Below are 115343 nucleotides of genomic sequence, written 5' to 3'. Positions count from 1 at the left end.
GGCTGAGAACTGCTTGCCCAGAACGTATCCGGCTCCCGCCAGAAGACTGTTCCACACAGCAGATCCCAGTGTCGTCAGGACGATGAAGCGGGTGAAGCGGGTTCCGAACATGCCTGCCGGAATCGAGATCAGCGTGCGCAATCCGGGAACCACATGAGCAAAAGGAATTGCCCAGGATCCATGGCGGTCAAACCAGTCGTCGATGCGGTCTATGTCGCCCGCTGACAACGTGAGCCAGCGGCCATGGCGGTCCGCCAAGGCCTTCAGTCTCCGCTCGCCGTACCGGCTTGCCAACCACCACCAGAAAGCGGCTCCGCCGACCGTGCCGAGAGTGCCGGCGAGGATGACAAGCGCGAGATTTAGACCGCCCTCGGCCGCCGTGTAGCCAGCCAGCGGCATGATGACCTCGGAGGGTATGGGGGGAAAGACATTCTCGAGCAGCATGAGCAGCGCGATGGCCCAGTATCCCAGTTCTTCGACAATGCCGGTGAGCCATTCGGTCATAAGCGCTGCTCTCCCCGTCCAGGACGATTACACGCGGATCGCCGCCTGACCGTCAGAGCCGCGTGCGTTTCACCTCTAACAGGCTTTGCGCCACACCGTTCCCATCCCCGCCCCGCACTCTTCTCGTCCCCGCCGCTGCAGGTTGCCGTCGGAGCAGACCGTTTTTTCGAGCGCGCGACATTGGCCACGCGCTCAATCCCTGGCCATTGCAGCGACAGCCGGCACCAATGACGATCGAGCAATCCCCCGAGTATCGGCCCAGTCTGCACGCATTGTGCACTGCTTATATTCCGACTTATCCACACCCGTCGGATCGATGTGGCCTGGCGCTCGCGGGATCCGATTGGTGGTAGCGGGCAACGGCGTTGTCGAGCGTCGACCGTCGCTGTGGCATTATCAGGATCCTATGGGCGGCAATCGTCGGGCCATCCATCCGGCTGGACACATGTCGGATCAATCGTTCATAGGCAGGGAATGGCGACCGTGACCACTTCCACCATTCTCGCTGTGATCGAGCGTGCCCCGCAGTGGGTTCGCCGCGATCTGGAGGCCAGGGATGACGCCATTCGTGCGCGCGCCGAGGAAACTCTCGCGGCGATGATCGCCGCAGCCCTCCAGCATGCGGACAAGGATCCTTCGGGCGACGCGGCAGGCTGATACGGCAGTCGGCCGGAACGCTTGTCGCCCGAGATTGCCGGAACAATTCCCGGGGGTCTGCCTTTGATAGAGCTGAAGGAGAGACCCCAATGCTTGGCAGAGTATTCAGCGCGATCGCGGGTAACAAGGCGGCCGAACACGTCCGCGGCGTCAACGGAACCACCGGCGCCCTGCTCGGGTTGGCCGCCCCGACCTTGCTGCGGAGAATGGGACCGCTCGGCCTGATCGCCGCGGTTGCCGGAGGCTATGCCTACAAGAGGTACACGGAAGGCCGTGATGCATCGAAGGCACCCGCCGCGCAGCCGGCCGGCTTCGCAGAGCCGACGCGCACTCAGGCCTGATCGAGTTGGGCGGTATTTTCAAGGCCTTGCCCGTCGACGCCGACAGTGCAGCGGAGCCCATCCCATGCGTTCATGGCTGAGACAGGCCGGAACACGTTTCGATCGTTTTTCTGGCCGGTTTGTCGCGTTGGATCGGGATGCACACCGAGCCCGTGTCGTAAACCAGCCTCCCACGCTGGCCGATCTTGAGTAATGCAGCGGGAACGGGAACCGGCCGGACCAGTCACCGCCTCAGCGCTACGCCGAGCGCGGGCTGCTAATGCGAAAGTTATAGTCGAGCAGTTTCTCGCCGCAGCTGATGACGCTCTGCGCGACGGGGTGTAAGTCCGCGTCTCCGCCGAGCAGGCGCGGCGCGTCGATGAGACTGCAAGGATAGGTCCAGTTCGACCTGACGATGCGGCCCGGGCGTCGCGGCGCCACTGTCAATCCATACAATATTGCGCGCCGGGCCGAAGCACACACCGGTGACGATGCCGGCGCTTCTGCGCATGTCGTGACCGGACCGTCGCGGCCAAACCTCCTGTGGTCAGCGGCCGGATAGCCTTTGGCGAAGCCCGGCTCGAATTCGCACTGCCTGCGCTGATCGCCAAGATCGGCCACGCCACTGGCCTGTTTGCGTTACTGGGAAAGGGATGCGCAGCGATCCTGGCACAGCCGATTATTACCTGAACCGAACTTCCCACGCTGCCCACACCGATCAACAGAAGAGAGGACCTGTCCCATGAAGCTCTACTATGCCCCGGGCGCCTGCAGCCTGGCCGACCATATCGCTATCGTCGAAGCCGGCTTGCCGTTCACTCCGGAAAAGGTCGACCTGAAGGAAAAGCGGACCGAGACCGACAGCGACTACACAACGATAAATCCCAAGGGCTACGTTCCCGCCCTTGCCCTCGACGACGGCAGCATCCTCACCGAAAACATTGCCATTCTCAGCTATCTTGCGGATCGATCCGAGAAGATCGCAGCATCGCCGGGAGACCGCTGGAAAATGCTGGAGACGATCGCCTTCATCTCGACCGAAGTGCACAAGGGCTTCAAGCCGTTCTTCATGCCGGACAGCAGCGATGAAGCGAAGAAGGCAGCAGGAGACAATCTGGCCAGGCGCTTCGCCTACCTCGAGGCACAGCTGGCTGAACGCGACTACATCGTCGGCGACACCTTCACTACGGCAGACTGCTACCTCTTCGTGATGCTGATGTGGGCGCAGAAGAAGGCCAGGCTGCCTCTGCCGAATGCCCTCACCCGCTATTTCGACCAGCTGACCCAGCGGCCGTCGATACGGCAGGCTCTGTCAGAGGAAGGCCTGGACTAGCTCGTCCTCAGGCCCCTGCGAGAAACCCGTCGTCGCGCTCCATGGCGACGGGACCGCCGGTCCGCGAACAAATCTCGCGCAGCGCGGGCTTGAGGCCTTCCTCGAAGGTGGGATGATAGAACGGAAGGGCCAGTATCTCGCTCGCCGTCAGCCCCCGGTCGATAGCCATGACGAGGAAATGGGCGATGTGCTCGGCCGCCGGCGTCGCAAGGATCGCACCGATCAGTTTCCCGCTCACCGGGTCGGCGTGGAGACGTGCCAGTCCCCGGTTCACGCCTTCGACCTTTGCGCGCCCCTGGTCCGCGTAGGACGCACTTGCGATCACGCTATCCTTGCCATCAAGATCGCCGATGCTTGCCAGGGGCGGATCGGTGAACATGATCGAAAAAGGCACCATGCGCCGGCCGGGCACGCTATCGGGAAAGCAGGCGGCATTGCGACCCGCTATCGTCCCGTCCGCCTGCGCCTCGTGCAATACCGGGCGCGCGTGGTTGACATCACCAGCCATGAAGATCGGCGCATCGCCGCATCGCATAGTGGCCGGATCGAAGTTGGGCGCACCATGCTCATCAAGGGCAAGCCCCGAGGCTTCAAGATGAAGACCGTTCAGCACCGGAGGTCGTCCTGTAGCGGCGAGGACATGACTGAACACGCCCTCCCCACGGCTTTGCCCCGTCCATGAAAGCGACACACCCGACGGATCGGGCTTGGCTGTCAACTGCACACCGAGATGAATCGGGAATTCATCATCGAGAATGTCGAGAAGGACTTGCGCGATTGCCGGATCCGTCACTCCGGCGGGTCGGTCGCCCTCGTCGAACACCGCGATGTCCACGCCAAGCCGGGCCAGCGCCTGGGCCAATTCCAGACCCAGCGGCCCGGCACCGATAACAGCCAAGGAGGGCGGCAGTGCTTTCAGGTCGAACAGTGTCTCATTCGTCAGAACCCGCCGTTCCAGCCCGTGCAGGAAATCGGCAACACTTGGCATGGCGCCAGAGGCGATTACCACCGCCCCGGCATCGACGATCGTCCCGTCATCGACCCCGATCGTTGTCGGGCCAAGGAAGCGGGCACGCCCTTTGTGCATGACGTCCGCGGGCAAGCTCTCCAAGGACCTGCGCACGCCGGCGATGAAGCCTTCGCGTTCATGCTGCAGCCGCGCGAAGACCTCTGCCCCGTCGACCCTCACGACGCAGTCGATGCCGAAGAGCGCAGCATGCGTAGCAGCATGGGCGGCATTGCCGGCGGCGATGAGCAGCTTGGAAGGCATGCATCCGTCATTGGTGCACGTTGTCCCGTCGAACGCCGGATCAATCAGCAGCGTCCTTGCGCCTTGCCTGCGCGCGGCGCGTTCCGCCGCGAGACCGGCGGTCCCTGCACCGATGATTGCAACGTCGCAGGAGATATTTGCCATGTGGGGGATGCATCCTTCATTGCCGGTCTCCTGTCCAACCGGCATTACGAGAGCCTGTTCCCTCTCCCGCCCGTATTCACCGGCGAGGCCTCGCAAATGGCCAGTCGATGACATCTCCCGCCCACAGGAGAGCCCATATCAGCACGGGCTGGAAGGCCAGCCTGGGTCCATGGTACCACCAGGAAAGGTGAACGCCCGCGATCGGAATGTCATGGAGCGCGTGGTTGAAATTTGCCGGCCATACGCACAGGGCATAGACTGCCAAAGCGATGGAGGCGGTCCGATACGCCGCCGTTGACCAGCGCAGGGGAACAACCAGACCTGCGGCGCCGGCAATTTCGCACCATCCCGTTGCCCATACTGCGAACGCCGGACGAGGCACCCAGCCCGGTGTGATCGCCACGAAACCGTCAGGGGCCGCAACGTGTTTGTATCCCGCGAAGGCAAAGGCGAGCGCGAACAGCAATCGCAACACGCCACGGACGGTCGGAAACGGTCCGGGCGATGCTGCTTCGGAAGTACGGGCGTCCATGGCTCATCTCCCCTTGACGGAGCAGTGGCAAAGCTCTTCCCCGCCTTCCATGAAATCTGTGCAAAAATGACCACATCTCTATGATTTAATTAAGAAAACACCTCTTAAATCTGACCGATATCGTCCTTATATATTGGCTATGGCCCAGCATGATATCATAATGAATCGCAGGGCGATGATGCTTGCCGGTGCCGCAGTAGCGGTCGCTTCATGCTCGCGCTCCTCTTCGCCTTTGCGTTCGACTTCGCCGCTTGCCGCTCTGGTTATCCCGCAGCATGCAGGTTCTGCCAGCGTTCCGGCGATGGTGCGCGAAGATGGAGCGCGCGCAGCATTTTCGACCGTCAATCCTGCGCTGCTGCGCAAGGCCCTCGCTTCGCTTGACCGGTATGGCGACCGGATCAGGCAGCGCGACCGTATCGCGATCGTGGACTTTTCCGCGCCGTCGTCTGATGCACGGATGCATTTTCTCGACGTGGAAGATGGCCGGGCCATGCGCCTCCTCGTCGCGCATGGGTCGGGTTCCGATCCGCATCACACCGGATACCTCGAACGCTTCTCCAACGCGTTCGGATCGAACGCATCAAGCGAAGGGGCCTATCTGACCGATGACTACTACGTCGGCAAGCATGGCCGTTCGCAAAGGCTTATCGGGCTCGACGCCACCAACAGCAATGCCCTTGATCGTGCGGTCGTCGTGCATAGCGCGTGGTACGCGAACGACGAGATGATCAAGGCGCATGGCAAGCTCGGTCGCAGCCAGGGGTGTTTTGCGGTGGGAGAGAACAAGCTCGACGAGGTCTTCTCGTTCCTGGGCAAAGGCCGGATGATCTTCGCGGCAAGAAGCTGAACTTCGATCTAAAAATCAGGCGGGCGAGCAACGTCCGACATGTCTGGCGGTTGTCCCTGGCGTCATCCAAGGAGATCCATGTGCGCAATCGGTTGATCGTTTCCTCGCTGCTTGCCGTGACTGTCGCGCTGACCGCATGCGGGTCCGGCTCCGAGAAGCCCGACGCCCCGGCACCGGCCGTGAGCATCGAAGACGTTCATTGGAACGATGCGGCCTTGGGCGATCTGCGCGCCGCGATCGACAGACGGGCCGCGCATGGCCTCGACAATTTGAATTTCGCGATCGATGGCCGACCCGGCAATGCGGACGGTGATCGCGCGCTGACCGAAAGTGCCTTGCGCTACGCATCGGCGCTGGCGCGCGGCGCCAGCGATCCGAAGAAGCTCTACGACGTCTATTCTGTTCCGAGGCCTGACCCGAACCTCCTCCCCGGCCTTGCCAGGGCTTTGAAGGATGGCGACCTCAAGAGTTGGCTGGACGGTCTCGCACCGCGGGCTGAGGGCTACCAGCGCCTTTCGAAAACCTACATGTCGCTTCGCGGCAAAAGGGACGCGGCCACCCCCGCCATTGCGCAGAACAGCGAACCGCTGAAACCCGGCGAAACCGATAAGCGGGTGGCACAGATCGCCCGCCAGCTTGTCGCGTCGGACTACCTCGACGCCGGTCAAGCGCAAGGCAAGCGCTATTCTCCTGCGATGGTCAAGGCCGTGCAGCGCATGCAGGCCGACTACGGCATCAAGCCTGACGGCGTCATCGGCAAGGATGCGCTGGAAATCCTCAACCTCTCCGATGCCGACAAGGCCCGCGAGATCGCGGTCGCCATGGAACGGATGCGCTGGCTGGAGCGCGATCCGCCCGAGACGCGCATCGACGTCAATGTCGCTGCGGGCCGCCTGACCTACTGGCGCGATGGCAAAATGGTCGATACCCGCAAGGTCGTCGTCGGCGAACCGGAGAACCAGACGCCGCAACTCGGTTCGCCGATCTATCGCCTGGTCGCCAACCCGACATGGACAGTCCCTCGCTCGATCCAGAGCAAGGAGATCGCCGGCAAGGGCAGCGCCTACCTGCGCCGCAACAACATGGCGTGGAAGGACGGCTGGATCGTGCAGCAGCCGGGTCCGAAGAACTCGCTGGGCCTCGTCAAGTTCGACATGAAGAATGAGCACCAGATCTACCTGCACGACACCCCGGCCAAGCAGCTCTTCCAGGAAGTGCAGCGGCAGCGGAGCCATGGCTGCGTGCGCGTGGAGGATGCCCTTGGCTTTGCCGAGATGCTGGCGAAGGACCAAGGCGTCCTTGACGAATGGCATCGCGCCCGCGCCACCGGCAAGGAAACCTTTGTACCGCTGCCGCGCGAAATTCCAGTCCGTCTCCTTTATGATACCGTCCTGTTCGGCGATGATGGTGAGCCGGTCATCCGCTCCGATCCCTATGGCCGGAACGAGAGCGTCGCGACTGCGCTGGGCTTCGACGCCGGGACCAGCCACCCGTTGCGCGCCAGCGGCGGCGACGTCGGGCCGTAAGGCAGTGATGGAGCCGACAGGCAACTCTTCGCCGATCGGCGCATTTTCTGCTCGTAGCTTCCCAATGAAGCGTTGAAGGAATTCAACCTGCCCTCAGCCCATTCCAGCGCAGTGCGGATCGCGCTGCACCCGCTTCATGCGATCCTGCTCGCTTTCCCGGTGGCACTGTTTCCCGGCGCGCTGCTTGCGGACATCACCTATCTCAACAGCTCGGAAATGCAGTGGTCGAACTTTGCATCCTGGCTGATCGCCGGAGCACTGGTATTCACCGGCCTGGCCCTGGCCTGGGCGCTGATCGGCATGCTTGCGCGCCGCGTGGAACGAGAAAGCGTGGGACGAGGCTGGTTCTCGGCGATCCTGGCGCTGCTTTTCGTCGTCGGCCTCGTCAATGCGTTTCAGCACAGCCATGACGGATGGAGCTCGGTCGGCATGACCGGCCTTACCCTTTCCGTCATCTCCGCCGTGCTGGCGCTGGCAGCGGGCTGGATTGGCTATGCCGTTTCCCGTGAGGTGCGAGCATGAACCGCGTCGTCCTCTCCGCGCTCAGCCTTGCCGCGCCGCTCGCCCTTGCCGCCTGCGACAAGGCGCCCGATCTCGATCAGACCGGTCCGCGCCCGGCGCTGCCCGATCAGAACCAGACGCTGATCCCGCCGATGAAGATCGCCAGCCCCGCAGGCTGGAACGGCGCCACTCCCCATGTGCCCAGGGGATTCGCCATTGCGCCCATCGCCACCGGCCTCAAGGTTCCACGCCAGACGCTCGTTCTTCCCAACGGCGACATTCTGGTTTCCGAGGGGCTTGGTGGCAGTGCGCCCAAACTGCGCCCCAAGGACGTCATCGCGGGCTATATCAAGAGCCTTGGCAAGAGCGGCACGAAGGGCGGCGACCGTATCACCCTGCTGCACGACAGCGATGGCGATGGAAAGTATGAACTCCGGACCGTTCTCATCGGCAAGCTGAACGCGCCGTACGGCATGGCGCTTGTCGGGTCTGACCTCTATATCGCCGATCAGGACGCCCTGCTGCGCTTTCCCTATCGCGACGGAGAAACACGCATCGATGCGCCCGGCGAAGTGGTGACGAAGTTGCCCGCCAATCCCAACCATCACTGGACCAAGTCCCTGACCGCCAGCGCCGACGGCTCTCGGCTCTACGTCGGCATCGGCTCGAACAGCAATGTTGGCGAGCGCGGGATGGCGGTGGAGGAAGATCGCGCGGTCGTGTGGGAAATCGACCGCGAAAGCGGCTCACATCGCACGTATGCCTCAGGCATCCGCAATCCGACGGCACTGGCAATCAATCCGGCAACACAGGCGCTCTGGACGGTTGTCAACGAACGCGACGAACTGGGCGCCGACCTTGTGCCGGACTATCTGACCTCGGTGAAACCAGGAGCGTTCTACGGCTGGCCCTACAGCTATTATGGCGGCCATGTCGATCCGCGGGTGCACCCCCAGAAGCCTGACATGGTCCGCAAGGCTATCGCGCCGGACTATGCGCTGGGTTCACACGTCGCGGCGCTTGGCCTGACGTTTCTTACGGGCGGCGGGTTTGGCGCAAACTACGCCGATGGCGCTTTCGTGGGTGAGCATGGCAGCTGGAACCGCCGCCAGCTGGCAGGCTACAAGGTGGTATGGATCCCCTTCACCAATGGTCGGCCCTCGGGCAAGCCCCGCAACTTCGTGACGGGGTTCATCGGGCCTGAGGGCAAGGCGCGCGGACGCCCGGTCGGCGTCACCTACGATCCCCAGCGTCGGGCGCTGCTGATCGCCGACGACCTTTCGAACACCGTATGGCGAGTTACTCGCGCAGACTGAGCCCCCTGCCCTATTCCGACTGCATGCGACTGAGCGGCGCCTCGAACACGGCTTCGAGGCCGCCTGGCGCACAGCGCAGATCGACGTGGCCACTGCCAAGCAGCCCCATGGAAATGAGACGCGAAACGAAGCCCTTGCGGCCGGGCTCGGTGACCGACGGCCCGCCTGCCTCCAGCCACGTCAGCCTGAAACCCGGGTTGTCGGCAGCGTCTTCGCAACTCCGACGCAGGGTGACCAGCCCACCTCCGCTGGATAGCTTGCCATACTCGACGGCACTGGTGGCAAGTTCATGCAGCAACAGCAAAAGCCCAAGCACTGCGCGTGGGCCGATCGTAATGGTGGGCCGTCGACCAGCACGAAATGGTCAACGCCCGACTTGCCGAGAACCTTGGCAACCACCCCGTCGATCCGCGCTTCCATCCAGCTTTGCTGCAAGAGCACCTCATGGGCGGCGCTGAAGGCCATGAGCCGTCGGCTGAAAACGTCGACGCCAGCGCAAGGGAGGCCCGGTACGAAGGCATAGCCATCCTCACCTGCCGTGCGCACTGCCTGCAGCACCGATATCGCATAAACGAAAGTGCCGATGAACGTCGCCAGACTGAATGGTTGCCCTTGTCCTCCATGAAGTTGTTGAGCAGCCGTCGACCGAACGTTCCGCTGGCATAGGCAACTGCGGCGATGGTGATCGAGAACACGGTCGAGGCGACACCGATGACCGAGCCCGCCAGCACGGCAAGCGTATTGCTTGCACCATTCTGCCTCGCCGGGACGATCCAATGCGCGTCAGCGAGCCATTCGGTTGCGCCGGCCCAGTCGAGATGGACAAGGCCAAGCACCAGAACCAGCAGCTGGTGCGAATGGCGAACCAGCTTGAACGTAGCTTGGCGAACATGAATTCGTCCCCGTGTGGGCGTGCAGTACGACCTATGCTTCCGTCAGTCCGGGATCGGCGGGATGAAGCTCACCTGCGCCAGACGCCAGGCGCGGTCCTGGGGCCCCGGCCAGTAGTGGCGCGGATGACGTGCTTCGGATGGCGGATGTATGCCGTGGACCTCGGCCCGGATCAGCCGTCCCGTTTCGCGAAGGCGAATGGTTGCAGAAGGAAACTCGCTGCAAAGCCGCTTTTCGAGCTCCAGCGCTTCACCGGACAATCGCGGGCTGGACAGAGCACGGGGCGATCCGTCGATCAGTTCCGCGGTCGAGGAGCGGAGCGCCTTGACGCCGTCACTGATGACATCGACGGAGATAAGCGCTGCTGCAACCGAGTCCGCCCACCACCAGCCAAGCCCAAGTCCGAGAATGCCGGCGAGCCCGGCAGCGCCGGTCAACCAGTTCGCTTTGTTCATGAGCGCGTCGGTATGTAGCAGCTTGTCATTGAGCTTTTCCGCAAGCGGCAGTTCCCTGCGGCCGATCAGCATCGGCGGGACAAGCGAATACAACTGCGCCGCGATCATCAGCCAGCCGATCCAGAGATCATGGTCCAGTACGACCATCGAGCCGACAGTCGCGTGTTCGGCGGCGATCAGTGCTGTCGCTGCATTGTACAGCAGCAGCACTCCGACCGCGGTAAGCGCTACGGCGGCTGCGAAGAACCCAAGGCCGTTTACCCGCTCGAACCCGAAGGGAAATTTCCTGGATCGTTGCCCGCCGAGCTCCATCTTCGCGGCGATCAGGAACATGATGGGCGGCACGACGCCCAGAGTATCCTCAACCTAGGCTGTCTTCATCGTCTCGCTCTGGCCCAGCACCAGACCCATGGTCACGATGATGGTCGCGGTCCAGAACAGGTTCCAATACTCCAGCCTGATCGCGGCACGCATCGTATCGCGCAGCTCATCCGGCAGACTGTTGCTCATCGGATCCTCGCCCGGCCAGTACTGTCGCGCGAAGCGCGTTCGACAAGCATGATCCAGCGGTTCTCGCCGTTGCGCATGGCCGCTTTCATTTCGATCGCGTGCCCCCCCTCGCCCGCTACTTTCAGAGATGGTCCGAAGCTGACCTCGGTCTTCCAAGGGCTATCCTTTGCAAAGGCCCCGACCACCAGATCGATCTGACCATCGGCAAGGGCGCTCAACAGGACGTCCGCTTCACCTAGCGAGCGCTCGGCGCGCGCGTTGGAGGCATGTTCAATTCTTTGGATGAGCTGATCAGTTTCCGGTCCGCGCTCGCTGCCGGCGATCATGCCAACGGTGAATTTCCGCGTATGCTCGATCCGCGCGAGCGTGCCGCGCGCATCCTGAGGTAGAGCCTGACACGCAGGCAGCAAGAGAAGCAGGCCAGTGAACAATCTCTTCATCGCACCTCCAACCTCCACTGCGGAATTTTCCTGGCGAACGAGCGGCATGCGATGTTGTTTCGCCCTAGGGGTTCCCCTTCGCCCATGCTGCGAAATCGAGGTTCGCGAGCGAAGCGTGCCCAAACTGTTTGCGCCCCATTCCCCGGATGGAGGGGATTGGGGCGCAAGCTCTCACGGGATTTGGGACTCGTTCAGGGGGCCCTGGTACCGCGTCCGAACAAGAAACCGAGAACCAGAACGACGACCGCCACGATCAGGAAGATCTTGGCAAGGCCTGCGGAAAGGCCGGCCACCCCCCCGAAACCCAGCAGCGCAGCCAGGACTGCGACAACGGCGAAAATGATGGCCCAGCGAAACATCAGCGATCTCCCATTTCTGAAGCACTACGTCGATCCTTCCGACGAGCTCAGACCTCAGAACATGCGGGCATTCTGAACGTTCCACGTGCATTTCATCGCAAGGCCATCTCGAGGTTTCCATCCATCCCCCCAACCCGCTGAATCCGCAGTGACGGCGTTATTGAAGCAGCGGACGGACTCTCCGCCATTGCCCTCTTGCGTTGTCAGGATAGCAGGATTGAACTGCTTCTCACTGATGTCATCATGCCAAAGATGTCCGGAAGCGAACTCGCAATTGAGGCACAAAGAATTCAGGTTGGCATCTCCGTTCTCCACACTTCAGGCTATGCGCCTGACGTTATCACTCGTAACGGAAAACTTGATCCAGGTGTCGAGCTTCTCGACAAGCCTTTCACGATACTAGATCTGGCCGGTCGGGGACCGCGAATACTGGACAAACGGCAAGACGCCTCGATCGTCTGGTCCCTTCACGCCATCTCAAAGCCGGCACCTTCGAAAATACGATAAGCCTTGGCGACCACCTTTCTCGTCAAAACATCCTGAGGGACCAAGTTGCGCAGGTGTGCGTTGCTTGTAACTGAAGGAGATCGATCATGCCCGCACGATCCAAAGCCCAGCAAAAGGCCGCCGGAGCGGCGCTGTCCGCCAAGCGCGGCGAAACGCCCAAGTCGAAATTGCAAGGCGCGTCCAGGGACATGGTGAAAACCATGAGCGAAGAGCAGCTTGAGTATCTTGCCTCGACCAGGCGCAAGGGGCTGCCTGAGCACAAGGACTGAGGTGTTCTGATCGGCGCAACGGATGGCCCGATCAATGCAAGGAACCTCATGGCTGGTGGGAAGGTTGGAAATTCGACCGCGCGATGTCTCCCCGACATTGCCCAATTCTCCCGGGGCGGCCCCTATTGGAGCCGGCCCTCCTCCCATGTCGGCGCCTGCGCTGAAATGCCGGTGCGCCCAGCAGCAAGGACAGCTCTTTCATGAACCGTTTCAGCGGCAGGACCGTCATCGTCACTGGCTCCAGTTCGGGTATCGGCGCCGCCTGCGCCCGCCGGTTCGCGCAGGAAGGCGCGAACGTCACGCTCGTTGCCCGAACCCGCGAGAAGCTTGAGGCGGTCGCTGCCGATCTCGATCCGGCCCGCACGCTGGTATGCGTGGCAGACGTGTCCTCGCGGGACGACGTGGCGCGGATGGTCGAGGAAACCGTCGCGAAGTTCGGCAGCATCGATGTACTGCACTCCAACGCGGGCATCGCGGTGATGAAGTCCTTCGAGGACACCACTCCCGACGACTGGCGCCAGACGATGGCGATTGACGTCGATGGTCCATTTCACTGCGCGCAGCTGGCACTGCCGCACCTGAAGGCGAGCAAGGGCTGCATCGTTCACACCGCTTCGGTATCGGGCACCGGCGGCGACTGGGACATGACCGCCTACAACGCCGCCAAGGGCGCGGTGGTAAACTTCACGCGCGCGCTGGCGCTCGACCTCGGCAAATTCGGCATTCGCGTCAACGCCGTCGCCCCCGCCCTCACCGAAAGCGACCTGACCAGGGACATGCTCGACGACGACGCGCTGATCGCGAAGTTCCACGAGCGCTCGGCGCTTGGCAGGCATGCGAAGGCCGAGGATATCGCCGGCCCGGTCGCCTTCCTCGCATCCGACGACGCCGCGCTGGTTACCGGTGCGATCCTTCCCGTCGATGCGGGCATCTCCGCTTCCAACGGTCAGCCCGCCTGATCCGCGCAGAGCCTTCCCGGAGCCTTCAGGAGTACGCCCATGTCCCTCACTCCCATGTCCCTTACCCCCAAGTCCCCTACTGTCGCCGAACTGCTTGTCGCCACGCTCGATGAGATCGGAGCGCATCATGTCTTCGGTATCGTCGGCGATGCGCTCAATCCGTTCACTGACGCGATTCGCCGCCAGGACAAGGTCCGCTGGATCGGCGTGCGCCATGAAGAAGGCGCCGCGCTGGCTGCCGCGGGCCAGGCCAAGGTCACGGGACGCCTCGGCGTATGCTGCGGTACCACCGGCCCCGGCGCAAACCACCTCGTCGCCGGACTTTACGAGGCCCGCAAGGATCATGCCCCGGTCCTTGCGATCTCGGGCGGCGTCGCCACGGCCAAGCGGGGCAGCGATTACCTGCAGGAGGACGATCCGGTCGCGCTGTTCCGCGACGTCGGGGTGTACAGCGAGATCATCGCCTCTCCCGACCAGGCGGCAGCGGTGATCCAGCAGGCGATCGCGCATGCCTATGGCGAGCGCGGCGTCGCGCATATCTCCATTCCACCCGAGGTCTTCGCCGCGAAAGTATCGGCGCCAGTGCCGAGCATCGCCACCTTGCGTCCCCGACCCGAAGTTGCTCCGGCAGGGGCCGACATCGCCGCGCTGGCGCAGATGATCGGCGAGACCAGGACCGTGGCCGTCCTGTGCGGCTTTGGCTGCCATGGCGCGGCCGATGAACTGAAGGTCCTTTCCGACCGCCTCAACGCACCCCTGATGCACACCTATCGCGGCAAGGACATCCTGCCCTACGACGATCCGCGCTGGATCGGCGGCGTCGGCCTGATCGGCGGCCGCCCCGGCGTCGATGCTCTGCACAAGGCAGACCTCATGCTGATGCTGGGCACCGACTATCCCTATTCCGAATTCCTGCCCACCAAGACACGCGTGGTGCAAATCGACGAGCGGGCCTTCGCGCTGGGTCGCCGCACTCCCGTTACCCTCGGTATCGTCGGATCGGTGCGCCCCGCCCTGCGCATGCTTCTCGACGCGCTGCCACAGCGGCGCGACACCGCCTTTCTTGATGCCGTCAATGCCGACAGGGCCAAGTGGGACGCGATGCTGGATGAAAAGGCCGCGCTCGATCGCTCGCCCGACCTCCTCCATCCGCAGGCGGTCGCCCGCGCGGTCAGCGATCGTGCCGCCGACGATGCGGTGTGGGTCACGGACACCGGCGAGGTCACGCTCTGGGCTGCAAACTGGCTGCGCCAGAGCGGACGACAGCAGGTCACGGGCTCGTTCAACAATGCCGCCGTGGGCACCGGAATGGGGATCGCCAACGGGGTGCAGGCGCTGGACACCTCCCGGCAGGTCATCCTTCATGCAGGAGACGGCGGTTTCACCATGCTGCTCGGTGAATTCATGACGGCGGTCGAGCACAAGCTGCCGGTCAAGGTCGTGGTTTACGACAACAGTGCCTGGGGGCTTGTTCATCTCGAAATGGAGGGTGCGGGGGTGCCGCCGAGCGAAGGCGCATCCTTCCCGAATCTGGACTTCGCCGCCTTCGCAATTGCCTGCGGCGCGCGTGGATTTACGGCACGAAAGCCGCACGAGCTCACTGCCGCGGTGGATGCGTGGCTGGCCGAACCCGGCCCGGCGATCCTCCATGCCGTCGTCAATCCTGACGAGATCCCCGCCATGCCGCATATCGATCCCGCTCAGGCGCTCCGGTTCGGCATTTCCAAGGTCAAGCAGGCGTTCGGTGCTTTGACGCGGCGGGGCTGAGGGCAGCAACCTTGTCGCCTGCCGTCCGTTGGCATTTCGAGGATATCCGGCGGAGAGCCATGCAACGATGATCGTCGTCCACCATCTGGAAAACTCGCGTTCACAGCGCGTCCTGTGGCTGCTGGAAGAGCTGGCCCTGCCATACGAGGTGAAGCGCTACGAACGCGATCCCAGGACGATGCTGGCACCGCCGGAATTGCGGCGCATTCATCCGCTCGGCAAATCGCCGGTCATCGTCGATCGCGACCCTTCCGGCGCCGAGCGGATCATCGCCGAGACCGGTGCAATCGTCGAATACATCACGACCAAAGCGGACGGACGGCTGGGCAAGCCGTACGGCGAGGATGCAGCGCTGCTCTATCGCCAGTTCCTGCATTATGCAGAAGGCTCACTGATGCCACCGTTGCTGGTCAATCTGGTGCTGGGGCGTATCCCGCTCCTCGGCAAGACCGCACAGAAGAAGCTGCAGCCGATGATCGACGTCCACCTCGATTTCGTCGAACATGAACTCTCGTATCGGCCATGGTTCGCAGGCGATACGTTCACCGCCGCCGACATCATGATGAGCTTCCCGCTCGAAGCGGCACGCGATCGCGGCGGGCTCGACATCGGGCGCCCGGCGACCGTCGCTTGGCTCGACAAGATCCACGCGCGGCCGGCCTATCAGGCTGCGCTCGAACGCGGCGGCCCGTATCGCTTCGCCTGACAACTGCACCGGTCTGCGGGTTGGTTGACGGCTCTGTCGCCAGAAGGATCGTCCCCAGCAGCTGCGGCAACCACCATAGGCGGTCCAATCAATCCGGTTACGTGATTCCGGCCTTGCTACCCACGATCAGCGAGGATGCCCGCTACATGATCGAGGCACATGATCGAGCCCCATGATCAAGCCACACGATCCAGCAGGAACCCAAAGACGGAGCCATTGGGGAGGGCTGAGACGATCCTGCTGCTGACGAGCACGACCATGGGCGGCCGGATCATGCGCGCCTCTCATGCGTTTCTCCCGGCGGAGAAGGAGCCTGAAGATGTCGTTTTTCACTACCGCCCGCCGCGAAGTCCTGACGCGCCCGGTGCTGTCGCTTGTGCAATCCGCCCTCCCCGCGCTGTCCGCCACGGAAAACGAAGCGATCGATGCCGGGAACACCTGGTGGGATGCCGCCCTGTTCACCGGCAACCCTGACTGGAATGCGCTGCTGGCCGTGCCTCCGGCCACGCTGACGGCGGAGGAACAGGCCTTCATGACCGGCCCGGTCGAGACGCTGTGCGGAATGATCGACGACTGGCGCATGACTTGGGAAACCCGCGACCTGCCACCGGAGGCATGGGATTACCTCAAGGCGGAGAAGTTCTTCGGCATCATCATTCCCAAGGAACACGGTGGCCTCGGCTTCTCGAACTTCGCGCACAGCGAGATCGTACGCAAGATCGCTACCCGCTCGGTATCGGGCGCGGTGACGGCGATGGTCCCCAACTCGCTGGGGCCGGGTGAGCTCATCCTGCGCTTCGGCACCGAGGCACAGCAGCGGCACTGGCTGCCGCGCCTGGCCGATGGGCGCGAGATCCCCGCCTTCGGCCTTACCAGCCCCGAGGCCGGGTCAGATGCTGCTGCGATGGTCGATGACGGCGTGGTCTGCCGCGGCGAGTGGCAAGGCGAAGACGTGCTCGGCATCCGTCTCAACTGGCACAAGCGCTACATCACGCTGGGCCCCGTCGCGACGATCCTCGGCCTCGCCTTCAAGCTGCGCGATCCCGAGCATCTCCTTGGCGGGCAGGACGAGATCGGCATCACCGTGGCGCTGGTGCCCACCGATCTGCCCGGCGTTACCATCGGACGGCGGCACATCCCCTCGATGCAGACCTTCCAGAACGGCCCGAACGAAGGCAAGGACGTCTTCATCCCGCTCGACAGCGTGATCGGCGGGCCCGAGCGGGTTGGCCAGGGCTGGAAGATGCTGATGAGCGCGCTGGCGGCCGGGCGCGGCATCTCGCTTCCCTCGCTGGCGGCAGCGGCGGGTGCCTTCGCAGCACAGACAACTGGCGCCTATGCGCGCGTGCGCTCGCAGTTCAACCTGCCGATCGGCAGGTTCGAGGGCATCCAGGAACGCCTCGCCCGGATCGCAGGCAATGCCTACCTGCTCGACGGCGCGCGGCGGCTGACCTGCGCGGGGCTGGATCAGGGCAACCACCCCGCCGTGATCTCGTCGATTCTGAAACTTCACGCGACCGAGCGGATGCGCGTCGTCATCAACGATGCGATGGACGTCCACGGCGGCAAGGCGGTGATCGAGGGCCCGCGTAACTACATGGGCGGCCAGTACCGCGCGATCCCGGTGGGCATCACCGTCGAGGGCGCGAACATCCTGACACGCAGCCTGATGGTCTTCGGACAGGGCGCGATCCGTTCGCACCCCTTTCTTCTCGACGAGATCCGCGCGGTGGGCGACGCCAATCGCGGGCGGGCGCTGGCCGATTTCGACAAGGTGCTGTGGAAGCATGTCGGCCATGCGCTCAAGACCGCGATCCGCGCCTTCGTGCGCAGCTGGAGCGGCGGCGTCTTCGCCCCGGCACCCAAGGCCGGAAAGGCCACGCGGTATTATCGCCAGATGAGCCGCTACGCCGCTGCCTTCGCGTTCTGCTCGGATATCGCGTTCCTGACGCTGGGCGGCGAACTCAAGCGGCGCGAACTACTCTCGGCGCGGCTGGGCGACGTGCTGTCCGAACTCTACATGCTCTCGGGCGCGCTCAAGCGCTGGGAGGACGAAGGACGGCAGGACGACGACCTGCCCCTGCTCGACTGGTGCATGCAGAGCGGCTTTGCCAGCATCGAGCAGAGCTTCGCCCAGATCATCGAGAATTTCCCGGCGCGGCCGGTCGGCTGGATGCTGCGGCTGTTCATCATGCCTTACGGTCGCCGCCGCAACGGCCCGACCGACCGCACCATTCGCCGCGCCGCCACGATCCTGCTGGAACCCTGTCCCGCGCGTGATCGGCTGGTCGAGAATGTCTACATCGGCGGCGAGGACGAGGCTGTCGCCAGGTTGATCGAGGCATTCCGCAAGACGGTCGCCACCCAGCCGATCCACGACCGCATGAAGCAGGCCCGGATCCGCGATGCCGACCAGGCGCTCGCGGCAGGACTGATCTCGCAGGCGGAACGCGAGCAGTTGCGCGAGGCGGACGCGGCGGTGGCCGAGGTCATCGCCGTCGATGATTTCGCGCCCGAGGAACTGACCCGCAACGAACAAGCCCCGCTGCGCGAGGCCGCCGAATGAGCCGCACGGTCTACATCGTCGATGGCGCCCGCACGCCATTTCTCAAGGTGCGCGGCGGGCCCGGGCCGTTCACCCCGGTCGATCTGGCGGTGCAGTGCGGGCGCCCGCTCCTGCTGCGCCAGCCGTTCGCGCCCGAGGACATCGATCAGGTTATCCTCGGCTGCGTCAACGTCATTGCCGACGAGGCCAATCCGGCCCGCGTCGCGGCCCTGCGCCTTGGCTGCGGCGCGCAGACGAGCGCCTTCACTGTCCAGATCAACTGCGGCTCAGAGATGCAGGCGATGGACACCGCCTATCGCTATATCGCCGATGGCGGCAGCGATTTTATCCTGGCGGGGGGCACCGAAGCGCTCAGTCATGCGCCGCTCGTGTTGCGACGCGATGCGGTGGAATGGCTCGCGGCGATGCAGGGCAACAAGGACGGCCCACTAGGCAAGCTGAAGGCGGCGGCAGGGTTCCGGCCCGATTTTCTCAAGCCCGTCGTTGGCCTGGAGCGGGGGCTGACCGACCCCATCACCGACCTCGGCATGGGCCAGACCGCCGAAGTGCTCGCGCACCTGTTCGGCATCAGCCGCGAACAGGCCGATGCCTATGCGGTGGAGAGCCACCAGCGCCTCGCCCGCGCGCAGGCAAAGGGCTGGCTGGAGGGCGAACTCGTCCCCGCCTTCGCGCGGGACGGGACTGTCCACGACCACGATGACGGCGTCCGACCCGACAGCGCGCCCGACAAGCTGGCGAAGCTCCGCCCGGTCTTCGAGCCGCCTTATGGCAAGGTCACGGCGGGCAACAGCTCGCAGATCACCGACGGCGCCTGCTGGACGATCCTCGCCTCCGAGGACGCACTGGCCAGATACGGGCTGACGCCACGCGCGAAGATTCTCGACAGCCAGTGGTCGGCGCTCGATCCCGCGATCATGGGTCTCGGCCCGGCGCTGGCCGCGACCGAGCTGTTGAAGCGGGGCGGGCTGGTCCTCGACGACATCGACCTGTGGGAACTCAACGAGGCTTTCGCGGCGCAAGTCCTCGCCTGCCTTGCCGCGTGGGAGGACGACGGTTTCTGCCGCGCGGTGCTCGGCCTCGACGGCGCGGCGGGGCGCATCGCGCGCGAGCGCATCAACGTCGATGGCGGGGCGATCTCGCTCGGCCATCCGGTCGGCGCCAGCGGGGCGCGCATCGCGCTTCATCTGGTCCAGGCGATGGAGCGCCATGGCAGCGAACTCGGCATCGCTACCGAATGCATCGGCGGGGGCCAGGGCGGCGCCATGCTGATCGAACGCATTGCAAACGTGGGAGCGGCCGCATGACCATGCAGGATCCCGTCTGGACCTACCTCGAAGACCGCAACCTGACGCTCGGCCCGCGTCCGGTTCCCTCGGAAGGGTTACGTCACTGGACGCTGACCCGCGACGCGCAGGGGGTTGCCTGGGCCGTTCTCGACAAGCAGGGTTCGGGCGCCAACACCTTGTCTCAGGAGGTGCTGGAGGAATTCGCGCAGATCCTCGACCGCATCGAACAGCGCGCGCCCAGGGCGCTGGTGATCCGTTCAGCCAAGCGCGAGGGCTTTCTTGCGGGCGCGGACATCGGCGAGTTTCGCGGCGTCACTGATGAGGCCGCGATACGCGAGCATATTGCCAAGGCCCATGCCGTAGTGGACCGGCTGGCGGCGCTGACGATCCCCACGATCGCGGTCATGCACGGCTATGCGATGGGCGGCGGGCTGGAGATCGCACTCGCCTGCACGCAGCGCATCGCCGTCGAGGGTACGCGCTTCGGCTTTCCCGAGGTGCAGATCGGTCTTCACCCCGGCCTTGGGGGAACCGCGCGCTTCACCCATACCTGCGATCCAATCGCCGCGATGAGCCTGATGCTCACCGGCAAGGCGATCCATGACCGGCAGGCGAAGGCGATGGGCCTCATCGACGCGCTGGTGCCCGAGCGGCACGTGCGGGCCGCCGTCGATGCGGCCGTTGCGGGCAAGCTGCCTCAGGCCCGGCAGGGTCTGCTCGACAGGGCGAAGGACAGCGCGCCCGCCCGCCGCATCGCCGCCCGCCAGATGCGCGTCGAAGCCGAGCAGCAGGCCCCTTCCGCGCACTACCCGGCACCTTATGCCCTGATCGACTTGTGGGAGGAGCATGGCGGCGACCTTGATGCGATGAAGCGCGCGGAAATCGCCTCCTTCGCGCGGCTGATGCTGACCGATACCGCGCAGAACCTCATCCGCGTGTTCTTCCTGCGCCAGACGCTCAAGGGCCTTGCCGACAAGGCTGGCGCCATCCGCCATGTCCACGTCATCGGCGCGGGCGCAATGGGGGGCGACATCGCCGCATGGTGCGCGTGGAAGGGCCTGCGCACCAGTCTGTCCGACGTGAAGCAGCAGCCCATCGGCGGCGCGCTGGCACGCGCGGCGAAACTCTACGAGAAGATCGCGCACGGTGACCGTTTGCAGGTGCGCGACGCGCTCGACCGGCTGATCCCCGATCCGGATGGCCTCGGCATCGCGCAGGCCGACCTCGTGATCGAGGCCGCGCCCGAGAAGGCCGACCTCAAGCGCACGCTCTACGCCGAGACGGAGCCGCGCATGAAGCAAGGGGCGATCCTCGCCACCAACACCTCCTCGATCCCCCTGCCCGAACTTCGCGAGGGGCTGGTATGGCCCGAACGGCTGGTCGGCATTCACTTCTTCAATCCTGTTTCGCGCCTTGATCTGGTCGAGGTGATCGCGCACGATCGCCTTGCGCCGGAGGTCGAGGCCGCCGCGCGTGCTTTCGTCGGTCATATCGGCAAGCTGCCTGCTCCTGCCCGCAGCGCGCCGGGCTTCATAGTCAACCGCATCCTCACGCCTTATCTGGCCGAAGCGCTGATCCTGATGGACGAGGGCCATTCGCCCGAAACCATCGACCGCGCAGCGACCGATTTCGGGATGCCGACGGGCCCGCTCGAACTGGCCGATCAAGTCGGCCTCGACGTGGCGCTGGACGTTGCGGCGATGCTCAAGCGCGAACTCGGCTGGGCACTGCCCGACGCGCCGCAGTGGCTGACCGACAGGGTTGCCGCTGGTGACAAGGGGCGCAAGACCGGCAAGGGCATCTACGTCTGGCGCGACGGCAAGCCGGTGAGGGACAACAGCCCCGATCCCGATCCGGCACTGGCCGATCGGCTCGTCCTGCCGATGGTGAATACGGCCGTCGCGGTGCTGCGCGAGAAGGTCAGCGACGATCCGGACGTGATCGATGCGGCGATGATCTTCGGGACCGGCTTCGCGCCGTTTCGCGGCGGTCCGATCCATTATGCGAGACAGCGCGGCATCGACGACGTCCTCGCCGCGCTGTCTGCGCTGGAACACGAGCACGGCGCCCGCTTTGCACCCGACGCGGGGTGGGATGCCCTGCGGTGAGCCTCTGTCTTTCCGACCCCGCAGAAGTCGCCCGCCGCATCGTCGAGCATACCGGTGGCAGGATCGTACTCGGCCTGCCGCTGGGTCTGGGCAAGGCCCCGCACGTCGCCAATGCACTGTTCGAGATGGCGCGCGCCGATCCCGCCCTTCACCTGACCATCTTCACCGCCCTGACGCTGGAACCCCCGCGCCTCGGCAGCGAACTGGAACGCCGGTTTCTGGAACCGGTGTTCGAGCGGACGATGGGCGGCTATCCCGAATTCGCTTATGCCGCCGCCCAGCGCTCTGGGGACATGCCGCCCAACATCGAAGTCAACGAGTTCTTCTTCCAGGCCGGCAGCCGTCTCGGCAATGACGAGGCGCAGCGCGGCTACATCTCGGTCAACTACACCCACGCCATGCGCTGCCTCATCGATCAGGGCGTCAACGTCATCGCGCAAATCGTCGCCCGTCGCGGCGAACGTTTCAGCCTGAGCTGCAACACCGACATGACGCTGGACCTGCTCGCTGCGCGTGATGCGGGGAAGGCGGACTTCCTGCTGGTCGGGCAGGTCAATGACGAACTGCCGTTCATGACCGGCCCCGCCGACCTGCCCGCCGCGCGTTTCGCGATGATCCTCGACAGCGCCGAAACGCGCTTTCCCCTTTTCGGGCCCCCCAAGCAGCCGATCAGTCCAGCGCAGCACGCGATCGGCCTGCATGTCGCCTCTCTGGTGCCTGACGGCGGCTCACTCCAGATCGGCATTGGCGAGATAGGCGATGCCGTGGCGTATGCCCTGATCTGCAGGGACCGCGAGCCCGACACGTTCGCCCGCACGCTGGCCGAGATCACTGTGGGCGCCCGCCCTCCGATCGAAGCCTCGCCGTTCGAGCACGGTCTTTACGCACCGACCGAGATGCTGGTCGATGGCTTCCTCCAACTGCTGCGCGCCGGCATCCTCAGGCGCGAGGTCGAAGGGGCGGTGCTGCACGGCGGCTTCTTCATCGGTCCGCGCAACTTCTATGCAGCGTTGCGCGAGATGGACGAGAACACCCGCGCCCGCATCCAGATGCGCGAAATCTCCTGGATCAATGCGCTCTACGGCGACGAAGAGGGCAAGCGCGCAGGCCGCGTCGGCGCCCGTTTCGTCAACAGCGCGATGATGGTGACATTGCTGGGCGCGACGGTGTCGGACGCTTTGGAAGACGGCCGCGTGGTAAGCGGCGTCGGCGGCCAGTACAACTTTGTCGCGCAGGCCCTCGAACTCGAAGGCGCGCGCTCCATCATCACCCTTCCCGCGACGCGGGTGCATGACGGCGAGCTGCGCTCCAATATCGTGTGGTCCTACGCTCATGAAACGATCCCGCGGCATCTGCGCGACATCGTCGTCACCGAGTACGGTATCGCCGACTTGCGCGGCGTGAGCGACGAACAGGTAGTACGGCGCCTCGTCGCCGTGGCCGACAGCCGATTTCAGGAAGAACTGATGGACGTCGCACGTGACGCAGGCAAGCTGGCACCGGACTGGATGCCGGGCGATGTCCATCGGCGCAATCTCCCGGAGGAGCTTGCGGTTGCCCTGCCCGCTTCGGACTTCCCGCCCTACCCCTTTGGCACAGATTTCACGCGCGTCGAACAGCTGCTGCTTCCCGCACTGCAACATCTTGGAGAAATCGCGCATCACCCATCCGGCCTGGCGGGACTGATGGCAAAAGGCCTGACCGGTGCTGCGGCGACGAAAGCCGAGACCGAAGCGCTCGACCGCATGGGCCTGGCCGAGCCGCATGGCCTGCGCGAACGCAGCTATCGCGCGCTCGTCCTTGCCGCCCTGCGCCGTGAAGAGATGTCAGGGGCTACCTGACAACTCAGTGCCGAAGTCCTTTCACTTCATGGCAATTCTTCAAGCGAGACGGCTTTCGTCTCGGGAAACTGAAGCACTCAACAGAAGTGCGAAAGCCATAATGACGGCGAAGAAGAGAGACCGCAGCGCGTGGGGAACCACGGCGATCATCGCGCAGGCGACCTCGACCTTCATCCAGGACGGCGTTGGTTTTTTGTGGCAGCCCAATTATTCGATCAGATCATGCCCTCAGGATATCAGCGGACATCCGGCTCTGGTTCAAGATCGGCGCGGCCGAGCACTTCATTGGTTTATCAGGGTATGACCATGCTGGAACAAGCCCCATGCAGAACCCTCACCGCACCAGCGCAACCCCCAGACGCAGGCGGCTGATGCGCTTGTTGTAGTCGAGCAGGTTCTCGCCGTAGCCGGTGAAGCTCTGCGCGAAGAGGTAGAAGTCCGGACCGCCGCCCAGCAGGCGCCGCAGCGGGTAGGACAGGTCCGCCGAGATCGCGCCCTTGCCGCTGCCGAGGTTGAACCGGCTGGAGATCGAGAGGCGCAACCCGTTCTCCTCGCCGATCTCGGCGAACAGGCCGGTGTTGCCGCGATAGCGGCGGATGTCCGGGTTGTCCGACAGGTCGCCCGCGTAGAACCACGCGCGCGGGGCCACCGTCAGGCGCACGTCGCCGCCGAGCGAGAACGCGGCCATCGGCGCGATGTAGACGGTGTTGAGGCTGCGCGAGAAATCGCCGTCGCGCCCGTTGGATTCGTGGCGCAGGCCGATCTGGGCGCTGACCGTGGCGGCTTCCGACAGTGCCTTGGGCGGGGTGACGTAGAACACCTCGGGCTGGAAATCGATGTTGCGGAACGGCGAGGACTTGGCGCCCAGATCCCAGAACATGCGCTGGGTATAGGCGAAATAGAGGCCGTCGCCGAGCGACTTGCGCCCTTCCCTCGCGCGGCTGCCGAACAGCTGGTAGCGGAAGCTGAGCTGGATGCGCGCCTCGTCATTGGTGCCCGGGCCGTAGACGGCGTAGATCGGCTCGTTGGCGCTGAGGTTGGCGAGGAAGGCGTTGCCCACGGTGCGGTCGCTGGGCGGCGGTGTGGCCGGGACCGGCGGCGGCGGCGTAGCCGTCGTGGCGGCGACCTGCGGAGCGCCCTCCGGCGTTACCGCCGCCGCCAGCGTCACCGACTGCCCGCCCCACGCGGGCACCGAGAGCAGCGCGCCGTTCTCGAAGCCGTCGGCGGCAAGGCGGTAGCGCACGGTCGCGAAGCTGCCCGGGGCGATCGTCGGCGCGGCGGAGCCGTCCGGGTCGCGGCGCAGGATGACGGTGCGCCCGGTTCCGAAGGCGCCCGCATGGGCCAGACGGGCCTCGACGGTTTCCGGCAGGGTGGCGACTGTGGGGGCGGTGCCGGTGTTGAGCAGGCGCACGTCCACTTGCGCCCCGCCCTGCGCATCGGGGGCGACCTGCCCGATCAGCGTCTCGATCCCCTCCTGCGCGAAGGCGGGGGTGGAAAGAGCGGTCGCCAGCGCGAGCGCGGCAGCGAATATCGGAGCTGTCTTCATGGGCGCAGCTTGTGGCCCGGCAGGCCTGGGTTTTCCATCGCAATTCGGCAGACGACAGCGAAACGCGAGAACAGGACTGCCGCCGTTCGGGGGAACGATCATGGCGTTCTGCCGTTGAAACGGCTCGCAAACCTCGGCTCGTCCCGGCGGGCGCACGGCTCGTCCATCCGTTTCCCCCTCGGCGCGATTCCCTCTCTAGGGACCGCCGGACTCGCTTGATGCCGTTCCCGGCGTCGCTTCAGATCCATGGCCGCTGGTCGGCCTCATCCGTCATGTGCATCGCGCGCCTTGTTCGCGCTCGCTTTCGGCGGAAACCGGAGAAAGACATGTCCGCTAGCCAGGCGCTCAGCGCCCAGTACGGCTGGTTCAAACGCAGCAGCGAACTGACCGTGGACGACGTGACCGTCGTCGACCGATCCACCCTCAACCGCGCCGTCGGCGCCGCCGCGCTCGGCAATGCGATGGAGTGGTTCGACTTCGGCGTCTACGGCTACATCGCCATCACGCTGGGCCACGTCTTCTTCCCTTCGGGCAGCGCCAGCGTGCAGCTGATCGCGACGTTCGCGACGTTCACGGCGGCGTTTCTGGTACGGCCGCTGGGCGGTCTGGTGTTCGGTCCGCTGGGCGACCGCTACGGCCGCCACAAGATCCTGGCGCTGACGATGATCCTGATGGCGGCGGGCACCTTCGCGATCGGGCTGATCCCGTCCTATGCGCAGATCGGCATCGCGGCGCCGCTGCTGCTCCTGGCGGCGCGACTGCTGCAAGGCTTCTCCACCGGCGGCGAATATGGCGGCGCGGCGACCTTCATCGCCGAATATTCCACCGACCGGCGGCGCGGACAGATGGGCAGCTGGCTCGAATTCGGGACGCTGGGCGGGTACATCGCGGGCGCGGGCACCGTCACTGCATTGCAGATGACGCTGAGCCCCGCCGACATGCTGGCATGGGGCTGGCGCATCCCGTTCCTCGTCGCCGGGCCGCTCGGCCTGCTGGGCCTCTACATGCGCCTGAAACTGGAGGAGACACCTGCCTTCCAGGCCTATGCCGAGGAAGTCGACAAGCGCGAGGTCGACCGCCCGAAGCTGGGCGACCTGTTCCGCGTCCACCGCGCGCAGCTGCTGAAATGCGTGGGGCTGGTGCTTGTGTTCAACGTCACCGACTACATGCTGCTGACCTACATGCCCAACTATCTCAGCGTGACGATGGGCTATGCGACAAGCAAGGGACTGCTGCTCATCATCCTCGTCATGGTGGTGATGACGCCGCTCAACGTCATCGGCGGCCTGTTCAGCGACCGTCTGGGCCGCCGCCCGATGATCATCGGCGCCTGCGCCGCGCTGATCGTGCTGTCGATCCCGTGCATGCTGCTGATCGGCACGGGCAACGACGCGCTGATCTTCCTTGGCCTCATGCTGCTGGGCGTGACGCTGGTGTGCTTCACCAGTTCGATGCCCTCGACGCTGCCCGCGCTGTTCTACACGCCGGTGCGCTACAGCGCGCTGTCGATCGCGTTCAACGTCTCTGTCTCGCTGTTCGGCGGCACCACGCCGCTGCTGACCGCCTGGCTGGTCGAGAAGACCGGCGATCCGCTGGTGCCCGCCTATTACCTGATGGGTGCTGCCGCGATCGGGCTGCTGACGATGCTGACGGTGAAGGAGACGGCGGGCATGCCCCTGCGCGGATCGCCCCCCGCCGTGGGATCGCAGGCGGAAGCCGTCGCACTGGCGAAGAGCGACGAGCCGGTCACGGTCGATACCGCCCTGCCGGGGCAGACGCCGGACGGGGACGAACGGCGGAACGGCCGGCCGGGTATGGGCGCAATGGTACCCGCGCGCGGGCTGGCCTAGGTATCAACCGGTTCCGGCGCTCGTCCCCCATATCCCTTCTCCTTCGAAGACGATTACCTTGTGGAAGGTCGAAGTTTCCCGAGATCGACCAACACAGGTTCTCCACACGGCAGAAGGGGTGCGCGGCAGATGCCCTGACGACCTATGCTTCGCCGTTCCAAGCTGGATTCTTATCCGAAGCAGTGGAATGACTGGCTCGATCGCGGGTGGCATGGCGTGCGCTTACGCATCTAAGCCGGATCGAAAGATCCCCTGGGCTGAGAACGCAATTCTGTCGTCCACCCCTCCAGCCAAGAGCCCCGTAGGATCGGTGCCTTTAATGCCGCACGCTTCAAACGTCCGCCGGTATGGGCCGATCAAGATAGCTGGTCTCACCTCGCTTGCGCGCTTCCCAGGCGTTCGTGCGCTCGCGAGCATAGGCCTTCTGCACCCGGACCTTGCTGATGCCATACCGTTCGGCAAGCTGACCAAAGGTCGCCCCATCGATCACAGCGACATAGATCGCGGAGTTCCGATCATGCTCAGGGCTTAAATTTTCGACAGTCATCAACATGCTCCAGCCCTTGCCGCGTCTCAGCGTCCAGCGCAATGCAGCTACCTAAATACAACCGCCACCGTCACCCCGTCCATCGGAGCTTGCCGCTGCGCGGGCCAAACGGCGCAAAGCTGAGTGCCAGCCAGTCCAGTTCGGACACCGAACAGGCTCAGGCCTTGCTGGCGAACGCAGCCAGCCTGCGATGGACCGTCGGTCGATCGAACCGCGCGTTGTGGGTGACGGTCAGATCGGCGGAGATCGGGATTTCGAGCGCAAGGGTATCGTCTATCGCTTGGCCCGCCAGAACCTACGCGGTCAGGGCGGTCATTTTCGTTATCCTAGAATGGAGGGGGCCGCCCGGAGCTTCACGCCAGACTTGGGCCTGACCGACCTGCACGATGCGCCCGGCATCATCGTGCCGAAATGGGCGAATTTGCTAAAAATCCTGAAACAGATTGGCCTGGAACCCCTCGATCTATGGCAGCGTGGTTAACTGGTCGCACAGCGCAAGGTGATCAAGGTCAGTTCGGAAGGCCTGCCCAGCCTTAGCGCAAAGCCGGGCCAGATGCCAGTGCCATTGTTGACGTAGAGGGCCATGTCGCCAACGGTGTAGCGCCCCGAGACGAAGCCGCCATTGCCCCGCGCGACCAGACGGTCGAGCCCGACGCTCATGCCGCCATGGGTGTGCCCCGACAGTTGCAGCGCAACACCGCGCTTTGCAGCCTCGCGCGCCTGCCCGGGCTCGTGATCGAGCAGGATGATCGGTGCGCCAGACGGCGCCCCATCCAGAGCCTTCCCGAGGTCCGGGAGCGGTTTGCCGACGCCGCGCGCCGATGGATCGGTAACACCGGCGACCACCAGAGCGCCCTCGCCGCGCTCGATCACCACATGAGCATTCGCCAGCACCCGCATGCCCAGCGAGGCAAGGTGCGCCATCCACGCATCGTAACCGGAGAGATATTCGTGGTTGCCGGGGCTGAGCCAGACCCCATCGCGCGCGCTCAGTCCGCGCAGGGGTTCAACGCCCGCACGCCGGTTCTCGACGCTGCCGTCGATCACGTCCCCCGTTATCAGGATCAGGTCAGGCTCCAGACGATTGGTCGCCGCGACCACGGCGTGGGTCCAGTTCGCAGGAAAGAGCCTGCTGATATGCAGGTCGGTGAGGTGGACAAGGGCATAGCCCTCGAAGGCAGCAGGAAGGTTCGGGATCGCTATCGAGACCTTACGCAGGCGCGGCACGCCGATGGCCTGCCACACGCCGATCGCCGCCAACAGGAAAGCCATCCCGGCAATGGCATACCGCGCTTCGACCCAAGGCGCCGCGCCGCCTACCCCTGCGATCGTTGCGACCAGCCTCACCGCGTCGAGTGCGATCTGGAAGACGGCCAGCAGGGCAATGCCCCCGAACAGCCAGTTGAGCACGATGATGAACGGGCGCGGGAACTCCGGGCTGAAGACCGATCCCGATGAGAGACGGCTCCAGAGATGGGACTGCGAGCCGACGAGCAGGACCAGGGCAACCGTCAGTTTGATGCCGTCCGCCAAGGGAAGCGGCAGCAGCGTGCGCGCAACGACGTAAGCCCACGGCAGTGCGAAGATCAGATGGAACATCTTCTGTGGTTCAGCCGAAGGTCACGCCGGTCAGTGCTTCGGACCGGGACCAGAGCTGTGCGGCAACGTCGGCATCCAGCGCCTGTGGTTCGATCTTGCCGGGCCCCGGCGGCCCCTTCAGTTCACGCAGACCCTGAGGCCCGAAATACTGGCCTCCGCGGATGCTCGGCATGGTCGCTGCCATCACTTGCGGCAATGCGCCGTCAGCGGCGGAATGGCCGATCAGCTTGAGCGCGATCGAGCCGCCCCAGGCCATCAGCCGACTGCCCGGTCCCGGGCCGTTGGCGATCAGGTCGGTGGCAGCAGCGCCAGGGTGCGCCGCGACGCTGGTGAGCCGCCAGCCCTTGGCGTTACTGCGCCGATCAAGCTCGAGCGCGAACATCAGCATCGCAAGCTTGGACTGCGCATAGACCGGCCAGGGCTTGTAACCTTGCACATACTCGAGGTCTTCGATCCGGATGCTGCCGCTGCGATGGGCAATGCTGGAGACCTCGACCACGCGCGCCCTGCCCGCGATCAGAAGCGGCAAGAGCCGCCCGGTCAGTGCGAAATGCGAGAGATAATTGGTTGCGAACTGCATCTCATGGCCATCGATCGTGGCTTCGCGCCGGGGCAACGCCATGATGCCGGCGTTATTGACGATGATATCGATCGGGCGCCCTGCCGCCAGTTGCCTTTCGGCAAAATCGCGTACCGAGCCCAGACTGGCGAGATCGACGAGATCAAAGCGTACCCGAGCACCGGGGTGACGGCTGCGGATCAGCGTTTCGGCGGTACTCCCCTTGTCCGGGTTGCGGCCTGCGAGGATCACCTCGGCCCCGGCTCCCGCCAGGGCAAGCGCCGTCTCCAGACCCAGGCCTCCCGTCGCGCCGGTGACGATCGCCAGCCTGCCGGACTGGTCGGGAATATCCTTGGTGGTCCAGCTCGCCATATTTGCTATCCTTCGCATCGATCAGCCACAGGAGGGCACTGGGCGCGATATTGTGCACTCAGTGCAAATATACAAGAAGTGCAAGAAACAATCTCACCCGTTCCGGTCGGCCTGCGCGAGCGCAAACGGTCGCAGACCCTTGCGCGCATCCAGGAAGAAGCCATGCGCCTGTTCCTCGAGCACGGGTTCGAGGCGACGACGCTCGACGACATCGCTGCAGCTGCAGACGTCTCGCGCCGCAGTCTGTTCCATTATTTCGGATCGAAGGAGGAGATCGTCTTCTCCACCAAGGCCGATTTTCCGGCGCTCGTTGCTGAGGCGATCGGGCGGCGACCAGTCGAAGAGCCGTTGCTGGACATGGTCGAGAATGCGTTTGTGGAACTGGCGGCACGTCACATCTCGGAACCCGCTCGCAACCTTGCCAGGCTCATCCAGGACACCCCGGCCCTGAGCGCCGGAGACCAAGCCAAGTACGAGAAGGTCGAGCGCGTCCTCGCTAAGGCACTTGCCGAGCAGAAGGGACGCTCGGAGAATGACCTCGAATGCCGCGTCACCGCTACGACCGCGATCGGTATTCTGAAACTGTCGACCCAAGCCTGGCTGGCAGAGCCCAACACCGGTCCCGACACTTTCGGCAAGGCTGCGTTCGCCGCCTTGCGCCAAGTCGTCAGCCAAACCTCGGGCGGCCGCGAATAGCCCGCAATGGCTGATGGACGACCGGCCGGTTGGCGGCAGGCATATGAGTTTTCTGCCAGCCCCGACGCAGCCGAGATGCCCGCTATGTGAAGCTCTCGACCAAGTGACGCGATGAGTTGTCGTTCACCACACGGTTTATGAAGACCTACTGCCCGGCTGACCAGGCATTGGCGAAGATGCTCATGAACTGGCGGTCGTGGCCAACATGGCCCATCCCGCTCCCGAAGCGCGCCGTGTCTACACCGAAGCCCGACCGCTCGGCGCCGCGAGGCGCTGGAAGACATCGGCGAGCAGGTGGATGCGCTGGAACGACGGCGACAAGGCCCAGCAAGAGGCAGCGCGCCAGCGTCCAGATCATCCTTGTTCGATCTTCACGTCCTTGCCGAGTATCGTCTTCATACAGATGCACTTGACCAAACCGACGCCGTGCGCGTGGCCGCATCAACTGCCACTTCGCCGTCGAAGATGCCGCTGCTGGAACCGTGCTCGCCCACGAACAGGGGAAACGACGAGACGGCGCTGCAGACCGACGTTGCGTAGCCTGCGGTCGCGGGCGTGTTCGGCGCCAGGGCCGAGCGCATCTCCATATCGAGCGTGTGCAAGTTCGACACGACCTACGAATGAGGTTTCGTCGCCTGAACCGGACCGGGACCGGGGCCACGCCATGCGCCCGGTCCCCCTGTGTCGTCAGAAGTTGGCGAACACGCCCGTGCCCGCGACGAGCACATCCCTGGCGCCCTGACGGCCGCCCGGATTGATGTACCACTGCAGGTTCGGACGCAGGCTGAGGCCGGGCATCAGCGCGATCGAGTAGTTCGCCTCGATCGCGTATTCGTTGGTCTGCGGCTCGATGTTCTCGCCCAGTGCCGCATTACGCGCGTCCTGCAGCTCTCGCAAGTTGCGGTTCACGCGCGAGCGGCCGACTGCGAGACCGATCTGGTCCTTGGGGCGTCCGGGGATCAGGCCCGAATAGGTGACTCCCGCCGTGATGACATTGACCAGCTTGTTGGTCCGGTGGTCGGCACTCACGAAGTTGAAGAAGCCTTCCAGAGCGCCCGCGCCGTCGGCATCGGCCGCAGTGAATTGCTGGCGCGCGACGGCATATATGCTCGCCCGGCCGCGCTCGCGGGCAAGCGGGTCGCCGGTCATCTGCGCGAAGCCGCCGTTGTCGTCATAGACGAGGTTATTGCTCTTCGACGTGTCAAAGAACGCGCCGAGCTTATAGGTGCCTGCCAGTTTCGGATTGCCGCCCAGCTTCACGTCGAACCCGCGCTCCACCGCGACGAATGCGCCCTGGCCCTTGAAGCCCATGTAGAAGCCCTTGTTCTGCGGGAACACGTTGTCGTTGCGCTGGTATACGCCGACCATCGTGTAGCCCAGCTTGTCCTTCACCTTCACCCGGCCGCCCCAGGTGGTGACGGGAAAGTTGTACCAGTAGTTGAAGCTGGTGTGCCCCGGCACGACGCCGCAGAAGTACAGACTCTGAAAGTGGCAGGTGGTGGAGCCGAAGTCCTCGCCCATCGACACCTTGCCCAGCTTGATCTCGGCGGGCCCCACATTCTGCTGATACCACAGGCCCGCCAGACGCCAGATCTGCCCGGCGCCGAACACGCCCTGCGGGTATTGCAGCAGATCGAGGTGATTGGTGTCGTTGATGTTGTTGCCATGGCGGTTGGTGACGGCGGCGCGGAAGGTGCCGCCCTCGATCCCGGCGATCTTGCCCATGTCGAAATCGAGACTGACGCCCAGCTGCCCGGCGTACTGCGCCTGCTTGGTGGTACCCGAATTGAGGTTGCCCGCGACGAAGCCGATGTAGCTGACGGTCGGCTTGATGCCGATGTCCTCCAGCGAAGTGCGGATGCCCGCCCAGTCACCCAGCAGGTGCGGCTGTTCGGCCGGGGCGGAGGCGGCGGCGGTCTTCGGACCGGAACGCTCCAACGGTTCCGACTGCCTGGGTGTCGTCTCAGTGGACCAGGTCTGGTCCTTGGTATCGCGTGCGGCAACCTGCACGACCTCGATCGAGGGAGGCGGCGGGGGAAGCGTGGCTGCAGGCATTTCAGTGTCCTCTCGGATGGACGCAGCGGGCCGCTCGCCGGGCGCATATGCGCGCCCGGCGGCGTGCCGGTGGTTCCGGCAGCCCGTCTCAGCTTGGTTTAGGGGTTAGGGCTTAGGCCCCGTTGAGCAGGTCGTAGGCTCGGATCACCTGGCTGTCGTCGACGGTGCCGTCGCCGCGTCCCGAGGTGCTCAGGAAGAACTGGTGCGCCAGTGCCGCCAGCGGGGTCGCCGCCTTGGCGCCGCGCCCGGCCTCCAGCACGAGGCCGAGGTCTTTCACAAAGATGTCGATGGCGCTCGTCACTTCGGGCTCGGCCTCCAGCATGCGGGGCCCGCGATCATTGAGCATCCAACTGGCCGCCGCCGATCCGCCGAGGATCTCCAGCGCCATCGCGGGTTCGACGCCCACCTGCTTGGCCAGCGCCAGGGCCTCGGCAGCGGCAGCGATGTGGACGCCGCACAGCAACTGATTGACAACTTTCACCGCCGAGCCCTGCCCGGCACTCTGCCCGACATGGAACAGCTTGCCCCCGACGCCCGACAGCACCGGGTTCAACTCCGCGAACAGCGCGTCCGAACAGGCGACCATCATCGACAGCGAGCCTGCCTTCGCCCCCGCCGTGCCGCCAGAAACCGGCGCATCGACAAAGCGGCGGCCTGCGGCCTCGACTTCCAATGCGATCGCGGCGACTTCCATCGGCGGGCAAGTCGCTGTCAGCAGGACCACACTGCCCTCGGGCAGAGCGGTCAACGCGCCGCCGTCGAACAGGACCGAGCGGGCCTGCGCGGCGTTTACCACCATCAACATCAGCACGTCGGCTTCCTTGGCCGCGCCCGCCGCGCTGGTGGCGGAGGAACCGCCTGCCTGGACCAGAGCCTCCATCGGTTCGGTGCGCAGATCGAAGCCGGTGACCGTGTGGCCCGCTTTCAGGAGGTTGAGGGCCATCGGCATGCCCATGGCGCCCAGGCCGACGAATGCTACCTTGCTCATTGTACGAAATTCCTCAGCGATTGACCTGACGGGCGGGGATCAGCAGCACGAGGGCCACGCCGATCAGCTCGACCGCGGTGATGGTGTAGAGCCCGGCCGACAGCGACTTGGTGGCGTCCACCACCCAGCCGATGACGAAGGGCGAGACGAAGCCCGCGACATTGCCGATCGCGTTGATCGCGCCGATGCCTGCCGCCGCCCAGACGCCGCCGAGGAAGGCGGGCGGGATCGACCAGAACTGCGCGGTCTGGGTCAGCAGCCCGGCGGTGGCGAACGAGAGGATCAGCACCGAAAGCGGCAGGTTGCCGATCGCCAGCGGCGAGAGCGCAAGGGCGATCGCGCCCATCGCCATCGGCAGCATCAGGTGGAAGCGACGCTCGCGGCGAAGGTCGGCGCTGCGGGCAAGGACGAGGATGACGACGACCGCGAACAGGAAGGGGATCGCGCTGATGAGCCCGTTTTCCAGCGGATCGGTGACGCCCGCCGCCTTCACCATCGTCGGCAGCCAGAACGAGATCGCGTACTGTCCCATGACGATGCAGAAGTAGAGCAGGCTGAGCAGCCACAGGCGCTTGTCGGCCAGGAACTGGCGGACCGACATGTGCGTGGTTTTCTCGCGGTTGTCTTCGGCGAGATCGGCCTCGATCATCCGCTTGTCGTCGGCGGTCAGCCAGTCGACGTCCGCCGGGCGGTTCGGCAGCATCCAGAAGGTGGCGATACCGGCGACGAGCGCGGGGATCGCTTCGAGCAGGAACAGCCAGCGCCAGCCGCCCCAGCCCGACGAACCGTGGAAGGTGTCCATGATCCAGCCCGACAGCGGCGAGCCGAGCACGCCCGAGATCGGAATGGCGATGAAGAAGATCGACATCGCGCGAGACCGGCGGGCCGAGGGAAACCAGTAGGTGATGTAGAGCAGCACGCCCGGCGCGAACCCGGCCTCGGCAAGGCCCAGCAGGAAGCGCAGGATGTAGAAGTGCATCGGCGTCTGCGCGAAGGCGAACAGGCCCGAGATGATGCCCCAGGTGATCATGATCCGCGCGATCCACAGCCGCGCGCCGACCTTGTGCATGATGAGGTTGCTGGGCACCTCGAACAGCGAATAGCCGATGAAGAAGATGCCGGCGCCAAGGCCATAGACGTATTCGCTCAGGCCCAGTTCGCTCGCCATCTGCAACTTCGCGAAGCCGACGTTCACGCGGTCGAGGTACGCGGCGAAGAAGCAGAAGAACAGGAACGGCATCAGCCGCCAGGTCACCTTGGCGTAGGTGCGTTCGCGATGTTCGTCTTTCACCACGGGCACGTCCCGGGGCATCTCGGTTGCGAGACTCACGGCCTCTCTCCTTTTATGTTCTTTGGATACTGGGTTTGGGAGCGCCCCGCGACCGGTTGGGAGAAAACGGTCTCGAAGCGCTCCCGTTGCGACCCGGAGGTGTTAACCCAGCCAGGAAAGGGTACGGGCAACGACCTGATCGGTCGAAATACCGTAGCGGTCGTGCAGCGTGGGCAGCGCGCCCGCGTCGAGGAACTTGTCGGGCAGGCCGATCTGGCGGTAGCCCGAGGGCACCGTGCCGCTGCCGAGCAGGCAGGCGGCGACCGCTTCGCCCAGGCCGCCGATGACGGAATGGTTCTCCGCGACCACGACCAGACGACCTGGCCTGGCTGCAACGGCCTCGATGATGGTCTTCTCGTCGAGCGGCTTGATCGTCGGGCAGTGGAGCACGGCGGCCTCGACCTTGTCGGCGCGCAGGCGGTCGGCGGCTTCGAGGGTGCGCATGGTCATCAGGCCCGAGGAGATGAACAGCACATCGGCGCCGTCACGCAGCATCTTCGCCTTACCGAGTTCGAATTTGTAATCGTACTCGTCGAGGACGGCGGGCACCTTGCCGCGCAGCAGGCGCATGTAGACTGCGCCCTTGTGGTCGGAGATCTGCGGCACCGCCTGCTCGATGTCGATCGCGTCGCACGGATCGACGATGGTGAGGTCGGGCATGCCGCGGAAGATCGCGAGATCCTCGGTCGCCTGGTGCGAGGGGCCATAGCCGGTGGTGAGGCCGGGCAGCGCACAGCACACCTTCACGTCCAGCCCTTCCTCGGCGATGGCGAGGCACAGAAAGTCGTAGGCGCGGCGGGCGGCGAACACGGCATAAGTCGTCAGCCAGGGCTGGAACCCCTCGCGCGCCATCCCTGCGCCCGACATCATGAGCAATTGTTCGGCCATGCCCATCTGGTAGAACCGGTCGGGGTGGTTAGCCGCGAAAATATGCAGGTCAGTGTACTTGGCGAGGTCGGCGGACATGCCGACGATGTTCTGCTTCGTCTCGGCCAGCTTCGAGAGCGCGTGGCCGAACGGGGCAGCGACGGTGCGCTGGCCCTCGGCGGCGATCGACGCGATCATCGCGGACGTCTTCAGGCGCGGTTTAGCGGGTGCTTCAACGGACATGGAAATCTCTTTCGAAAATCGGGAGGATCAGGCGGCTGCGGCGGCGTAGCCGGCGTCGAGCACCTCGATAGCCTTGTCCCACTCGTCCTCGTCGACGCGGATGAAGTGCGTCTTCTCGCGCTCCTCCAGGAACGGCACGCCGCGACCCATCAGGGTGTCGGCGACGATGACGCGGGGGCGCGGATCTTCGAGTTCACGCGCCTTGTCGAAGGCTTCGACGAGCGCTTCCATGTCGTTGCCGTCCACGAACTGCGCGTGCCAGCCGAACGCCGCGAACTTGGCGGCGATGTCGCCCATGCCCAGCACTTGCGTGGAGGGGCCGTCGGCCTGCTGGTTGTTGAAGTCGACGATGGTGATGAGATTGTCTAGCTTCCAGTGTGCGGCCGATGCGGCGGCTTCCCAGGTCGAGCCTTCGCCCAGTTCGCCGTCCGACATCAGGTTGTAGACGAACTGGCCGCTGCCCTTGCGCTTGAGGCCGAGGCCCATCCCCACCGCGATCCCAAGTCCTTGACCCAGCGACCCGCCCGAAATCTCCATGCCCGGCGTGTACGAAGCCATGCCCGACATCGGCAGGCGGCTATCGTCCGAACCGTAAGTCTCCAGTTCCTCGAGCGGGATCACCCCCGCCTCGATCAGCGCGGCGTAGAGCGCGATGGCATAGTGGCCGATGGAAAGCAGGAAGCGGTCGCGGCCTTCCCACTCCGGCTCGCCGGGGCGGTAGGTCAGCGCGCGAAAGTACGAGACGGCCAGCACATCGGCAACGCCAAGCGCCTGACCGACATAGCCCTGACCCTGAACCTGGCCCATCTTCAGCGCATGGCGACGAATGTTGTAGGCCCGGCGCGAAAGCTCGGCGACCGGCATGTTGGTTGCGGAAATCGACATTGATACTCCTCACGACGCGAGGAGATTGCCCGCGGCCCGGACTGCGGACTTCTGGTGCGATCCTCTCGGCGTCAGTTTTTCTGATCTGTTGCCGCTTTATCAATCGCGATTGCGCTTGTGACAAATGACGCTTTCACACTATTAGATGAATCAGGTTCACCTATGCCGATAGCGTTACAACCCCTCAGCGTCTTCGAGACCGCCGCCCGCCACGGTTCCTTCCGGCTTGCCGCCGACGAACTCGGGCTGACGCCCAGTGCCGTCAGCCACGCCATCACCAAGCTGGAGAACAACCTTGGCACGCGCCTGTTCGACCGTTCGCTGCGGCAGGTGAAGCTCAGCGCGGACGGTGAAGTGCTCTACCGCCACGTCGCTGCCGGGTTCGTCGAGATTCGGCGCGGGCTTGAGGAAGTGTCGTCTCGCCGCGCGCGCTTTCTGCGCCTCCACGCTGCCCCCAGTTTCGCGGCGCTGTGGCTGACCCCAAGACTTCCGGCGTTCCTGAGCAGTCACCCGGGGATGGATATCCGGATTACCGCAAGCACCGACTATTCACGCTTCGCCGCCGATGAAGTCGATGCCGACATCGTCAACGGCACGCCCCTGCCCGGCCCGGTAAAGGCGGTGCCGCTGGGTGAGGAAGAAGTGACCGTGCTCTGCACGCCGACGCTCGCGGCGTCGATCGCAAGCGCGGCGGACGTCATGGCGCTGCCGCTCATCAACGGCGACCGCAACCGGGTGACATGGGCGCGTTGGTGCGAGAGCAACGGCCTGCCGCCGCCGTCCAGCTACGCGATGCGCTTCGACCGCAGTTTCATGGTGATCGCCACCGCCGCCAACGGGCTTGGCGTTGCGCTCGAATCGACTCGGCTGGCCCAGCGCGAGATCGCGGAAGGCCGTCTCGTCGCGCCGCTGCCCGGCAGCGCGATCCGCGAGACCCTGCACTCGCTCGTCTATCCGCTGATCCATGCCGAACGGCCGATCATCAAGGCGTTCGAAGCCTGGCTGCTCGACGAATTGCAGATACCGGCCGCGTGAGAAGCCGGTATCTGCATATGCGGCATGCCTCGGCGAAGCGACATTCGCTCAATTCGACCGACAGGCCCTCGGTAGTGCCCCGCCGTCGTGCGCTGCGCGATCGTAGGCAGTGAGATGCCACTCGCCCTTCACCGCCTCCGGCGTGATCTGCATCTAGACGTAACCACGGCGGCTGGTGTCGACGAGTTAGAGGTCCGGCTTGGCGGATTGGAACGTCTTGCGCAGATCGGTCGGCGGTACAGCGGAGAGGTATCCTCGTAAGACGCCGAGATCACCGAGTTGCCGCGCTTGCAAATACGGGAATTACCAGCGCTGCGCCGACAGTGCTTGGCGATAATGTAAGCGTGCACGTCGAACTGCCGCACAGGCGGCCGAAACCTGGCTGTCGCTCTCCGCAGAGGAACGCAGCCACCGCGGTATTCGCATCCGGCCGCGAAACTCGCTCCGAAATCAACTCCGTGATCCAGGAAGGGCTTCTCCGCGAGGGGACGCTGAAGGGGGACGGACTCTATGCCACTGTCCACGAACGGGTCAGCAAGAAGCGCGATCAGCTGCGCTATGCCCACCACTATACTCATGCTGAGCCATCTCGACCTCGCCTATGCACTCATCACCGCGACGAAAAGCGCCTCCTTTACAGCGACGCAGCGGCAGATCGAGCGCTTCAAGCGAAGTAGGCGCAAAAGCAGTTCGTCGAGCGAAGTACTCGCGCGCTTCGTTCACAGAGCAAGGCGCGCGACGTATCGAGCATCTTTCGTATTGAACATTCTAATCATCCTGCTTCGGCAAACATTAATCCGACAGCAGGCCAAATCTCCCAGCGCCGGATCATCATTTCACATTGATCGCTTTTACTTCGAATACAGCGGAGCGGCCAGCTTCGCGAGTTCCTCGGGCGGCACCTTCGACTTCGTGCGATCATAGGTCAGCAGGCCGTTGATCTCGTCCTCCACGTCGGTGGTCTGGGTGTAGACCGCTGCGGACAGGCCACGCTCCTTCGCCTGCCGCACGATCTCGTCGAACTTGAGGCGGTAGCGGGCGAGGTAGTCCTTCGCGTCGGTGGCGGACTGATAGCCCCAGTTGCGTTCGCCCGGGCGCCAGAGGTGTTCGCGCATGGGCAGGCCGATGCCGCCGTATTCGCCGATCACCACCGCGCGGTCCGCATCGCGCGCGGGGGTATTGGGCACTTCCTCGTACGTGTGGATGTCCAGCATGTCGGACGCGCCCGCCGCGACGTCCAGCCAGCCGCTGTCGGCATCGACGAGGCGGCTGGGGTCCATGCCCTTGACGAAGCGCGCCAGCGTCTGGCTGTCGTACTGCCCCCAACCCTCGTTATCGACCACCCAGGTGACGATCGAGGGGAACGCGCGCAAGTGCCCGACCATGCGCGAGAGTTCGAACTGCTGCTGCGCCATGTCCTCGCTGGTGAAGACCGCCTGCGACTGGCTGGCGCCCACCACGAACTGCCCTTCCAGCCCGGCGGAGGGCATGTCCTGCCAGACCAGGATGCCAAGCCGGTCGGCATCGGCGTAATACTGTGCAGGCTCCACCTTGATGTGCTTGCGCAGCATGTTGAAGCCGGCCTTCTTCAGCCAGACGATGTCGCTGCGCATCGCTTCTTCCGAAGGCGGCGTCAGCAGGCCGTCGGGCCACCAGCCTTGGTCGAGCACGCCGTTCTGGAACAATGGCTTGTTGTTGAGCAGCATGACCGGCTGGCCCGCGACGCCGCCCTTGCCGATCGCAACCTTGCGCATGGCAAAGTAGCCCTTCACCGTGTCGCGCGCGGCGCCGCGCGGTGACAGTGCGGCATAGAGCTGTTCTTCCTTCGCGGTGAAGCGGATCTTGCGGCGCTCCGACTTCGGGGCCTTGCCCTCTCCGCCCAGCGGTGGCTCCACCGTCACCAGTTCGGCGACGAGATCGTAGAGATAGGGATCGTCGGGCGACCACAGGTGCGCCTGCGGAATGTCGAGTACGGCATGGCGGCCCGCGCGGACCACCTTGGTCGCGATCACCTTGCCGCCCGCCATCGCGGTCAGGCGGATGGCGTCGCTGTCCTGCATCTCGCCGCTCATCGCCACTTCCACGTCGAGGCGGCCCTGATCGATATCGGGGACGGCGCGCACTTCGGCGATGTGCAGCGCGGGCACCGGCTCCATCCATACCGTCTGCCAGATGCCGCTGACGGGCGTGTACCAGATGCCGTGCGGGTTCAGCGCCTGCTTGCCGCGCGGCTGGCTGCCGGTGGACGTCGGATCGGCCACGCGCACTTCCAGCATGTTGCCGCCCGCCTTGAGATAGCGCGTGACGTCGAACTGGAACGGGGTGAAGCCGCCCTTGTGCGATCCCACCAGCGCGCCGTTCACCCAGACGTCGGCGGCATAGTCCACTGCGCCGAAGTGCAGCAGCACGTTCTGGCCCGACCATTCGGCAGGCACGGAAAAGTCGCGGCGATACCACAGCCGGTCATCGGGCAGCAGCGGCTTGCGCACGCCCGACAGCTTCGATTCGATAGCAAAGGGGACGACGATCTTGCCCTGCATCGACGCCGGCCTGCCCGCCGTGTCCTTCTCGATCGCATAATCCCATTTGCCGTTCAGGTTCTGCCACTGGGAGCGAACCATTTGCGGGCGGGGATAGCTGCGCCAGGCGTTCTGCGGCGTCACCGCACGGCCCCAGCTGGTCATGAGGTCGGTTTCGTAGACCACCGGCCCCTGTTCAAGATCGCCCTGGATCTGGGCCATGGCGGGCGCCACGACGGCGGCCGAGAGGCACAGCACGGAGGAGAGGAGCTTGAGAGTGCGCACGCGCGTCATATCCTTTTCGAAGCGGGGTAAATCAGGGCTTTCGGGCCACGGTTTCGGGCGGCGGCATGTAGGATTTCTGCAGCCCGCCAAGATCGACGACGATCGAATCGAGCACGAGGCAGGGGTCCATCGCATAGACGCGCAAGGTGTGGGCGCCGGGCTTGCCGAGGGTCCAGTCGGTGCTCGTCACGCTCGTCGCGCGCTGGACGGCATCGTCCCAGTTCTTGTTCGCCTCCACGTCGACCACCTGCGGCGGTGCGCCGTCGATGGACACGGCATAGCGCAGGCCGTGCTCCGCGTTCAGCGGGAACGTCGGGACCAGCCCCATGCGCAGTTTGGCCGCGCCGCTGCCGCGGGTGACGAAGCGATATTCGGCGTAAGGCGCGCTGGAAGCATCGGTCGCGCTCGGTGTCTGCGCCCCGCTTTCCAGCGCATGACCGCTGCGACCGAGGCCCGGGACGTGGCGCCAGCCGCCGGTCCTGCTGCGCAGCATGGCATAGTGATGCGGCTCTATCGAGACGACGCCGTTGTCCTCGACCAGCGTTCCCGCCGGTGCTGTCATGGGATCGGCGACGACGGCGATGGCGCGCTCGATCCCGCCGCCGGTGATCACGACCTGCCCCTTGCGCTGGGTATTGCCGGTGAAGCGCGCCCAGTCGATGGAGATCCATACGCGCACGTCTCCACCCAGCCGCACGTCCGAGCGGTCGACGCGGATCCACGGGTCGGATGCGGTAACGGTGAACTCCGGCGCGGCGGTGCCGGTCGCGAACACGTCGATGAAGTGGCGCTGCCCGGTGGCGCGCACGAAGGCGGGCAGGCTGTCCGCCCTTGCACCCTTGTTGCGCCATGCTTCCATCCGCAGGCCGTAGTCGGCCTCGGCCTTTGCAGGCGCGGCAACCAGGGCGTCGACCGATCCTTCGACCGCGATGCCGAGCCCTGCGCTGGCCGACGGCGCAACCTTGCCCACCGGCGGCGCGGAGAACACCGACTGATAGCGCGGCGCATCGTCCATGAAGCGCGTCCACTTACCGTCGCCGATGACGTTGTAGGTGGCCGTCGCCGCCTTGACGCTGCGGAAGGCGGCCACCGCGCGCTCGGCATAAAGGTTCGTGCTGGCGCGGCCCTGCCATGCATAGAGGAAGCTGCGGTCGGCGCTGAGGATCTTCTCGTTCATCCCGGCGCTGCCCCGGATCGGGTACTGCACCAGCTGGAAGAACCCGTCGCGCGCACTTTGCGGCAGTGCCGCCGCGATCTGCGTCGCCTTCGCATCCAGCGCGAGATAGGCGGCGACGCGGCGGTCGGCCTCGTCCCCGTAGGCTACCGGCGACATGTCGGTCCCCTGGATGCCCAGTTCCTCGTCGTTGTAGCCCATGTGCTCGGGCTTGCGGGCGAAGTTGAGGCGGTAGTATTCGCCCAGTACATCGGCGATGGCCCCGGCCTGCTCGGCGCCGAAAGTCCGGCTCGCCCACTGCTTCAGCCAGTCGTGCTGGCCAAGGCGGCTGGTGCCGTCGAAGTCGTAGGCGAGATCGAGGAAGTACTCGGCGCCCTTCTCACCCGGCTTGATGTCACCGACGTTGAGCATCCACATCGCGCGCGCATTGGTGGCATAGGCCTTGCCCATCTCCTCCCCGATCAGCGCCGGTGGCGTGCTGTCCAGCCAGAGATAGTCGTTCGGCTTGCCCCAGTAGGAGATGTGGTAATAGACGCCGCCCCCGCCCGGGCGCTTCTGCTCGGCGCTGGTCGAAAGCTGGCGGATGTAGCCGTGGTTGTCGTCCACCCAGCCCAGGATCGCGTCCTCCGGAACCTTCATTCCCTTGCGGTAGACGTCGAGCACTTCCTTGTAAGGCACGAAGACCTGCGGGACGGTGGCGGGATCGCGGCCCAGTTCGCTGCGGAACAGTTCGCGCTGGTCGGCGACGACCTTCTCCAGCAGCTTCACCCCGTCTGCCTCGTGCCCCGCGACGATGGCGCTGTCGTGAATGCCGCGCATGCCGATGGTGTAGAGGTTCTCGTAGGCGCCGTTGGTCTTCACCCGCTCGCGCCAGTATTCGAGGACCGCGGGGCCGTTGGTGTCGTAGTTATATTCGCCGCGCTCCGCATGGCTCCATTCCCCCACGTTGTTGCGCAGCATGGGCTCGGCATGGCTGGCACCCATGACGATGGCATAGTCATCCGCGACCTTTGCGTTCTGCGCATCGAGGTTGAACGCCGTCGTCACCTTGTGCATCGCCGGCCACAGCAGGTTGGCACGCAGGCGCAGCAGCAGCTCGCAGACCTGCGCATAGGTCTTCGGGCCGATGGTGCCGGTCGGATCCTTCTCTTCCGCCCATGGGCGGATCGACCAGTCCTCGTCATTGATGAAGAAGCCGCGGTACTTCACCGAGGGGGACTTCTGCGTGATCGTGTCCACGGCGAGATCGATGGTGGCGCGTTGCTGCGGCTTCACATCCGCCCACCATGTCCACGGCGAGACGCCGATCATGCGCGAAAGGTGGAAGATGCCGTAAGCCGTCCCGCGCCGGTCGGCGCCCGCGATGACGAGCGCGCGCCCGACGCCCGGCACGCCCCCATCGACGACCGCGACGACATAGCCCTCCGCCTGCCCCTTGATCGCGGCGACGGACAGCTTGCCCTCAGCCACCAGCCGGTCGATCGCGGCGGACTTGCCGATCGTGCCCGCAACGATCGCCAGATCGCCGGAAGGCGCGGCGGTGGAGACTTGCGGCAGGGTACCGCTCACCGCCTGAACGTCACCCGCGAACGCCTTTGCCGCGATGGAGACGACGGTCGCATCGCCCGCATCGACATGGATCGTCGGAGCCCTGCGCTCCGCGACTAGCGGGAACGTGGCTGCCGTCTTTGCATGAGCGGCGGGCACCAACAGGGAGGGCAGGCACGCCGGAACGCCCAGCAGGGCAGCGCCCAGCAAATATCGACCCATCCGTGCGCCCGCCTTCATCCGCTCTTTCCTTTCATTATTTTCGCCCCCATGTCAGGGGCACTTTCTCGCGACCGATCAGAAGCCGACGCGGACGCCCGCCATCAGGATGCGGCCGGTGGTCTGGTAGCGCTCCGGCAGGCCGGTCGTCGCATCGACATAGGCGTCGTCGGCCTCGTCGGTCAGGTTGATGCCTTCCAGCGTCAGCGCCACTGCCGGAGTCAGCTGGTAGCGCATCGAGGCGTCGAAATTCAGGGTGCTGTTACGCCCCGACAGGATGTTGCCGTAAACGCCGGTGCCCTCGTTGTAACCACCGCGATAGGCGAGCGAGCCGCGCAGCGCGAACTTCTCGTCCTCGTAGTAGAGCGTCACGTTGGACGACCACTTCGACGATCCTAGGAATGCGGTATCCACTTCGGTGGGCGTCAGCGCGGGGAAGCTCGCCGCGTTGGCATTGGTGGCCGGACCGAAGGCGCTGTAGGTGAAGTTCGAGTCCAGATAAGTCACGTTGCCGACGAAGCCGGTATTGCTGAGGAAGCCCGGCAGGAACGTGAAGGGCAGCTGCAGGCCCGCTTCCACGCCCTTGAGCGTGCCGCCCGGACCGTTGATCGGCTGGCTGATCGACCACGGACGGCCTTCCAGATCCGCGCCCGCCGGAGAGTTCGGACGGATGAGCGAGGTCGGCAGGCCGGTGGAGGCATACGTGCCGATGCGGGTCTGGCCGATCGGGAAGCTGTCCACCTTCTTCGCGAACAGGCCGACCGAGACGAGCGCGCCCGGTGCGAAGTACCATTCGGCCGAGATATCGAAAGTGGTCGCGCGGGTGGGGTCGAGGTTCGGGTTGCCGAAGTTCACGCGATAGTCGAAATCGTCAAGGCTGCCGCCCGGGGTCAGGTCGCCCAGCGAGGGGCGCTTCATGACCTTGGATATGGCGCCGCGCAGGATCAGGCTTTCGGTCGGGAACAGGGCGACGTTGAACGCGGGCAGCCAGTCGTCATAGGACCGCGAGACGAAGACCTCCTGCCCCGCGGTGATCCCGCGCGAGTTCTGCTGCGTGCGGACATAGCGCATGCCGGCATTGGCGGCATAGCGCAGGCCGAACAGCTCGCTCTCGACGTTGAACTGGAAGTACGCGGTGGACGTCTTCTCGATAACGCCGCGGTCCGCGTTGGCGTTCGGCACGATCGGACGGGCATAGAAGTTCAGCTTGTCCACGATATCGCCCACCTGGGGCATCACGAACGAAGACGTGTTGCCCGATTGGCCCGACTTCGGCAGATCCCAGACATAGGCCAGATCGTCGGTCAGCTGATAGCCGGTCTGCCCCGGCGCACAGCCATAGGCGGCGCAGTAGGTGGACGACCGCCCGCCCTGCGTGCCCGAGAACCCGAAGCGACGCAGCGCGCCGCCGACCAGCAGCTTCAGCTCGTCGTTGAGCGTCCACTCGGTATCCAGCTTGACGGTGCGGAAGGTGTTCTTCGTATACTGCTCGTCATCGCGGATTTCGGTGACGACATAGTCGTTCGGGTCGGTCGAATGGTTGTCGATGACCAGCGACGGCGCCTTCATGTCGGTGAAGTCGTAGCTGTAGTTGCCGCGCGTCTTGCGATCGATGATGACGGTCGTCTGGTGCGGCGCCTTGCCAACCGAGCGGGACATGCCGCCGAACAGGGTCGCCTTGAAGCTGTCGCCGAACTCCTGCTCCAGCTTACCGCCGATCTGGTAGAACTCGGTCGAGGACTTGTCCTGACGGTGCTCCACGCGCTGCTGCACGTTGCCAAGCGTCGCGGATGTCATCGTGTTGGTCGCGGGGTCGATGGTATAGTCGAGCAGGTCGATCCGGCGCTCTTCGCTGCGCAGTAGGACCTGGCCCCACTGCTCGCTGTAGTCCTGATTGTACTTGGCATAGAGGCCGTCGATGCTGATCTTGGTGCGGTCGGTCGGCGCGAACTGCAGCGAACTGGTCACGCCCAGACGCTCGACACCCAACTTGATCGCACCATAGCGCGGGATGCGCGGGTGATAGGACAGCGCCGCCGCATCGCACGATGCACTGGGCACATACGTGCCACCGCTACCCTGCGTCGTGAAGCAGGGCGTGCCCTCCACCGAATTGAAGCGCCCCTGCTGCCAGCCCACCGTATGCAGGCCGGCGCGGGTCGTCGTGTACTTGGCATAGGCGGCGGATACCGACGCGGCCCAGCGCCCATCGGGATCGCGCCAGCGGATCAGGCCGGACAGGCGCGGGCCGACGTTGTCGTTGAGATCGTTGTACTGGACCTTGGCGGACCCGGCGACGGTGAGCCCCGCCTTGCCAGCCAGGGGATTGCCGGTGTTGAGATCGACGACTGCGCCCAGCGAGCCTTCGTCGAACTGCGCCTCGGCGGTCTTATGGACGACGATCGAGTTGAACAGGTCAGATGCGAAGACGTTGAAGTTGAAACCTCGCCCGGTGTTGTCGGGCGTAGTCGCCACCGTCTCCATGCCGTTCAGGCGGACGCGGGTGAAGTCCGGGCCAAGGCCGCGCACGGTGATCGTGTTGCCCTCGCCGTTGCTGCGGGCGATGGCGACACCGGGGATGCGCTGCAGCGACTCGGCAAGGTTCTGGTCGGGGAAGTTCGCGATGTCCTGCGCGACAATGGCGTCGACCGCCGACACGCTCTGCCGCTTGACCGATAGGGCGCTGCGGATGGATTCGCGAAAGCCGGTGACGACGATGTCGCCACCCTCGGCGGGGACGGCGGGCGCTTCCTGAGCCTGCGCTTCGGCCACGGCCTCGTCGCTTTCCTGCGCCTGCGCCGACGCGATGGCAAGGCAACTGACCGACACCGAAACCAGTGTCTTTGCGACGATACGATATGCAGGTGTCCTACGCGCCATGACTTTCTCCCTCTCCGCCCCACTGCGCCACCGGATTGACCGGACAATTTTTCGCAAAGTGGAATGACCAGTTCGTCACTACACGCCGGAAAACTTTCTTCAAGTGATTTATGTGATATATCCCTTCTGCGAAAATGTCGCGAGAATGAATGCGATGACGCGCCTGATCCGTTGAATTGCGCCAAGCCAGGCCTAGGCACAACCTAGTATTATCGGCACTCGCCCAGGATGCTTGCCTGATTTTGATTCGATGTTATCTGATAACTTATCAGGACGGTCAGCCCGGTCGAACAAAGCAACCGGCGCGGCGCTCAATGGAGAACACAGTGAAGATCACTTCGGCCAAGGTCATCGTGACCTGCCCCGGTCGCAACTTCGTGACCCTCAAGATCATGACCGATCAGGGGGTTCACGGCATCGGCGACGCGACGCTCAACGGGCGCGAGAAGTCGGTGGTTGCGTATTTGGAAGAGCATGTGATCCCATGCCTGATCGGCATGGACCCGCGCCGGATCGAGGATATCTGGCAGTACCTCTATCGCGGCGCCTACTGGCGGCGCGGCCCGGTGACGATGCGCGCGATCGCCGCCGTCGATGTGGCGCTGTGGGACATCAAGGCGAAGATGGCGGGGATGCCGCTCTATCAGTTGCTCGGCGGGCGCAGCCGTGACGGCGTGATGGTCTACGGCCATGCCAACGGCAGCGACATCGCCGAGACAGTGGATGCCGTCGGCCACTACATCGACATGGGCTACAAGGCGATCCGCGCCCAGACCGGCGTGCCGGGCATCAAGGATGCCTACGGCGTCGGGCGCGGCAAGCTCTACTACGAGCCCGCCGACGCCGCCCTCCCTTCGGTCACCGGCTGGGATACGCGCAAGGCGCTGAACTATGTGCCGAAGCTGTTCGAGACGCTGCGCGAAACCTATGGCTTCGACCATCACCTGCTGCACGACGGCCACCACCGCTACACCCCGCAGGAAGCCGCGAATCTGGGCAGGATGCTGGAGCCTTACCAGCTGTTCTGGCTGGAGGACTGCACCCCGGCCGAGAACCAGGAAGCCTTCAGGCTGGTCCGCCAGCATACCGTAACCCCGCTGGCCGTGGGCGAGATCTTCAACACGATCTGGGACGCCAAGGATCTTATCCAGAACCAGCTGATAGACTACATCCGCTGCACCATCGTCGGCGCAGGCGGCGTCACGCACCTGCGCCGCATCGCCGACCTTGCCGCGCTCTACCAGATCCGCACCGGCTGCCACGGCGCAACGGACCTCTCGCCGGTCACGATGGGCACCGCTCTGCACTTCGATACCTGGGTGCCCAACTTCGGCATCCAGGAATACATGCGCCATTCGGAGGAGACCGACGCCGTCTTCCCGCACGACTACCACTTCGAGAAGGGCGAGCTGTTCTGCGGCGAAACTCCCGGCCACGGCGTCGATATCGACGAGAATCTGGCCGCAAAATACCCGTACAAGCCCGCTTACCTCCCTGTGGCGCGCCTCTCCGATGGAACGATGTGGAACTGGTGATGCGGCAAGAATTCTTGCGGGTCGTCCATGCTTGTGACAACCCGCACAGAATGTCGGCAAGGCTCAAACTCTATCAACGCGTCGCCCAGGAAATCGAACAGCGCATATCCGGCGGCGAATACCCGCCGGGTACGCGCCTGCCCCCCGAACGCGATCTGGCCGAGGCGTTCGAGGTGAGCCGCCCGACCATCCGCGAGGCGATGCTCGCGCTGGAAATCCGCGCGCTGGTGGAAGTGCGCCACGGCTCGGGCGTCTATGTCGTCGAACAGTTGCCCGCCGCCAGTCCTCCGCGCGAACTCAACGTCGGCGCCTTCGAACTGGTGGAGGCACGGCTGATGTTCGAAGGCGAGGGCGCAGCCCTCGCCGCCCGCGTCATGACCGACGCGCAACTGCACGAACTGGACGCAATCCTCGAACAGATGGAGGCGCTCGACCCGGCCTCTCCCGAGGAGCTGGCGCTCGACCGACTGTTTCACATGACCATCGCCGAAGGGACGCAGAGCTCGCTGGTCGCACAGGCTATCGAGCACTTGTGGGACTTGCGCGAACAGTCGCCGCTGTGCCGCCACATGTTCCAGCAGGCCCGCCGCTCAGGCATCAACCCGCGTCCCGGCGAGCACCGGCGCATCTATGAGGCCCTGAAGGCCGGCGACAGCGACGGCGCCCGCACAGCCATGCGCGCGCACCTGACCCGCGTATCCGAAGACCTGCTCGCCGTCACGGAACTCGAACTGATCGAGAAGGCCCGGAACGAAATCAGCGAAAAGCGGCGGCGCATTACTCAGTCCTGAAGCGCGCCGAGTATCGATTCGATTTGAAGGTTCTCATTCAAGGTCAAGGAGGGCTTGGTCCTGGCCCTGCCCAGGCTGGACGAGAAAGCAGCGGTTCACCCATATCCGACGGAACCATGTCGCAGGATGAGGTCACTTAACTCGCGCCCTGGGCCGCTTGAACCAGAACGACCAGACCGCCAATGTTCCCAGCATTGCCAGCCCGAGGCCCGAAAGCGTCATCACGAGGCGAAACATCAGTCCGCCGACCTTGCCTGCGTGGAGCGGATACAGCGCGTTGTACGCCATTACCCTTGCAGGAAGCTCGACGGCATCACGAACTGCCACCATCCGCCCGGTATCCGCAGCGAACCATACCGTTGTACGGCCATTGGGCAGCCACTCTTCCGGCCCACGCATGCGCAGGGTGATGAGGCCGCTGCCCGCGCGAGGCAGTGAAAGGCTGCGCACTTCCGCATCGGGGAATCGCAGGCGCGCCGTGCGGATCATTGCCTCCCAGTCCAGATCGTCCGAAAGCTGCACCACCGCTGCTGCCGGGGGTTTCAGCGCTCCATCGATCTCGGCGGGTGCCCCCGGTCCGAGGATGACGGATGCCAGCGGCCGGAACACGAGCACGGTGCCCGTCACTAGCGACAATGCCAGCACCGGCGCGACGACTATCCCAAGGTCGCGATGGTGCCGAACGATCGACGGGCGGGTCATCCGCGCAGGCCTGAGACGAAACTCGAAGGTCCGGCGCGTGCGCCACCACAATATGGTTCCGCTGACCACGAAGAATACCCCGCAAAGACCGGTGACGCCGATCACTGTCTCTCCCGCCTCGCCTGCGAACAGGTGCTGGTGGAAATCGGACAGCCACAATTCTGGCCGGGCCCATTGGCTGCTCCATTCGAGCACCGGCTCACCTGCCTGCGTGACGTAAGCCCCGGCCCCGCCTTTATAGGTCAACCGGTCGAGTCCGAACCCTGCATTGGCGAACGTGATCGATTGCGGCTGCCGGGTCGGATCGGCCATGAGTGCGACTGTCGTTGCCGCCAGCGCCTGCGTCTCCTGCACCTGGGTATCCCCGGCATGAGGCAGCATGACCCAGGCGTCGCGGTGGACAAGGATCGCGCCGGTCAGGCCTACCAGCGCCAGCAGCAGGCCGACAAGCCCTCCGCTCCAGCGGTGCAAGGCGTCCAGCAGCTTCATCAGAAGCGATAATCCCAGCCCAGCGTGAAATTGCGACCGCGTCCAGCGAAGAAGTGGGCGTTATCGGTCGGCCGCACCGTCTGGGTGTAGTAGTCGATGTAGAACTTGTCGAAGATGTTCTGCGCCGAAAGCGTCAGCCCGCCAAATGCCGTATCATAGCGCACGCTGAGGTCGGTGACATTGTAGCCGCCGAAGCTATAGATGTCGTCGTAGTTGCCCGGCGTCCGTTCGAACTTGCGCGAGAGGAAGAACTGGGTCTGGACGCGCGCGGACAGTGGCCCCTGGCGGTAGCTGGCCGCGAGATTAAGGCGATCGGGCGAGATGTTCGCACCGTCGAGATCGCGGTCGACCTCGTAAATGTCGTCGTCCGAACCGTCGGTGCGGCCGATCAGGTGCGCGTATCCGGTCGAGAGCGTCAGGCCCGGTATCGGTGTCTGGGCCGAAAGGTTGATCTCCAGCCCCTGGATCTCGACGCGCTGGCGCTGCACTTCAAACACGCCGCCGCTCTGCACCAGTAGCGAGCCGTTCTTGCTGGTGGACCAGAAGTAGGCCGCACTTGCGTCGAGCGGACCGCGCTTCACTTCGACGCCCAGTTCGCGATTGTTGGACACGATCGGGCTGATGTTGACGTAATTGTCGATATCGACGCCCGCCCGGTTCACCGCGCGCGCGATGCGGCCGACGTCAGGCACGGTGTAGCCTTCCGCATAGCTGGCATAGGCCCGGATGCCTTTCCACGGCTCGATGATGACGCCGCCGTTGAGTAGCGTATCGCTGAACTTGGGCGTCCCGCCGGATACCGCGAAGCCGCCGCCGTAGCTGGCAAGCGTGCGGTAGTCGTCGATGGTGATCCGCACGTCCTCGTGCCGTACACCGCCCGCGAGGTGCAATTTTTCGTCGAACAGCGCAAGGTTCGCCTGCGCAAAAGGTGCGAGACTGCGATACTCGGCCGGCGGCACCCACGCACGACCGGTGGCGATGAGGCGCTGCTCGGTCTTGTCATAGAGCACGTCGAGGCCGATCGTGGCGGTGAGCGCCTCGAAGCCCGGCACCTTGCGTTCGTAGGAGAACTTGCCGCCGTACTTGCGACTGCGGTTCTGCGACTGATCGAACAGCGTGCCGATCGGCGCGATCACGGCATCCTGGAAAGTGGCGATCGGAGCAACCTCGCCGCCGTAAGTATCGCGCGACCGGTTGAAGAACCCCTGGAGCATGAGATTGCCGCCCCAAAGATCGGAATCGGTATAAGTCAGCGCCGCGCTTTCCGTCCGGTTAGTGGCAGGCACGCCCGGAGGCGTACCGCGAACCGAGGTGGTTGGCAGGTTGCGCCTGTAGTCCCCGTTGGCGGCGATGAAATCGCCCTCGCCCTTGAGTTGGAAGCGATTGACCATGAGGTCTAGCCGCGCCGTGTCCGACACCGCATAACCGAAACGACCGAAGACCGACCAAGAGCGGCTATCCTGCGTCTCGCCTTGCGTCAGATCGGTGCCAACCCTATCGCCGTGACCATCGTAGAACACCCCGCGCTTCTCGAAGGCGGCACCCACCGTCGCGTCGAAGCGCTCCTGACGCCAGCCGATGAGGCCTGCGACCTTGCCGCCCTTGCCGTCGCCGCTGAAGCCGGAGTCCGAATTGCCCTGCACAAGCACCCGGCCGGAGATCCCGTCCTGTTTCGGCGGGCCGACTGTCACCTGGTTGACGATGCCGCCGGTGCCGCCGATGCCTTGCAGCGCATTGGAGCCATAGATGACCTCAACTCGATCGACGAAGAACGGATCGATCGAGAATCCGTCCCGTGCGCCGTCGCGCAGCGGGGCGGTTTGCGGAATACCGTTGATCGCGTAGAGCGGCGAGCGGCCGCGCAGTGTCTCGCCAGCGCCCGACAGCTTTTGCCTCGTGGGCGAGAACGAAGGCGTCAGTGCGGACACAGCATCGACGATCGAGCCCCCGATGGCCACCTGCTGGTTGAGCGCCGCGTTGTCGATGACATCGACTGTCAGCGGCAGGGCGTTGACCGGGAGCACAGTGCGGGCCGCAGTCACGACGATGCCTTCGTCCGGTTCGACGTCCTGGGCAAAGACCGGGGTCGCCACTAGCGCAAGCGGCAGTACGAGCATCGAATGACGGATCATCTTTGGGGCCTCCCTAATTGGTCGGCCTCATAACGTTACCGCCTGCATTTGCAAGTCACTCGCAGTAGCATGCATTGGATCGCCTGCGGCTCTCGATATTCCTACGGCCGATTCTGCCGCTCCTTGTCATCCCTCCCCCCGCATGGCGGCCCGGTCGGACGGTCAAGCATCGAGTTGAACGTACCCAACAGCATCCACGCCATGATTTCACATCTGCACTCTCACAAAGAAATCCCACCTGATCGAAAAAGCAGCGTCAATTGTTGCAGGGATGTCCTCGCTCAATCGGAGCCTGTTCGCTGCACCATCGAGCAGGTCGATCAGAATTTCGCACAACTCACCGGAATCAGCCGCAGGGACGGCAACCGCAACCGCATCTCGTAACGGCTTGAGCGCCTGCTCGGCCCATTGCATCGCGAGGATACGCAGCCGAGGCGAAGTGGTCGCTTCCAGATTCATTGCTGCATACAATGCGGCATGGTTCCGCGAAGCGCCGAAGCCGAAGTAGGTCCGCGCCATTGCACGCAAGGTCTCTTCGGGCGATGAGGCGGGCGCTTCCGAGGCACTGAGCTCTGAGATGAAGTCGGCAACATCGCGATCGACCACCGCCACGAAAAGCGCCTCCTTGTCGGCGAAGCGGCGGTATATCGAATGTTTGGAGCAGCGCAGGCGCATGGCCAGTTCGTCAAGCGAAGCGCCCGCATAGCCCCGCTCGCAGAACAGCCTGCGCGCCGCATCAAGCAGTGCCTGCGTCCATGCCTGCGCTTGCACCTTCGTCGGTCGGCCCATGCCCTTCTGACTTCCCTTCACACCCAGCCGTTGACCGGGCTTCTATAAAACGACACGATATAGTGCCGTTAATATCGAAGCGAGTCGTATTTGTCTGCCATTTCCCTGTCTCGCGTAAATTGGGTTACCCCCACCGGGCATCCGGTCCTGCATGAGATCGATCTGAATTTCGGTCCGCGACGCACAGGGCTGCTCGGGCGCAACGGCGTGGGAAAAAGCACGCTGCTGCGGATCATGGCCGGCCACCTGACGCCTTCGTCCGGTTCATGCTCGACGGTCGGGACGGTTCACCTGATGCATCAGGTCGTGCAGCCGGCGGCATCGGACAGCATCCCCGATCTCTTCGGCGTGCGCGCCGCTCTAGAGGTCCTGGCCCGCGCGGCCGATGGAGAAGCGACAATAGACGATCTCGAAAGGGCCGACTGGACAATCGAGGAACGCATCGACGCAGCCCTCGCCCGCGTCGGGCTGGAAGCTTTGACAACGACACCGCTGGCAGGGCTCTCGGGCGGGCAACGGACGCGCGCGGCGCTGGCCGCGGCGATCTTTGCGGAGCCGGACTTCCTGCTGCTCGATGAGCCTACCAACAATCTCGACCGGGCGGGGCGAGAGGCAGTGCTGCGGCTCGTCGATGGCTGGTCTGCCGGGCTGGTCGTGATCAGCCACGACCGCGAACTGCTGGAGCGTATGGACGCCATCGTCGAACTGACGACGCTAGGGGCGACGCAGTATGGCGGAAACTGGAGCGCTTATCGCCAGAGCAAGACGCTGGAACTGCAGGCCGCCGAACAGGACCTGCTCGACGCCCGCAAGCGGCAGGCGGAAATCGCGCGCCGCAGTCGGATCGCCGACGAGCGCAAGCAGCGCCGCTGGAGCACGCAAGGCTGCGCGTGGCGACATGCCGAAGATCCTCGCAGGGGCGCGGCGCAACGCCGCCGAGGCCAGCGGCGGCGGCGACCAGCGCCTGAAGGCCCGGCTGAGCAATGACGCCGCGCGGGACGTGGCGGCGGCGCAGGCGAAGATCGAAGTGTTGCAATCGCTGTCGATCGTACTTCCGACGACGAAAGTTCCCTCGGGCCGCACCCTGCTGGAGATGCGCGGGGCGACGATCGGCCATAATCCCGGCCATCCGATCCGGCAGAATATCGACCTCACGATCGTCGGCCCGGCACGGATCGCGGTGATTGGACCGAACGGCTGCGGCAAGAGCACCCTGCTACGTACGATCGCGGGCGATCTGGCCCTGCTCGGCGGCACCATGGCGCTCGGCGGTACGGTCGCCTTTCTGGACCAGAACGCCGCGTTGCTGGATCGCAAGGTGACTATTCTCGAGAACTTCCGGCGGCTCAATCCCGGCAAGGACGAGAACGCCTGCCGGGCGATGCTCGCCGGTTTCCTGTTCCGGGCCGACAGCGCGCTGCAGGTGGTCGACACCCTGAGCGGAGGCCAGGTCCTGCGTGCCGCTCTTGCCTGTCGTCTCAGCGGCGATGCACCGCCAGAGTTGCTCATCCTCGACGAGCCGACCAATCACCTCGATCTCGATTCCATTCGGGCGATCGAGACGGCGCTGGCCGCATTCGACGGCGCCTTGCTGGTGGTAAGCTATGACGAGGCGTTCCTCGGCGAGATCGGCGTGGAAGGTCGGATCGAACTGGCATTGTGATGACATGGCGACGCTAACTCGCTTGGCCTCGTCAATCCTTGGCGAACAGCGCATCAAGACACGCTTTGTAGCGCAATGCCCTCGAACCCCCGCCCTCCCCGTGCGTTGCCTTGCGCAACACCGGGGAAGGCTTGCGTAAATCGACCGTCGTCTGCGCGCTTCTGCTAGCGGGCTGCAACAGCCATCAGTCCGCGCTGGCACCGTTCGGGCTGGAGGCGCGCTCGACGCTGACGATGACGACCGTGCTGGTGACCGGCGCAGTCGCGATCGCGCTCGGCGTCGCGGCGGTGTTCGTGCTGGCGGTGCGCGCGCCGGAGGGGCGGATGGACCATGCGGGCGGGATGCGCATGGTGCTCTGGCTCGGCGCGATCGTGCCGACGGTGGTGCTGACCGCGCTGCTGGTCTGGGCCCTGCCCGCGATGCGCCCGCTGCCCGCCGCGGCGCGAAACCTGCGCGTACATGTCGAGGGCGAGCAGTTCTGGTGGCGCGTGCGCTACAAGCCTCAGGGCCGGCCGCCCCTGATCTCCGCCAACGAAGTGCGCATCCCGGAGGGCTGCACCGTCGTGTTCGAGCTGACTGCGACGGACGTGATCCACAGCTTCTGGATACCCGGCCTCGCAGGCAAGATGGACATGGTCCCCGGACGCACCAACCGCCTCGTCGTGAAGGCCGACAAGGCGGGCACCTATCGCGGCGTCTGCGCGGAGTTCTGCGGCCTCAGCCATGCGCTGATGGCGTTCGACGTGATCGCCATGGAGCCTGCCGCCTTCGACGCATGGCTGGCCGCCAGTCGCGAGCCGCCCATACGCACCCAGGGTCGCGGCGCGGCGCTGTTCGCGGCCAGCGGCTGCAATACGTGCCATTCCCTGAACGGCGGCCAGAGCCGGGGATCGGGCATCGGCTCCGACCTCACCCGCTTCGGCGCGCGCCGCACGCGCCAGGCCGGCTCGATCATCGATCCGTGCGAGGCGGCGGATTGAGCGCTCGTTTCCGCAGCCTCGCGACAAGCGGCGCCACGGCCATTCGCCTCAGAGCAGCTTGTCGAGCGTGATCGGCAGGTCGCGGATGCGCTTCCCGGTCGCGTTATAGATGGCGTTGGCGACCGCCGCGCCGGTGCCGGTGATGCCGATCTCGCCGATGCCGCGTGCGCCCATCGGGGCGTGGGGGTCGGGGATGTCGGTCCAGATCACGTCGATCTCGGGCACGTCCATGTGTACCGGCACATGGTACTCCGACAGGCTGGGGTTCATGATCCTGCCCCTGCGCTCGTCGAACTGCGCCTCCTCCATCAGCGCGAGGCCTAGGCCCATGATGATGCCGCCGCGGAACTGGCTCGTCGCCGTCTTGGGGTTGAGGATGCGCCCGCAGTCGAACGAGCCGAGGAACCGGCTGACGCGCGGCTCGCCGGTCACGGCGTTCACGCGCACCTCGCAGAACATCGCGGCATGGCTGTGCATCGACCAGTGCATCGTTTCCAGTGGCGGCGGTCCCTCGGCCTCGACGCTGACCGTATCCTGCCCCGCGCGGGCAAGAATGGAGGCGTAGGTTTCGTGCCTTGCCGGCTCGTCGGCCTTGCAAAGGCCTTCCTCGCGGCTGACCACATCGTCCGGCGCGAGCCCGGCCAGCGGGGAATCGTTGCCCGCAAGCTTGAGCAGCGCCTTCACGAGATCGCGATGTGCTGCGCCGACCGCCGCGCCGATCGCCGCAGTCTGCTGCGATCCGCCTGCGAGGACGACGCCGGGCAGCGTGGAATCGCCGTAGTTGAAGCTCACCCGCTCGAGCGGCAACCCGAGCCGCTCCGCCGTGACCTGTGTCTGCGCGGTCGCGGTGCCCATGCCCATCTCGTGCGCCGCGATGTCGACGATGGCGCGCCCGTCCCGCGTGAGCGTGATCCGTGCGGCGCCGCCGGGCATGCGGTAGTACGGATACGTCCCGGTCGCGCAACCCATGCCGACAAGCCATTCACCTTCCCGGCGCATCCCGGGGCGAGGGTCGCGCCGGGCCCAGCCGAAGCGCTGCGCGCCGTCGCGCCATGCCTCGACGATGTGACGGGAGGAGAACGGCAGGCCGGTGCTCGGGTCTTTCTCCGGCTCGTTGCGGAGGCGCAGTTCGACCGGATCGATGCCGAGCACCTCGGCCAGTTCGTCCATCGCGCTCTCCAGCGCGAAGGTACCGACGGATTCCCCCGGGGCGCGCATGAAGGTGTTGGCCAGCATGTCCAGTTCCACCATCTGCACGTCGAGCTTCACCGTGTCCGATGCGTAGGCGCTGCGGGTCGCCAGGATGAACGGCTCGGGCATGGCGTTGGTGGCGGTCTTGATGGTGACGCCGGTATGGATCAGCGCCTTGAGCTTCCCTTCCCGATCAGCCCCGAGCGCGACGCGCTGCTCGGTCGGCGAGCGACCGCCGACCACGCGATAAACCCCTTCGCGCGAGAGGACGAGGCGCACCGGACGGCCCGTCACCTTCGCCGCCATGGCCGCGAGAACCTGATGCTGCCACAGGCACTTGCCCCCGAAGCCGCCACCCACGAACGGCGAGGTGATGACGACCTTGTCCTCGGCCATGCCGAACATCTGCCCGATCGACCAGGCCGTATGGGCGACCAGTTGCGAGGCGTCGTGGATGCGCAGCACCTCGCCCTGCCATGCAGCGGTGACGCCGTGAAGCTCGATCGCATTGTGGTTGTGGCGCGGCGTCAGGTAGGTGCCGTCGACGCGCACCTCGGCCTCGGCCAGCGCCGCCTCGGCGTCGCCGCGCTCGTTGTGCAAGGGCTGGCCCATGAACATCGCGGGCCGCGTGCCCTGCCCGCGCGCCTCGGCGAAAGAGGTCAGCGCAGGCGCCTCCTCGTATGTCACGCGGATGAGCGAGGCCGCGTGGCTGGCCTGTTCCTGCGTTTCGGCGAGCACGACCGCCACGGGCTCGCCGTTCCAGCGGATGTCGTCACCCTGCATGATCGGCAGGTCGTCCCCGCCCGCCGCCTTGGGCGCCGACATGAACACCGGCGGCGGCGCGAGGCGCGGGGCGTTGCGATGGTCCATCACCGCGACGACGCCGGGAGCGGCCTCTGCCGACGCTGTGTCGATGGAGGCGATGCGCCCCTTCGCGATGGTGCTGAAGACGAGCGCCGCATAGACCATGCCCTCCATCGGGAATTCGGCCGCAAACTGCGCCTGCCCGGTGACCTTGAGCGGGCCGTCGATGCGCGACAGTGGCTTGCCGACATGGCCGTAGCGCTCACGGATCAGGGGGTCGGGCTCACCTCCCGGAATCCAGCGGTCCGGCGCAAGCGCCACCGCTTTCGCCATCGCGCCTTGCACCGCGCCCTGTATCGCCTGCTTGGCGTCGCCGACGATGCTCATGCGATTTCTCCCGCGAGTTCCTCGAGCACGGCGACCATCGTGCGGCGCGCAAGTTCGATCTTGAAGGCATTGCCCGACAGCGGCCGGGCCTCGGCAAGTTCCGCATCGGCGGCGGTGGCGAAGGCCAGCGACGCCGCCGGACCGCCGCGCAGCACCGCCTCCGCCCGCACGGCGCGCCATGGCTTGTGCGCCACTCCGCCAATCGCGATGCGCACGTCGCGCACATGCCCGTCCGCGACATCCAGCACCGCCGCGACCGAGACCAACGCGAAGGCGTAGCTCGAACGGCCGCGCACCTTGCGGTAGGTCAAGCGCGCCTCACCGGACAGCGGCGGCAGTTCGATGGCGGTGATGAGTTCGCCGGCCTCCAGCATGGTCTCGATATCCGGCCGCTCGCCGGGCAGGCGGTGCAACTCCGTCAGCGCGATGCGGCGCTCGCCGCCGTCGCCGCGCAGATGGACCACGGCATCCAGCGCCGCCAGCGCCACGCACATGTCGGAAGGATGCACCGCGACGCACGACCTGGATGCGCCGAGGATCGCGTGATTGCGGTTGAACCCGTCGATCGCGTCGCAGCCGGAGCCGGGACTGCGCTTGTTGCAGCGCGATCCCGCGTCGTCGTAGAAATAGGCGCAGCGCGTGCGCTGGAGGACGTTGCCGCCGACCGTCGCCATGTTGCGGATCTGCGCGCTGGCGCCCGAAACCACGGCCCGCGTGAGTAACGGGTAGCGTCGGCGCACCAGCCGGTGCTCGGCGAGCGCAGTGTTGCGTACACCCGCGCCGATCAGCAGGCCGCCGCCGGGCAGTTCCTCGATCTCGCGCGAAAGGCCAGTTACATCGACGAGGCTCGCCGGTCGCTCGATCGTCTCGCGCATCAGGTCGACGAGGTTGGTGCCGCCGCCAAGGTACTTCACCCCGGCAGCACTGCCCTGCCGGACGGCATCGGAGGTGTCGGCGGCACGCGCATACGTGAACGGGTTCATTCGGCTGCCTCCGCGAGCGGTTCTTCAGCGAAGGTTTCGGCGATGGCCGCGACGATGCCGTTGTAGGCCCCGCAGCGGCACAGGTTGCCGCTCATCCTCTCGCGCAGTTCGTCATGGCTGAGGTCGATGCCGTCGTCGCCGAGATCGACAGTCACATGGCTCGGCACTCCGCGCGCGATTTCCGCCGCCATGCCGACCGCCGAGCAGATCTGACCCGGCGTGCAGTAGCCGCACTGGAAGCCGTCATGCTCGACGAACGCCTGTTGCAACGGGTGCAGACTACCTGGTTGCCCCAGCCCTTCGATGGTCGTCACCGAGCGCCCTTCGAACTGGACGGCCAGCGACAGGCAGGACAGCACACGCTCCCCATCGACAAGCACGGTGCAGGCGCCGCAGGCACCCTGATCGCAGCCTTTCTTGGTGCCGGACAGGTGCAGATGCTCGCGCAGGAAATCGAGCAGCGAGACGCGCGGGTCGCGCGGGATTTCGGCGGCCTCGCCGTTGACGGTCATGGTCATGCGTGAACCTCTCGCATCAGGCATGCCCGACGTGGCCCTGCCTCGCATCTGCACAACCTTCCCGGTCGCGATTGGTGCCCGGCTGGCGCTCATAGGACCGGTGTATGCGGCGGTACGATGGCGAGCCGATCATCACGTCGCGACGGCGCGAAGGGATTTCCCGATCTCGCCACCGCAATAGGCATCACCGTATTTCGCGCGGCTGTCGTCGGCCAACCGGGCGAGTTGCGGCGTCGCCTGCATCCGCCGCGTCAGGGCAGCCACCCGAGGCGCGGTGCCGGCCAGAAGCGCGGCGATGACGTCGAAACGATCGACCATCGTCGACCAGAGCACGGCAGTGACGATATCCGCGACACCCGGCTCGTCGGCTCCGAGCAGCGTGCCGCTTTCCTCGCCGAGCCCGTTAGCGGACGCGGTGGCCTCCCAGATTTCCATCCATCGGCTCAGGCGCGGCACGAATTCACGCCATTTGTCGGCAGTCCACATCTCGCGCCCGCCGTCGAGCGTCAGTTCGTCCAGCACGTCGTTCGCATCGTTGACGACCTTGATTGAGCGTGCCCGGTCTTCGGGAGACGTCGGCAACAGGTCCAGCTTCTCGCCGAGATAGAGCGCGATGGCGGGCATCTCGGCGATGGCGAACGCGCTCGCGTTGTCGATGAGCACCGGCGGCCCCATGAAGGGCACCGGCTGGTCGGCGGGCGCGCGGGCCATGAGGTCGCCGATGTCGTCGCTGTCGTGCTCCCTCCAGCTCTTCCCGGCGTAGGCGAGGATCGCCCGGATGAACTGTCCGCGAAACGGAACGGGCCAGTAGTAGAGGTCGAAGTCGGCCATGGCGAGGAAGCTCCCGTGTGAAACACCGCGGGAAGCAATGCGCCGCGCGGCGTCTCGTTTCGCACGCCGCCCCGGTCTTCGCGCGTCCTGTCGGAAAGCAGGGTGAGAACTCCTCGCCCGCTCAAGGGTTATCGACCGGCGAAGGAGTTGTGCGATGGCCAGTCTCGAAGCCCGCCTGATCGGCATCACGATCGAATGCCTCATGACAGAGGCCTACGCCTTCGCCGGCCGACCCGAGAACTTTCCGAAATGGGCAGCGGGCATGTCGTCGTCGCTCCATCGGGACGGCGAGCGATGGCTGGCGGAGACGCCGCTGGGAGAGGCCACGATCCGGTTCAGCACTGCGACCGACTTCGGCGTGCTTGACCATCGGGTCATGCGGTCTAGATCGACCGGCCGGGTCAGCAACAACGTCCTTGAAGATGCAGTGCGTTGCAACTCGTACCAAGCGAGCGGGCCGCCATAGGCGAAGGCTTTCACGCAGATTATTCCGGGCAGTGACAGGTTCCGACCGTTTTGCGGCTTCTCATCGGTCTCATTCGAGAACTAAATCCTTCAAGCAGAACAAGGCGATAGATAGAACCATATGTCCAATTGCGCGGCCCTCTGATTTGGCGAGATGGTACAGGCATCGCTCGGGACGATATCCCTTCTTGCCGATGGCAGCTTTTGGCACGTTTTGGTTTCGATAGCATGGCAGAAAAGGGCGCATTGCGGCCTACGGCAGCAGGCCTCTCTACCAGCCTTTAGGGCCCTGTTCATGAGCCTGTCTATCTGAAGCGGACAGTTGGTAAGTCCAACCTTGAACCAACTTAAACCGTCGCAAGCGATTATATCGCCAACGGCAACTCCGCAGTCATTGGCTCCTACTAGAATTGGTTTCGGACTTTTATCTTCGTTGCTGACGGTTTGGTCTGGATCCTTTCCGATCCCGACAGTGGTAGGGGACCGTTCGACGCCGGCCCCCGCTCTACAATCACCTATCGTTACCACCGCCCGTCGTCAGTTTTGCAGTTTTCGGTGTGCGGGCCATGCGTTTTGAACGCGGCGGCTTACCCTCGGTCTTGCCGGCTGCTTTGTCAGAGGTGGCTGGAGGCGAAGTGTCTTCCATGTCGCCCTTAGGCTCCGTGTCCTGCCGGTTGAACAGTCCGAGCTTGCCACGTCCCTTGCGCGCTGACTTCGGGCTTTCGGCCGGAGCATTGGACGGTTTGACCTCTCTAGCCTTCCGCGCCGTTTTGGGTTTGCCTACGGCAGACTCCTTGGCTGCAGAAGCCTTTGCTGGCGGCGTTCCGCCCTTGGACTTTACTGAAGCCCTTTTCTTCGGCGCAACGGCTTCAGGATCCTCTGCGGGCGCGTTCGAGGCTGCTGCAACAGAGGCGCCGGAATCCGCCATCGCTTCCTGTGGTAGGATCTTGCGTGGCTTGCGAGTTATGGTCTGCTTGCCCTTCACAGGCGCAGTAGCCGGCGCCGGTCCGTTCGCCGCTTCTGCTCCCGGCGCTTGTGCATCGACCGCAGATGCAGGAAGAGCTTCTGATGTCGATGTGCTTGCCGTGGTCGCCGCGACAGTGGCCTTGCGATTGCTCAAGCCGATCTTCTTGGCGATCTCGCGACGCTGGGCAGCGAAACCAGGAGCAACCATCGGGTAGGTCGCAGGCAAGCTGTATCGTTCCCGGTACTGCTCGGGGGTGAGCCCATGACTTGTCAGATGGCGCTTGAGAGCCTTGTAAGGCTTGCCATCGATCAGGCTGATGATCTGATCATCGGATGCAAGGCTTTTACGGACCGACACTGCAGGCTCATAGGTTGGTGCTTCAGGCTCTGCCGCCGTTGACGCTGTATCTTCGGTAAGAGCAGCGCGTGTCGAGCGAATGAGGCCGGCGAGATCGTCAGCGCCGACGGTGTTGTTGACCAGATATGCACTCAGAAGCTGCACGGTCAGAGCGGCTATATCGGACGTCGGTTTGGTATCAGGCATCGATATTGCCCCTCTCGATGTTACTGGCGATTAAGGACGCTTATTGCTCGTATGGCAATGCGTGATGCATCGCCGCGATTACAGCGCATTTCAAGTGGACTCATCGGCTGCCGGACTATCGATAGAAATACGAATTGCCCCATTACAGGTCAGAATTGGTGCTACGGCCCGTGGCTTCTAAGGATATGTACGCGATCCTCGTGCATCGACCACGATGCGGTTTCGGCGCGCCATTTCGTGATGGACACCACGCAGTGGTCGATATCGTTGCATCTGCGGTGGGCTGTTGCAGAACCCGAGACGACCCATGCTGCAGTTGCACTGGCCCTCGAAACGATCGTCGCCCATATTGTCCCTGCCTTTCAGGCATCCTCTCCCAAGACCTTTAAGCCGGCCCTTGCGCCGGCCTTTTTTCGCCAGTCTTGCCATCAATGAGCGAAACACTGGCTGGCCGATTTCTGCACCGCGCGCCTCGCTGGAGAGGCTATGACCGTCTGGTCACAGGCCCGGCATCGCACAGGATGTTACGCCGATCATCCGTCAGGATTTCGAATCCTGCCCCGCAATTGGGTGCGGCGCAATTTCGCGGTCGAAGATCCGCCACCCGCGCTCGGGCGGAAGGGATCCTGGCCTCGATGATCAATAGTGGCTTGCAGAATAACGGAACGGCAGCGGACAAGGCCTTGTTTTGATCATGCGCCAGCGTTCCGGCGGACGATCAGGTATGGGCCAATCGCGGCGTTACGGCAATTGGCGCGCTCATTCCTCGCCGTTCCCTCAATATACGCTGCTGCCTCAACGTTGGGATCCAGAAATCCTCCCACATCGATCCGTGAGTTTCACCGGACGAAGGGCCAGACCCGCGCGCGCAGTGAATTTCCCGGCGCATCTGCTACGCACGACCCGTTGATATTCCTATGAATATTTTGCAGAAGTTCGACTGCCGACGAGGAATTCCGCGGTCACGACTTCAGCTCAGGCGTGGCGCTGGATCGAGAACCTTGCGAAAGAACACCACACGCTCGGTTTCCTCGAAATCCAACGCAATGTGCATGGCATGGGAGACCGTGTTCTCTAGCAGGGCATCGGAGGCCAGTTCCGTGCAACCCTTGAGCCGTGCCCATGCCTCCACCGCCTCGACGAGCCCCCGTCCTATGCCCTGCCGGCGACGCTCCTCCACGACATAAAGCCCTTCAAGGAACGCGACGGGGGATGTCTCGCACCCGTTCACGTAGTCGATCCGCAGGGCAGCTTCGGCAAAGCCCGCCAGGGTGCCTCGAAGATCGCGGGCCAGGAAGCCGACGACCGCCTGCGGCTCGCCCATCAGATCGACTAGGTCCTTGCGGTGCTCTGACCTCGAGCCGTCCGGCCAGAGCCTGGCGCGCAGACCCGCCCATTCATCGAGGTCGGCGGTGCCCGCCAATTCGATGCGTACGATCATGTCCGCTCACCCTCCCACAGGCCTCTGCCGGAAATCATGCGCGGCATGCGGCGCCGGCTGTCCGCCGCAGCGCCGCATGCCCTTTCAAGTCAAGCGTTGAGCTTGTCCTTCACGCCCTTGGCGGCCGTGAAACCGAGCTTCTTCGACGCCTTGATGGTCATGGCTTCCCCCGTCGCAGGGTTGCGGCCTTCACGCTCCGGGCTGTCCTTGACCTTGAACTTGCCGAAGCCGTTGAGCGAGATTTCCTCGCCCTTGGCCGCCGCGTTGCCGATGGCGTCGAAGACGGCATCGACGATCTTGCGGGCATCGGTCTTGGCGATACCGTGATCGGCGGCGATAACGTCTGCGAGATCGCTGTTGTTCATGAGAAGTTCGTCCTGTCGAAATCTGCGTTGGCGCCGCCGGATCGCTATTTTCAACCCTGCGACGTGGTTTCACCATGGCGCAACCCGATGAACGATCAAGGCGTTCCCTGGTGCTCAGCCTATCCAGAGAGCACTTTGTCCACAGCCTGTGGATAGTGCCTCTCACGCACCCTCTCCTGACCGGGAATAGGCGCTCGTCTTCGAAGACTGGCAGGTTACCCCCTCCCGGAAGTGAACGTGATCGTGGAACCTTCGCCCTTATGCACCCTTGATAGAGGTCAAAGGAGACAGAACATGTTCGGCAAGATCATCGGAGCCATTGCTGGCAACAAGGCGGCAAAGCACGTCCGCGGCATCAGCGGGACCGGGGGAACGCTCCTCGGTATAGCCGCGCCCACCATCCTACGCCGGATGGGCCCACTCGGACTGGTAGCTACCGTTGCGGGTGGATATGCCTGGAAAAAATACAGCGACCGACGGCAAACCCAGCGCGCGAAGTCCACTGAACCGAGCGTTCTAGCAAAGCCCGCCGTTACCTCCCTCTGATCGACGCCCGACCAGCTCTTGACCGCGGGCGTATGATACCATGCGCCCGCGAATGTTCCTTCCCGACTGATAATCGCGCCCGATGCGAGCGACACCGCCCGCGCCGATCAGTCGAGGGCCTATCAGTCGAGGAATGAACGCATCACCCGCGAACGGCTTGGATGCTTCAGCTTGCGCAGCGCCTTCGCCTCGATCTGGCGTATACGCTCGCGGGTGACCGAGAACTGCTGCCCGACTTCCTCGAGGGTGTGGTCGGTGTTCATGCCGATGCCGAAGCGCATGCGCAGCACGCGTTCCTCGCGCGGGGTGAGCGAGGCGAGCGTGCGGGTGATCATTTCCTTGAGGTTGGACTCAATTGCCGCATCGACCGGTATCACCGCGTTCGCGTCCTGGATGAAATCGCCCAGGTGGCTGTCCTCCTCGTCACCCACCGGGGTGTCGAGCGAGACCGGCTCCTTGGCGATCTTGAGGACCCGCTTCACCTTCTCAAGCGGCATCGACAGGCGTTCCGCCATCTCCTCCGGCGTGGGCTCGCGGCCATGATCGTGGAGGAAACGCCGGTTGGTGCGCACCAGCTTGTTGATCGTCTCGATCATGTGGACGGGGATACGGATCGTACGCGCCTGGTCCGCGATCGAGCGCGTGATCGCCTGCCTGATCCACCAGGTCGCATACGTCGAAAACTTGTAGCCGCGGCGGTACTCGAACTTGTCGACCGCCTTCATCAGGCCGATGTTGCCCTCCTGAATGAGATCCAGGAACTGCAGGCCGCGGTTGAGGTATTTCTTGGCAAGCGAGATCACCAGCCGCAGGTTCGCCTCGACCATTTCCTTCTTGGCGATGCGCGCCTCGCGCTCGCCTTTCTGGACCATGTTGACGATGCGGCGGAACTCGGGAAGCGTCATGCCGGTTGCGGCGGCGATATCCGCGACTTCAAGGCGGATGCGCTCCGCCGGCACCGCTTCCGACGCCGCGAAGGCGGCCCACTTCCTGTCCTTCTTCGCGACGTCCTCGAGCCAGGTATCGTCCAGTTCGCGGCCGATGTAGCTTTCGAGAAAGTCGGCGCGCTTCACCTTGTGACGTTCGACCAGGCGCAGCATCTGCCCGCTCAGCGCCGTCAGACGCCGATTTGACGTGTAGAGGTTGTCGATCAGCTGTTCGATCTTCGAGGCATGGAACTTCACGGCCTCGACCTGGGCCGTCAGTTCCAGGCGCAGTTCCTGGTACGCCGTTTCCTGCGCTCCCGGGAATGCCAGACCTAGCCCCATCGCGTCCAGACGAGCGGCCTGCAAAGGCTCGAACGCATGGAAAAGCTCGGCGATCAGGGCGAACTTCGCCAGTGCGTCCGGCATGAGCGCCGCTTCCATCTCGGCGAGGCTGATGGTGTTGCCCTCGTCCTCCTCCTGCTCGGCGTCCTTTCCCGCGACCGGGTTGCCGTCCTCGTCGACCTCCTCATCGGCGTCGTCTTCACCGGCAGGATCATCCTTGAAGGATGGACCCGTTGTCTGCGCGCTGATCTCGCCGTCACCGGCGTTATTGCCATCGTCCGCAAGGTTCTCGGGCTGGGGCTCCTTGGCGACCATCGCATCGAGATCCAGGATCTCGCGCAGTTGCATCGTCCCGGCATCGAGCGCCTCGGACCACGCGATGATCGCATGGAAGGTCAACGGGCTCTCGCACAGGCCCTGGATCATCATGTCCCGCCCGGCCTCTATGCGTTTCGAGATCGCCGCCTCGCCTTCGCGGCTGAGCATCTCGACGGCGCCGATTTCGCGCAGGTACATCCGTACCGGATCGTCGGTGCTGCCCAGAGCATCGGCCTTCCTCGCAGCCGGTTCGCGGCGCTGGAAGGCCGCACCTGTATCATCGGCCTCATCGCCCGGTTCGTCATCGTAATTGGCGGCAGCGCCGGCGCCGGGCTCGGCATCGACAGCCTCATCACCATCGTCACTGTCATCATCGTCGTTGTCGACGACCTTCACCCCCATCTCGGAGATGGCAGCCATGACATCCTCGATCTGGTCAGTCGTCATCTGATCCTGCGGCAGCGCCGCATTCAGTTCGCTGACGGTGATTGTCCCGCGGCGCTTGGCATACGCGATGAACTTTGCCACCGAACCACGGCTCGCTTCGATCAGCGGTGTGTCGAGATCGTCGCGCTGATCGTTTTTGGTCATGGTCTTGCTGTCATCTCATTCGAAAGGTCCACGGCCCTCTGCGCGCCTGGACAGTATGAAGGGTTGCGAGCGCCCTTGCCTCACAACCGCGCGAAGTTCCAGCAGCCTATTCCCGACCGCAGTCTATCCCCGACCGAAACCGGCGTGTTCGATGCCGCCTTCTATTGCGAAGCTCAGATCGGATGCACGCCAAATCCCGGGCGACGTTTTAGTGAGCCGAGTGTCGCCGGACCCGTTTGGGGTTGCCGCAAGGCTTCAGCATCATGGTTCGATATCCTCGTGGAACCCGGAGCAGTGCGCTGCCGTTGAACACTCAATCGGAACTGATCGTCATGTGGATTATGGAACGGACGCCATCGCTTCGCACAGCGGCACATTATCGGGACGCGTTACAGGAACGGGCCGGAGACATATCCCGTGCGTGGCAGGCGCACAGGGTTCAGATCGCCCAGACTTGCCGTCGATCTCTCCCGCGCCTGCCTGCCGACTGAAGGCATTCGCCCCATGTTGCGGTCCCGGTGACCGGCACATTTTCGATGTGTGTGGTGGACCTGTTGTGTGCGCAAGGATCATGCACACCACCGATTTGCGGAACGTTGCGCAAACCACCGGACGTCAATCAAAGAACCCAAGCTGCCACGAACCAATGGACGAAGGATTGCCGACGATGCCCAGCATTCGGCACATATGGGTGGCAGCTGCACGTTATTCGGCCATCAGGCTTGCAGCACACGCTTCTACTCGCGAGGCGCGGTTAGGACTTCGGCGTGACCCAGACTTCGACCGGGGCAGCGAACTTGCCGGGCGCAGGCTTTCCGACATGCACACGATCCGCGGTGACCTGTTCGCCGGTCGCAAGATGCAGGGTCACCCAGGGTTTGGGCATGCGCTGGAACGTCAGCTTCTGGATTGGCTGTCCCGTCGTCGAATTCATGATTGTGGCGATGATGCTCATCGCCGCCGCCTAGACGCGCCGCGCATCCCGCGTCGATGCCTCGCAGCTGCATCACTGGTGGATAACGCCGCGGTAGCAGGTATGCGACGTTTCGGTTCGCGGTTTGCGCGTGCTTCGGATGGCGGCACGCCCGCCCCTGCGCCCGAAGCGCAACCTTCGAGCAGGCGTTGCCATCATTTGCGCGGGGCCAGTGCCGGAATGGCTGCGACCGCCATGGAATGATCCTGACATTGCGCCGCACGGATGGCATGCTTCCCACTGTTCGAGCGGAGGTAGCATGTGCAACGACTTCAAGCTGGAAACCGATATCGCGGCGATCCTTGCCGAACTGGAGGAGATGCGCTTCAGGATCGACCTGCCTGAAGGCAAACCCAACGTGCCGTCTCGCGAGGACATCAGGATGACCGATATCGCGCCGATCATCCGCTCAGGCGTGCCGGGGGATCGCAACTCCGCCGATCTGGTCAATCGCCGTTGGAGTTGGGCCGGTTCCCAAGGCAAGCCGGTCTACAACTTCCGCTCTGAGGGCAGGCAGTTCAGGTCGCATCGGTGTCTCGTTCTCACCGACGGTTTCTACGAGTTCACCGATCCCGAAGTTCACGGCCAGAAGCGCCTCGACAAGTGGCTCTTCACTCTGAGGGATCACACCTGGTTCTGCATGGCCGGCATCTGGCGCGACAATCTGGAGGGCGAAGCGTTCACGCTTCTGACCATGGCCGCAGGCAAGGACGTCGCGCCCTATCACCATCGCCAGATCATACCGCTTCCGCGCGAACGCTGGGCTGACTGGCTGGATCCGACAATCCCTTCCAGTGAGGTTCTTATCCACCTTCCCGCCGGTTCGCTGCCAGCCGTGCGGGTCTATCCGACACCGGGAGAAAAGGCTCAGGGAGCGTTCGATCTCTAGGAGAGCCGAACATCATCCCCACATGCATAGAGCCCGATCCCCTGCCGGCTTTCACACCGCCAGGACGTCGAGGTAAATCCTGTTCGTCGGCGTTTCCGGGACACTCCGGCCAGCCTTCCTGCATGCCGGATGTTGCAGCCACCGCCACGAAAACGCGCGCAAATCTCTTTCAGAGGTCACTAGTGTGCACATCGCCCTCGCTGGAATTCTTTCCCGTTTTCAACCCGTTGCTTAGCGACCATGACGCGCCCTTGCGGGCGTCTGCGCCTTGACGCCAACCCTGATAAAATAGAACATAAAGCGAACATATGAGTCGCGATTGATCCATGCTCCTGCAAACCGCCCTTCCTTCCCGGCTGCCTGCCGAACAGCTTGCCGCGCTACGCGCGCAAGTCGCCCAAGCGCAATCGGATCGCGGTCCGGCACTGCCCTTCGGCATCCCGGAGATCGACACGCGGCTCGCCGGAGGCGGCATTGCCGGCGCCTCCCTTCACGAGATCGCCGCTGCCAGTGCCGGCTGGGCGGACGATGCCGCAGCCACTCTTTTTGCCGCCGGCATAGCTGCACGCTTTGCCGCAGAGAATGGAATGACGGTCCTGTGGGCGTTGAGCCGCTTCGACCTTTATGCGCCGGGTCTCGAGCAGGCCGGCCTCGGGCCGCACAAGATCCTTTACGCACAGGCAAAAAAGGATGCCGAAATCCTTGCTCTGGCAGAGGACGCCTTGCGTGACGGCTCGCTTGCCTGCGTCATCGCCGAAGTCAGGTCAGCCGACCAGACGGCAACCAGGCGCCTGCAACTCGCAGCCGCCGATGGCCGGACGCCGATGCTGCTCTACCGGCGGCACCGAACCCGCGAGCGCAATCCGCTGTCCCAGCCATCGTCCGCCATGACGCGCTGGAGCATAGGGGCCGCCCCTTCCGAGCGCCTGCCTCACACCGGTGTCGGCCGTGCACGGTGGCACGTCGATCTCTTACGTCAGCGCGGCGGCGCTCCCTTCTCTCTTGTTCTCGAGGCTTGCGATGATCAGGGTCGCCTCGCTCTACCTGCCGCAGTTGCCGATCGAACGGCTGCGCCGGCAGGAGCGACCATCCGCGCCGCGTGATCGCGCCGCCCCTCGGCCGGACCTCGGGCCGCGTTTCACCGAGCCTGTCGATGACGACCCCGGCCCCTGCTCCGTGCCTCGCGGTGGCGGATGGCGTCCCGGTGCGCGTTGGGCGCAGGACCCGGAGCTTCGCGCGAAGCCGAGGGTGGGCGACATCGATGCCCTGCCCGCCCATCAGCGCCCGACCATGCGTGAAATGGGCCGGCGCAGCGAAGCGGCGGATCATCCTTTTCGCGCCATGGGCCCCGATGATGCAGGTGCGCCATGGCCGGCAGCGCCTGCACTGGCAAACTTGGCGCATCTGGCAAGGCCGGTTGTGCTGATCGAACGGGCGGGGCAGCGCGACATCATAACGTCCGCCTGCCCCATCGCGCGCGCGCTCGGGCTGCATCCCGGAATGGCTGCGGCACATGCACGCGCTCTTGTGACGGACCTTGATGTCAGCGATGCGACGCCGGGGGACGACCGTGCATGGCTCGACCGGCTCGCGCTTCACGCGGCTCGCCACTGGACACCCGTGGCGAGCGTCAGTCCACCGGACGGGCTCTGGCTCGAGCTTACCGGCACGACACATCTTTTCGGTGGCGAGGAAAGCTTCTGCCGCCGGGTCGTGCGTTTCCTCGCGCACCTCGGCTTCACCGCGCACATTGCCATTGCCGGTACGCCGGGCGCTGCCCATGCCCTCGCCCGTTTTGCTGGCAAGCCGATCATCGTACTGCCTGGCGGCACCGAAACCCATGCGATTGCCCAATTGCCGCTTGCGGCGCTGCGGCTTTCCGACGAGGCATTGGGAAGCGCTGCCCGGTTCGGTCTGGAGCGCATCGGCGATCTCTATCCGATCGCCCGAGGACCGCTTGCAAGGCGCCTCGGTCTTCGCACCGTCGAACGCCTCGATCAGGCACGCGGACTGGCAGCGGAACCCATCGTGGCGATCGTGCCGTTCGCAGCACCGTATTCGGAGCGCAGGCTGCTCGAGCCGATCAGCACGGCAGATGCGATCAACCAGGTCATCGGCGATCTCGCCGATGACCTGGTCCGCGAACTGGAACGGCGCCGGCTGGGGCTGCGTACCGCGGCCCTCACCTGCACGCGCGTCGATGCCGTCGAGCAGCGACTCGTGATCGGCACTGCAGGCGCAACGCGCGATGCGCGACATCTCGCGCGCATGTTCGCCATGCGTGTCGAACGTATCGACCCCGGGCTCGGCATCGAAGTGATGCGTCTCGTTGCGCCACGCGTCGAGGATCTGCAGCCGGTCATGATCGGGACCTTTCCCGGTCCTGACGGCAGGGAGCCCGACCTCGCGCCGCTCGTCGATCAGCTTGCTGGGCGTGCCGGGGAGAAGGCCCTGTTCCGCATCGGTCCGGTCGAAAGCGATGTGCCCGAGCGCGCGGTGCGACGCGCTCCCCCTCTCGCATTGCCTCAAGGATGGCCGCAATGGCGCCGGCCGGTCCGGCTGCTTCCCCATCCCGAACCGCTGTCCGGCGTCGTCGCGCTGATGCCCGATCACCCGCCCCGGCGGTTTGCCTGGCGCGGCACGCTGTACAAGGTCGCGATCGGCGAAGGGCCCGAACGCGTTCATGGCGAATGGTGGCGCTCGGCACGCGAGATGTGGGCCGTGCGCGACTACTTCATGGTCGAGACCGATGGCGGCGAACGCTTCTGGCTGTTCCGGCGCGGCGACGGGCTCGATGCACCGACCGGTGATCTGAGCTGGTACATCCACGGCGTGTTCGGGTGATGGCGCGCTACGTCGAACTCCAGGTCACCAGCCACTTCTCGTTCCTGCGCGGTGCGTCGGCACCGGAAGAACTCTTCGCGACAGGCGCAGCATTGGGGCACCGCGCGCTCGGGCTTGCCGATCACAACACGCTTGCCGGAATCGTGCGGGGCTGGGACGCCCAGAAGACAAGCGGCGTCCGGATGATCGCGGGATCGCGCATCGATCTCACCGATGACCGCGCGCTGCTGCTCTATCCCCGCGACCGCGCCGCCTGGTCGCGCCTCACCCGACTGCTGTCGCTCGGCAAGGGACGTGGCGGCAAGGGCCGGTGCATCCTGTCCTGGAGCGACGTTGTCGAACACGCGGCGGGTTTAGTGGCGATCCTGCTTCCCGATCAGCCTGACAAGCGCACCGCCGCCGACCTGCAGGATCTTCGCTCGGTTTTCGGGCGCGACGGGTTCAGCGCGTTGTCGCTGCGGCGCCGGCCGGGCGACATGGTCCGTCTCCACGGCCTGGACAGGCTCGCGCGCGAGGCGGGGGTGCGCAGCGTCGCGATCGGCGACGTCCTCTATCACGATCCCACGATGCGTCCGCTGCAGGATGTGATGACCGCGATCCGGGAAAAGACGACGATCGATGCGCTGGGCTTCCGGCGCGAACGGTTCATGGATCGCAATCTCAAGTCGCCTGAAGAAATGGAGCGGCGGTTCGCGGCGTTTCCCGATGCGATCCAGGCGGGCGCCGACATCGCCGAGCGCTGCCGTTTCGACCTTGGCGAAATCCGGTACCAGTATCCCTACGAGCAGGTCATGGCCGGACGCAGCGCGCAGCAGGCTCTCGCGAGCCTTACCGCGGATGCGGCGGCGCGCATGTTTCCCGGCGGCCTGCCGCAGGCCTATGCGAAGCAGATCGACCACGAACTGACGCTCATCGACCGGCTCGGCTATGCGCCCTACTTCCTGACGGTGAATGCAATCGTCACTGAAAGCCGCCGGCGCGGCATCCTGTGCCAGGGGCGAGGATCGGCGGCCAACAGCTGCGTGTGCTTCATGCTCGGCATCACCTCGATCGATCCGATCCGACACGAGCTGCTGTTCGAACGCTTCGTCTCGGGCGAGCGCAAGGAACCTCCCGACATCGACGTCGACTTCGAGCACGAGCGCCGCGAGGAGATCATCCAGTGGATCTACGAGACTTACGGCCGTCATCGCTCGGCACTTACCGCTGTCGTCACCCGCTACCGGACCCGCGGAGCTGTGGCCGAGGTCGGCAAGGCCCTCGGCCTGCCTCGAGACCTTACAAAAATGCTGACCGGGCTGGTTTGGGGCTGGTCGATGGAAGGGATCACCGACGAACAGATCGAGAGCCTCAATCTCAATGCCGACGATCATCGCCTGCGCTTGACGCTGGAGCTTTCGCGCCAGCTGATCGGCACGCCCCGACACCTCTCGCAGCATCCCGGCGGCTTCGTGCTGACGCACGAAAGGCTCGACAATCTGGTACCCATCGAGCCGGCGCGCATGGAGAACCGCCAGATCATCGAATGGGACAAGGACGACATCGATGCCCTGAAGTTCATGAAGGTCGACGTGCTGGGCCTCGGTATGCTCGGCTGCATGAACCGCGCGTTCAACCTGCTCGAGCAGCACAAGGGCGTGTACAAGACCATGGCCGATCTGCAGGACGATGACCCGGACGTCTACGCCATGATCCAGAAGGCCGACACCCTCGGGGTCTTCCAGATCGAGAGCCGCGCGCAGATGTCGATGCTGCCGCGCATCAAGCCGAAGGAATTCTACGACCTCGTCATCGAGGTCGCGATCGTGCGCCCGGGCCCCATCCAGGGCGACATGGTCCACCCCTACCTTCGGCGCCGTGAAGGCAAGGAGACGCCGGAATATCCCAGGCCCGAGCTCGAGGCGGTTCTGAGGAAGACGCTCGGTGTGCCGCTGTTCCAGGAACAGGCGATGAAGGTTGCGATCGTCGGTGCGGGCTTCACGCCGGTCGAGGCCGACCAGCTGCGCCGCGCCATGGCGACCTTCAAGCTGACCGGCGGTGTCAGTCACTTCTACGACAAGCTGGTGAACGGCATGATCGCCCGCGGCTATCCCAGGGACTTTGCCGAGCGCACCTTCAAGCAGATCGAAGGCTTCGGCTCCTACGGCTTTCCGGAAAGCCATGCCGCCTCGTTCGCCAAGATCGCCTATGCCAGCTGCTGGATGAAGCACCATCATCCCGATGTCTTCTGCGCGGCGCTGCTCAACGCCCAGCCCATGGGTTTCTACGCCCCGGCCCAGATCGTGCGCGATGCGCGGGCGCATGGCGTCGAAGTCCGGCCCGTCTCGATCAACCACAGCCACTGGGACTGCAGCCTCGAACCGGGACGGGGCAGCCTCCATGCGGTCCGCCTCGGCTTTCGCCAGGTTCGCGGTCTTGCCAACATCCATGCCGCCGCGATCGTCGCGGCCCGGGGACCTGCTCCCTTCCAAAGCGTCGAGGAAGTCTGGCGCCGTGCCGGAACCCCGCGCGCTGCGATCGAGCGCCTGGCAGAAGCCGATGCATTCGCCGTCCTGGGCGAGGATCGACGCCAGGGCCTCTGGAAAGTGAAGGGACTGGGCGAGGCCCCGCTGCCGCTCTTCGCAGCGGCCGACGCGCGCGAGGCGGGGTTCTTGCCCGAAGGGGTTGAACCCGACGTCGATCTGAAGGCCATGAGCGCGGGGCGCGAGGTCGTCGAGGACTATCGCGCACTCCAGCTTTCGCTGCGTGGTCATCCGCTGCAGTTCCTGCGCTCCCGGCTCGATGCCATGCAGGTAGTCCGCTGCGCCGACTTGCCGTCCGTTCGTGATGGCCGCAACATCGAGGTCGCCGGTGTCGTGCTCGTTCGCCAGCGACCCGGCTCGGCAAAGGGAGTGCTCTTTGTCACGATCGAGGACGAGACCGGGGTCGCCAACGGCATCCTGTGGCCGGACAAGTTCGAGATCTATCGCCGCCAGATCATGTCCGCCTCGATGATCGCCATGCGCGGACGTCTCCAGAAGGAAGGCGATGTCATTCACATCATCTGCGACCGTATTGTGAACCACGATGACATGCTGCGCGCGATCGCGCAGAGCGACTTCACCGTCGCACCTGGGCGCGGCGACGGCGCCAGTCACGGCGGCGGGCCCGATCCGCGTCAGCCCAGCATCCCGCGCGGCCGGACGCTGGCCCCGCCGCCTTTCCCGACCACTCACCCTTGCGACGATCTCATCGCGATCCGCAGTCACGACTTCCATTGAGCCACTTCCCCTTGAGCCTGCGGGCTCACGAGCCCGGCTCGCGGTTGTCCCCGTCTCGATATCCGCTTGCCTTCCCCCTTCGCCTGACACGCCCTATCAGGCCCGACCATGACGAGCCTCGAGCCTTGCCTCGCCGAAGCCGCCCGCATGCTTGCGGCACATCCGGACTTCAAGGTCCTGCGCAGGCTGACACAGGTGCAGCGCCTTCATGATGGACCGGCCTATGGCGCAACGCGCGTGGGCGTTGCCATCGACGTGGAGACCACCGGGCTCGATCGCGAGACTGATCGGATCATCGAACTTGCCGTCCAGCGCTTTCGTTTCGACGAGCGTGGCCGCGTCCTCCAGGTTGGCACGCCGCGGGTGTGGTGAGAGGATCCGCAGGCTCCACTCGATCCGCGCATCACCAGGCTCACGGGCCTCACCGACGACGTGCTGGCCGGCCAGAGCATCGATGAGGCAGCAGCCATCGAAATCCTGGCTTCGGGGGACCTCATCGTTGCCCATAATGCCGCCTTCGATCGTCCGTTCGTCGATCGCCGCCTCCCCGCGATCGCCGGCAAGGCATGGGCCTGCACGATGGCCGAGATCGACTGGCTCGAGCTTGGCTTCGATGGCCGCGCCCTCGCACAACTCGTCGCGCAGTGTGGCTGGTTCTACGAGGGGCACCGCGCCGAAAACGACATCCTGGCGCTCATCTACCTTCTGGCGCATCAGACGCCCGATGGTGAGACCATACTCGCCAGGCTGGCTGCCTCCTGCGAGCGGTCCAGCTTCCGCGTCAATGCCGTGGATGCACCGTTCGAGGGCAAGGACGCGCTGAAGGCGCGAGGCTACCGCTGGGATCCGGCCATGCGCTTCTGGTGGCGGACCATCGGGGAAGAGGAGATGGAGATCGAGCGAACCTAGCTGCTCCAGGATATCTACACCGGTCACGGCGAGCCGGCATTCCTTCCGCAGTCCGCCTGCGAGCGATACCGATAATGATGTGGCATCAACATGTCTGAAACCGCAGGGCTTCCCCCGGCCCTCGCGTGCTCTATGAAGCGATCATGCACAAATCGATCCTGCTGGCCGTCTCGCTCGCCGCTTCTCTCACCGCCACCACGCCCGCCCATGCCTGGGGACCGGTCGGTCACCGCATCACCGGCGCAATCGCCGACGAGAACCTGAGCGGTCTCGCCCGGGCCAATGTCCGTCTGCTGCTCGGTAGCGAGGACCTCGCCGAGGCGGCGACCTGGCCTGATGACATGAAATCCGACGGGCACGTCTTCTGGCAGAAGCAGGCGAGCCCGTGGCATTACGTGACCGTTGCCGGCGACGATTACACCGCATCGGACACGCCACCGGCGGGTGACGCGAAGACCGCGCTCGCGCGCTTCACCGCGACGCTGCGCGATCCCAAGGCCACGCCCGACGACAGGCGCCTCGCCCTTCGTTTCATCGTCCATATCATCGGCGATCTGCATCAGCCGCTCCATGCCGGCACCGGAACCGATCGCGGCGGCAATGCGGTTTCGGTCACCTGGTTCGGCAAGCCGACCAACCTGCATTCAGTGTTGGATTCGGCGCTGATCGAACAGCGCTCGCTCTCCTACTCCGAGTATGCCGCATGGCTGTCGCGATCGATCACACCAGCCGAGGTCATCGCATGGAACGAGCGCGATCCCGCAGTCTGGATCCACGAGAGCATCGCGCTGCGCAGGACGATCTATCCCACCGATCCAGCCCTTTCATGGGATTATGCCTATGCACATCGCACCGAGATCGACGATCAGCTGAAACGTGCGGGCGTTCGCATTGCGGCTTACCTCAACTGGGTCCTCGACGCGCCGCTTCCTCCAAAGGGCAACGCGAAGCGCTAGTGCTCGCGCCCAAGAGCTAAAGCATCTCGAGTGGACGGCGTCCGCCCGGCGTCGGAAACGCCTGCTCGAGTGTCGCGATATCCGCCTGTGTCAGGACGAGGTCAACGGCCGCCCGGTTCTCGCGCACGTGGGCGATCGACGCCGCCTTGGGAATGGGCAACACGCCGGGCCGCGTCATGAGCCAGGCTAGGGCAACTTGCGCCGGGCTGGCATCATGCCGCGACGCGACCTCATCCAGCGCGTGATGGTCGAGCAGCCTGCCCTGCTCCACCGGGCTGTAGGCCATGACCGGAATGCGGCGCCTTTCGAGCCACGGCATCAGGTCGAACTCGGGGCCGCGCCGGGTAAGGTTGTAGAGGATCTGATTCGTGGCGCAGACCGTGCCGCCAGCGGCTGCGAGTTCCTCCATGTCGTCGGTGTCGAGGTTGCTGACACCCCAGCGGGCAATCAGCCCCGCCGCCACCAATGCTTCCATGGCATCGACGGTTTCGGCAAGCGGAACGTTGCCACGCCAGTGCAGGAGATACAGGTCGAGCCGGTCGGTGCCAAGGCGGCGCAGGCTTGCCTCGCAGGCACTCCGCAGCCGCCTGGCAGACGCATTCTGCGGATAGGCCTTGCTGACAAGGAACACTCCGTCTCGACGACCGGTGATCGCCTCGCCGACGACGCGCTCGGCCTCGCCGTCGGCGTACATCTCGGCGGTGTCGATCAGGGTCAGGCCAAGATCGATGCCTTCGCGCAAGGCGGCGATCTCGGCGGGGCGGCGATCAGGGCGTTCGCCCATCATCCAGGTGCCCTGGCCCAATGCGGGAACGGTAGTGCCATCGGGAAACGAAATCGTCTTCATGATCGGATAATACTCCGCAGGCGTCCCGGTTCGCATCCTGTTTCATATGGCCCGGATCGACGGTCCGCATGCTCGCGCGTCAAAACCTCTTAGCCAGGCTGCGGAACGTCATCGACCAGCGCGAGCGCTGCATCTCGACGATGCTGTGCTCCCACTCATGCCGGGCAGCGCCACTCATGTGGTAGATGCTCCGTGGCTCGAGAGGCGCCGATGCCCGTTCGAAACCCTCGCCCCGCCGACGCCGGAACCGCATCGTCGCAGGCTCGCCCAGGGAAATGCCGACAACATCTGCGTAAATCGGGCGGTCACGGTGCCAGCCGATACCCGCACCGGCACCGTAGCGGATCAACAGGGCCTGGCTCATCTCACCGGGTTCGAGCCCGGCGAAGGCCGCCGCCCGGTCGCGGAAAGGTGCAAGCCAGTCCGGGATCGGCGGGGCCTCCTTCGGCTGGCCCAATTCGAAATCATAGTTCCAGCCGAACGACGTCGTCAGCCGCTTGCCCGTCCAGCCCTGGAAGCGGAACGGCGTGAGATCGCATGCGTCGATATGCGCGATCAGCGCGCGCTCCTCAGCCGCGTCGATGATGTCGCCGCGCAAGGCCAGTCCCGGCAGGACGGGCGCGTCGAACAGATCGAGCATCAAGCTGCCTCTCCTTGACGGAACATCGGCAATTCGGCCTCTTGTGCGACTGGCGGCTCGATGAAGTTCGAGACCGTGACGCCGACAAGGCGGATGCCCTTGGCGGGAGGTAAGACCGAGCGGACAAGGTCCAGCGCGGATCGGCGCAGGTCATCCTGGGTCGTCACCGCGACTGGCTGGCTGCGGCTGCGCGTGATCTGCCGGAAGTCGCCGTACTTGATCTTCACTGTCAAGGTGCGCCCGAACGCCACCCGGCTTTCGCACCAATTCCACACCTCGTCGGCCATTCGAAGAATGCCCGCCTCGATCGCAGCCGGATCGGTCAGGTCGTGGTCGAAGGTCGTTTCGGCACCCGATGACTTGCGAACCCGGTCCGGATTGACCGGCCGGTCGTCCTGCCCCCGCGAGATCGCATGATACCAGCCGGCGGAACTGCCGAAATGTTGCTGGAGAAACTCGAACGACTTCGCCTTGAGATCCGCTCCGGTCTCGATCCCGAGACGCTTCATCTTGTCCGCCGTCACCGGCCCGACACCGTGGAAACGGCTGACCGGCAGCGCCTCGACCCAGGCCGGCCCCATGTCGGGGGTCACCGCGAACTGCCCGTCGGGCTTGCGCTGATCGGAGGCGAGCTTGGCGAGGAACTTATTGTAGGAGATACCAGCCGAAGCGGTCAGGCCGGTTTCTTCGAGGATCGCCGCACGGATTTCCTTCGCCGTGCGCCACGCGGTCTCGATGCCGCGCCTGTTCGCTGTAACGTCGAGATAGGCCTCGTCCAGCGACAGCGGCTGAATGAGATCGGTGTAGCGCGCGAAAACCTCGTGGATCCGGCGCGACACATCCTGGTAGACATCGAAGCGCGGCGGCACGAACACGAGGTCCGGGCAACGGCGCATCGCCGTCACCGATGGCAGCGCAGAACGGACTCCGAACTTGCGGGCCTCGTAGCTTGCTGCGGCCACGACACCCCGCGCCGCCGCATATCCGACGGCCACGGGACGTCCGCGAAGGGATGGATCATCGCGCTGCTCCACGGATGCGAAGAAGGCATCCATGTCCACGTGAATGATCTTGCGGACGGCGGTATCAACCATGCCCGCGGCATTACCACAGTCGGAACATGATGAGAACATCAGATCGCATCAGTTGGCCATCCATTCGTCGCGTCAGGCCACCGACACCGTTCCGCCGTCGATCGTGAACTCCGTTCCGGTGATGCTCCCGGCAAGGCTCGAGGCGAGGAAGACGAAGAGCTTCGCGACCTCAGGAACACTTCGGCCGCATTCGAGGCGTTCATTGATCTCGCGCGTCAGGTCATGGCCTCTGGTACGAACCCGGCTCGCACGGCATCCCACCTGGCATTTCGGCGGTCGGGGTCATGCCTGCCGAGGCCGCATCGAATGGCTTGTGGGATGATCTGCACGCGATGGTTTCGTACCCTAGCCGCTGAATTTCAGGTGACCAAAGATGCAGGCTGGGATGTAGCCCGGAAGGGCTCAGACGGGTTGAACGATGCGTCATCGGCGAGGCGATTTGGGGCGCAGCCGAACTGATCCGCGCCCCGCCGCAATGAATGTCAATCAGGGATAGGGGCCACCCGTGCCCGCAGGCCCATGCCGGGGTTGAAGGTCACGACACGTCGCGCGCTCACGAGTGCCTCCTGGCCCGTCTTCGGGTTCCGCCCGATGCGGGGCGCCTTGTCATTGAGCAGGAACGTGCCGAAGTTCGTGATCTTCACGTTCTCTCCGCGCTCGAGGGCAGCCGCCATCTCCTCAAGGATGGCATCGACCATGAACGAGGCGTCGCGGATCGAGATCCCGACCCGACGGCTGATGGCCGCTGCCATTTCCGCGCGCGTGAGTGTCCTGGATTGCTGCGGCAATGAATGTCTCCTCCGGCACAAACCATAACGCGGCAGTCACAGAAATAGCATTCGGCAAACACGGGATTTTTTCGTCGGACTACTCTCGGCAGCCCCCTGCAGTCCGCCGCTACCGGTCCCGATGCGCTGTTAGGCAGGAATAATCAGGGCGACAACGCACTTGAGCACACAGGATCGGCGTGACAGCGCACCTTGCGCGCATGCGGCTCAACTTGTCGGCGGATCATCATAGCCCGTCGCAGGACCGATGCCGCTCAGCGCGACGTACATCGGCAATTCATCCTGTGAGCGGTTCTGATAGCTTTCAACCCGGAGGTCTTGATGAAAATTCTCAAAATATCTCTAGCACTTGCGATGGTCGCCAGCAGCATCGGCGTGGTGGCGACGGCGGAGGCTCATCCGCGTGGAGATCGACATCGTTACGAGCAGCGCCACTACGACCGCCATTACCGAGACCATCGTCGCTACGAGCGTCCGCGCCACTGGAGCGACCGCCGATATCGCGGCAATCATCGCCGTTGCTGGACGGAGTGGCGGCACCACCGCAAGGTCCGCGTCTGCCGCTGATCGAGTTTTCTGAAATCTCAGCGTGGACGGCCGGTGGACGACCGGAAGCCTTGAAAGAAGCTTCACCCGTCGTCCGCTACCGGCCTTCCCTACCGCAGTAGGGCCTTGAGAGAAGATGGCCCGGGATTATCGATGCTGACGAGTTGGTCGTCAGCTCGAACCCGCTACTGCCTGCTGTGCAACGACGGCGCCTTGCCCACGCTCGAGCATGATGGCACCAGCTTCCACCGGATCCATGGCTGGCCAGTAGAGGTATCCCTGTCCCAACAGACATCCCAGCTTGAGAAGTCGGTCCTGCTGTTCACGCGTCTCGACCCCTTCGGCAACCACCTTGATGCCAAGATCATCAGCGATCCGGATCAGCCCGCCCACGATCGCGGCGCTGGGTGGGGAATACACCACACCATCGACGAAGGACTTGTCGATCTTGATGATATCGACCGGCACCTGCAACAAATGGGTCAGTGAAGCGAAGCCGGTGCCGAAGTCATCCAGCGCGATCTTCAGACCCTTGGCTCGCATGGCGGCCATCGCCGTGCGCACAACCCCGGCGTCGTCGTCCATGTAAACGGATTCGGTGACCTCCAGGATAACGTGCTTCAACGGCACGTCATGCTTCCCGAACGCCTCCGCAACCAGCGCGTATATCGCACCATTATGAAAGTCGGCTGAGGACACATTGATGCCGACATGCTGGAAAGGGATGCCCAGATCCAGCCAGTAGCGCACGTCTGCGGCAACTTGCGCGATCATGTTCGCGGTGAGCGCACTAGCAATGCTGGCGTCGGTCGTGGCCTCGTGGAAAAGATGTGCAGGCAATACGGACTTGCCGATGTGCATGCGGCACAACGCCTCCATACCAACCACCTCGCCGGTCTCCAGCTTGATGATCGGTTGATAATGGGCCTTGATACGATCCTCGCGCAAAGCCGCATCGACATCCCGGATGGCTGTCAGCCTGCGCGTCATACGGGATCCGATGCCCGGCCAGTACCGCACATACCCGCCGCGCCCGGTCTCCTTCGCGTGATAAAGCGCGAAGTCGGCGTTCTGCCGCACCCGCTCTGCGACCCGGTCTCCAGCAGAGCATACCGCAAAGCCGATCGTCGCACGCGGGACGATAACGCTGCTGCCACAATCGACAGGAGGGCTCACCGCTGCCAGGAAGCTCTCCATCGAACTTTCCATATTACGCAGCGTCGCGGTCTGGGTGATGATCAACGCGAACTCATCCCCGCCGATACGGAACACGCGATCCGATCCGGCTGCACGGAAGAGCCTCTCCGCGACATGTCGCAGAACATGGTCCCCGGCCTGATGCCCGAAAGTGTCGTTCACCACTTTCAGGTTATCGAGGTCGACAAGGCACAGTGCCCAACCACCCGGCACTTTGCAGTCGAGCTCCGCCAGCGCACCGTCAAACGCGGCACGGTTGCCCATGCCGGTCATCACATCGGTATTGGCGCGCCTCTCATGCTCGAGCACCCGACGATGGCGATCGAGTGCAATGGCGCAGAGGTGCACGCACTGGGCCACGATCTCTCGCTCCAGCGGGGACGGTCCGCGGCACTCGCGGTAATAAAATGCAAACGTCGCGACTGCACGAGGCTGCGATCCGAAGATCGGACTGGACCAGCATGCCCGCAGGCCCAGTGGAAGGGCGAGGTCCCGGAACCGTTCCCAACGCGGGTCCGTCGCGATGTCGCTGCATACGACTTCTTCGCCGAGGTAAGCCGCCGTGCCGCAGGCGCCGACACTCGGGCCGATGGCCAACCCATCGATCGCCGAACTGTAGTGCGCTGGAAGGCTTGGCCCGGCGAGCGTACACAGCTCTCCCGCACTATCCACGGTAAGGACGGAGCAGATGACCCCGGGGACCATCCGCTCGACCTCTCGGCACAGCCTGACCATCGTTGCGGAGAGCGGCTCGCCCGTCGCAATCATCTCCAGGATGGTGTTCTGCAGTCCCGTCACGTCCGACCTCAAGCCCAACCCGCTCCCTGATCGCTCCGGCCTACCAACCTAAACGATAACGACCGGCCAAGACGCCGACAGAACTATGTCCGATCCGGAGGTATTACTGGTCGATCTAATTTATGATGGTTTGATTTCGTAACAAAGCAGGGACGATGGGGAGCGATCGAGCCTTCGAAATTACGAGCGGCTGCCTTGGGGCCGACTATCGGGATTGTAATAAACCGTCGAGTCGCAGCGATCGGGCCCAAATCGAAGCGAGGAACCACGTCGCCAAGATGGGATGAACAATATGATGTATCAACGGCGGGGATCGAACGCGACCGGCGACGAAGGTATAGGGGGGTCGTACACGTGCTTCAGCATCGCGAGCATGGCGCTGCGGCCACGCTCGGTCAACCGGACGATAACACGCCGTTGGTCCAGCAAATCAGGAATACGATTGATGAATTCCGCCTCGTCAAGCCGGTCAATTCGGCGCATCGCCGCGGCCGGAGACTCGCCCGAGGCGATCACCATCTGCTTGACGTAGAGGATGCCGCCCTCTTCGCCACAGATGAACAGTTCAAGCATCATGTCCCAAGCGGAATCCCGGAACAAACCCCTTGGACTGAGGGCAGCAAACTTCTTGCGAGCCTGAAGCAGCTGTCGAGCAGATTCTACCAACCGGCGATCCTTCACGGTTCGGCCTTTGGCGGCTTGCACGAAAGATTTCACCGTCCTCAGGGATGAGGGAGAGGCATTGCAATCAATGTCGCTGGACTTGGCGGAGGGCATAGGGGGGATACGCCACTTTCGTTTCGTCTGAAGGTCACACTGGTCATCCAAGTATTAACAGAATCTTTATTTCTTGTGGATGCTACTCAGGTAAAACAACCATTTAGAACGCAATCGCGGAGCCAAAAACAGCTTCCTCGTCAGGCTCAGCGTTCGCGCAGGGCTTCTCGCGCGCGGTTGAACGGCTTGAGCAGATACTCCAGAACGGTCTTCGATCCGGTATGCACGTCCACCGTGGCAATCATGCCGGGCACGATCGGCAGGCGCTTGCCTGCCTTGTTGACAAGCGCGTCCGAAGTCGTGCGGATAAAAACCCGATAGTAGTAGATTTCAGGCTTCACCTCATCCCGGATCGTGTCCGGTGAAATCGTTGCGACTTTGCCTTCCAGACCGCCGTAAATGGCATAATCGTACGCAGTCACTTTGACAGTCGCGCGCTGTCCCGGGTGGATAAAGGCGATGTCGCGCGGCGACATCCGTGCTTCGATCAGCAGTTGGTCACCCAGCGGAATGATCTGCATGAGTTCGCCATTGGGCGGGATCACGCCGCCGACGGTTGAGACCTCGATGCTCTTGACCACACCGTGCACCGGCGAATGCAGCGTCAAGCGGCGGAGCGTATCGGACCGGCCACGCACCACCGGGGCCAGCGCGTTGACCTCCTCGTTTACCTTGGCCAGATCCTGCTGCGCTTCGACGACGTATTGAGAGCGCAAATCGTTCTTTTTCAGTTCCAGGTCCGCGCGTTGTCGCTTGAGCCGGATGACTTCCACGCTGCTGGCGGCGCCCACGTCGATGAGCGATTCGCCTATCGCGACTTCCTTTTGAATTAGAGCGAGCGATTCATCGACGAGCGCCAACGAACTTGAAAGACTGCGCCGCCGGTCTTCATAAAGGCGGGTTTCGTTAGCCTTGAGTTCGGGATGATCGTCCAGTTCCGAAGGGAAGCTGATCGGCGTGCGATTGATCTCGGCTCGCAGGCGGGCAGCCGCGGCAAGGCCCGCGTGATACTTGGCCGCGCTTTCCTCCACCGTGGAACCGGCCTGCGTAGGGTCAAGCTGCGCAATCACCTGCCCCGGCTCCACAATATCGTCCTGGCGCACGAACATCTTGGCAAGAATACCGCCCTCCAGCGACTGGATGACCTGCTCTCGCGATGTCGGAACGACGCGCCCGGTGCCGGTTGCCACTTCATCGAGTTGCCCGAACCAAGCCCAGATCAGGCCCGCAACAAAAAGCGCGGCAACCGTCCAGATCATTCGCGCGGCCAGAGTGAAGCGCTTGTCCTTCTCGTCACCGAAGAGCCAGTCTTCATTGTCGGCCCAAGTGCTCACGCCTCTTTCCCCTTGCCCCGCATGGTGTGCAGTGCCTCATCCTTGCTCTGGTCGAGCGTGACGAGCCCATTGTGGATGACGATCACCCGGTCCACCAGGTCAAGGACGCGCAACCGGTGCGTGGCGACGACGACAGTGCGGTTGGCGCTCCACGCCTTGAACCGATCGATGAACAGGCGTTCGGTAGCATCGTCCATCGACGCGGTCGGCTCATCCAGCAGGACGACCGATGGCTGGCGGATGAGCAGGCGCGCGAGCAGCAGCGACTGGACCTGTCCCCCCGACAGACCTTCGCCGCCTTCCTGGACGACATACTCCAGCCCGGCCTGAGTGCGGCGGATGAACTCGTCGGCACCGACCATCGTCAACACCTCGACCAGTTCCTCGGTGGATGCCTGGGGCGCTCCCAGAAGAAGGTTCTCGCGCAAGGTACCGTGGAACAGGCGGCTGTTCTGCGTCAGCAAACCCACATCCCGTCGTACATCGCCCGGATCGATCTGGTGCAGCGCCAGATCGTCCAGCAGCACTTCCCCCGCTGCGGGATGTAGGAGACCCGACAGGCCTTGGAGCAACGTCGACTTCCCAGCACCGTTTCGCCCCAGCAGCGCCACCTTTTCCCCGGCAGCGATCTGCAGGTCATTGACGCTCAGTGCTGGAGCGGAATTGGCATCGCCATATCGAAATACGGCAGAGCGCAGCGCAAACTTACCCGCGATCGAAGGCACCTGAATGCGATGCTCGTCATCCGGGTTGTCTACGGGCAAGGCCATGATCTGGTCGATGCTCTTCATCCCGACCTTTGCCTGTTGGAACCGGCTGAGCACTTGCGTCATCTGCGACAGCGGCGCCATCATGCGCGAACCCAGGATCGAGGCCGCGACGAGAGCCCCGGTCGTCATGTCACCGGCCATCACCATCGGCGCGCCGAAGAAGATCACCGCGGCATAGGCGATATTCTGGACGTTCTGGGTCCATACGGTCAGCCCATTGGTCAGACCCCTGAGTTTGAGCTGCGCTTCGCCCGCCACCGCGTTGAAGTGGTTCCATTGCTGCTGGAACCGGCTTTCCGCCTGCAACGTCTTGATGTCGCCCAGCCGCTGCACCGCCTCCACCAGCATGGCGTTGCGCAGCGAGGATTCGCGCATGGCTTCGGTCGCGTAGCTGCGCAGGCGGGGCTGCGCCAGCACGCCTGGTACGATCAGCAGGAACAGACCTCCCAGGGGCACCAGCATCAACGAGCCGGCGATGAACCAGAAGATCACCAGAAACAGGAAGAAGAACGGGAGGTCCACCAATGCCGCCACGGTCGTGGAGGTGAGCAACTCGCGCACCTGCTCCAGATCGCGCAGCTGGGCGATGAACGTGCCAGTCGAAGCCGGACGCTCCCGGTTACGGACGCGGATCGCGTGGCCGAACACCTGATCGGAAACCCGCAAGTCGGCGCGCTTCCCGAGAACATCGATGATGCTCATTCGCAAGCGCCGCAGGACGAAGTCGAACCCGATCGCCAGCATCACGCCGATGAACAGCACGTAGAGCGTGGGGTAGGATTCGGCCGGGACCACCCGATCATAGACCTGCATGGAAAACAGCACGGTGCCCAGTCCCAGCAGATTGGTGATCAGCGATGCCAGCGCCACATGCGTGTAGGAGCGCGCATCCTTGAGCAGGGTACGGCGCAGCCAGTGCTCCTGGTATGGCCGGATATATGTGTCGACGCGAGCGTCGGGCGCCGCGCGTGAAGGGCGCGCAATCACGAAGCGCACCGTCTGGCGGACGACTTCGTCCAGCGACAACGCGTTGGGAAGCCCGCCTTCGCCAGTGACGATCACCGCCGCGTCGTTTTCCAGGCTGATCGCGGTAATGACCGCCAGTTCACCGCTGATCAATTGCGCGATGACCGGCAGCCGCCCGCTTGTCATCGCAAAGCCTGTCACCGGCGCGAAGCGCACGCGCAACCCTGTGCCGCGCGCCAGGTTGCGGACACGCTCCTCATCTCCCTTGTCGGTGGCCCACAGTCCGGCGATGCGCACGTTCTCTGCCGAAACGGGAATGCGGTAGTGCTGTGCAACGTGCCGGAACGCTTCCAGCCACGCGTCGACGCGGAAATCGGCTTCGGGATGGACGGCCTCGTTCACAGCGCAACCCCTTCCACGACCATCCCGCTGAGCCGGAAGGCGTCACGCTCCTTCCCGGCCGTAAACAGACAGTCAATGTTAAGTCGGCGCAGGTCGTGCCGGGTGTTGGCAAGCTGGAAGCGCACCTGATGCAGTTCCTGCTGCGCGTTGAGCAGGTCCACCAGAGTGCGCGTGCCCATTTCCAGGTACTGGAGGCGGTAGAGCATTCCGGTCTCCTGCATGCTGCCTTGACGCGCGGACAGAGTGGTGACGAGCTGTTCCAGGCTGTCCACCTGCCGCTGCGCTTCGGACAGTTGCCGGCTGACCTCATTACGTACCCCGGCTTCGGCAGCGTCTGCCGCGCTTAGCGAAAAGGCCGCGCCCCGGGTGCGTGCGCGGTTGGCCCCACCCCTGTAGAGCGAGCTGGAAACGTTGAGGCCGAAGTTGTATTCGGCCCGGCGCGAGAACGGGTCGTTGACGTCACCCGATGCTCCGGCTCCCACGGAGACGGTAGGCAAGCCTTCCGCGCGGCTCAGATCGAGTTCGGCCTTCGCCTGGTCCCGGGCCCCGGCAATCTGCATCATCGCCGGAATGCGGTCCCAGTCCGGCTCGCCCTGCTCACATGCATGGAGCAACCGTTCGGACATGTCCGTGTCGACGGTCGGCGCCGCAGGCTGGCCCAGCAGATGGGCAAGGTTGCTGCTCCACCGGCGCTGCTCGGCCTCGATCTGTTCGATGGTCGCCTGCGCCGACTGTACCCGGGCGACTGCCTGGATGGCATCGGAACGGGTGGCGGCGCCCCGCTGAAATCGCTGATCGACCAGATGGCTGATCCCGCGAATTGTCTCCAGCTGCTCCACCGCGATCTGATGCAGTGCTGCATTGCGCTGGATCTCGACGATGGCATAGCCGGTATCACGCACGAGATTGTCCACCGCCAGCAGCACTTCGGCGGCGCTGATCCGTGTTCCCGCCCTGGCGATTTCAACGGTGCTCGACACTTTTCCGAAATCGTAAAGCATCTGGGTCGCGGAAATGTTGGCACGCGGCCGCCAGCCTGCTCCCGTGAGGTTGTCATAGCCGGTGCTCGCCCCGGCATTGATTTCCGGGCGATAACCGGCCTTTGCTACGTCCACGTCGGAACCGCGGGCCTTCAGCTGGGCGATCGCCTGCTGCACCGAGGGATGCCATTCGACCGCACGGCGGGCCGCCTCTTCCAGCGTCATTGGCCCGTTCGGAGCAATCATCTGGGCAACGCCGGTGAATGGCGATCCAGCCGCGACAACCAGCACCAGAATTGAATACGAGTACCTGACTCGTCGCCGCCGACCCTGCCGCCCCATAACTCTCCCTGCCACCCGATTAATTAACTTATATAGAACGCAAGGGCCGTCTGTTGACGGAAATTCCCATGTTTCCATCACCTTCTACTAAACGAACGACTGGTGGTGCCATTGATCTGCGTTGGGATCACTCGGGTGTAGGACGAGATACCCAAGCGGGTCTGTTTCGGGGGCAGCAGCTATGCCCGTATCCGACGTATCGTTAGCTGCGTTAGGCAGTGAACTTGTCGAATGGTCTTGATGCGACTGGCTTGTCTTCAGGTAGTTCTCCAGCACGCTCTCGATCGTGCCTTGCCCTTCGAACATGTCGTAGACAGTCACGGCGTTGGGTTCGGAGGCGCTCCTGGCCGCCAGAGCCGAGTGCTCGTCAGCGGACGCCGTCGCCAACAGGCTGTCGATGTGAACGCTGTCCGTATCCACGATCTCCGGTTCGGCGCTGAACGCCGATGCCTGGAATGTGCTTGTCACGCCTGCCCCATTCGGCTGGACGGTCACATCCAGCGTTCCTTCCGCGACCTGGCCGGAAGGATGGACGAGATGGTAATCGAAGGAATCGACGCGCGGCGTATTGAAGTAAGAGAGGGTCTCAAACGGTCGATACACGTAACTGCCGTCCGAATTGAGCGTCAGGGTGCCGTAGAGACCGTTGACCGTCACCGGATTGCCCGCATCGACGTCGAGGAACGTCCCGGTCGAGCGGCTGTAGACTTCCAGTTCGGTCAGTAGTGAGCCGGGATGATCGTTGGTGAGGATGTTGCCGGAGGCGTTGGTGGACCCATTGTGGACGAACTGGTCCAGATAGGTGACATTCACGTCGGTATTGATGGTTACCGCTGAAAGCAGACCGCGCAAGGTTGCCTGCACCCGGTAGGTGCCTTCATCGAGGTTGAGCGTGGACAGGTCGATGCGGACCACTTCGCCAAGAACACCCGCAAGCACGGAGTAGGGCACTGTCCGCACGGTGATCCAGGTGGTACCGACAAGCTCCTGGACCAGAAGCGTACCGCTGCCCGCCACCGTTGCCGTGGAAACGATCGAAGCCGAGCCCGACACCGCTTCATTGTCGCCGATGACGAAGTTGGCGCTGTTGTAGGTCCGGGTCGCGGCAATGCCCACCAACGTTCCGCTGGCGTTGAAGTATTCGTTGTTGGCAACATAGCTCCAGCGCACCGCCGCCGCCGCGACGTCGTCTCCGGCACTCACGGCGGTGCCCTGAAGGCCGATGGTGATCGTCGCGGTATCCGACACCACGCCGTCGGAAAGCGTGTAGGTGAACACTTCCGAGCGCCCGATCGCGTTGGGGTTGCCGTAAGCCTCGTAGCTGTACGCCCCGTTGGCCGCGATCGTGAGTACACCGTACTCGCCCGCGATGGAGATGCTGCCGCTGCCCGGCAGGCCGACCGTATCGCCATCGCTGTTGGTGACCTGCGTGATCACCGCACCGCCGCCGAGGTCGTCGCGACCGCCCGCCGTGTTGCCGAGGATGGCGTTGCCGCTCAGCGTCTCGTTGGCATACTCGTATTCGGTGACCTGCGTCGTGACCGCCGTCGATTGCAGCAGGGTCAGCGTATTGCTGAGCAGGGTGTCCGAAACCGCGCCCAGCACGGTATTGAGCAGTTGCGGCGCGTTGACCAGCGGATTGCTGAGCAGGTTGGTGAGGATCCCCACCAGGCCGCCGACGCCAAGGTTCGTCGTCAGGCCCAGCGTCGTTGCCAGCAGACCACGCGCGGTCGCCCCCAGAACCCCGCCGCCAAGCGCCTGCTCCACTGCATCCAGCACGAGCGTCTGGTTCTGCGGGCCCAGCACCACGCCTGCCTGACCCAATTCGGTCAGGGACACGCCCCCGCCATCGGTATCGAGCAATTGCTCCAGCGTGCTTTCATCGTTGCGCACGACGACGCGGTACTCGCCCGGAGGCAAGCCTTCGACGATGGCGACCAACCGGTTGTCGCCGGTAAGCCCGAGCACCTCAAGCCCGGCGACATCGCCGACCAGGGAATTCTGGGTGACGGCCGAGTACACCACGTTGCCCGCGGCATCGATCACGTCGAGCCGGAACGCATCGGCCACCGCGACAAGAGCCGTCTGGCTGACCTCGATACGAACCGATCCGGTGCGATCGTCGGGGACGATGATCGTCGTGCTTTCGTCCGCACCCACGTCGGATTCGAGCAGTCCCACCACCGTCACGCTGCTGTCGGTTGCGCTCGGGCGGGTAACGCTGGTCTGCGCCCCCATGTTCAGCGTGGCGACATCGTCTACAGCGACCGGCAGGTCAATGGTCACGGTGCCGATCGAGGTCACCGCACTCACGTTGCCGGCGCGATCCGTCTGGCGAACCTGAACGTTGAAGTAGGTCCCTTCGGCCAGTTCGAAGCTGGTGCCGGTACCGTTGATCCAGGTCGCGCCGCCGTTGGTGCTGTACTGCCAGGTCGCGCCTGCTTCCAGATTGCCGATGCCAACAGTGCCATCGCTCGTGACGCGATCGGTCGCCGAAGTGCCGGTGTCTGTCACCAGACCCAGAGTTAGCGGCGCGATGACAGTATCAACCGTGACCGGAGCCAGCACCGCCACGGCACTGATGTTGCCCGCCAGGTCGGTCTGGCGCACCTGCACACTGGCGTTGACGCCTTCTGCCAGCTCGAAGCTGCCGCCGGTTCCCGTAAGCCAGGTCGTCCCGCCATTCAGGCTGTATTGCCAGCTCGCACCTGGCTCGATGCTTCCCACTGTCACCGTCGCATCATTGGTTATGCGGTCAGTCGGAGATGTCCCGGTATCGGCGACCAGCGCTATCGTCGGCGCGAGGATCGTCGTATCGATGGTGACGGGTGCCAGCGCAGTTGTACTGCTCACGTTGCCGGCCCGGTCGATCTGGCGGACCTGTACGTTGACGTAGCTGCCGTCGGCAAGCTCGAAGCTTGCGCCCGTACCGCCGATCCAGCTGGTGCCGCCATTCAGGCTGTACTGCCAGGAGGCGCCTGATTCCAGGTTTCCGATCGTTACGGTGGCATCGCTCGTCACCCTGTCGGTGCCCGATGCTCCAGTGTCGGCGACCAGTGCGACGGTCAGCGGTGCCACGGTGACATCGACGACCACTGCCCCCAGCGACGTTGCGGGACCAGGGTTACCCGCAAGGTCGATCTGGCGGACTTGCACGTCGGCGTAGCTTCCCGGCGTCAGGGTAAATCCGGTGCCGGTGCCAGTCGTCCAGATTGCCCCGCCATCGGTGCTGTATTCGAAGCTGGCGTTCGCTTCGAGGCCGCTCACCGATACTGCACCGTTGCTGGTGACACGATCCGTGCCCGAAGCGCCTGTGTCGTTGGTCAGGGACGGGGTCAGGGCGCCAGGCGCGGTGGTGTCCACTGTCACGGCGCCCAGCGACGTCGCTGCGCCGATATTGCCCGCGCTGTCTATCTGCCGCACCTGAACATCGGTGTAGGTGCCGGGCGCCAGTTCAAAGCTGCTGCCCGTACCTGCCTGCCAGTTCGCACCGCCATCTAGACTGTACTGGAACGTCGCACCCGGTTCGATCGCGCCTACCAGAACCGTGCCGTCGCTGGTCACGCCATCGGCCACCGAAGCGCCGGTGTCGTTTTCCAGCACAACCGTCAGTTCACCGGCGCTTGTCTCGACCACGATCGGTCCGAGGGAGGTTGTAGTACTGAGATTGCCTGCAACGTCGGTCTGGCGCACTTGCACGCTTGCATACGTACCCTCTGCCAGTTCGAAGCTGCTGCCGGTGCCCTGCTGCCAGGTCACGCCCGCATCGAGGCTGTACTCCCAGCTTCCTCCCGGTTCCAGCGCACCGACGACGACCGTTCCATCGCTGGTAACAAGGTCTGTCGCCGACGAGCCGGTATCAGACGCCAGCGACAGCGTCGGAGCCGCTACACTCGTGTCGACGGTTACGGTGCCCAATTGCATTGCCGCGCTGATGTTGCCCGCGACATCGATCTGCCGCACTTGCACATTCGAGAAGGTTCCTTCGGCCAGCGTAAAGCCCGAGCCGGTTCCTGCAGTCCAGGTGCTTCCACCATCGAGACTGTACTCGAATCGGGATCCCGCCTCCAGCCCGGTGACCGCAACTGCGCCGTTGCCGGTCACTCCATCACTGTTCGAAACCCCGGTGTCCGTCACCAGCGCCACTCCAGGAGCGGCGACGCTTGCATCGACCGTGGCCGCGCCCATCGAGGAATCGTCTCCGCCGTTGCCAGCAAGGTCGATCTGGCGGACTCGGACATCGGCGTAATTGCCTTCCGGCAATGTGAAACCATCGCCGCTGCCGACCTGCCAGGTTACACCGCCATCAAGGCTGTATTCAAAGCCGGCACCTTCTTCCAGGCCGCCCACCATGACTCGGCCGTCGCTGGTGATCTGATCACTTGCGGAGATGCCGGTGTCGTTGACCAGGGCGATTGTCAGCGGCCCCGGTACGGTGCTGTCCACGGTCACCGCGCCCAGCGAGGTGACCGCACTTACATTGCCCGCCACATCCGTCTGCCGAACCTGTACATCGTCGTAGGTACCTTCGGCCAGAACAAAGCCGTTGCCGGCACCGGATACCCAAGTCACTCCGCCGTCGGTGCTGAACTGCCATGTGGCGCCCGGCTCCAGATCGCCAACGAGGATTGTGCCGTCGCTGGTAACGCCGTCGCTGCCGCTGGCGCCGGTGTCGTTCGCCAGAACCGCACTCAACGTCACAACTTCGGTGTCGATCGTAAACGGTGCGAGAGCCGTCGCCGCGCTGATATTGCCCGCTAGGTCGGTCTGGCGCACCTGCACGTCGGCATAAGTTCCATCGGCGAGCTCAAAGCTCGTGCCGGAACCTGTCGTCCAGGTCGCCCCCCCATCGAGGCTGTATTGCCAGGTTGCTGCTGGTTCCAGATTGCCGATGACGATCGTTGCGTCGTTGGTGATCCGGTCGCTGGTGGAAGGCCCGGTGTCTGCCGCCAGAGTGACGATCAATGCAGCCATGGATCGCGGAGTCTCTCGTCCAGACGCCTTGCGGCAAGACACGCCGATCGAGGTCCGGCGATCCCGAGGGTGCCCCTCCACCATGCTGCGCATGGTCCCCCTCCCCCACGGGGGAGGAATGGTGCTATCGGCCGCCGATGACCGAAGACGACGAAACCGCCCTCTCCCGCCCGCAGCGCCGCCTGCTGCGCCGTATCTACAATGGCCGGACGGAGCCGATCGTCGTCGAGGGGTTGGCCTTCCTGACCTACAAGGAGGCCAGCCGCTATCTCCTGACCCTGACCGAAGAAGCGCGCGAGGCGGCCTATCAGGAGATGAAGCGACAGGCGGGATAGGCCCGACTTTTCATCCCACTCCCCGTCGCCCCTGCTCAGGCAGGGGCCCATCCCAAGCTGGCCGCTTCGCAGTGAAGAAGGTGTCAGGGCGATGGATCTGATGGGCCCCTGCCTGCAGGGGCGACGGGGGCAAACGACCTTGCTTTCCTACAGCCTCCCCGCTCCGGTATCCTCCGCCCCGATGATCCCCGAACGCTCCCCTGCCACACACACAAGGCGACACATCCCGCCCAAGGCGACACCATGTTCCCCCTGCACCGTGTAAACCGTGTAAACCTGTCGCCTTGCGGGACGGCGGCTCAAAAGGCTCTAGCCCTGCGCTTCCCGGCCCTCTAGGGTCGGCGGCTGCTTCCCCCCAAACTTTCTACCGGAGCCAAGCGCCTCGATGCATGTCGCCTATAGCCTGATCGGCATCGTTCTCATCATGGCGGCAGCCTTCCTGCTTTCCACCGACCGCAAGGCGATCCGCCCGCGCGTGGTGGGCGCGGCCTTCGCATTGCAGGCCGGGCTTGCCGCGCTGGTGCTCTACGTGCCGTTCGGCAACCGCATGCTGCGCGGCGCGGCCAGCGGCGTAGAGGGACTGCTGAGCTATGCGCACGAAGGCGTGGCGTTCCTGTTCGGCCCGCTCGCCTCGCCCGAGATCGGCGGCACCAGCTTCGCCATCGCGGCGCTGCCCGTCATCATCTTCTTCGCCTCGCTGATCTCGATTCTCTATTACCTCAAGATCATGCCGCTGGTGGTCCGCTGGATCGGCGGCGCGCTTGAGAAGGTGACGGGGATCAGCAAGGTCGAGAGCCTGTGCGCCGCGTCGAACATCTTCGTCGGCCAGAGCGAGGCCCCGCTGGTGATCCGGCCCTACCTCGCCTCGCTCAACCCCTCGCAGCTGTTCTGCGTGATGACGGTGGGCCTTGCGGGCGTGGCGGGCACGATCCTCGCCGCCTATGCCTCGATGGGCATCCGCATCGACTACCTCGTCGCCGCCGCGTTCATGTCGGCGCCGGGCGGCATCTTCATGGCCAAGATGATCATGCCCGATCCGCGCCCCGTGGCAGTGGAAGAGGGCGAGGTCCACGAGAGCACCCTGCCCCCGGCAGGCGCCGCCGCCGCCGCGATGAACCGCGCCGACGTGACTCACCTCCCCGGCGTCCACGTCGACGAGCCCGAGGCGGTGGAGCATGAGGAAGAAAAGCCCGCCAACATCATCATGGCCGCCTCGCAGGGTGCGCAGACCGGCGTCAAGCTGGCGGTCGCGGTCGGCGCCATGGTGCTCGCCTTCGTGGCGCTGATCGCGCTCGCCAATGGCGTGGTCGGCTGGCTTGGCGGGTTGCTGGGCTTCCAGGGCGTGACGTTCCAGGCGCTGCTCGGCTACGTCTTCGCGCCCGTCTTCTATCTCCTCGCCACGCCCGACTGGACCGAGGCGATGCACGCGGGTGGCCTGTTCGGCACCAAGATCGTGCTGAACGAGTTCGTCTCGTTCATCGAACTGGGCAAGGATTCGGGCCTCTCCCCGCGCACCGTCGCGGTGGTGACGTTCGCCCTGTGCGGCTTCGCCAACTTCTCCTCGATCGCGATCCAGATGGCCGTGACCGGCGGCCTCGCGCCCAACCAGCGCCCGATCATCGCCCGGCTCGGCATCCGCGCGCTGGCGGCGGGCAGCCTCTCCAACCTGATGAGCGCGGCGCTGGCGGGCCTGTTCCTCACCGCCGTCTGAGCGATCTTGTGGTTCTCGGCTGGACAAGCGCCAGCCGGACCCGTCTTCTCCGCTGCAAAGGAGAGGACCATGACCGACCGATTCCGCGAGCATTACGGCCCCGTCGCGCTGGTGACGGGCGCATCCTCGGGCATTGGGCTCGCCTTCGCGGAGGAACTGGCCGCACGCGGTTTCGAACTGGTGCTCACCGCGCGGCGCACCGACCGGCTGGACGCGCTGGCGGAGCGGCTGTTCTCCTCCCACGGCGTGCGCACCACGGTGGTCGGCGCCGACCTCGGCGATCCCGGCACGCCTACGCGCATCCTTGAGGAGACCGACGGGATCGACATCGGCCTCGTCGTCAGCAACGCCGGGTTCAACATCAAGGGCGCGTTCGAGGCGCTGGACGCCGCTGCCATGGCGCGGATGCTCACCGTCAACTGCCACGCGCCGATGCAGCTCGCCCACGGCCTGATCCCGCGCCTGAGGGCCCGCGGCAAGGGCGGGCTGCTGTTCACCGCCTCGGTCGAGGGACTGATCGGCTGTCCCTATTCCGCCGCCTATTCGGCCACCAAGGCGCTGGTCGTGGCGCTCGGCGAAGCGCTGTGGGGCGAGATGCTGGGCACCGGGATCGACGTGCTGACGCTCTGCCCCGGCGCCACCGACACCGAAGCCACCGCCGGGATGGAGGGCCTCGCCAACCTGCAAAGCCCCGCCGAAGTCGCCCGCCTCGCGCTGGACCACATCAGTGAAGGGCCGACTTTCGTGCCCCATGCGCATTACCGGGCGATGTTCGAGGCGCTCCGGGCAAGGCCGAGGCGCGAGGCGCTGGCGGGCATGGCGGAGGGGATGCGGCGGTTGGCCGGCAACTGACGTCGTCGTTCGTCATTGCGAGCACAGCGAAGCAATCCACGGTCGGCTCGCGACGCTGGATTGCTTCGCTGTGCTCGCAATGACGAAATGAGGGTAACTCAGCTGCTGCGCTGGCGCCCCAGATCCACCGCCGACAGCATGATCCCGGCAAGGATCAGCGCCATGCCGAGGAAGTGGTAGCCCTCCAGCGTCTCGCCCAGCAGCAATGCGGAGAGCAGCGCGCCGAACAGCGGCATCAGCGTGATGGCCTGCCCCGAACGCGCCGCGCCCAGCCTTGCCGTCGCCGCGTTGTAGATGAAGTACGCCAGCACCGAGGGGAACACGCCGACATAGGCGAAGGCCGCGATGACCCCGGGGCTCCAGTGCACCGCCAGCCCCTGCGACGCCTCCCACGCAGCGAGCGGGGCCATGGCCAGTGCGCCGATCAGGAAGACCAGCAGCAGGAAACTGCCCGAGGCGATCGGCGGCTTCTTGCGCAGGAGCACGGTGTAGAGGCCCCAGACCACCACGCCGCACAGGATCAGCGCATCGCCCGCGCCCAGCCTCAGGGTAGTCAGTGCGGACATGTCGCCCCGGAACACGATGGCGACGACGCCGATGGTCGAGGCCACCACGCCGAGCGTGTGCATCGCCCCCGCCCGTCCGCCGAAGATCACCCGGTCAAGCACCAGCACCAGCGCCGGGATCGAAGCCTGCAACAGCAGGGCATTGGCCGCGCTGGTATGGTGGAGGCCGGAATAGATGAACGAATTGAAGCAAACGATGCCGAGGAAGCCGAGCGCCAGAATCCAGCGCCATCCGGCCAGCGCCGCCGCCCGCTCCGCCCAGACCTGACGCGCGGCAAAAGGCAGCAGCACCAGCACCGCGATCAGCCAGCGCCCGAAGGCCAGCGTGAACGGCGGGATGTCATCGCGCACCGCCCGGCCGGTGATCGAGTTCCCCGCCCAGAACAGCATGACGAGACCAAGCAGCAGGAACGCGCGGGTGTTGGAGCCGGATTTGGGCATGACTACCTTCTGAGCGTAACGTCGTCCCGGGCTCGACCCGGGACCGGTGGCTGTCTTTAGGCAGGTGTTGGCGGCACACTCGGCCGTTCACGGCCAGCGGTCCCGGATCAGGTCCGGGACGACGTCACCCCAGCGCCTTGTCCAGCATCTGCGCCAGCCGCAGCCCGGCGCGCTCGATGCGTTCGTCCACCACGGGGATGGCCTGCTCGATTGCGGCGTTGGTCCAGACGACCTTCTGCGGCTCCTTGACCCCACCCCCTACGTTACAGGGCAGCTTGCCGCCGAAGGCCAGCGGATAGAGGAAATCGCGGCTGATCTCGTAGCTCTCGCGCGTCCAGTCCTCCAGCCCGCCGGTGGCGAGCTGCGCCTTTTCCGCCGCGCTGTAGACGCGCACCAGCGGCGGGCGGGCCGAGGTGATGGCACGCTCGGCCAGCGTGGTATCCCAGATCGAGTGCAGGTTGCGGCCCGGCGCATCGCCGTAGTCGGCCTTCACCGCGTTGCCGCCCATGTCCTCGTTCTCGCCCACATGCAGCGGCTGGTGGATGTCGCCGACGAAATGCACGACGAGCGAGAGCGCCTCCAGCCGCAGCACCGGAGCCAGCTTGCGGTTCGCCAGCAGCTTCTCGTTGCGGATGATCTGCGCGGTCGCGCACATGCCGTCGCGGCAAAGCTGCTTGAGGTCGAACGTCCCGCAGATCGGCTGGTCGTGGTAATGCCACGAACTCTGGTAGGACCAGCGGCCCTTCTCGCCCTTGATGCAGTCGGGCCAGGTGGCGACCTTCTCGATCGAGGTCATGGCGCATTCGGGCGTATCGAGTTCGGCCTGGTGCGCCATCAGGCGGCGCATCGCCGCGCGGGTGCTCGGCTTGACGTTGGCCCATGCGATCGCGCCGATGGTGCCGTGGCCGAGGTAGCCCCACGCGAACGACGGCGTGGAAACGAGCGTCGCCAGCGCGGCCAGTAGCAGTGCGAACTTGCGCATCAGCCGGCCACCGGATGTTCGTACTGCTCGATCACCCAGTCCTCCGCCTCGGCGGCGGCGATCCACGCCTGCATCCATTCGTGTTCCCACACCGCCTGCATGTAAGCCTGCGCGAAGCCGGGGACGCCGATGCCGTAAGTCAGGAAGCGGCTGACCACGGGCGCGTAGAACACGTCCGCCGCGCCGAAGGTGCCGAACAGGAACGGCCCGCCCTTGCCGAAGCGCGCCCGCGCCTCTGCCCACAGGGTCAGGATGCGCACGATGTCGCCGCGCGTCTCGTCGTCGAGGCCGGGCAGTTCCACCCGCGCGCGGATGTTCATCGGGCAGGTACGGCGCAGGGCGAGGTAGCTGGAGTGCATCTCCGCGACCATCGAACGCGCCATGGCGCGCGCGGCGTCCTCCTTGGGCCAGAAGCGGTCGCGGCCGACCTTGTCCGCAAGGTAGTCGACGATGGCCAGGCTGTCCCACACCACCGCGTCGCCGTCCCACAGGATCGGCACCTTGCCGTGGCTGGGGGCGAGGTCGTCGGAGGCTTTCTTGAACGCTTCCCATTCCTCGCCGAACAGCGGAACGGTGATCTCGTCGAAGTGCAGGCCCGACTGCCTGCACGCGAGCCAGCCGCGCAGCGACCAGCTCGAATAGTTCTTGTTGCCGATGATGAGCTTCACGGGGCGGCGTTCCTCGGGATGGCTGCCAATTTGGCTGAAAGCCGGGCCTAGGCGCTGGCGGGCGATGTGTCGAGGGTGGGGAGCGTCACCCCCATCCAACTGCGGCTAGGCAGCAAGCTGCCAAGCCTGCGTATCCTTCCCCCATCAAGGGGGAAGGTTTCCCGCCCTTCCCCCTTGATGGGGGAAGGATAGCGAAGCCTGGTCCGTCAGGGCCTGGCGTAGCTTGGATGGGGGTGAAAGATCAGAACGCCCGCGTCAGCAGGTAGAACGCCGCGCCCACCGCCGCGCTGGCAGGGATGGTCACGAACCAGGCCACGATCACCCGGCTCGCCACCGACCAGCGCACGGCGCTGGAACGGCGCGCCGCGCCGGTGCCGACGATGGAGCCGGTGATGGCGTGGGTGGTGGACACCGGGATGCCCAGCGCCGAGGCGCCGAACACCACGATCGAACCGGCGGTGGAGGCGCAGAAGCCGGAGTGGTGGTTCAGCTTGGTCAGCTTGGAACCCATCGTCTTGATGATCTTCCACCCGCCCGACAGCGTACCGAGCGAAATCGCGACGTAGCACGACAACACGACCCAGTGGGGCACGTGGAAGCCGCCCTGCATGTGCCCGGTGGAATAGAGCAGCACCGCGATGATGCCCATGGTCTTCTGCGCGTCGTTGCCGCCGTGGCTGATCGAATAGGCCGCGCTCGACAGCAGGTGCAGGCTCTTGAAGATACCGTTCGACTGGCGGGGCGAGGTGCCCTTGAACAGCCAGCTCGTCACCAGCATCAGGGCCATGGCGATGCCGAAGCCCAGCACCGGCGAGACAAAGATCGCCGCGATAGTCTTCACCGTACCCGAGCTTTCGACGACCGCGAAGCCGCCGTGGGCCATTCCCGCGCCGAGCAGGCCACCGATCAGCGCGTGGCTGGAGCTGGAGGGGATGCCCTTGATCCAGGTCAGCACGTTCCAGAACATCGCGCCCACCAGTGCGCCGAACACCACGGCGGGCGTCACCGCATCGACCTGGATGATGCCTTTGCCCACCGTCTCCGCGACGTGGAGGCCGACGAAGAAATAGGCCGCGAAATTGCCCGCCGCCGCGAACAGCACCGCGAATACCGGCGAGAGCAGCCGCGTCGCCACCACCGTCGCGATGGCGTTGGCGGCGTCGTGCAGGCCGTTGAGGAAATCGAAGGCCAGCGCGAGCGCGACAAGGCCGATCAGCAGCGGCAGGGCGAGACTGTGGTCCATCGGATCAGGCCCAACCGTTCGTCATTGCGAGGAGGCGAAGCCGACGAAGCAATCCCCGGCGTTGCATACCGCCATGGATTGCTTCGCTACGCTCGCAATGACGAAGTGTGGTGTTCACGGTTGCTTGCGCCATCGTCTTACGAGTGGTCGATGACCAGCCCATCGATCTCGTTCGCGAGGTCTTCGAAACGGTCGACCACGCGCTCGAGGCGCTTGAACATCTCCTGACGGACGAAGAAGTGCATCGGCTCCTTGAGGTCCGCCTTGAACAGGCGCTTGAGGCCCGCGGCGTGAATCTCGTCCGCGTGGCCTTCCATGCGCACGAGGCGCTCGGTCAGTTCGTGGAGGCGGTGGCCGTTGTCGCCGATCTTGCGCAACAGCGGGATCGCCTCTGCGGTCAGGCGCGCGGCGTCGACGATGATCGCGGTCATGTCGATCATCTCGGGCTCGAACTCGGTGACGTCGTAGAGGTCCGAGGCGTTGGCCGTCTGCTGCATCTCGTCGATGGCATCGTCCATCGTGTTGATGAGGCTGGTGATGGCCGAGCGGTCGAACGGCGTCAGGAAGCTGCGGCGCACCGTCTGGAGCACTTCGCGGGTGATGTCGTCGGCGTCGTGCTCACGCTCGGCGATCTCGCGGATGTGCTGGGCGCGACCCGGGCCACCCTGCGCCAGACGCGCCAGCGCGTCGGCACCGGCGACGAGCGTCGCGGCCTGCTTCTCGAACAGGTCGAAGAAGTTGCCCTGCTCGGGCAGCAGCTTCTGGAACCAGGCGAACATGGCATTGACCCCTGTCTTGCTGGCCACCGTATCCACGGCAGCGCCGAACAGGCGCGCGGGACTGGCGGCGGCGCGGAATTCTCTTGCGCCAAAGGAACGTATGAGGGCCCGAAGATCCTCTTCGTCGACCGCCGTAGACGCTTCCGCGAGCGAGAACCAGCGGCGTTCGCGCTGGTGCTGTTCGTCCCATGTGGAAAGCTCGTCGGTGACGGCGAAGGGATAGACGTCGACGTCGGCCCAGACATAGGCCCCGGAATTGCGCTGCTTGCGGTAGCGATAGGAGCCCAGCGGCACCGGACAGGTCGCGCCCAGCACGCCCGCTTCCTCTTCCGCTTCCTTCGAGGCGGCGGCGTGGGGCTGGAGCCCCTTCATCAGCCCGCCCTTGGGAATCACCCAGCGGCGGGACTGGCGGGACGTGATGAGCAGGATCTGGATCGGCGCGTCAACGGCAGGCCCGACGGTGCGGTAGGGAAGAACGGCAATCTGGCGCACCGGCGAGATCTCCTTTTCATCCCTGCGCGTGAAGCCGCGCCCCATAGGGGACCACGCGGTGTCACGCAATCGTCATAAACGGAAATCGCTGTTCGATGGTACAGTGTAGAGGTGAAGATGCGGTTTCCGGCGATCTTCGTAAATTAATTCCTCCCCGAGCTTGTCTCGGGGAGGTGGCAGCCCGTCAGGGCTGACGGAGGGGGATTGGCGCGAGGTGCTCCCCCTCCACCACCGCTTCGCGGCGGTCCCCCTCCCCGAGCAAGCTCGGGGAGGAATTGGGTTCAGAGCTCCGAATCGCCCAGCACGGCGGCGCGCAGTTCATCGATCCCCATGCCCTTTTCCGAGCTGGTGATGTGAACGACCGGGAACGCCGCCGGATGCTTACGCGCCTCGGCCACGGTGGCGGCGTGGACGGCCTCCAGTTCGGTGGCCTTGATCTTGTCCGCCTTGGTCAGGACGAGGCGGTAACCCACCGCGGCCTGGTCCAGCATCTCCATCATGTCGAGATCGACCTGCTTCACGCCATGGCGCGAATCGATGAGGACGAGCGTGCGCTTGAGCACCACGCGGCCGCGCAGGTAATCGCGTACCAGACGGCGCCAGGTCTCCACCACCTTGGGCGGGGCCTTGGCGAAGCCGTAGCCGGGCATGTCGACGAGGCGGAACCTGAGCGGTTCGGCCACGTCGAAGAAGTTCAACTCCTGCGTGCGGCCCGGCGTCACCGAAGTGCGCGCGATGGCCTTGCGGCCCACCAGCGCGTTCACCAGCGACGACTTGCCCACGTTCGACCGGCCCGCGAAGGCGATCTCGGGCGCGCTGGGATCGGGGAGGAACTGGAGCGACGGGGCCGACTTCAGGAACGTCACCGGTCCCGAGAACAGCTTGCGCGCACGCTCCGTCAGTTCGGCAAGGTCTTTGTCGTCACTCACTTGGCGCGAGCCTCCGCGCGCGCCTTGTCCGCCGCGTCCTTCTCGGCCTGCGCCTTCAGCTGCGGGTGGCGGCTGTAGAGGAACTTCTGCTGGCCGATGGTCAGGATGTTGGACGTGATCCAGTAGACCAGCAGGCCCGACGCGAACGGCGCCATGACGAACATCATGAACCACGGCATCAGCTTGAACACCTGCTGCTGCGCCGGGTCCATCTGGGCCGGGTTAAGCTGGAACTGCAGGTACATCGTCACGCCGAGCAGCAGCGCGAGCAGGCCGATCGCCAGGAAGCTGGGCGGGTCGAACGGCAGCAGGCCGAACAGGTTCAGGATGTGCAGCGGATCGGGTGCGGAGAGATCCTTGATCCACAGCACGAAGGGCTGGTGGCGCATCTCGATCGCAAGGATCAGCGTCTTGTAGAGCGCGAAGAACACCGGAATCTGCAGGAACATCGGCAGGCAGCCCGCCAGCGGATTGACCTTCTCCTGCTTGTAGAGGGCCATGATCTCCTGCTGCTGCTTCTGCTTGTCGTCCTTGTAGCGCTCCTGCAGCGCCTTCATCTTCGGCTGGATCGCCTTCATGGCGGCCATCGAGGCGAACTGGCGCTGGGCTACCGGGAACATCATGCCGCGCACGATGACGGTCAGCAGAATGATGGCGACGCCGAAGTTGCCGACGAGGCTGAACAGCTTGGTGAGCAGCCAGAAGATCGGCTTTTCGAACCAGCGGAACCAGCCCCAGTCGATGGCGAGGCCGAAGTTGGCGATGCCCTGCGCTTCATAGGCGTCGAGCACCTTGTGCTCCTTGGCGCCCGCGAAGATCTTGGTGGTCACGCTCTGGCGCGTGCGCGGCTGGATCACCGACTGGTCGTAGACGATGTCGGCGCGGAAGATCTGGTTGCCCATCGAGCGGAAAGTGCTTTGCGCCTTCGCGCCGACCGGGATCAGCGCGGACATCCAGTAGACGTCGGTGAAGCCGATCCAGTCGGTGCGGCCTGCCTCGTTGACGGTGCCGGCCTCGGCGACGTTGGAATAGTTGGTGGCGAAGCTCACCGAGCCGTCGAAGGCGCCGATCGGGCCGGAGTGGACGTTCCAGGTGTCGAGGCTGGCGGTCTTCTCGGTGCGGTTGACGAGGGCGAAGGGCTTGACCGAAACCGCGTTGCCGCCCGCGTTCTCCACGGTCTGCTTCGCGGTAATCATGTAGTTCTGGTCGATCGAATAGGTGATCGCGAAGCGCTGGCCGGTGGGGTTGGCCCAGGTCAGCGTGACCGGGGTGCTGGGCGTGAGCACGGCATTCGCGGGCGCGGTCCAGACGGTCGCGGCGGTCGGCGCGGCGACGCCGCCCTCACCCAGCCAGCCGACCTGCGCGAACTGCTGCGCCGGAGTTCCGGCGGGCGAGAAGATGCGCACCGGGCCGGAGTTCTTCTCCACCGTCTCGCGGTGGCGGTTGATGACGAGGTCGTCGACCACCGCGCCGGTCAGGTTGATCGAGCCCGACAGGCCCGGCGCCGCGATCTTGACGCGACCGGCCGAAGCCAGTTCGGTCTTGAGGTCGGTGGCTTCCAGCGTGCGGTCGGCGGCGTCGATCAGGCCGCCCTCGCGGGTGGGCTTGGTCGGCTTGGTGGCGTTTTCCGCACCGCCCGCCGCAACCGTCTGCGTCGGCGTCTTGGCCTGCGGATAGAAATAGCCGACCCCGGCCTCCCAGCCGAACAGCACGAGCGCGGTCAGCAGGACCGCAAGGATGATATTACGCTGGTTTTCCACGAAAGCCTGTTTCCTGCTCGTATTCCGGTCGGCGGCGGCGCGAAGGCCACCGGCTTGTTCTGCTGGTTCCGGTCAGTCCGGCACGGGATCGTGCCCGTGCCCGCCCCACGGGTTGCAGCGCAATAGACGCCACAGCGCCAGCAATCCACCCTTGATCGCACCATGCCGTCGCACCGCCTCGATGGCGTACTGCGAACAGGACGGCGAATAGCGGCAGGTGGGCGGCATGATCGCCGAAGGGCCGATCTGCCAGAGCCGCGCGATGCCGATCAGCGCCAGCCCCGGCAGCGAGACGAGGAAGCCCCCGATTCGCTTCAAGGGCGAGCGCTGCGTCACTTGCGCGGACCGCGCTTGCGATTGTTGGGATTTCGGGGCGGATCGCCCTTGCCGTCGCGCGCGCGGCCAAGGGCGGCGATCAGTTCGCCGCGCAGCTTGTCGAAGTCGCGCTCCACGCCGCTCTCACGGCCGATCAGCACATGGTCGGTGTCGTTCAGGCCATGCTCGGGAAGCAGTTCGCGCAGCAGCGCCCGGAAGCGCCGCTTCATGCGATTGCGCACGACGGCGTTGCCGATCTTCTTCGTCACCGTGATTCCGGCGCGCCGCCCCAGCCCCTCGTTCCGGTTGGCGAGCAGCACGAAGCCCGGACGCGCGACTCGCAGGCCGCGATTGGCGGCAAGGAAGTCCGAACGACGGGTCAGGATCGCGTAGGCGTCGGGCATCGCGGGCAAGCTAGGCATTGCCCGGCGCAAATACTACGGGAGCGATTCGCGCCAAAGCAAAACGGCGCCAGCCCAAGCCCTCGCGCAAGGCGAAAGCGTGGGATGGCGCCGCTTTTGGCAGGGGCGAACCCCTGCCGTTACCGGCGAATCAGGCCGACAGCTTGGCGCGGCCGCGAGCGCGACGGGCGCGGAGAACCTTGCGGCCACCGACAGTCGCGGTACGGGCGCGGAAGCCGTGACGGCGGGCGCGAACAAGGTTGCTCGGCTGGAAAGTGCGCTTCATGTCAAACCTCGAAAATCGAACAAAAAGGGCCGCCCGAACCGGACGACCGCTGAACTCGTGGGGCGCCGATACTGAAGCGCCGTTCGAGAGTCAAGGCCGAGTGCCCCGCGAATGCTTCATCCGTCGCGAAAGGCGGTCCGTCGCAAGCCATGGTCACTTCCCCATTTACCAGTATGGCGCGCGCCCGGCCGATGACCGATCATGCCCGCGCACGGATGGCAGGCAGGGGATCGATTTTGCAGGACGATGCCAGCGAACGCTTCGGGGTGCTGGTCGGCTGGACCTCGCAGGATCTCGGCTCGCGCATGATGCTCTCGGTCCAGACGCATGAGCGGGACACCTGGGCGCACAAGGACGCGCCCGCCGTCACCCGCATCATGATGACCAAGAGCCAGGCGGCGGTACTGGCTAACTATCTCATCAGGGCCTCGGGGTCGACGCCGCCGCCAAGGAAGCGCGGCTGGCTGGCGTCGCTGTTCGGCTGATTGGAAATCAGGTGCCCAACGGCACCCACAGGCTCATCTCGCCCGCGCCGAACCAGCGGGCGGAGGAGAACGGCACCGAATTGGTCATGGCATAGAACGCCTCCGCCTCGCTCGGGCTCATGCCCATCTGGCGGTAGTAATCGGTGTAGCGGCGATTCTCGGGCGCGGTGGCGGCGTAGTCCGAGGGTTCGAGGCCGGTGTCGTCCTGCCAGGAATGCACCGCGAACTCGGAGCCCGCATCGGCATAGCGGCGCGATCCGGCAAGGAACAGCTCCACCCCGCCCGATCGCACCGAGCCGCCGCTCGGGACATGCGTGGCGATGCCCTTCGCGCGGATCATGCGGCCGACTTCGAGGTTCGCGAGGTCGTCCTCGGTGCCGGGGCAGTCGATCATCTCGATCATGCCGATGCCGGGATGGTCGCGCAGCATCGCCGCGAACTGGCCGGGCGTGCGCGTGTCGGTGACGTCGACGAGCGCGGCGCGGCCTTCGTCGAGCACGCGGAACGGGCCGTAGGCGGGGCCGTCCGGCAGCGCGGCGGTTTCGACAGCGGTGGTGAAGAGGGTGCGCTCGCTACCGGTGACGACGGAATCGGCATAACCATCGACGCTCTCGTACTCGATCACCTGTGCCGACAGGGGGGACACAGCGAACAGGCAGCCAAGTGCGAGACATGCGGTAAGCGAGCGCATTGACAGCCTATGCCGAGGATACCCTTACCCACGACCTCACGGGTGCGGTTAAAGTGCTGTAAGGCATGAATTTGGCGATGGCCGAAGCGCGGCGGATCGCGGATAGACCGGGGCCGTTCTGCAAGAGAGGCTCGTCCGTGGTCGCCATCGTCTCGACTGTCGCGTACCTCGGGCTGGAGGCGCGCGCCGTCGAGGTGCAGTGCCAGATCGCGCCGGGGATGCCGGGCTTCACGCTCGTCGGCCTGCCCGACAAGGCAGTGCGCGAAAGCCAGCAGCGGGTCAGCGCGGCCCTCACCGCGATGGGCCTTGCGCTGCCGCCCAAGCGGATCATCGTGAACCTCTCCCCCGCCGACCTTCCCAAGGAAGGCAGCCACTTCGACCTGCCGGTGGCGCTCTCCCTCCTTGCCGCGATGGGGGTGATCGACGCCGAGCAACTGGGCGATTTCGTGGCGGTGGGCGAACTCGCGCTCGACGGGCGGGTAATCCCCTCCCCCGGCGTGCTGCTCGCCGCGCTTCATGCCAGCGAGCATGGCCGGGGGCTGATCTGCCCTGCCTCGCAAGGGTCGGAGGCCCGTTGGGCGAGCGGGGTGCCGGTGGTCGCCGCGCCAAACCTCATCAGCCTGCTCAACCACCTGCGCGGCCAGCAGGTGCTGCTCCCGCCCCCGCCGGGGGAGGTGGAGGCGCCCACGCACGGCCCCGACCTGCGCCGGGTCAAGGGGCAGGAAACCGCCCGCCGCGCGCTGGAGATCGCGGCGGCGGGTGCGCACAACCTGCTGATGGTCGGCCCTCCCGGCGCGGGCAAGTCGCTGCTCGCCTCGTGCCTGCCCGGCGTCCTGCCCGAACTCACCCCGGCAGAGGCGCTGGAGGTATCGATGGTGGCCTCGGTCGCGGGCACGCTGGAGGGCGGACGCATCAGCCGGGCGCGGCCCTACCGGGCGCCGCACCACTCCGCCTCGATCGCCGCGCTGACCGGCGGGGGCATCAAGGTGCGCCCCGGCGAAGTCTCGATGGCGCATCTGGGCGTGCTGTTCCTCGACGAACTGCCCGAGTTCCAGCGCCAGGCCCTCGATTCGCTACGCCAGCCGCTGGAGACCGGCGAAGTCACCGTCGCGCGGGCCAATGCGCACCTCACCTATCCGGCGCGGGTGCAGCTGGTGGCGGCGATGAACCCGTGCCGCTGCGGGCATCTCGGCGACCCCGCCCTCGCCTGCTCCCGCGCGCCGCGCTGCGCGGCGGATTACCAGAGCAAGGTGTCCGGCCCGCTGCTCGACCGCATCGACCTGCATGTGGAAGTGGACCCGGTGCGCGCCGCCGACCTTGCCCTGCCCCCGCCTGCCGAAGGCAGCGCCGAAGTCGCGGCAAGGGTCGCGCGCGCCCGGCAGGTCCAGACCGCGCGGCTGTCAGGCACCAAGGCCCGCTCCAACGCCGAACTCGACGGCGACCTGCTCGAAGCCCACGCCACCCCGGACGAGGCGGGACGGCGGCTGCTGATGCAGGCGGCGGAGGCGATGCGCCTGTCCGCGCGCGGCTACACCCGGATCCTCAGGGTTTCCCGCACGATCGCCGACCTCGCCGGGTCGGAAGCAGTCACGCGCATCCACGTCGCCGAAGCGCTGAGCTACCGCCGCCGCGCGCCGGTGAACTGAGCAACGCCTCATTCCCTCTTTCGTCATTGCGAGCGTAGCGAAGCAATCCATGGTCGGCTCCTATGCTGGGTTGGACCGCGGGATTGCTTCGCTACGCTCGCAATGACGATTCAAGGAGACGTCGGAACCCTCACGAAGGCTCCGCGTCCACCGCCAGCGAGGCGGGCCGCTCGGTTGGGGCCTTGTGCGGCGTGAGGTGAACGGTGCTGGTCGGGAAGGCGATGCCGATCTCGGCCTTTTCCAGTCCGGCGAAGATCAACAGCAGCAAGTCCTGCCGGATCACCAGGCTCTCGTCGAAGTCCGCCGCCTCGATGTAGGAGAACACCTCGATATCGAGCGAACTGGCCCCGAAGTTCTTGAACCGCGCCCGCGCGCCCGGCTTGATGATGCGGTCGTGGCCGTTCAGGATGTCCTCGATCAGCTCCACCGCCTCCAGCAGCTTGGCCGAGCCGATGCCGTATTCCACCCCGATCAGCGGGTTGAACAGGAAGCGGTCGCGCTGGGCGTAGTTCTCGATCTGGCGCGAGGAGAAATCGCCGTTGGGAATGGTGACGACGGTGCGCTCCAGCGTGCGGATGCGGGTGGAGCGGATGCCGATGTCCTCGATCGTGCCGGTAACGGTGCCCACCTTGCAGAAGTCGCCCACCTGCACCGGCTTGTCGGCGATCAGGGTGACGCTGCCGACGAGGTTCTCGACCGTCTTCTGCGCGCCGAGCGCCAGCGCGATACCGCCGATGCCGAGCGCGGCGACGCCCGTCGTCACGTCGATGCCGAAGGTGTCGAGCACCGCCACCACGGCGATGAACAGCAGCAGGATCTTGGCCGCGCGGCGGATCAGGGTGACGACGGAGACCGCCTGCCGCCGCTCCTGCCCGACCATGCGGCTGATGAGCAGGCCCGATACCGAATCGACCATGCGGAACAGGAACCAGGCCAGCGCCACCCACGCGAAGACGCCGACGTAGCGCAGCAGCAACTGGCGCGCGACGATCGAGACCGGCATCGAGCCCGCCCAGATCGTGAAGACAACCGAGGCGAAGAACAGGCTGAGCGGCGGCATCGCCGCCTGCGTCAGCCGGTAGACGCGGCTGTTCTCCTTGTCCGCGATCATGCGGCCCATCGCGAACAGAATGCCCGCGTTGACCGCCTGGAAGCCGAGGAACACCAGTGCGGCAATGCCCAACAGGCGGACCCAGTCCTCCAGCGACGCGCCCGCGATCTCCGGCCCTTCATCGGCCTCCGGCGCGGTCTTCGGCTGGAGCGTATGCGCCGCCGCGCTCGTCTCGCGCGAAATGCGCCATACCCGCGCGCCCGAGCGGGTGGTGCCGTGGGTCAGGACGATCGGGGTCTTGTCAGGATCGGCAAGGTTGCCGACGCGCTCCTCGTTCGGTTTCAGGCCATCGTCGAGCACGCCCGCCGCATCGTCCGACAGCGCGCCGAACGGCAGCAGCGAGCCGCCCGCGTCGAGCACCGCCTGCATTTCCTTCGCCAGTTGCTCGCCGTTGGAGCGCGCATCGAAATAGTGCGCGGCCAGCGCATAGTCCCGCTCGGCCAGCGCCGAAAGCAGCCCGGACACGGCATCGCGCGGCGTCTCGCGGCCATAGGGATCGGCCACGGGCGCGGGCGCTGCGGCAGGCGTCGGGGCGGACGTCTCGGCCGCCTTGGATTCCTCGGCTGCGGGAGTGGGGATCAGCTGCGCCTGCGCGGGCGAGACGATCAGGGCGAACCATGCCAGCGCCCAGCCGCGGGCCACCTTGCGCAACATCGGGAAACGATCTCCTTCGGGGTATCTGTACGGGCGGGCCTAAGCCGCTGGATCTTCGCCATTTCCAAAGCAATTGCGAAAACGCGAGCCCCGCGCGGGACGAGCCGTGTGCGGGGTAGCCATGCATCTCGATGACGACAACCGCGTGACGGCGGAACGCCGCTACTCCTTCACGTCCAGCTGGCGCAGCACCTCCGCCACCACCTTGGGCGAGCTGGCGAAGTCGAGGTGGCTGCAGCGGATGGCCACGGCGCGGTCGCGTTCGTGGGGCCAGCCGGCGGCGGCGCGGGGCTGGATGATGCCGTCGCGCGGGCTCCACAGCGCCACCGTCGGCACCGGCGGCTTGACCGAGAAATCGCAGTCGATCGGCGGGCGGTCCACCGAATGCCCCGTTACCACCTGATAGGCCTTCCACGCATTGTTGGCGCGCGGGTCGCCGGAAAACGGCGTGCCCATGGTGATGACCTTGGCGACGAGGTGCGGCTCGCGCCGGGCGATCTCACGCGCGAACAGGCCGCCGAGCGACCAGCCGACGAGCGCGACCGGGTGCCAGTTCTCCCGTGCGATGATCGAGACGCGCCGCATCAGGTACGAGAAATTGCGTTCGTTCGGCCCGAGGTTGAGCCCCAGCCCCCACTGGTGGACATGGTGCCCCGCGGCCGCGAGCGCATCGGCCATCGGCTTCATCCGCTTGGGATGCGAGCCGAAGCCCGGCAGCAGCATGACCGGCATCGGGCTCACGGCCGACTTGACCGCTTGCCCGCGATGCCCACCGCGATAGAGCGAGCGCAGTTCGGCCCACATCAGCTCGATAGGGGGCTTGCGCACGCCTTCGGGGTGCTGTTCGCGGGCAAAGGCGGCGCGACGCGCGATGGCGTCGCGCAGGGATCCTGCGAAGCGTTCCTGTTCCTCGTCCAGCGGATCCATCGGCCTTCGCGTTACCTCATGATGTCTTTCACTACGATGTCGGGCACTCGCCGAGGCGGGTGGTCGTCAGGTGCATCGTCATCTTCATCGTGCCCATCGGCGCGGTGCCGCCGCTGGTGTCCATGTCCACCGTGACGTCTGAACCGTCGCGGCTGACCGTACCCTTAAGCTTCATGACCGCCTTGCCTTCCTGCGCGGACTGGCAATCCATCTGGGCATCGAGACGGCCGCCATCAACGTCGAACTTCGAATAAGAACACTCGTTCCCCTTGCCGACGCCCTTGAACATGTCGCGATAGCCCTTTTCGGCGTCGGCTTTCGTCAGGCACAGGGTGCTTTCCTGCTTCGCGGTCATCATCGCCTTCATCTGGTCGGCGGCTTCCTTGGGCATGCCCGGCACCTCGAAGCGGGTGATCTCGACCGTCTGTTTGTATTCGCCCGGGTCGGGGGTTTCGAGCTTGGCGGCCTCCTGCTTCACCGCCTCGGCAGATTTCGGCCCTTCGGCGGCGGTGTCGTCCTTCGATCCGCATGCAGCCAGCGCCAGTGCGGCGGCTGCGGCGATCATGATCCTGCCCTTCATCGTGTTCTCCTCTCCAAGAGATAAGGGCGAGGTATCACCTCCCCTGCGCACACACCAACGTCCTGTTGCCGAGCGCCGGGATATACCCCATATGTTCCGCCATGGCAGAGCTCATCATTCGCCGCGGCCTTGAAGAACCCGATACCACGGGCGCCTTCGTCCCCCACAAGCCGCAACGCCCCGACAAGTCGATGCCCGGACGGCCGTTCAAGATCGTCTCGGACTACGCCCCCGCCGGCGACCAGCCGACCGCCATCGCCGACCTCGTCGCGACGGCCGAGGAAGGCGAGAAGACGCAGGTGCTGCTGGGCGTGACCGGCTCGGGCAAGACCTTCACGATGGCCAAGGTGATCGAGCACCTGCAGCGCCCCGCGCTGATCCTTGCCCCCAACAAGATCCTGGCCGCGCAGCTCTATGGCGAGTTCAAGGACTTCTTCCCGGACAACGCGGTCGAGTATTTCGTCTCCTACTACGACTACTACCAGCCCGAAGCCTACGTGCCCCGGTCGGACACCTACATCGAGAAGGAAAGCTCGGTGAACGAGGCGATCGACCGGATGCGCCACTCGGCCACCCGCGCGCTGCTGGAACGGGACGACGTCATCATCGTCGCGTCCGTGTCGTGCCTCTACGGCATCGGCTCGGTCGAGACGTATTCGGCGATGATCTTCGACCTGATCACCGGCAAGGCGCAGGACCAGACCGAGATCATCCGCAAGCTCGTCGCCCTCCAGTACAAGCGCAACGACGTGGCCTTCGCGCGCGGCAACTTCCGCGTGCGCGGCGACAACTTGGAACTGTTCCCCAGCCATCTGGAGGACGTGGCCTGGCGCATCAGCTTCTTCGGCGACGAGATCGAGGAGATCGCCGAATTCGATCCCCTCACCGGCAAGAAGGGCGCGGTGCTGGAGAAGGTGCGCGTCTATGCGAACTCGCACTACGTCACCCCCGGCCCGACGATGCGGCAGGCGAGCGAGGCGATCAAATTCGAGCTGACCGAGCGGCTGAAGGAGCTTGAGATCGAGGGCAAGCTGCTGGAAGCGCAGCGCCTCGAACAGCGCACCAACTTCGACCTCGAAATGATCGCCGCCACCGGATCGTGCAACGGGATCGAGAACTACAGCCGCTTCCTGACCGGCCGCCTCCCCGGCGAGCCGCCGCCGACGCTGTTCGAATACCTGCCCGACAACGCGCTCCTCTTCATCGACGAGAGCCACCAGACGGTGCCGCAGATCGGCGCGATGGCGCGCGGCGACCACCGTCGCAAGATCACGCTGGCCGAGTACGGCTTCCGCCTGCCCAGCTGCATCGACAATCGGCCCTTGAGGTTCAACGAGTGGGACGCGATGCGCCCGCAGACTTTCGCGGTTTCCGCCACGCCCGGCGGGTGGGAGATGGAACAGACCGGCGGCGTCTTCGCCGAGCAGGTCATCCGCCCGACGGGCCTGATCGACCCGCCGGTGGAGATTCGCCCGGTCGAGGATCAGGTGCAGGACTGCATCGCCCAGTGCAAGGAAGTGGCCGCCAAGGGCTACCGCACGCTCGTCACCACCCTCACCAAGCGTATGGCCGAGGATTTGACCGAGTTCATGCACGAACAGGGCGTGCGCGTGCGCTACATGCACTCCGACGTCGAGACGCTGGAGCGCATCGAGCTGATCCGCGACCTGCGCATGGGCGTGTACGACGTGCTGATCGGCATCAACCTGCTGCGCGAGGGCCTCGACATCCCCGAATGCGGCCTCGTCTGCATTCTCGATGCCGACAAGGAAGGCTTCCTGCGCTCGGAAACCTCGCTCATCCAGACCATCGGCCGCGCCGCGCGCAACGTCGACGGGCGCGTGATCCTCTACGCCGACCGCATCACCGGCTCGATGGAACGGGCGATGGCGGAAACCGACCGCCGCCGCGCCAAGCAGGAGGAATACAACCTCGAACACGGCATCACCCCGCAGACGATCAAGCGCCGCATCGCCGACATCGTGGCCGACACCGCCAGCCGCGACGGCGTGGTCGTGGACCTCGAGGACGACAGCACCAACAACCTCGTCGGCCACAACCTGCGCGCCTACATCGAAGACCTCGAAAAACGCATGCGCGCAGCGGCAGCGGACCTGGAGTTCGAGGAAGCCGGCAGACTGCGCGACGAGATCAGGCGCCTGGAACAGAGCGAACTCGGACTGCCCGAGGCCGAACACAAGGCACCGAGGGTCGGGCGCAGCAACGAGGGCAAGCCGGGAACGCGCAAGATGCGGTTCGGCAAGACGCAGCGGAAGTTCGGGAGGTAGAGGACGAGGGCCGCTTTCACGGTTTTAACTTCATCGTCGCAGCGTAGCGGTGATGATCCGCAATCACGATGCCGGACGAATTTGACGACAAACTGAATGTCCTTTACAAAGGACAAGTCGAGATCATCGAGTCAGGAGTGTTCAGAACCTGGCTCGATGACCTTCGAGATCGACGAGCGAGAGTCCGCATAAACGATCGGCTCAGGCGCCTCGCCGATGGACATGCGGGAGATGCCAAGCCGGTCGGCGAAGGCGTGCAGGAACTGCGCCTGCATTTCGGTCCGGGCTACCGGATTTACTTCATGTGGCAGGAAGACGTCCTCGTCATCCTGCTGAACGGCGGTGACAAGGATTCCCAGTTCCGTGATATCGCCAAGGCCAGGGAGATGGCCAGGGAGATACGAGATGGCTTTGAAATTGTATCCTTTTGATCCCGCGAGGCACCTCGAGACGGAAGAGGACATCCTCTACTACCTCGAAGCGGCGATGGAGGGGAACGACCCCAAGCATATCGCCAGCGCCCTCGGCGACGTGGCACGCTCGAAGGGCATGACCGAAATCGCGCGCAAGACCGGTATGGGGCGACAGGCGCTGTATGCCGCGCTTTCGGAGAACGGCAATCCGACGCTGGAAACCCTGACTTCGGTCCTGACCGCGCTCGGCCTCGAACTGACGGTGCAGAAGCCGGCGGCGTGATACCCCAGTTCGTCATTGCGAGCGCAGCGAATCAATCCAGCGACGTGGGCCGACCTTGGATTGCTTCGCTGCGCTCGCAATGACGAACTAGGGCCGCGTCTCCGGCAACCTCCACAGCACCGGCAGCACGCCCAGCGCCACCAGTGCGATCATCACTCCCGGCGCAGTTGGCGCAGCGGTGCGTTCGGTCAGGACTTGCGCCAGCCATGGGGTGAGGCCGCCGAACAGCGCGGTCGCCGTCGTTGCGCCGAGCGCGAGGCCGCTGAGGCGACCTTCGGCGGGCATCTGTTCGGCCGTCGCCACCGCGCCGACGGCGCTGACGCCGCCCGCCAGCATCGCCAGCACGACCGCGCCGGTCAGCGCCGCGCCTGCGGAGGCGCCCGCCAGCAGGCTGAACAGCGTGAAGGGCAGCGCGGCGCACAGGATCGCCAGCGCCACCAGCACCGGGCGGCGCCCGAAGCGGTCGGAGGCGAGGCCCACGAAGGGCGTCACCACGATCACCGCCGCCGCCGCGATCGTCGCCAGTTGCAGGGCCTCCGCCTCGGTCAGGCTGCCCGCCGAAGTCAGGTAGACCGGCACATAGGTGATCCCGACGTAGTACGTGATCGAGCCCAGCGCCGAGATCGCGAAACCGCGCGCTATCCCGGCGCGGTGGCGCGACAGGGCATGGCCGAGCGGGCGCTTCTCTAGCGTGCCCGCCTCGCGCCGTTCCTCGAACTCGGGCGATTCGGCCATGGCGGCGCGGGCCAGCAGGATCACGCCCGCCAGCGCCGCGCCGAACAGGAACGGGATGCGCCAGCCCCAGCCGTCGAGCGCGGGCGTCGGCAGCAGGCTGACGGTCAGCGCCGAGACGCCCGCCGCCAGTAGCCCGCCGATCTCGCTGGTCGCCGCCGCCAGCGACGTCACCAGCCCGCGCCGGTGCCGGGGTGCGCCTTCGAGCAGGTAGGCGACGACCCCGGTGTACTCGCCGCCCACCGCGAAGCCCATCACGCAGCGCAGGGCCAGCAGCAGCACGCCTGCCATCGGCCCGATCTGGGCGGCGGTCGGCAGCAGCGCGGTGACGAGCATCGCCGCCGTCATCAGCGCCATCGATGCCAGCAGCGTCGCGC

At 65.0% G+C, this 115343-nt stretch carries 101 protein-coding genes and 2 pseudogenes (2 of these 103 only partly in view); 43 read left to right on the top strand and 60 right to left on the bottom strand.

Annotated features, from left to right (window positions below):
• A protein-coding gene (locus LO787_RS22045) for a DedA family protein (protein WP_232493119.1) crosses the window boundary here: on the bottom strand, positions 1–504 show its 5' portion. It extends 105 nt beyond the left edge of the window; only the first 504 of its 609 coding nucleotides appear in the window; its start codon is at positions 502–504; the stop codon falls past the left edge of the window.
• 474 nt (positions 505–978) lie between these two features.
• Here LO787_RS22045 and LO787_RS22040 point away from each other — a divergent pair, with 474 nt between their 5' ends.
• The 3 genes from LO787_RS22040 to gstA all read left to right on the top strand — a co-directional run bounded on the left by LO787_RS22040 (position 979) and on the right by gstA (position 2814).
• Positions 979–1161: a DUF6771 family protein gene (locus LO787_RS22040; RefSeq protein WP_232493118.1), complete on the top strand. Its 183-nt coding sequence runs from the start codon at positions 979–981 to the stop codon at positions 1159–1161.
• Positions 1162–1250: 89 nt separating this feature from the next.
• A complete protein-coding gene (locus LO787_RS22035) occupies positions 1251–1502 on the top strand; it encodes a hypothetical protein (protein WP_232493117.1) in 252 nt (83 codons plus the stop codon).
• A 721-nt stretch (positions 1503–2223) separates the two neighbouring features.
• Positions 2224–2814 carry a glutathione transferase GstA gene (gstA, locus tag LO787_RS22030; RefSeq protein ID WP_232493116.1) on the top strand — a complete coding sequence of 197 codons (591 nt, stop codon included), beginning with the start codon at positions 2224–2226 and terminating at the stop codon, positions 2812–2814.
• A gap of 7 nt (positions 2815–2821) precedes the next feature.
• Here the strand turns inward: gstA and LO787_RS22025 are convergent, their stop codons facing one another.
• On the bottom strand, positions 2822–4228 hold the full coding sequence (locus tag LO787_RS22025) for a dihydrolipoyl dehydrogenase (protein WP_232493115.1): 1407 nt from the start codon (positions 4226–4228) through the stop codon (positions 2822–2824).
• Positions 4229–4304: 76 nt separating this feature from the next.
• A complete protein-coding gene (locus LO787_RS22020) occupies positions 4305–4760 on the bottom strand; it encodes a DoxX family protein (protein ID WP_232493114.1) in 456 nt (151 codons plus the stop codon).
• Positions 4761–4935: 175 nt separating this feature from the next.
• Here LO787_RS22020 and LO787_RS22015 point away from each other — a divergent pair, with 175 nt between their 5' ends.
• The 4 genes from LO787_RS22015 (at position 4936) to LO787_RS22000 (ending at position 8950) form a co-directional block, all read left to right on the top strand.
• Positions 4936–5607 (top strand): murein L,D-transpeptidase catalytic domain family protein, encoded by a 672-nt coding sequence (locus LO787_RS22015; RefSeq protein WP_232493113.1) that lies wholly within the window; start codon positions 4936–4938, stop codon positions 5605–5607.
• Entirely contained in the window at positions 5523–7133 is a 1611-nt protein-coding gene (locus LO787_RS22010) for a L,D-transpeptidase family protein (protein WP_476739351.1), read from the top strand. The genes LO787_RS22015 and LO787_RS22010 overlap by 85 nt, the downstream gene beginning before the upstream one ends.
• 72 nt (positions 7134–7205) lie before the next feature.
• The gene (locus LO787_RS22005) at positions 7206–7655 is read left to right on the top strand and encodes a DUF2231 domain-containing protein (RefSeq protein WP_232493112.1); all 450 of its coding nucleotides are present in this window, start codon (positions 7206–7208) and stop codon (positions 7653–7655) included.
• Positions 7652–8950 (top strand): PQQ-dependent sugar dehydrogenase, encoded by a 1299-nt coding sequence (locus LO787_RS22000; protein ID WP_232493111.1) that lies wholly within the window; start codon positions 7652–7654, stop codon positions 8948–8950. Before LO787_RS22005 ends, LO787_RS22000 begins: the two co-directional genes overlap by 4 nt.
• Positions 8951–8960: 10 nt before the next feature.
• Here LO787_RS22000 and LO787_RS21995 read toward each other — a convergent pair whose 3' ends face one another.
• Together LO787_RS21995 and LO787_RS26260 are read right to left on the bottom strand one after the other, a co-directional pair.
• Positions 8961–9248 (bottom strand): hypothetical protein, encoded by a 288-nt coding sequence (locus LO787_RS21995; RefSeq protein WP_232496434.1) that lies wholly within the window; start codon positions 9246–9248, stop codon positions 8961–8963.
• A complete protein-coding gene (locus LO787_RS26260; RefSeq protein ID WP_420847771.1) occupies positions 9131–9415 on the bottom strand; it encodes a hypothetical protein in 285 nt (94 codons plus the stop codon). Before LO787_RS26260 ends, LO787_RS21995 begins: the two co-directional genes overlap by 118 nt.
• Here LO787_RS26260 and LO787_RS26255 point away from each other — a divergent pair.
• Positions 9311–9616 (top strand): hypothetical protein, encoded by a 306-nt coding sequence (locus tag LO787_RS26255; RefSeq protein WP_420847829.1) that lies wholly within the window; start codon positions 9311–9313, stop codon positions 9614–9616. The genes LO787_RS26260 and LO787_RS26255 overlap by 105 nt on opposite strands.
• Here the strand turns inward: LO787_RS26255 and LO787_RS26250 are convergent.
• The 5 genes and pseudogenes from LO787_RS26250 to LO787_RS21970 form a co-directional block, all read right to left on the bottom strand.
• Positions 9607–9786, bottom strand: a pseudogene (locus tag LO787_RS26250) (DUF2254 family protein); the annotation flags it as partial. The gene LO787_RS26255 and the pseudogene LO787_RS26250 sit on opposite strands and share 10 nt — an antisense overlap.
• A gap of 99 nt (positions 9787–9885) precedes the next feature.
• Complete coding sequence (locus tag LO787_RS21985) at positions 9886–10629, bottom strand: cation efflux transmembrane domain-containing protein (RefSeq protein ID WP_232493110.1); 744 nt, start codon at positions 10627–10629, stop codon at positions 9886–9888.
• Between the two features lie 33 nt (positions 10630–10662).
• Positions 10663–10806: a hypothetical protein gene (locus tag LO787_RS21980; protein WP_232493109.1), complete on the bottom strand. Its 144-nt coding sequence runs from the start codon at positions 10804–10806 to the stop codon at positions 10663–10665.
• Positions 10803–11246 carry a hypothetical protein gene (locus LO787_RS21975; protein ID WP_232493108.1) on the bottom strand — a complete coding sequence of 148 codons (444 nt, stop codon included), beginning with the start codon at positions 11244–11246 and terminating at the stop codon, positions 10803–10805. Before LO787_RS21975 ends, LO787_RS21980 begins: the two co-directional genes overlap by 4 nt.
• 191 nt (positions 11247–11437) lie before the next feature.
• Positions 11438–11605, bottom strand: coding sequence for a DUF1328 family protein (locus LO787_RS21970; RefSeq protein ID WP_232493107.1), 168 nt, complete (start codon positions 11603–11605; stop codon positions 11438–11440).
• A 593-nt stretch (positions 11606–12198) separates the two neighbouring features.
• Here LO787_RS21970 and LO787_RS21965 point away from each other — a divergent pair.
• The 8 genes from LO787_RS21965 (at position 12199) to LO787_RS21930 (ending at position 23614) form a co-directional block, all read left to right on the top strand.
• Positions 12199–12381, top strand: a complete 183-nt coding sequence (locus LO787_RS21965) for a DUF3008 family protein (RefSeq protein ID WP_232493106.1) — start codon at positions 12199–12201, stop codon at positions 12379–12381.
• Between the two features lie 200 nt (positions 12382–12581).
• Positions 12582–13340, top strand: a complete 759-nt coding sequence (gene budC / locus LO787_RS21960) for a meso-2,3-butanediol dehydrogenase (protein WP_232493105.1) — start codon at positions 12582–12584, stop codon at positions 13338–13340.
• A gap of 39 nt (positions 13341–13379) precedes the next feature.
• Positions 13380–15107 carry a thiamine pyrophosphate-binding protein gene (locus LO787_RS21955; RefSeq protein WP_232493104.1) on the top strand — a complete coding sequence of 576 codons (1728 nt, stop codon included), beginning with the start codon at positions 13380–13382 and terminating at the stop codon, positions 15105–15107.
• A gap of 67 nt (positions 15108–15174) precedes the next feature.
• A complete protein-coding gene (locus LO787_RS21950) occupies positions 15175–15813 on the top strand; it encodes a glutathione S-transferase family protein (protein WP_232496393.1) in 639 nt (212 codons plus the stop codon).
• Between the two features lie 319 nt (positions 15814–16132).
• Positions 16133–18379 (top strand): acyl-CoA dehydrogenase, encoded by a 2247-nt coding sequence (locus tag LO787_RS21945; RefSeq protein ID WP_232493103.1) that lies wholly within the window; start codon positions 16133–16135, stop codon positions 18377–18379.
• Positions 18376–19683: an acetyl-CoA C-acetyltransferase gene (locus LO787_RS21940; RefSeq protein ID WP_232493102.1), complete on the top strand. Its 1308-nt coding sequence runs from the start codon at positions 18376–18378 to the stop codon at positions 19681–19683. The genes LO787_RS21945 and LO787_RS21940 overlap by 4 nt, the downstream gene beginning before the upstream one ends.
• A complete protein-coding gene (locus tag LO787_RS21935) occupies positions 19680–21773 on the top strand; it encodes a 3-hydroxyacyl-CoA dehydrogenase NAD-binding domain-containing protein (RefSeq protein ID WP_232493101.1) in 2094 nt (697 codons plus the stop codon). The genes LO787_RS21940 and LO787_RS21935 overlap by 4 nt, the downstream gene beginning before the upstream one ends.
• Complete coding sequence (locus LO787_RS21930) at positions 21770–23614, top strand: acetyl-CoA hydrolase/transferase C-terminal domain-containing protein (RefSeq protein ID WP_232493100.1); 1845 nt, start codon at positions 21770–21772, stop codon at positions 23612–23614. Before LO787_RS21935 ends, LO787_RS21930 begins: the two co-directional genes overlap by 4 nt.
• 334 nt (positions 23615–23948) lie before the next feature.
• Here LO787_RS21930 and LO787_RS21925 read toward each other — a convergent pair whose 3' ends face one another.
• Positions 23949–25160 (bottom strand): phospholipase A, encoded by a 1212-nt coding sequence (locus LO787_RS21925; RefSeq protein ID WP_232493099.1) that lies wholly within the window; start codon positions 25158–25160, stop codon positions 23949–23951.
• Between the two features lie 326 nt (positions 25161–25486).
• Here LO787_RS21925 and proP point away from each other — a divergent pair, with 326 nt between their 5' ends.
• A complete protein-coding gene (proP, locus tag LO787_RS21920) occupies positions 25487–27010 on the top strand; it encodes a glycine betaine/L-proline transporter ProP (RefSeq protein WP_232493098.1) in 1524 nt (507 codons plus the stop codon).
• Between the two features lie 331 nt (positions 27011–27341).
• Here proP and LO787_RS21915 read toward each other — a convergent pair whose 3' ends face one another.
• Positions 27342–27563 (bottom strand): hypothetical protein, encoded by a 222-nt coding sequence (locus tag LO787_RS21915; protein ID WP_232493097.1) that lies wholly within the window; start codon positions 27561–27563, stop codon positions 27342–27344.
• Positions 27564–27747: 184 nt separating this feature from the next.
• Here LO787_RS21915 and LO787_RS21910 point away from each other — a divergent pair, with 184 nt between their 5' ends.
• The gene (locus tag LO787_RS21910; protein WP_232493096.1) at positions 27748–28038 is read left to right on the top strand and encodes a hypothetical protein; all 291 of its coding nucleotides are present in this window, start codon (positions 27748–27750) and stop codon (positions 28036–28038) included.
• Here LO787_RS21910 and LO787_RS21905 read toward each other — a convergent pair.
• Together LO787_RS21905 and LO787_RS21900 are read right to left on the bottom strand one after the other, a co-directional pair.
• Positions 28035–29156: a metallophosphoesterase gene (locus LO787_RS21905; protein ID WP_232493095.1), complete on the bottom strand. Its 1122-nt coding sequence runs from the start codon at positions 29154–29156 to the stop codon at positions 28035–28037. The genes LO787_RS21910 and LO787_RS21905 overlap by 4 nt on opposite strands.
• A gap of 10 nt (positions 29157–29166) precedes the next feature.
• Entirely contained in the window at positions 29167–30087 is a 921-nt protein-coding gene (locus LO787_RS21900) for an SDR family oxidoreductase (RefSeq protein ID WP_232493094.1), read from the bottom strand.
• 162 nt (positions 30088–30249) lie between these two features.
• Between LO787_RS21900 and LO787_RS21895 the strand changes: the two genes are divergently transcribed.
• Complete coding sequence (locus LO787_RS21895; protein WP_232493093.1) at positions 30250–30783, top strand: TetR/AcrR family transcriptional regulator; 534 nt, start codon at positions 30250–30252, stop codon at positions 30781–30783.
• Between the two features lie 395 nt (positions 30784–31178).
• Here the strand turns inward: LO787_RS21895 and LO787_RS21890 are convergent, their stop codons facing one another.
• The 6 genes from LO787_RS21890 to LO787_RS21865 all read right to left on the bottom strand — a co-directional run bounded on the left by LO787_RS21890 (position 31179) and on the right by LO787_RS21865 (position 37151).
• Positions 31179–31385, bottom strand: a complete 207-nt coding sequence (locus tag LO787_RS21890) for a hypothetical protein (RefSeq protein WP_232493092.1) — start codon at positions 31383–31385, stop codon at positions 31179–31181.
• 85 nt (positions 31386–31470) lie between these two features.
• Complete coding sequence (locus LO787_RS21885) at positions 31471–32838, bottom strand: carbohydrate porin (protein ID WP_232493091.1); 1368 nt, start codon at positions 32836–32838, stop codon at positions 31471–31473.
• Positions 32839–32950: 112 nt separating this feature from the next.
• Entirely contained in the window at positions 32951–33826 is an 876-nt protein-coding gene (locus LO787_RS21880) for an NAD(P)-dependent oxidoreductase (protein ID WP_232493090.1), read from the bottom strand.
• A 13-nt stretch (positions 33827–33839) separates the two neighbouring features.
• On the bottom strand, positions 33840–35156 hold the full coding sequence (locus tag LO787_RS21875) for an MFS transporter (protein ID WP_232493089.1): 1317 nt from the start codon (positions 35154–35156) through the stop codon (positions 33840–33842).
• 102 nt (positions 35157–35258) lie between these two features.
• On the bottom strand, positions 35259–36266 hold the full coding sequence (locus tag LO787_RS21870) for a transketolase family protein (RefSeq protein WP_232493088.1): 1008 nt from the start codon (positions 36264–36266) through the stop codon (positions 35259–35261).
• A gap of 27 nt (positions 36267–36293) precedes the next feature.
• Positions 36294–37151 carry a transketolase gene (locus LO787_RS21865; RefSeq protein ID WP_232493087.1) on the bottom strand — a complete coding sequence of 286 codons (858 nt, stop codon included), beginning with the start codon at positions 37149–37151 and terminating at the stop codon, positions 36294–36296.
• 162 nt (positions 37152–37313) lie between these two features.
• Between LO787_RS21865 and LO787_RS21860 the strand changes: the two genes are divergently transcribed.
• Positions 37314–38186: a LysR substrate-binding domain-containing protein gene (locus LO787_RS21860; RefSeq protein ID WP_232493086.1), complete on the top strand. Its 873-nt coding sequence runs from the start codon at positions 37314–37316 to the stop codon at positions 38184–38186.
• A gap of 851 nt (positions 38187–39037) precedes the next feature.
• Here the strand turns inward: LO787_RS21860 and LO787_RS21855 are convergent.
• From LO787_RS21855 to LO787_RS21845, 3 genes are all read right to left on the bottom strand, one after another.
• Positions 39038–40999 (bottom strand): glycoside hydrolase family 2 protein, encoded by a 1962-nt coding sequence (locus LO787_RS21855; protein ID WP_232493085.1) that lies wholly within the window; start codon positions 40997–40999, stop codon positions 39038–39040.
• Positions 41000–41021: 22 nt separating this feature from the next.
• Positions 41022–43934: a glycosyl hydrolase 115 family protein gene (locus LO787_RS21850; RefSeq protein WP_232493084.1), complete on the bottom strand. Its 2913-nt coding sequence runs from the start codon at positions 43932–43934 to the stop codon at positions 41022–41024.
• A 75-nt stretch (positions 43935–44009) separates the two neighbouring features.
• Entirely contained in the window at positions 44010–46811 is a 2802-nt protein-coding gene (locus LO787_RS21845; protein WP_232493083.1) for a TonB-dependent receptor, read from the bottom strand.
• A gap of 326 nt (positions 46812–47137) precedes the next feature.
• Between LO787_RS21845 and manD the strand changes: the two genes are divergently transcribed.
• A complete protein-coding gene (manD, locus tag LO787_RS21840) occupies positions 47138–48346 on the top strand; it encodes a D-mannonate dehydratase ManD (RefSeq protein WP_232493082.1) in 1209 nt (402 codons plus the stop codon).
• 50 nt (positions 48347–48396) lie between these two features.
• A complete protein-coding gene (locus LO787_RS21835) occupies positions 48397–49137 on the top strand; it encodes a FadR/GntR family transcriptional regulator (RefSeq protein WP_232493081.1) in 741 nt (246 codons plus the stop codon).
• Between the two features lie 132 nt (positions 49138–49269).
• Here LO787_RS21835 and LO787_RS21830 read toward each other — a convergent pair whose 3' ends face one another.
• The 3 genes from LO787_RS21830 to LO787_RS21820 form a co-directional block, all read right to left on the bottom strand.
• The gene (locus LO787_RS21830; protein ID WP_232493080.1) at positions 49270–50328 is read right to left on the bottom strand and encodes a PepSY-associated TM helix domain-containing protein; all 1059 of its coding nucleotides are present in this window, start codon (positions 50326–50328) and stop codon (positions 49270–49272) included.
• Complete coding sequence (locus LO787_RS21825; protein ID WP_232493079.1) at positions 50328–52460, bottom strand: TonB-dependent receptor; 2133 nt, start codon at positions 52458–52460, stop codon at positions 50328–50330. Before LO787_RS21825 ends, LO787_RS21830 begins: the two co-directional genes overlap by 1 nt.
• Positions 52461–52667: 207 nt before the next feature.
• The gene (locus LO787_RS21820; RefSeq protein WP_232493078.1) at positions 52668–53249 is read right to left on the bottom strand and encodes a TetR/AcrR family transcriptional regulator; all 582 of its coding nucleotides are present in this window, start codon (positions 53247–53249) and stop codon (positions 52668–52670) included.
• Between the two features lie 90 nt (positions 53250–53339).
• Here LO787_RS21820 and LO787_RS26190 point away from each other — a divergent pair, with 90 nt between their 5' ends.
• The 3 genes from LO787_RS26190 to coxB all read left to right on the top strand — a co-directional run bounded on the left by LO787_RS26190 (position 53340) and on the right by coxB (position 55892).
• Complete coding sequence (locus LO787_RS26190) at positions 53340–54236, top strand: ATP-binding cassette domain-containing protein (protein ID WP_338045393.1); 897 nt, start codon at positions 53340–53342, stop codon at positions 54234–54236.
• A complete protein-coding gene (locus tag LO787_RS26185; protein WP_338045392.1) occupies positions 54148–54912 on the top strand; it encodes an ATP-binding cassette domain-containing protein in 765 nt (254 codons plus the stop codon). Before LO787_RS26190 ends, LO787_RS26185 begins: the two co-directional genes overlap by 89 nt.
• Before the next feature lie 131 nt (positions 54913–55043).
• Positions 55044–55892 (top strand): cytochrome c oxidase subunit II, encoded by an 849-nt coding sequence (coxB, locus tag LO787_RS21810; protein ID WP_232493077.1) that lies wholly within the window; start codon positions 55044–55046, stop codon positions 55890–55892.
• Positions 55893–55940: 48 nt separating this feature from the next.
• Here coxB and LO787_RS21805 read toward each other — a convergent pair whose 3' ends face one another.
• The 4 genes from LO787_RS21805 to LO787_RS21790 form a co-directional block, all read right to left on the bottom strand.
• Positions 55941–58274 (bottom strand): xanthine dehydrogenase family protein molybdopterin-binding subunit, encoded by a 2334-nt coding sequence (locus tag LO787_RS21805; protein ID WP_232493076.1) that lies wholly within the window; start codon positions 58272–58274, stop codon positions 55941–55943.
• Positions 58271–59257, bottom strand: coding sequence for an FAD binding domain-containing protein (locus LO787_RS21800; protein WP_232493075.1), 987 nt, complete (start codon positions 59255–59257; stop codon positions 58271–58273). Before LO787_RS21800 ends, LO787_RS21805 begins: the two co-directional genes overlap by 4 nt.
• A complete protein-coding gene (locus LO787_RS21795) occupies positions 59254–59775 on the bottom strand; it encodes a 2Fe-2S iron-sulfur cluster-binding protein (RefSeq protein WP_232493074.1) in 522 nt (173 codons plus the stop codon). Before LO787_RS21795 ends, LO787_RS21800 begins: the two co-directional genes overlap by 4 nt.
• A gap of 132 nt (positions 59776–59907) precedes the next feature.
• Positions 59908–60606, bottom strand: a complete 699-nt coding sequence (locus LO787_RS21790) for a glutathione S-transferase (RefSeq protein ID WP_232493073.1) — start codon at positions 60604–60606, stop codon at positions 59908–59910.
• Positions 60607–60760: 154 nt separating this feature from the next.
• Here LO787_RS21790 and LO787_RS21785 point away from each other — a divergent pair, with 154 nt between their 5' ends.
• Positions 60761–61072 carry a hypothetical protein gene (locus LO787_RS21785; protein ID WP_232493072.1) on the top strand — a complete coding sequence of 104 codons (312 nt, stop codon included), beginning with the start codon at positions 60761–60763 and terminating at the stop codon, positions 61070–61072.
• 510 nt (positions 61073–61582) lie between these two features.
• Here the strand turns inward: LO787_RS21785 and LO787_RS21780 are convergent.
• Positions 61583–62581, bottom strand: coding sequence for a Ros/MucR family transcriptional regulator (locus LO787_RS21780; RefSeq protein ID WP_232493071.1), 999 nt, complete (start codon positions 62579–62581; stop codon positions 61583–61585).
• 240 nt (positions 62582–62821) lie between these two features.
• On the opposite strand from LO787_RS21780, the gene LO787_RS21775 reads away from it, so the two are divergent.
• Positions 62822–63016, top strand: coding sequence for a hypothetical protein (locus LO787_RS21775; protein WP_232493070.1), 195 nt, complete (start codon positions 62822–62824; stop codon positions 63014–63016).
• Between the two features lie 535 nt (positions 63017–63551).
• Here LO787_RS21775 and aac(6') read toward each other — a convergent pair.
• Together aac(6') and LO787_RS21765 are read right to left on the bottom strand one after the other, a co-directional pair.
• The gene (gene aac(6') / locus LO787_RS21770; protein WP_232493069.1) at positions 63552–64022 is read right to left on the bottom strand and encodes an aminoglycoside 6'-N-acetyltransferase; all 471 of its coding nucleotides are present in this window, start codon (positions 64020–64022) and stop codon (positions 63552–63554) included.
• Positions 64023–64111: 89 nt separating this feature from the next.
• Positions 64112–64387: an HU family DNA-binding protein gene (locus LO787_RS21765; protein ID WP_232493068.1), complete on the bottom strand. Its 276-nt coding sequence runs from the start codon at positions 64385–64387 to the stop codon at positions 64112–64114.
• Positions 64388–64681: 294 nt separating this feature from the next.
• Here LO787_RS21765 and LO787_RS21760 point away from each other — a divergent pair, with 294 nt between their 5' ends.
• Positions 64682–64933, top strand: coding sequence for a hypothetical protein (locus LO787_RS21760; protein WP_232493067.1), 252 nt, complete (start codon positions 64682–64684; stop codon positions 64931–64933).
• A 122-nt stretch (positions 64934–65055) separates the two neighbouring features.
• Here the strand turns inward: LO787_RS21760 and rpoD are convergent, their stop codons facing one another.
• Positions 65056–67110, bottom strand: a complete 2055-nt coding sequence (rpoD, locus tag LO787_RS21755; RefSeq protein WP_232493066.1) for an RNA polymerase sigma factor RpoD — start codon at positions 67108–67110, stop codon at positions 65056–65058.
• A gap of 754 nt (positions 67111–67864) precedes the next feature.
• Entirely contained in the window at positions 67865–68065 is a 201-nt protein-coding gene (locus LO787_RS21750) for a hypothetical protein (RefSeq protein WP_232493065.1), read from the bottom strand.
• A gap of 118 nt (positions 68066–68183) precedes the next feature.
• Here LO787_RS21750 and LO787_RS21745 point away from each other — a divergent pair, with 118 nt between their 5' ends.
• The 6 genes and pseudogenes from LO787_RS21745 (at position 68184) to LO787_RS21720 (ending at position 76941) form a co-directional block, all read left to right on the top strand.
• The gene (locus LO787_RS21745; protein ID WP_232493064.1) at positions 68184–68972 is read left to right on the top strand and encodes an SOS response-associated peptidase family protein; all 789 of its coding nucleotides are present in this window, start codon (positions 68184–68186) and stop codon (positions 68970–68972) included.
• A 326-nt stretch (positions 68973–69298) separates the two neighbouring features.
• A complete protein-coding gene (locus tag LO787_RS21740) occupies positions 69299–70075 on the top strand; it encodes an ImuA family protein (protein WP_232493063.1) in 777 nt (258 codons plus the stop codon).
• The gene (locus LO787_RS21735) at positions 69993–71816 is read left to right on the top strand and encodes a DUF6504 family protein (protein WP_338045391.1); all 1824 of its coding nucleotides are present in this window, start codon (positions 69993–69995) and stop codon (positions 71814–71816) included. Before LO787_RS21740 ends, LO787_RS21735 begins: the two co-directional genes overlap by 83 nt.
• The gene (locus tag LO787_RS21730; RefSeq protein WP_232493062.1) at positions 71816–75076 is read left to right on the top strand and encodes an error-prone DNA polymerase; all 3261 of its coding nucleotides are present in this window, start codon (positions 71816–71818) and stop codon (positions 75074–75076) included. The genes LO787_RS21735 and LO787_RS21730 overlap by 1 nt, the downstream gene beginning before the upstream one ends.
• A 108-nt stretch (positions 75077–75184) precedes the next feature.
• Positions 75185–75985 (top strand): annotated as a pseudogene (locus tag LO787_RS21725) (3'-5' exonuclease).
• Positions 75986–76128: 143 nt separating this feature from the next.
• Complete coding sequence (locus LO787_RS21720) at positions 76129–76941, top strand: S1/P1 nuclease (protein ID WP_232493061.1); 813 nt, start codon at positions 76129–76131, stop codon at positions 76939–76941.
• A 16-nt stretch (positions 76942–76957) separates the two neighbouring features.
• Here LO787_RS21720 and LO787_RS21715 read toward each other — a convergent pair whose 3' ends face one another.
• From LO787_RS21715 to LO787_RS21695, 4 genes are all read right to left on the bottom strand, one after another.
• Complete coding sequence (locus LO787_RS21715) at positions 76958–77788, bottom strand: aldo/keto reductase (RefSeq protein ID WP_232493060.1); 831 nt, start codon at positions 77786–77788, stop codon at positions 76958–76960.
• 79 nt (positions 77789–77867) lie between these two features.
• Positions 77868–78428, bottom strand: coding sequence for an alpha-ketoglutarate-dependent dioxygenase AlkB (locus tag LO787_RS21710; protein WP_232493059.1), 561 nt, complete (start codon positions 78426–78428; stop codon positions 77868–77870).
• Positions 78428–79522, bottom strand: a complete 1095-nt coding sequence (gene dinB, locus LO787_RS21705) for a DNA polymerase IV (protein WP_232493058.1) — start codon at positions 79520–79522, stop codon at positions 78428–78430. Before dinB ends, LO787_RS21710 begins: the two co-directional genes overlap by 1 nt.
• 482 nt (positions 79523–80004) lie before the next feature.
• Positions 80005–80274 carry an integration host factor subunit alpha gene (locus LO787_RS21695; RefSeq protein ID WP_232493056.1) on the bottom strand — a complete coding sequence of 90 codons (270 nt, stop codon included), beginning with the start codon at positions 80272–80274 and terminating at the stop codon, positions 80005–80007.
• 390 nt (positions 80275–80664) lie between these two features.
• Between LO787_RS21695 and LO787_RS21690 the strand changes: the two genes are divergently transcribed.
• Positions 80665–80877, top strand: a complete 213-nt coding sequence (locus LO787_RS21690) for a hypothetical protein (protein WP_232493055.1) — start codon at positions 80665–80667, stop codon at positions 80875–80877.
• A 150-nt stretch (positions 80878–81027) separates the two neighbouring features.
• Here LO787_RS21690 and LO787_RS21685 read toward each other — a convergent pair whose 3' ends face one another.
• From LO787_RS21685 to LO787_RS21660, 6 genes are all read right to left on the bottom strand, one after another.
• The gene (locus tag LO787_RS21685; RefSeq protein ID WP_232493054.1) at positions 81028–82851 is read right to left on the bottom strand and encodes a putative bifunctional diguanylate cyclase/phosphodiesterase; all 1824 of its coding nucleotides are present in this window, start codon (positions 82849–82851) and stop codon (positions 81028–81030) included.
• A gap of 300 nt (positions 82852–83151) precedes the next feature.
• Positions 83152–83427, bottom strand: a complete 276-nt coding sequence (locus LO787_RS21680; RefSeq protein WP_232493053.1) for a MarR family transcriptional regulator — start codon at positions 83425–83427, stop codon at positions 83152–83154.
• Positions 83428–83774: 347 nt separating this feature from the next.
• Positions 83775–84962 carry a beta-barrel domain-containing protein gene (locus LO787_RS21675; protein ID WP_232493052.1) on the bottom strand — a complete coding sequence of 396 codons (1188 nt, stop codon included), beginning with the start codon at positions 84960–84962 and terminating at the stop codon, positions 83775–83777.
• Positions 84959–87100 (bottom strand): type I secretion system permease/ATPase, encoded by a 2142-nt coding sequence (locus tag LO787_RS21670; protein ID WP_232493051.1) that lies wholly within the window; start codon positions 87098–87100, stop codon positions 84959–84961. Before LO787_RS21670 ends, LO787_RS21675 begins: the two co-directional genes overlap by 4 nt.
• Entirely contained in the window at positions 87097–88305 is a 1209-nt protein-coding gene (locus LO787_RS21665; RefSeq protein WP_232493050.1) for a TolC family protein, read from the bottom strand. The genes LO787_RS21670 and LO787_RS21665 overlap by 4 nt, the downstream gene beginning before the upstream one ends.
• Before the next feature lie 204 nt (positions 88306–88509).
• On the bottom strand, positions 88510–93396 hold the full coding sequence (locus LO787_RS21660) for a beta strand repeat-containing protein (RefSeq protein WP_232493049.1): 4887 nt from the start codon (positions 93394–93396) through the stop codon (positions 88510–88512).
• Positions 93397–93533: 137 nt separating this feature from the next.
• Here LO787_RS21660 and LO787_RS21655 point away from each other — a divergent pair, with 137 nt between their 5' ends.
• The 3 genes from LO787_RS21655 (at position 93534) to LO787_RS21645 (ending at position 96294) form a co-directional block, all read left to right on the top strand.
• Positions 93534–93731: a hypothetical protein gene (locus LO787_RS21655; protein ID WP_232493048.1), complete on the top strand. Its 198-nt coding sequence runs from the start codon at positions 93534–93536 to the stop codon at positions 93729–93731.
• A gap of 385 nt (positions 93732–94116) precedes the next feature.
• Positions 94117–95442, top strand: a complete 1326-nt coding sequence (locus tag LO787_RS21650; RefSeq protein WP_232493047.1) for a NupC/NupG family nucleoside CNT transporter — start codon at positions 94117–94119, stop codon at positions 95440–95442.
• A 69-nt stretch (positions 95443–95511) separates the two neighbouring features.
• Positions 95512–96294, top strand: a complete 783-nt coding sequence (locus tag LO787_RS21645; RefSeq protein ID WP_232493046.1) for an SDR family NAD(P)-dependent oxidoreductase — start codon at positions 95512–95514, stop codon at positions 96292–96294.
• A 98-nt stretch (positions 96295–96392) separates the two neighbouring features.
• Here the strand turns inward: LO787_RS21645 and LO787_RS21640 are convergent, their stop codons facing one another.
• The 10 genes from LO787_RS21640 to rpmH form a co-directional block, all read right to left on the bottom strand.
• Entirely contained in the window at positions 96393–97301 is a 909-nt protein-coding gene (locus tag LO787_RS21640; RefSeq protein WP_232493045.1) for a DMT family transporter, read from the bottom strand.
• Between the two features lie 124 nt (positions 97302–97425).
• Positions 97426–98283, bottom strand: a complete 858-nt coding sequence (locus tag LO787_RS21635; protein ID WP_232493044.1) for a S1/P1 nuclease — start codon at positions 98281–98283, stop codon at positions 97426–97428.
• Positions 98283–98951 carry a glutathione S-transferase family protein gene (locus LO787_RS21630; RefSeq protein ID WP_232493043.1) on the bottom strand — a complete coding sequence of 223 codons (669 nt, stop codon included), beginning with the start codon at positions 98949–98951 and terminating at the stop codon, positions 98283–98285. Before LO787_RS21630 ends, LO787_RS21635 begins: the two co-directional genes overlap by 1 nt.
• A 241-nt stretch (positions 98952–99192) precedes the next feature.
• Positions 99193–100194, bottom strand: a complete 1002-nt coding sequence (locus tag LO787_RS21625) for an inorganic phosphate transporter (protein ID WP_232493042.1) — start codon at positions 100192–100194, stop codon at positions 99193–99195.
• A 137-nt stretch (positions 100195–100331) separates the two neighbouring features.
• Positions 100332–101465 carry a DUF47 family protein gene (locus tag LO787_RS21620; RefSeq protein ID WP_232493041.1) on the bottom strand — a complete coding sequence of 378 codons (1134 nt, stop codon included), beginning with the start codon at positions 101463–101465 and terminating at the stop codon, positions 100332–100334.
• 281 nt (positions 101466–101746) lie between these two features.
• Positions 101747–102394, bottom strand: coding sequence for a ribosome biogenesis GTP-binding protein YihA/YsxC (gene yihA, locus LO787_RS21615; protein ID WP_232493040.1), 648 nt, complete (start codon positions 102392–102394; stop codon positions 101747–101749).
• Complete coding sequence (gene yidC, locus LO787_RS21610; protein ID WP_232493039.1) at positions 102391–104154, bottom strand: membrane protein insertase YidC; 1764 nt, start codon at positions 104152–104154, stop codon at positions 102391–102393. The genes yihA and yidC overlap by 4 nt, the downstream gene beginning before the upstream one ends.
• A gap of 72 nt (positions 104155–104226) precedes the next feature.
• The gene (yidD, locus tag LO787_RS21605) at positions 104227–104472 is read right to left on the bottom strand and encodes a membrane protein insertion efficiency factor YidD (protein ID WP_232493038.1); all 246 of its coding nucleotides are present in this window, start codon (positions 104470–104472) and stop codon (positions 104227–104229) included.
• 14 nt (positions 104473–104486) lie between these two features.
• Complete coding sequence (rnpA, locus tag LO787_RS21600; protein ID WP_232496391.1) at positions 104487–104873, bottom strand: ribonuclease P protein component; 387 nt, start codon at positions 104871–104873, stop codon at positions 104487–104489.
• A 148-nt stretch (positions 104874–105021) separates the two neighbouring features.
• Positions 105022–105156, bottom strand: coding sequence for a 50S ribosomal protein L34 (gene rpmH / locus LO787_RS21595; RefSeq protein WP_008831762.1), 135 nt, complete (start codon positions 105154–105156; stop codon positions 105022–105024).
• 191 nt (positions 105157–105347) lie between these two features.
• Here rpmH and LO787_RS21590 point away from each other — a divergent pair, with 191 nt between their 5' ends.
• Positions 105348–105641 carry a hypothetical protein gene (locus LO787_RS21590; RefSeq protein ID WP_232493037.1) on the top strand — a complete coding sequence of 98 codons (294 nt, stop codon included), beginning with the start codon at positions 105348–105350 and terminating at the stop codon, positions 105639–105641.
• 7 nt (positions 105642–105648) lie between these two features.
• On the opposite strand, the gene LO787_RS21585 is transcribed toward LO787_RS21590, so the two are convergent.
• Positions 105649–106287, bottom strand: coding sequence for an alpha/beta hydrolase (locus LO787_RS21585; RefSeq protein ID WP_420847770.1), 639 nt, complete (start codon positions 106285–106287; stop codon positions 105649–105651).
• A gap of 182 nt (positions 106288–106469) precedes the next feature.
• Here LO787_RS21585 and LO787_RS21580 point away from each other — a divergent pair, with 182 nt between their 5' ends.
• Entirely contained in the window at positions 106470–107978 is a 1509-nt protein-coding gene (locus LO787_RS21580; RefSeq protein WP_232496390.1) for a YifB family Mg chelatase-like AAA ATPase, read from the top strand.
• Positions 107979–108108: 130 nt separating this feature from the next.
• On the opposite strand, the gene LO787_RS21575 is transcribed toward LO787_RS21580, so the two are convergent.
• The 3 genes from LO787_RS21575 to LO787_RS21565 form a co-directional block, all read right to left on the bottom strand.
• Entirely contained in the window at positions 108109–109743 is a 1635-nt protein-coding gene (locus tag LO787_RS21575; protein WP_232493035.1) for a mechanosensitive ion channel family protein, read from the bottom strand.
• Between the two features lie 162 nt (positions 109744–109905).
• Entirely contained in the window at positions 109906–110670 is a 765-nt protein-coding gene (locus LO787_RS21570) for an esterase/lipase family protein (RefSeq protein ID WP_232493034.1), read from the bottom strand.
• Between the two features lie 31 nt (positions 110671–110701).
• Positions 110702–111250, bottom strand: coding sequence for a DUF3617 domain-containing protein (locus LO787_RS21565; protein ID WP_232493033.1), 549 nt, complete (start codon positions 111248–111250; stop codon positions 110702–110704).
• A gap of 101 nt (positions 111251–111351) precedes the next feature.
• On the opposite strand from LO787_RS21565, the gene uvrB reads away from it, so the two are divergent.
• The 3 genes from uvrB (at position 111352) to LO787_RS21550 (ending at position 114234) form a co-directional block, all read left to right on the top strand.
• The gene (gene uvrB, locus LO787_RS21560; RefSeq protein WP_232493032.1) at positions 111352–113538 is read left to right on the top strand and encodes an excinuclease ABC subunit UvrB; all 2187 of its coding nucleotides are present in this window, start codon (positions 111352–111354) and stop codon (positions 113536–113538) included.
• A gap of 68 nt (positions 113539–113606) precedes the next feature.
• Positions 113607–113969, top strand: coding sequence for a type II toxin-antitoxin system RelE/ParE family toxin (locus LO787_RS21555; protein ID WP_232493031.1), 363 nt, complete (start codon positions 113607–113609; stop codon positions 113967–113969).
• On the top strand, positions 113944–114234 hold the full coding sequence (locus tag LO787_RS21550) for an addiction module antidote protein (protein ID WP_232493030.1): 291 nt from the start codon (positions 113944–113946) through the stop codon (positions 114232–114234). The genes LO787_RS21555 and LO787_RS21550 overlap by 26 nt, the downstream gene beginning before the upstream one ends.
• An 87-nt stretch (positions 114235–114321) precedes the next feature.
• Here the strand turns inward: LO787_RS21550 and LO787_RS21545 are convergent, their stop codons facing one another.
• On the bottom strand, positions 114322–115343 hold the 3' portion of the coding sequence (locus LO787_RS21545; RefSeq protein ID WP_232493029.1) for an MFS transporter. Its footprint extends 244 nt past the window's final position; the window shows 1022 of its 1266 coding nt (coding positions 245–1266); its start codon lies beyond the right edge, outside the window; the stop codon is at positions 114322–114324.

Source organism: Novosphingobium kaempferiae (genome assembly GCF_021227995.1).
GTDB classification, from domain to species: domain Bacteria; phylum Pseudomonadota; class Alphaproteobacteria; order Sphingomonadales; family Sphingomonadaceae; genus Novosphingobium; species Novosphingobium kaempferiae.
This window is presented reverse-complemented; position numbering and strand designations above follow the sequence as displayed.

Bases quoted from the DNA above. Each gene is read 5' to 3' on its own strand.
- LO787_RS21820 (WP_232493078.1), bottom strand. From the start codon at position 53,249: ATGGGCCGACCGACGAAGGTGCAAGCGCAGGCATGGACGCAGGCACTG.
- LO787_RS21565 (WP_232493033.1), bottom strand. From the start codon at position 111,250: ATGAAGGGCAGGATCATGATCGCCGCAGCCGCCGCACTGGCGCTGGCT.
- LO787_RS21790 (WP_232493073.1), bottom strand. From the start codon at position 60,606: ATGGCCGACTTCGACCTCTACTACTGGCCCGTTCCGTTTCGCGGACAG.
- LO787_RS21720 (WP_232493061.1), top strand. From the start codon at position 76,129: ATGCACAAATCGATCCTGCTGGCCGTCTCGCTCGCCGCTTCTCTCACC.
- LO787_RS21975 (WP_232493108.1), bottom strand. From the start codon at position 11,246: ATGAAGAGATTGTTCACTGGCCTGCTTCTCTTGCTGCCTGCGTGTCAG.
- LO787_RS21870 (WP_232493088.1), bottom strand. From the start codon at position 36,266: ATGTCCGTTGAAGCACCCGCTAAACCGCGCCTGAAGACGTCCGCGATG.
- LO787_RS21760 (WP_232493067.1), top strand. From the start codon at position 64,682: ATGTTCGGCAAGATCATCGGAGCCATTGCTGGCAACAAGGCGGCAAAG.
- uvrB (WP_232493032.1), top strand. From the start codon at position 111,352: ATGGCAGAGCTCATCATTCGCCGCGGCCTTGAAGAACCCGATACCACG.
- LO787_RS21915 (WP_232493097.1), bottom strand. From the start codon at position 27,563: ATGTTGATGACTGTCGAAAATTTAAGCCCTGAGCATGATCGGAACTCC.
- LO787_RS21945 (WP_232493103.1), top strand. From the start codon at position 16,133: ATGTCGTTTTTCACTACCGCCCGCCGCGAAGTCCTGACGCGCCCGGTG.
- LO787_RS21855 (WP_232493085.1), bottom strand. From the start codon at position 40,999: ATGACGCGCGTGCGCACTCTCAAGCTCCTCTCCTCCGTGCTGTGCCTC.
- LO787_RS21935 (WP_232493101.1), top strand. From the start codon at position 19,680: ATGACCATGCAGGATCCCGTCTGGACCTACCTCGAAGACCGCAACCTG.
- LO787_RS21900 (WP_232493094.1), bottom strand. From the start codon at position 30,087: ATGGCGAGCTGGACCACCAAGGATATTCCCGACCAGTCCGGCAGGCTG.
- LO787_RS21880 (WP_232493090.1), bottom strand. From the start codon at position 33,826: ATGAGCAAGGTAGCATTCGTCGGCCTGGGCGCCATGGGCATGCCGATG.
- LO787_RS21785 (WP_232493072.1), top strand. From the start codon at position 60,761: ATGGCCAGTCTCGAAGCCCGCCTGATCGGCATCACGATCGAATGCCTC.
- LO787_RS21570 (WP_232493034.1), bottom strand. From the start codon at position 110,670: ATGGATCCGCTGGACGAGGAACAGGAACGCTTCGCAGGATCCCTGCGC.
- LO787_RS21640 (WP_232493045.1), bottom strand. From the start codon at position 97,301: ATGCCCAAATCCGGCTCCAACACCCGCGCGTTCCTGCTGCTTGGTCTC.
- LO787_RS21860 (WP_232493086.1), top strand. From the start codon at position 37,314: ATGCCGATAGCGTTACAACCCCTCAGCGTCTTCGAGACCGCCGCCCGC.
- LO787_RS21765 (WP_232493068.1), bottom strand. From the start codon at position 64,387: ATGAACAACAGCGATCTCGCAGACGTTATCGCCGCCGATCACGGTATC.
- LO787_RS26255 (WP_420847829.1), top strand. From the start codon at position 9,311: ATGGTCAACGCCCGACTTGCCGAGAACCTTGGCAACCACCCCGTCGAT.
- LO787_RS21650 (WP_232493047.1), top strand. From the start codon at position 94,117: ATGCATGTCGCCTATAGCCTGATCGGCATCGTTCTCATCATGGCGGCA.
- LO787_RS21575 (WP_232493035.1), bottom strand. From the start codon at position 109,743: ATGTTGCGCAAGGTGGCCCGCGGCTGGGCGCTGGCATGGTTCGCCCTG.
- LO787_RS21745 (WP_232493064.1), top strand. From the start codon at position 68,184: ATGGCGGCACGCCCGCCCCTGCGCCCGAAGCGCAACCTTCGAGCAGGC.
- LO787_RS21965 (WP_232493106.1), top strand. From the start codon at position 12,199: ATGCCCGCACGATCCAAAGCCCAGCAAAAGGCCGCCGGAGCGGCGCTG.
- LO787_RS21980 (WP_232493109.1), bottom strand. From the start codon at position 10,806: ATGAGCAACAGTCTGCCGGATGAGCTGCGCGATACGATGCGTGCCGCG.
- LO787_RS21835 (WP_232493081.1), top strand. From the start codon at position 48,397: ATGTCGGCAAGGCTCAAACTCTATCAACGCGTCGCCCAGGAAATCGAA.
- LO787_RS22035 (WP_232493117.1), top strand. From the start codon at position 1,251: ATGCTTGGCAGAGTATTCAGCGCGATCGCGGGTAACAAGGCGGCCGAA.
- LO787_RS21795 (WP_232493074.1), bottom strand. From the start codon at position 59,775: ATGACCATGACCGTCAACGGCGAGGCCGCCGAAATCCCGCGCGACCCG.
- dinB (WP_232493058.1), bottom strand. From the start codon at position 79,522: ATGGTTGATACCGCCGTCCGCAAGATCATTCACGTGGACATGGATGCC.
- LO787_RS21910 (WP_232493096.1), top strand. From the start codon at position 27,748: ATGGACCGTCGGTCGATCGAACCGCGCGTTGTGGGTGACGGTCAGATC.
- LO787_RS21885 (WP_232493091.1), bottom strand. From the start codon at position 32,838: ATGCCTGCAGCCACGCTTCCCCCGCCGCCTCCCTCGATCGAGGTCGTG.
- LO787_RS21635 (WP_232493044.1), bottom strand. From the start codon at position 98,283: ATGCGCAAGTTCGCACTGCTACTGGCCGCGCTGGCGACGCTCGTTTCC.
- LO787_RS21950 (WP_232496393.1), top strand. From the start codon at position 15,175: ATGATCGTCGTCCACCATCTGGAAAACTCGCGTTCACAGCGCGTCCTG.
- LO787_RS21985 (WP_232493110.1), bottom strand. From the start codon at position 10,629: ATGTTCCTGATCGCCGCGAAGATGGAGCTCGGCGGGCAACGATCCAGG.
- LO787_RS21730 (WP_232493062.1), top strand. From the start codon at position 71,816: ATGGCGCGCTACGTCGAACTCCAGGTCACCAGCCACTTCTCGTTCCTG.
- LO787_RS21550 (WP_232493030.1), top strand. From the start codon at position 113,944: ATGGCTTTGAAATTGTATCCTTTTGATCCCGCGAGGCACCTCGAGACG.
- proP (WP_232493098.1), top strand. From the start codon at position 25,487: ATGTCCGCTAGCCAGGCGCTCAGCGCCCAGTACGGCTGGTTCAAACGC.
- LO787_RS21830 (WP_232493080.1), bottom strand. From the start codon at position 50,328: ATGAAGCTGCTGGACGCCTTGCACCGCTGGAGCGGAGGGCTTGTCGGC.
- LO787_RS21775 (WP_232493070.1), top strand. From the start codon at position 62,822: ATGGACACCACGCAGTGGTCGATATCGTTGCATCTGCGGTGGGCTGTT.
- LO787_RS21825 (WP_232493079.1), bottom strand. From the start codon at position 52,460: ATGATCCGTCATTCGATGCTCGTACTGCCGCTTGCGCTAGTGGCGACC.
- LO787_RS21680 (WP_232493053.1), bottom strand. From the start codon at position 83,427: ATGATGCTTGAACTGTTCATCTGTGGCGAAGAGGGCGGCATCCTCTAC.
- rpoD (WP_232493066.1), bottom strand. From the start codon at position 67,110: ATGACCAAAAACGATCAGCGCGACGATCTCGACACACCGCTGATCGAA.
- LO787_RS21895 (WP_232493093.1), top strand. From the start codon at position 30,250: ATGCGCCTGTTCCTCGAGCACGGGTTCGAGGCGACGACGCTCGACGAC.
- LO787_RS21845 (WP_232493083.1), bottom strand. From the start codon at position 46,811: ATGGCGCGTAGGACACCTGCATATCGTATCGTCGCAAAGACACTGGTT.
- LO787_RS21555 (WP_232493031.1), top strand. From the start codon at position 113,607: ATGCCGGACGAATTTGACGACAAACTGAATGTCCTTTACAAAGGACAA.
- LO787_RS21625 (WP_232493042.1), bottom strand. From the start codon at position 100,194: ATGGACCACAGTCTCGCCCTGCCGCTGCTGATCGGCCTTGTCGCGCTC.
- LO787_RS22015 (WP_232493113.1), top strand. From the start codon at position 4,936: ATGATGCTTGCCGGTGCCGCAGTAGCGGTCGCTTCATGCTCGCGCTCC.
- rnpA (WP_232496391.1), bottom strand. From the start codon at position 104,873: ATGCCCGACGCCTACGCGATCCTGACCCGTCGTTCGGACTTCCTTGCC.
- rpmH (WP_008831762.1), bottom strand. From the start codon at position 105,156: ATGAAGCGCACTTTCCAGCCGAGCAACCTTGTTCGCGCCCGCCGTCAC.
- LO787_RS21940 (WP_232493102.1), top strand. From the start codon at position 18,376: ATGAGCCGCACGGTCTACATCGTCGATGGCGCCCGCACGCCATTTCTC.
- LO787_RS21695 (WP_232493056.1), bottom strand. From the start codon at position 80,274: ATGGCAGCGGCCATCAGCCGTCGGGTCGGGATCTCGATCCGCGACGCC.
- LO787_RS21735 (WP_338045391.1), top strand. From the start codon at position 69,993: ATGATCAGGGTCGCCTCGCTCTACCTGCCGCAGTTGCCGATCGAACGG.
- LO787_RS21970 (WP_232493107.1), bottom strand. From the start codon at position 11,605: ATGTTTCGCTGGGCCATCATTTTCGCCGTTGTCGCAGTCCTGGCTGCG.
- LO787_RS21590 (WP_232493037.1), top strand. From the start codon at position 105,348: ATGACCGATCATGCCCGCGCACGGATGGCAGGCAGGGGATCGATTTTG.
- LO787_RS21750 (WP_232493065.1), bottom strand. From the start codon at position 68,065: ATGAGCATCATCGCCACAATCATGAATTCGACGACGGGACAGCCAATC.
- LO787_RS21710 (WP_232493059.1), bottom strand. From the start codon at position 78,428: ATGCTCGATCTGTTCGACGCGCCCGTCCTGCCGGGACTGGCCTTGCGC.
- LO787_RS22025 (WP_232493115.1), bottom strand. From the start codon at position 4,228: ATGGCAAATATCTCCTGCGACGTTGCAATCATCGGTGCAGGGACCGCC.
- LO787_RS26185 (WP_338045392.1), top strand. From the start codon at position 54,148: ATGCCGAAGATCCTCGCAGGGGCGCGGCGCAACGCCGCCGAGGCCAGC.
- LO787_RS21740 (WP_232493063.1), top strand. From the start codon at position 69,299: ATGCTCCTGCAAACCGCCCTTCCTTCCCGGCTGCCTGCCGAACAGCTT.
- LO787_RS26260 (WP_420847771.1), bottom strand. From the start codon at position 9,415: ATGGCCTTCAGCGCCGCCCATGAGGTGCTCTTGCAGCAAAGCTGGATG.
- gstA (WP_232493116.1), top strand. From the start codon at position 2,224: ATGAAGCTCTACTATGCCCCGGGCGCCTGCAGCCTGGCCGACCATATC.
- LO787_RS21665 (WP_232493050.1), bottom strand. From the start codon at position 88,305: ATGACGCTGGAAGAGGCGGCCCGCCGTGCGGTCGAATGGCATCCCTCG.
- LO787_RS21645 (WP_232493046.1), top strand. From the start codon at position 95,512: ATGACCGACCGATTCCGCGAGCATTACGGCCCCGTCGCGCTGGTGACG.
- LO787_RS21655 (WP_232493048.1), top strand. From the start codon at position 93,534: ATGACCGAAGACGACGAAACCGCCCTCTCCCGCCCGCAGCGCCGCCTG.
- LO787_RS21865 (WP_232493087.1), bottom strand. From the start codon at position 37,151: ATGTCGATTTCCGCAACCAACATGCCGGTCGCCGAGCTTTCGCGCCGG.
- LO787_RS21800 (WP_232493075.1), bottom strand. From the start codon at position 59,257: ATGAACCCGTTCACGTATGCGCGTGCCGCCGACACCTCCGATGCCGTC.
- LO787_RS21905 (WP_232493095.1), bottom strand. From the start codon at position 29,156: ATGTTCCATCTGATCTTCGCACTGCCGTGGGCTTACGTCGTTGCGCGC.
- LO787_RS22040 (WP_232493118.1), top strand. From the start codon at position 979: ATGGCGACCGTGACCACTTCCACCATTCTCGCTGTGATCGAGCGTGCC.
- LO787_RS22000 (WP_232493111.1), top strand. From the start codon at position 7,652: ATGAACCGCGTCGTCCTCTCCGCGCTCAGCCTTGCCGCGCCGCTCGCC.
- LO787_RS21955 (WP_232493104.1), top strand. From the start codon at position 13,380: ATGTCCCTCACTCCCATGTCCCTTACCCCCAAGTCCCCTACTGTCGCC.
- LO787_RS21780 (WP_232493071.1), bottom strand. From the start codon at position 62,581: ATGCCTGATACCAAACCGACGTCCGATATAGCCGCTCTGACCGTGCAG.
- LO787_RS21690 (WP_232493055.1), top strand. From the start codon at position 80,665: ATGGTCGCCAGCAGCATCGGCGTGGTGGCGACGGCGGAGGCTCATCCG.
- LO787_RS21715 (WP_232493060.1), bottom strand. From the start codon at position 77,788: ATGAAGACGATTTCGTTTCCCGATGGCACTACCGTTCCCGCATTGGGC.
- LO787_RS22020 (WP_232493114.1), bottom strand. From the start codon at position 4,760: ATGGACGCCCGTACTTCCGAAGCAGCATCGCCCGGACCGTTTCCGACC.
- LO787_RS21850 (WP_232493084.1), bottom strand. From the start codon at position 43,934: ATGGGTCGATATTTGCTGGGCGCTGCCCTGCTGGGCGTTCCGGCGTGC.
- LO787_RS21660 (WP_232493049.1), bottom strand. From the start codon at position 93,396: ATGGCTGCATTGATCGTCACTCTGGCGGCAGACACCGGGCCTTCCACC.
- budC (WP_232493105.1), top strand. From the start codon at position 12,582: ATGAACCGTTTCAGCGGCAGGACCGTCATCGTCACTGGCTCCAGTTCG.
- LO787_RS21925 (WP_232493099.1), bottom strand. From the start codon at position 25,160: ATGAAGACAGCTCCGATATTCGCTGCCGCGCTCGCGCTGGCGACCGCT.
- LO787_RS21805 (WP_232493076.1), bottom strand. From the start codon at position 58,274: ATGAGCATCGTCGGCGACGCCAAGCAGGCGATACAGGGCGCGGTGCAA.